Here is a 111,618-nt window from a genome sequence, read left to right as displayed (position 1 = left end):
CCCCGTGGAGCGCGGTGGCTCGTTGGGTGGGCACGAGCGAGACGACCGCCCAGCGGCGCTACAAGGCCCTGCGCGAGCGGGGAGTGCTGCGGGTCGTCGGCAGTCTGGAGCTGGACCGCACGCGGGAGGGCTCTTCCATGCTGGTCCGGGTGCAGGCCAGACCCGGCCGCGGGCTGGACCTCGCGGACCAGCTCGCCGTCAGCCCGGACGTGCGCTTCCTCGCCGTCGTCACCGGTGCCGCCGATCTCATCGTCGATTTCGTTGCCCGCGACAACGAGGAGATGATGCGGATGCTCTTCACCGACCTGCCCGGGGCCGACCTGATCACCAGCACCGAGGCGGTCGCCGTCATCCGGGCCTTCACCTCCGCGTCGATGTGGGACACCGGGCTGCTGCCCGTTGAGGCGGCGGCGGACCTGCGGCCCGCCTCCCTCGCGTCGTCGTGCGACCGCGCCGACTGGGACGGGGCGCCAAAAGCGCTGACCGGTCTGGAGCAGGAGGTCGCCGCGGCCCTCAAGGAGGACGGCCGCGCCCAGGTCAGCACCCTGGCCCGGAGCCTGGGACACACCGAGTCCGGTGTCGCACGGGCCATGGACCGGCTCATCTCCCGCGGCATCCTGCAGTTCCGGACTCTCGTCGAACCGACCCTGCTCGGGTACGACGCGGAGTTCATGGTGTGGCTGTCGATTGAGCCCGACCGGCTCGATGCCGCGGGGCGGCAGCTCGCGCGGCATCCAGGAACCAAGTTCCTGGGCGCGGCGACCGGGCGCTTCAACCTCGTCGGGCACATGGTTCTGCCCCGCCGCACCGATCTGTTGCGCTACACCAGCGACATCATCGGGGCACTGCCCGGGCTGATCGCCTCCGACGTGACGTTGCACTTGGCCACCCTGAAGTACTCCTGGCACCGGATGGTCCGCGCCGTCTGAGCCCCCGGCCGGTTGTCGGGCACACCGCCAGGTGGTGGCCCCGCCGTACCTTCAACCACCCTCTTCCGACCGCCCTCCTCCCGTCCCCCGATCCTTGTGGAGACCACCATGCCCACAGACGACTTCGGCCTGCCCACGGAGAGCTGGCGCTGGCCCGAGCACACCTGGCGCGGCCATATCGACGCGGTCCGTGCCGGACGGCGGCTGGTCCCCGACCGCTGGCCCGGCGGTGCCCGGGTCGCGGTCGCCCTCTCCTTCGACTCCGACCACGAGACGATCCCGCTGCGTGACGGCGAGACCAGCCCCGGCCGACTCGCCCAGGGCGAGTACGGCGCCCGCGCCGGCGCTCCACGGATCCTGGACCTCCTGGCCCGCTACGGCGTCCCGGCGACCTTCTTCATGCCGGCCGTCTCCGCACTCGTCCACCCCGAGGAGGCCCGCGCCTACACCCGTGACGGGCACGAACTGGCCGTCCACGGATGGATCCACGAGCGCAACATGCTGCTGGGCCGCGAGGACGAGAAGGAACTCACGGCGCGCGCCCTCGACACCCTCACCACGCTGACCGGCCGGCGCCCCGTCGGCATCCGCACCCCGTCCTGGGACTTCTCGGACTCCACCCTCGACATCATGCTCGAGCTGGGCTTTGCCTACGACTCCTCGCTCATGGCCGACGACGAGCCCTACGAGATCGTCACTGAGGACCGGCCCACCGGCCTGGTGGAGATCCCCGTCGACTGGATCCGGGACGACGCCCCGTACTTCACGATGGACCGCTACGGGTCAGTCCGCCCGCACAGCCGCCCGCGCGACGTACGGGAGATCTGGACCGACGAGTTCGACGCCGCGTACCGGGACGGCGGCGTCTTCCAGCTCACCCTGCACCCGCACGTCATCGGTCACCGCTCGCGCCTGGTAGCGCTGCGGGAACTCCTCGACCACATCGCCGCTCACCCCGGCGTCTGGTACGCGACCCACGCCCAGCTCGCCGACATGGCCCGCAGCGTGCTGGACGGCCGGGCCGCAGCCGGTTCCGCCGCCGACACCCCGGAGCACACACCATGAACACCGGATCCGCCACGCCCACCGGCCCCCTGCGCGAGGACGGCGCCGCCCCCGCCACACTCCGGCTGAGCCGCGCCCAGCGCAAGGCCGTCGTCGCGGGCACCATAGGCAACACCGTCGAATGGGTCGACTGGGCGCTGTACTCCATCTTCGCCAAGATCATCGCAGATGAGTTCTTCCCCAAGAGCGACGGCGCGGTGGCCCTGCTGTCCACGCTCGCCGTCTTCGCCGTCGGGTTCGTGATGCGTCCGGTCGGTGCCGCCGTGCTCGGCGCCTACGCCGACCGCCACGGACGCAAGAAGGGCATGACCCTCACGGTCGGCCTGATGGCGGGCGCGGGCCTCGTCATCGCGATCACTCCGTCCTACGACAGCATCGGCATCGTCTCGCCGCTGATCCTGCTGGTCTCCCGGCTCGTGCAGGGGTTCTCCGCCGGCGGCGAATTCGGCTCCTCCTCCGCGTTCCTCGTCGAGTCGGCGGCTCGCGGCAGGCGCGCGTTCGCCGGGTCCTGGCAGCAGGTGTCGGTCGCCGGCGGTGTGCTCGTCGCCTCCCTCCTGGGCACACTCGCCACCTCGACACTGAGCGACGACGCCCTGCACTCCTGGGGCTGGCGCGCCGCGTTCATCCTCGGCGGCCTGCTCGGACTGGTCGGCCTGTGGCTGCGGATCTCCGTGGCGGACACCGACTCCTTCGCCCACATCCAGGGCGCCGGCCGCACCCGCACCAATCCCGTCAAGGCCATGTTCGTGGAGCACCCCGCGGCCGCCCTGCGCGTCGCCGGCATCACCGTGGCGGGCACCCTCACCTACTACATCTGGGTCAACTACCTGCCCACGTACGCGAATCTGACCACCGGCATCCCGCTGAAGACCGCGCTGCTGTCACAGGCCCTCTGCCTGGTCGTCTTCGTCATCGCGTTGCCCCTCATGGGCGTGGTCTCGGACCGCGTGGGACGCAAGCCGACCATGGCGGCGTTCGCCGGCGGTTTCGTCGTCCTGGCCTGGCCCCTGCTGCACCTGCTCGGCAACAGCTTCCTCAGCCTGTTCCTGGTCCAGCTCATCGGCATGCTGCTGATCCTCGGCTACTCCGCCAACTGCGCCGTCATCATGGCCGAGCAGTTCCCGCCGGAGGTACGCGCCACCGGCATCGCCCTGCCGTACGCCCTGGCAGTCGCGATCTTCGGCGGCACGGCGCCCTACCTGACGACCTGGCTGCACGAGAGCGGCCACAGCGACCTGCTGTGGGTCTACGTATCGGCAGCCTCACTGATCTCCCTCGTGGTCTACCTCACGATGCCGGAGACCAAGGACAAGGAGTTCAGCTGATGACCCACATCCTCGTCACCGGCGCCGCGGGTGGCATCGGCGGGGCGATCGCCGAGGAGTTCGCCGCCCAGGGCGCGTCCCTCACGCTCGTCGACCGCGACCCCGCCGCGCTCCAGCGCACCGGGGCACGTCTGGGAACCCCTACCGCGACACGGGCCGCGGACCTGACCGACCCCGACGCGCCCACCGCCGTCGTCGAGGCGGCCTGGACGGAGCACGGTCCCGTGGACGTCCTGGTCAACGCGGCGGGCGTCTACCCCTCCCTCGACATGACCGACGTGGACGCGCCGGCCTGGGACCGGCTGTTCGCCGTCAACCTGCGCGCTCCGGTCCTGGCGACCGCCGCTTTCGCCCGGCTCGCCACGGGGCATGGACGGCCCGGTTCGGTCGTCAACATCTCCTCGGGCTCCGCGCAGCGCGCCCGCCCCGGCGGAGGCCCCTACGCCAGCTCGAAAGCCGCCCTGGAGATGGCCACCCGCGCCGCCGCCCTGGAACTCGGCGCGCACGGCATCCGCGTCAACGCGGTCAGCCCCGGCTTCGTCCTGGTGGCCAGCGACTGCAACCCCGTCTCCGCGGAGTACGCGGCGGCCATCGGCACCAACCCGCTGGGCCGCCCAGGAACGCCGCAGGACATCGCGCGGGCGGTGCGCTGGCTCGCCGGCCCCGACGCCTCCTGGATCACCGGCGAGGTCCTGCGAGTGGACGGCGGATCCAGCACGGGCGCCCTTCACCTGCCCCGGATCTGGCAGCCCGACGACACCCGCGCCACCTTGTCCGGCCCCCTGCCGGCGGCCGCGACCGCGACCGCGGAAGGACACACCCGATGAACGACACCCATCCGAAGAAACCCGGATACACCATCGTCGGCGCGGGAGCGATCGGCGGCACCCTCGCCTTCGCCCTGGCCCGCGCCGGTCACCCGGTCACCGTCGTCGACGCCGACCACACCCACGTGGAGGCCATCCGCCGCCACGGACTCGTCGTCGCCCGCGGCGGCACCCGCGAGAGCGTGCCGGTCACCGCCACGACCCCGGACGGGTTCGCAGGCTCCCTCGGACGCGTACTGCTCGCCGTGAAGGCACAGGCCACCGATACCGCGCTCGACTGGATCGCGCCCCGCCTGGCCCCGGACGGCTACGTCGTCTCCCTGCAGAACGGCTTCAACGAGTCTTTGATCGCCCAGCGTGTCGGTGCCGCCCGCACCGTCGCGGCCTTCGTGAACATCTTCGCCGACGTCACCGAACCGGGCGTCATCCAGGACGGCGGCGCCGGAGCCCTCGTCATCGGCGAGCCCGACGGCGCGCCGGTCAGCCCGAGGGTCCGGGACCTGGTGGCCGACCTGCGTAGCTGGGGCCCGGCTGTGGCCAGTGACAACGTCGAGGGATACCTGTGGGCCAAAGCCGGGTTCGGCGCCATGCTCGCCGCCACCGCCCTCGCGGACGCCCCCATGGCCGAGCTCATCGACCGGCACCGCCCCGCCATGGCCGCCCTGACGGGCGAGATCTTCGCCGTGTCCGACCGCCTCGGCGTCACCCTGGAAGCGTTCGACGCCTTCGAACCGCACGCCTTCCGGCCAGGAGCGGACCCCGCTGCCCGGAACGCCGCCTTCGACCGCCTCACCGCATGGCTGCGCACCCAGACGAAGGACCGCAGCGGTATCTGGCGCGACCTCGCCGTACGCCACCGGCCCGTCGAGGCCCCCACCCACTACACCGACGTCTTCCACCACGCGGCACGCGAAGGTCTGCCCACGACCCTGTTGCGCACGGTCGTGAACGGCCTTCGCCAACTGGAGGGCGCCGCGCACCACATGTCGGAGTCACGGCTGGACGAACTGGACCGCCTGGCAAAGGCCCCCGCGCCCTCGCTTCCCCTCAACTCCGCACAGGCCGAAGCGGTCCGGCAATGGCTCGACGCCCGCCGCGAGGACATGGTCGCCGACCTCGCCGCCTACACCTCCCAGGGCAGCGCCAGCGACGACCTGGACGCCCTGGACACCTGCCTCGGCTGGCTGCGCGGCTGGCTCGACCGACGCCTCGGCGAACCGGAAGCCGAGGAAACCCTCGCGCGCGAGGAGACCGGAGACATCCTCGTCCGCCGCTACTCCGCCCGGGACACCACCACCCAGGACGACCGCCCGGTACTTCTCCTCGGGCACTACGACACCGTATGGCCGACCGGCACCCTCGACACGTGGTCCTTCCAGCGAGACGGCGACCGCATCAGTGGACCCGGCGTCTTCGACATGAAGGCCGGCCTCGTCCAGGCGGTCTGGGCACTCCGCGCCCTCGACGCCCTCGACCTACCCCGCCCGGCCTGCACCGTGATGCTGAACGGCGACGAGGAGACCGGTAGCCTCGCCTCCCGCGACGCCATCGTGGAGGAGGCCCGCGACAGCAGGCTCGCCATGGTCTTCGAGGCCGCCGCCGACGGCGCGATCAAGACCGCCCGCAAAGGCGTCGGACTGTTCACCGTCACGGTCACCGGCAGCGAGGCCCACGCCGGACTGGACCCGACCGCCGGAGCCAGCGCCGTGGACGAACTCGCCCACCAGATCCTGCGCCTGGCAGATCTGCGCTCCCTGGACGCGGGTACGTCGCTGAACGTGGGCGTGGTGGCGGGAGGCACCCGCGGCAACGTCACGGCGGGACACGCCGTCGGCCACATCGACGTCCGCGTCGCCACCGCCGCCGAACAGCAGCGCGTCGGAGAGGCCCTCGCCGTTCTGCGTCCCGTCGACCCGCGGACCCGCGTGGAGGTCACCGGGGGCTGGAACCGCCCGGTGTTCGAACGGACGGAAGGCGTCGCCGCGCTCGCCGACCTGGCACGCCGGTGCGCCGCGCTGCTCGGACACGACCTGCCCGAGGCGTCGGTCGGCGGAGCCAGCGACGGCAACTTCGTCGTGGCCCAGGGCACGCCGGTCCTGGACGGTATCGGCGCGGTGGGCTCGGGCGCACACGCCCGCTCGGAGAACACCTCGGTGTCGGGCATGGTCACACGTGCCGCGCTGGCCGCCACGGTGCTGGTGGCGCTGGCACTCGAATGAACCGTGCCGCCACGTGTGCCCGCTGCGCTACCGCGGCGCACTTGGCCTTACCGCGGTTGACGGCACGAGATTTCTTCGGCGGCGGGTTCCCGGGGCCAGGTTCCCGGGGCCAGGTACCCGGGGCCAGGTACCCGGGGTCAGTGCTCGACCCGAGGATCGCGGCTGCCATCCAGCGGCAGAACGCGGGCTTCTCTCGTATTCCCTACCGGTCAGTATTTCGCTCCCCCCGATCCAGACGGCCAGCGCACGCACCCAGCGGGTCCGCCCCGTGAAGCCCACCAGACGCAAACGCAGCCGACGATGACGGCGACGAGGAGGAGGGACAGGACGAGTACAGCCATGGCCCTCACGGTGTCAGTGCTTGGGCGCCGGGACGTCCCCCGGCTCGGGCGGGTCGGGCGGGGGTTCTCGGCGAGGGCAGCGGGCTGTGGTCAGCGGGCGAGCCGGGGGAAGAGGATTTCGGCGTTCTTGCGGTTGATGTCTTCCGCCTGGCCGGGCGTGAAGTCGCGGTAGGTCTCCAGGAAGTGGTTGTAGTAGGTGCCGGCTTCCTGCGGGGCGAAGGGCCAGTCGCTGCCGTAGAGGACGTGGCCGGGTTCGGCGAAGGCGAGGAGGGCGGGCAGGGCGCTGGGGCTGGCGGACAGGGCGGTGTCGAAGTAGAAGCGCTTCAGGTCGCGCAGGATGTCCTCGGCGTCGCGGTCGGGGTCGACGACGGTGGAGGTCAGTCCGGAGAAGCGGTAGGCGGCGTAGGGGAGGAAGCCGCCGCCGTGGGAGAGGATCACCCGCACGTTCGGGTAGCGGCTCATCACGCCGTTCAGTACCAGGTTGAGGGCGCTTCGGGTGGTGTCGAAGACGTAGTCGGCCAGCGGGGCGGGGGTGCCGGGGAGCAGGGGCATCGGGGGCTGGGCGGGGTGGACGAAGACGTTCGCCGCGCGGCGGTCGAGTTCGGCCCACAGCGGCTCGAAGCCGGGGTCACCGAGGTAGCGCCCGCGGGCGTTGGACATCAGCACGACACCGTCGGCGTGCAGGGTGTCCAGCGCGTGCACGGCCTCGGCCACGGCGGCGTCGACGTCGGGCAGCGGGATGCTGGCGAAGTGGCCGAAGCGGCCGGGGTTGTCCTTGACCACCTCGGCGCCGTACTCGTTCACGGCGCGGGCCAGGCCCCTGGCCTGGGTGTCGTCGCCGAGGTGGACGCCGGGGGAGGTGACGGACAGGACGCCGGTGGCGATGCCCTGCTGGTCCATCATGGCGATGGCGCTCTCGGGGCTCCAGGCGGGGATGGCCCAGCCGCCGGAGTCCAGGCCCTGCGCGGCGAGGGTCTGGGCCCAGACCGGCGGAACGATGTGCTGGTGGACGTCGATGCGAGCGGGGAAGACCACGTTGATCAGCCTCCTGATACTTAGCTTGCTAACAATGTTTCTTTAGTAAGCTAACAGTCATGAGAGAGACGGGCGAATCCGAGATCCGCGGCGCCTCCGACGTGCCCGTGGAGCGCGATATCGAGCACCTGGCCCAGGCTGCCGATCGGCTCTTCTACACCATGCGGCGCTCACGGTCCGCCACGGCCGGCCAATCCGGAGCTGGTCTGTCCATGTCACAGCTGGCCCTGCTCGCGGCGCTGACCGAGGATACCGAGGGCGAGGGCCTGCCGGTCGGACGATTGGCCGCCAACGCCGAGATCAGCGTCCCCACCGCCACCCGCATGCTGCAGCAGCTGGAGGGCAAGAACGTGGTCACCCGACGCCGTGCGCCGCACGACGAGCGCCAGGTCCTCATCCGGCTCACCGAGGAAGGCGCGGAACGCCTCGCCGCCATGCAGGCCGAGCTGCGCGCACGCCAGTACGCTGCCCTGTCGCAATTCGCGCCGCAGGAGCGGCACGAGCTCGCCACCCAGTTGCACCGCCTTGCCGGCATCATCGGCGAGACCATCCCCGGAGCAGCCGGATCGGCGGCGGACGAGGGCTGAAACGTGCCCTAGGGCACTGTGATCAACCCCGAGAGCGAGCGGCGGTGCCGTGCCGCGCCACAGCGGTGGTCCCGGCCGTCTCCCGTGACGGCCGGGACCACCTGTCGCCGGCCTGAGCTGCCGTCATGTCACGGCGTCGGCAAGCATGAAGGCGGCCACGGCCAGCAGGACCGCCGCGAAAATACGCTGCAGGCGGGGCCCGGAGACCTTCGCGGCCATGCGCTTGCCGTCCCAGGCGCCCAGGATCGCGGTTCCGATGAACGGGCCGATCAGCGCCCAGTCGAGCGAGGCGGCGGCGCCGGAGCGAGTGGCCAGGGAAGCCAGTGAGTTGGCCGTGATGACCAGCAGGCTGGTGCCGACCGCGGCCTCCATCTCGAAGGCCAGGACGGTGACCAGAGCGGGGACGGCGAGAAAGCCGCCGCCCACACCGAGTAGTCCGGTCAGCGTGCCCAGGCCGGCACCGGCCCCGGCTGCCTGGCCGGGCCGTACGTCACCGCTCCCGGGCCGGGCGGTGGCAGCGGGCCGGAGCATTTTGATGGCGGAGAGGATGGCTGTAGCGGCGAAGGCGATGGTGAGGACGGCCTGGGGCAGGTGGGTGGCGGCGGCTCCAGCGGCAGCCGCCGGAAGAATCCCGGCGGCTGCGAACGCCGCTCCGGCCTTCCACCGCACCTGCCCGGCTTGGGCGTGCGCGTACAGGGCGGTCAGGGATGTCGCGGTGACGATGATCAGGCCGGCGGTGGTGGCCGCGGCCGGGGTGAAGCCGAGCAGGTAGATCAGCGCGGGCACCGCCAGGACGCTGCCGCCGCCCCCGAGGGCGCCGAGCGTCAGGCCGACGACGGCTCCTGCGATCAGGGCCAGGATCAGGGCGGTCACGCTCTTCGTCCACTGTGTCGGCTGTCGTCGGCCACCGGCAGCCCGGTCCCGGTGACGCGGGGGTGGGCCTGTTCGGGGCCGAGGCGGCCAGGACCCTGGCGGGAGAGGAACATCGCGTGCCTTCTGTGCGGGTGGAGCAAGGGATTCAGAGCCGGGGGACGCTCAGGCCCGTGTCGGCGGCGGCCTCGAAGCCGTCATCGATGGCGACGACCTTTCGTCCGGTCGCGTCCAGGAGGGAAGCGGCGATCGCCGCGCGCATCCCGCCGGCGCAGTGCACCCACACCGTGCCGTCAGGCACCTCGCCGACCCGGCCGTGCAGCTCGTGGAGCGGAATGTGCACGGAGCCCTCGATGAAGCCGTGCGCGCGTTCGGAATCCCGGCGCACATCCAGTACCACCACGTCCTCGCCACGCTCGTGTGCGTCCGCGAGGTCGGCGAAGCGGGCGCGGCGGAAGGAGGCGAGCTGTTCTCCGTCACGGACCCAGGCGGCTGGATCTCCGGTGGCGGCGGCGGCCGGACGGTCGATGCCGACCCGGGTCAGCTCCCGCTGCGCGTCGGCGATCTGCGCCGCGGTGTCGCCGAGCAGGGTGACCGGCTTGCCCCACGGGATCAGCCAGGCCAGATAGGTGGCGGGCTTGCCGCTGCCCTCGAAGTTGAACGATCCGGCCACATGGCCGTCGGCGAAGGCGACCCGGCTGCGCAGGTCCACCACCCACTCACCCGCCGCCAGCCGTTCGGCGATCTGCGCGGCGTCGGCGGGCTCGGGCGGGGTCAGGTCGACGGGCGCGGGGCCGGCGGCGTTGACCGGGCCCATGTGCGTGTAGTAGGCGGGCACGTCTTCCAGTCCGGCCAGGAGCCGCTTCACGAAGGTGTCCACATCCAGGGTGAAAGCGTCGTTGCTGGCGCGTTCGTCGCCGATCGTGGTCGCGTCGCCCTCGGTCTGGGAGGAGGAGCAGAAGCTGCCGAAGCCGTGTGTGGGCAGCACGGGTACCTCGTCGTCGAGCGTTGCCGCCAGCCGGTGGGCGGAGGCGTGCTGCGCGCGGGCCAGGTGCTCGGTCAGCCGCGGGTCCACCAGGTCCGGACGCCCCACGGTGCCGATCAGTAGTGAGCCGCCGGTGAAGACCGCCACCGCGCGGCCGTCCTCCTCCAGTGCGTAGGAGGTGTGGTGCGGGGTGTGGCCCGGGGTGGCTATCGCGCGCAGCACCAGGTGCTCGTCCACCTCGGACGTGTCGCCGTCGGTGACGGGAGTGCGGGGGAAGGAGACGCTGGCGTCGGCCGGGACCAGGTAGCGGGCGCCGGTGAGGCGGGCCAGTTCCAGCCCGCCGGTGACGTAGTCGTTGTGCACGTGCGTCTCCGCCACGTAGGCGATGCGCACCCCTCGCCGGGCGGCGGTGGCGATCACCTGGTCGATGTCCCGCGGCGGGTCGACCACGACCGCTGCTCTCGGACCGCCGGCCAGGTAACTGCGGTTGCCCAGCCCCTCGAACTCCAGGGTGTCGACAAAATACATGGTGTGGCTCTTTTCTGGGATGGCGTACCCGGGAAATTCCCGTCCCGGGAAACCGCCGCCATGTGACAAGCGATCACCGCCTGACATGGCGGCAGGGGATTTCTCGAAGGGCGCGAGGCGGATGGCGTGCCCGGCCGGCCTCATGTCGGCGGACGTATACGACGGTCATCCGCCGGTTTTGCTTTCGGGTTATCCGCCGGTTCTGCTTTCGTCAGTCCTCGCGTATCGCAGCTTTGGCACGGTCGCCGTTGTTCACCGCGTCCCGCGGTCGGGGAAGGTGACCGGCAGCCCTGCCGCTTCCCAAGCCTCAAGGCCGCCTGCCACGCTGTAGACGGAGGAGCGGCCCGCGCGGATCGCCCGCGCGCCGGCCTGCACGCTGCGTGCGCCCGTGCGGCATACGAAGGCCAGTGGGCCGTCAGGCAGATCTGACAGCGAGGCCGGCAGTGTGCTGAGCGCGGCGTGGACGGCGCCGGCCGGGTGACGCGCCGCCCATTCATCGTCTTCACGGACATCGACCAGCGTGAGGTTCCCGTCCACGACGCGGCGACGCGCCTCGGCAGGAGACAGGTCAGCGGGCGTGTGACCGTCGCCGGAGCCCAGGCTCTGCTTCGTGCCGGGCAGGACCGTCCGGATCGCCTCGTAGTTCGAGGCGTGGGCGACGGCAATCTGCTGTCCCATCATCGGGCAGACGTTCATCGCCTCTTCCCAGTGAGCGGTGGACTCCCATTCCGCCACGTTGACGAGAGAGAACTTACTCCCCGGAACGATCGTGCGGAACATATACGTCCGAATGAAACCGGGCTGAGCTGCCATGACCTCCGCGGCGTCCTGCCAGGCGTCGAGGTAAGAGCTTTCCTTCTCCTCGTCGATCTCAATCGGAATGATCACGACGTGGCGATTTTCCATCTGCCGTCTCCTCTGTTCTTGTAAGGTAATTGCGACTTCTGGCGTACCGCTCGAGCCGGAGAGGTCCCGGCGAATGAGGGAACACGACCGAGTCCGAGAGGTACCCGTACTGGGTCGCGAGCCAGTACTTTCTGAATGCAGCCTGCGCGCATATGTTCATGAGCGGCAAGTGGCTTTGCCGAACTGGCAATTCGGTCGGTGCGGCGGTCCGCACGCGGGCATGCATCACCGCGGTTCCACGGTCTGTGAGATCTCGCCCTCGGCCTTCTTTGGGTTTCCCCGCACCCTGCGGACGCCTGCCATAGTGAGCCCATGACCGACGCGTACGAGCGGATGATGCGGGCCAACCAGTCGAACTGGGACGCCAGAACCCCCGTGCACCTCGCCAGCCGGTTCTACGGGATCGACGGGGAGCCCGACCCGTCCCGCTGGTTCGCCCCCTGGGAGTGGGACGACCTCGGCGAGCTGGCCGGCCGCGATGTGCTGCACCTGCAGTGCCACCTGGGCACGGAGACGATTGCCTTCGCGCAGCGCGGGGCGCGGACCGTCGGCCTGGACTTCTCCGCGGCATCTGTGACGGCGGCGACCGGCATCGCGGCGCGTGCCGGCTTCGACGTGAGGTACGTACAGGCCAATGTGTACGACGCGGTGGAGGCCCTCGGCGGGCAGCGGTTCGACGTCGTCTACACCGGCAAGGGCGCCCTGTGCTACCTCCCCGACCTGGACCGCTGGGCTGGTGTCGTCGCCGAACTGCTGCGTCCCGGCGGCCGCTTGTACGTCGTGGAGTTCCACCCGCTCCTCAACTCGCTGGGCCCCAAGCCCGCCCCCGGAGAGGGACCCGAACTCCTGCTGCGGCATGACTACTTGGGTGGCGGCGGCCCCGTGCACCGCGACGCGAGGCACACCTACACCGACGGCCCGGCCGTCGAGGGCGCCACCGACAGCTACGAGTGGATGCACGGGCTGGGCGAGGTGGTCAATGCCCTGATCGGGGCCGGCCTGGAGATCCGACGGCTGCGCGAGAGTCCTGAACTGCCCTGGCCGCGCTGGCCCCATATGGTTCCTGGCTCATCGGGCTGGTGGCGGCTGCCGGAGCCGGGGATCCCTCTGCTGTACGGACTTTTGGCATCCCGCTGAGCGAACGGCCACGGTGGTGACCGGCTGCGGGCAGGTCGGCGGCCACACCAAAGGTCGCCGCCGCTGCAACAGCTGACCGCCGAATCCCCTGTTGCGTCGAGTGGCAGCGGCCGGGGAAGCCTGGTGCGAGGTGTTCGGGCCCGGGCGTCACACGCCCATGCGTGTGCGGGGCGCCGTGCGCGCACGGCCAGGGCGGCGGGAAGGAGGGTCTGCCGGATCTCCCCCGTGGACGGCTGGGGTCATTTCCGCCTCCCGTCCGATAGGTGCGCGGTCGCCATGCTTCGCACCGCACTGGAGGCTCCCGGTGGCCGTCGAAGTACACCGCTCGCACCCTTGGCCATCGCTACCTCGACCATGACATGGGCCGGCGAGGCCATCGATCTGATCATCGACCTGCCATCCGCGGCCGACCTGGTAGCCACCCTGGCCGCGCAGGCTGAAGACGCACTCGACCGCCCCGGATGACGCTGGCCGGAATCGACTACCGGGCGGCGCACCGGCAGCGTCCCTCCCAGGCCACTCGTCAGTCACCGCCAAGACGTGGAGACGGTCACCGAACGTCACCGACGCAACTGGCCATACTTGGGGCATCTCTGGTGGCCGCCGTCAGGGTGAGCCCGGGGCGGCCGTTTCCAGCCCCCACCCGCACCCGTGCCACAGCGCTGCTGTCAGGGTGCTCTCACCTAGTTCTTTAACCTCGCGCCGTGACGGACGGTCGCGCGAGGAGGCCAATTCTGATGCACGTGAGCGGCCTTCTGGGCAGACTCACGGGCATGACAGCGAAGATCACATGCATCAACCCCGAGCAGTTGCATGAAACACCCGGCTACCACCACATCACTGTGGTGGAGGCCGGCCGAACGGCCTACCTGGCAGGGCAGTGCCCGCTCGATCGGAACGGTTCACTTGTCGGCCCGGACTCCGTTGAGATGCAGATCGATCAGGTCGTCATGAACGCGATCACCGCTCTCGCGGCGGTGAATGCCCAGCCCCGTCACGTGGTGCGTTCGGTGATCTACGTGCGAAGCGACGACAGAGATGTCCTGGGCCTCGCGTGGCGTCGGCTCACCGCCTCCGCCCTCGGGCCGGCGTTCGCATCCGCCAGCACGCTCCTAGGGGTCGCACAGTTGGGCTTCCCAGGGCAGCTGGTCGAGGTGGACCTCACCGTCGCGCTGCCCGACTGAGCCGCTCCCTCGTCCCTCGAACCGCGTCTCGAACTGCTTCGCCCGCTTGGTCATGCGCCGGACGCCGAGATGACGGCACGCTGCTCAGAACGCCCGCACGCTGCCACCACCCGATCTCATCAGGATCGGACGGGTTGGCTCGCCAACGCCCCTATCCGATCCATGTGGGCGTATCCCCATTCGCACAGCGGGCGCAGCGCTTCAGCCAGACTCGAGCCGAACGGTGTCAGGGAGTATTCGACGTGAGGGGGAAGCTCCTGGAAGTCCTTGCGGACGACAATGCAGTCTGCCTCAAGGTCTTTGAGCGCGCCGATCAGCACTTTCTCGGTAACGCCGTCGACAAGGCGGCGCAGCTGGCCGAACCGCTGGGGACCGTGCACGGCGAGCTGCCACAGCACCAGAAACTTCCACCTGCCCCCGACGACGGACAGTGCGGCGTCCAATCCGCAGTAGAACCCACGCTCAGTCATCTGGACATACCCTTCCGTCCGCCACCACCTGGAGGCACTTACCCCAAAGTAGGTACTTGCCGGCGGGAGGGGACTTGTTGTTGGCCGATCATCAGAGTGAGCCACCGGACCGCAGTCGAGGACTCATCCGTACATAAATCCGCTTCGGTGCACGGACTCGTGCCTGAGCTGAATCGGTGCAGGGCGGATGCCGGGACCCGACGTCAGCGCAGGGTGGCGACCTGGTCGGCGGAGAACGGGATCAGCGCCTCCGTATCCCCCGTGAGGACCTTGCGAGCCCACTCCGGGTCGGCGATCAGGGCCCGGCCGATCGCGATGAGGTCGAACTCGTCCCGCTCCAGCCGGTCCAGCAGGTTCTCGATGCCCGCCACCCCGGTCCGGCTCCCGTTCTGGAACCCCGGTTCGAACTCCTTGTCCAGGCCGACGGAGCCGACGCTGATGGTGGCCTTGCCGGTGAGCTTCTTGGTCCAGCCCGCGAGATTCAGGTCCGAGCCCTCGAACTCCGGCACCCAGTACCGGCGGGTGGAGGAGTGGAAGGCGTCCACCCCGGCCTCCGCGATCGGGGTGAGGACCGCCTCCAGCTCCTGCGGGGTGGTGGCCAGCCGCGCGTCATAGTGCCTCACCTTCCACTGCGAGGTGCGGAAGACGATCGGGAAGTCGGCGGAGACGGCCTTCCGGCAGGCGGCCACGATCTCGGCGGCGAACCGGGTACGGGCGACCGGGTCACCGCCGTAGCCGTCGGTGCGGCGGTTGGTGCGCTCCCACAGGAACTGGTCGATCAGAAGGCCATGGGCACCGTGCACTTCGACGCCGTCGAAGCCGGTGCGCTCGGCCGCGGCGGCGGCCTCGGCGAAGGCGGCGATCACCGCGTCCAGGTCGTCCTGGGTCATGGCCTTACCGGCCGGGGCGCCGTCCAGCCCGAGACCCGACGGGCTGACCGTCGGGGCGTCGGGGACCGGGCCCGAGCCCTCGGGGCGCTGCACCCCGACGTGGCAGATCTGCGCCAAGATCCGGCCGCCCGCGCGGTGCACCTCCGCCACCACGTTCTTCCAGCCCGTCAGGGCGTCCTCGCCGTGAAACAGCGGCGCCCGGACGCTGTCCCCCGCCGAGTCGTGACGGATGTACGTTCCCTCGGTGACGATCAGCCCGACCCCGCCGGCCGCCCGGCGCGCGTAGTACCGCGCCACATCGGCACCGGGGACGCCGCCCGGCGAGAAGTCGCGCGTCATCGGCGCCATGACGATCCGGTTCGGGACGGTGAGCCCGCGCACGGTGAACGGGCGGGACAGGGTCTGAGCCGCGTGGTCGGCGGCAGCGCTGCTGGCAGGCACGTGAATGCTCCTCGAAGGTAGGACGACGTTCCGCGGAGGGCCGGCTCTCGGAGGCGGCGGCGATGTCGGTGGTGCTGGACGTGTCGGGCATGATCGATGTGTCTTTCGTGCATTCGGTTGGTTTGGTCTGCCTCCCCGACGCCGAGGCTCGTGCGCCCGAACCCGGGACGGGGCTTGACGGCTAGGCCGGTTGCCTACGCCAGAACCGAGGAAACATGCCGTTCCTTCCCATCGGCAAGTACCTACTTTTTTGTAAGTGCCTCCAGCGTGGGTGTTTTCGTAAAACAGGAGCCACGATGAGAACCGATCGCCAGTACTACTGTGGGCTCGACGCAGCACTATCGGTGGTTGACGGCCAGTAGAATTACCTGGTCGTGTGGCAGCTCGCCTCGGAAGGGCCTCGCAGGTTCGGGCAATTGCGACGCCTCGTCAACGGCGTGACCGAGAAGGTCCTCATCGGTGCGCTCAAGGAGCTCGAAGCCGATGGCATCATCGTGCGCAAGGACTTTCGGGAAGTGCCCCCGCACCTGGCAGCCATCGAACGGCGACAAGCTAACTGCCCTACCCGGAGTTCTCGAACTCACCGATCCCACGAATGAGCGGAGTAATCCCGCGCCAAAACCGTAGGACAAGCTCATGCCCAGTTCTGCTCCGGCCGAAGCGGGCTATACCTGAGCCATACCGCCGTCGATGCAGAGTTCTGCACCTGTCATGAAACTGCTCTCGTCCGAGGCGAGAAACAGCGCACCATTGGCGATCTCCTCGGGAAGCCCGAGGCGGCCCATCGGGACAAGGGTACTCATGTGGGCTCGGAGAGCTACTGGATCTTGACCGAAGTACTCGGACTGTCCATCGATGATGAGGGTGTCGATCGGCCCCGGACTCAGCACGTTGACCCGAAGACCCCGGTCGCCGAACTCTGCCGCCCACGTGCGCGCGTAGGAGCGCACGGCGGCCTTCGCCGCGCTGTAAGCCCCTGCCCCGGGATCCCCCTTGAATGCCGTGATCGAGCCCAGCAAAACGATCGAGCCGCCCGTTCGTAGAATCGGCAGCGCCTTCTGGACGGTGAACAGTGTGCCGCGGGCATTGAGGTCGAATGTGCGGTCGAAGTGTTCCTCGGTCACGTCCCCGAAGTTCATCCGCTCAATGCTTCCGGCGTTCGCGACGATCACATCGAGGTGTCCGCTCTCCTGACGGATAGCCTCGACCACATTGTCGAGATCACCCGACACTGTAGCGTCCGCGGTGACTGCCGTGACATGTCCCTCAATGGAAGCCTTCGCGGCTTCGAGCGCCTCCTTCCGCCGCCCCGTGATGTAGACGTGGGCGCCTTCACTTCCGAATCTCTGGGCAATCGCCAGACCAAGGCCCGCGCTCCCGCCAGTGACGAGGGCTACCTTATTCGCGAGACGCATGCTTTCTCCTTGAGTCGAGACTGTGAGCACCGAACACATTGCTTTGCCTCATCCTGCTTTTGACAGCTGGCGTCGCAGGACTTGCGTGCCTGCAGGGCGCGGCTGCCGTCCCGCAGCTTTCCGGCCCTGGTGGCTGCGCTGGGCGTGCACCACGGTAGGACCGGCCCGACATAGAGGCAAATAGTGGCAACGTATAGTCTGCATTGACATCTCCTATGTCATATCGAAGGTGGATGCGAATGAACCTGCGCCAATACGAATACGCCCTGGCCGTCGCCGACGAGGGCTCCATGACAGCGGCAGCAGAACGTCTGCGGGTCACTCAGCCCTCTCTGTCGCAGCAGATCGGCACCTTGGAGAAGCACCTCGGGGTGCAGCTGTTCACCCGCACCCCGAGCGGGGTGACGGTGACGGTGGCAGGGCGGGCTTTCCTCGCAGAGGCGAAGATCGCGACGACCGCATCCCGGCGTGCCATCACGGCCGCCCGCGCCGCCGACGGGGAACTGGCAGGCGAACTCATCATCGCTGTCCACATGGGCCTGGGAGCACGCCAGTTGCCCCAGGCATTGGGGCAGCTGCGTAATCGCCACCCGAAGCTGCAGGTGACTCTCCACGAGGAGCCCGATCCCGCGGACATGGAACGACTGGTCCGTCAGGGAACCCTCGACCTGGTCCTCGTGCACCGCATCCCCGCCGGGTGCACCTTCGACATTCACCCTCTGGGCGAGGAAGCCTACGTCGCCGTCTTGCCGAAGGGGCACCCGCTTCTCTCGGACGGCGCCGCCCCGCGTCTGGAAGACCTGGCGTCAGAGGGGTGGATCCGGTTCCGGCGCGCCAGCCTGCTCGACGATTACCTCGCCCACCTGCTCGCCAACGCGGGCCTCAGCCCGCACACGGTGGCCCGAGCGTCACAGATCTCCACTGCGGTGCGGCTCGTGGCGCAGGGCTTGGGCGTCACTGTGGTCCCGGCCTCGGCCATCCCCGAAGGCTTCGAAGAACTGGCCTGCCCGCTACTGCCCTCCCTGACCGAGCCCGTCCTCGTCGGCGTGCGGCGCAATCCGGGTTCGGCAGAGACGGCCATGCTCGACCATCTCAACCAGCAGAACTGGTGCGGTACGGGCATCCTCTGTCAGCCCGCAACTGTTTGAGCGTTCACTTTCCACGTTGCACCAACATGGAACGACCTCGAGCCCCGAGGCCATTCACGATGCCGCCCTGTCTTCACCGCTCAGCCTTTTGACCTGCCGATACGGGGTTCAGAAGGTACTTGGGATTGCGGGACACCACGGGGCCGCCGTCTTCACCTGACAGCCCAACTCCGGCGCCAATCAGCGCCTTCACTGTGCGGCGAAGTGGTCGCTGCTCAGTGCGTAAACGGTGCAGGGGCGGCCCAGGACGCTGTCTTCACGCAGAGGTGTGAATCCCAGGCGGCGGGCCACGGTAGCGGAGGCGGTATTGCCGTGGTGGATCATGGCCGTGATCTGCCCGAGCCCGAGCGCGCCGAAGCCCCATGCGAGGACGGCACGTGCTGCTTCCGTGGCGTAGCCGTTGCCCCAGTGCGCTCGGGCGAAGGTCCACCCGATCTCGGTCTCGCCGAGCGTCTCCCACCAGTTGAGGCCGGAGCGCCCGATCGCCTCGCCGGTGCTGGTCAGTTCGACGGCACACAGGCCGTGGCCGCGCTGAACCCACTGTTGACGGATGTCGCGGAGACGCGCTGCGGCCTGCTCGTGGGTGTAGGCGCCGACGAACTGGTTCACCTGGTCATCGATGTGGAGACGCACCCACCAGTCGGTGTCGGCTTCGGAGAGCGGGCGCAGACGGAGGCGTGGTGTGGTGAGCACCGGCTTCAGCCCGACGGGTGGCAGGTCACGTCCGCTGTGTGTGGTCGCTTCCATTCGGGGTCCTTCCTGTCTCTGGCCGCGATCAAGCATGGAGGCCGATGCGGAGGTCGGTACAGCACCGGGTAGGGGAGTGGTGTCGGCGCAAGGCACACAGGTCGTTGGCGCCCGGCCGCTCCCGGACGGAGTCAGTTCGCGGGTTGCAGGTCGGCCGGGAGGAGTTGCTCGGTGAGCAGGCGGCGGACCCTGGCCTGGCGGTCGGGAGCGCTGAGCCAGGAGTCCAGGAGCTGCCAGCCGTGAAAGTAGCTGAGGACGTACAGGGCCATACCCGTGGCCCGTAGTGAGGCAAGCGCTGCGCCGGTCTCGGCGTCGGAGAGCAGAGCCCAGCGGGACAGATAGGCGGCCAGTTCGGTGTCCGGACGGCCTTCGGCTGCCAGGAGCGCGGTGTTGGCCCAGACGCCGAACAGGATGTTCTGCACGTGGTGGATGGCGGCGAAGTCGCTGCCGTCGGGGGGCACGCCGTATGCGGCGAGTACGTTGTCGGTCAGCCACGCCTGGGCCTCGTCGCCGGGGAAGACGATGTCCTGGGCATGCAGGCCGAGCCCTTCACTGATCACGAAGCTGGGGCCGAGCATGAACCGGATCTGTTGATCGAGGCGGCCCTGTTCCTCGACGAGCAGACGTTCCTTGAGCAGGGACTCGGCGATGTGCCCGGGGTGACCCTCGTGCGCCACGATGTACAGAAGATCGGCGAGGTTGAATGGCACATCGCTGTTGATGTGCAGGGTTGACCGCAACCCGCCCTCGTACTCCCCGGCCGCACGGAAATGCACACCGGATACCAGTCGGCATCGCACCACCTCGTCCGGCGGCAAAGGCACGATGGCGCTGGTGCGCTGTCGTGTCTCGGCGACGGCTCCGGCGACGAGAGCGGGCAGCCGGTCCAGCCGCTCCAGTGGCAGCGTGTGGGCCGCCCGCCAGGCGTGCAGCCGGTCCGCCAGCGAGCCGGCGCCCCGTGGCAGCGCGGCGTGCAGCCGGGCATGAGCCTCCTCGAACAGCTTTTCCGGCAGCCATCGCGCTGAGATACCCAAGCATTCGTGGGCGTACTCCGGCAGCGGCAGCTTCTGGCCGGACAGCCGCCGGGCGACCGCCCGCAGAGCCCGGACATGGGCGGCCAGATACTCGGCGCGATGGGGCGGGAACGGCACCTGCTCCAGCAGCGCGTCAGCGTCGTCGGCCAGCCGCCCGGCCGAGGGCGGATCTTCGCTCTCCGCCTGTGCACGCCATTTCTGCGGCCCGCGGTAGATGAGCACCGTCCCCGTGGCGCTCCCAGCCATCTGCCGGTTGACGCGCAGCGCCAACAGCGCATAATCGCGCAGCCACTTCCGTGACGTTACCGACATTGTTTCCTCCCTGTCCCCGAAGCCGAGTTCCGCCACGAAGCTAGCTGTACGATCCTCCGTACGGCGTACGGAAGGAGCGCGAAGAGTGCCTCAGCCACGTCCCCCGGCGATCTGGTTCACCGACGAGCCCGACCGCAAGCCCCGCCTCTCCAGACAGCGGATCACCCGCGCCGCGGTGGCGTTGCTGGACGCCGAGGGATTGGAGGGCCTGTCCATGCGGCGTCTCGCGGCCCGCCTGGAGGCCGGCACCATGTCGCTGTACGAATACGTCGGCAACAAGGAGAACCTGCTCGACCTCGCCGTGGACGAGGCCATCGGCGAGATCGAAGTGGACGGCGTCGACGGTGTGCCCTGGCGAGAAGCCCTCACCCGCCAGCTGACCCGCAGCAGACACGTCATGCGGCGTCACCCCTGGCTGCCCGCTCTGATGGCCACCCGCCCGCTGTTCGGCCCTCATGCCCTCGCACGGTCTGAGCTGGTCTATTCCGTGCTCAACAGGGCCGGACTCGAAGGGGCCCGGCTCACTGCCGCCGTTGCGTCCCTGACCTATTACGTCCAGGGGTACACCGCCACGGAGAACCTATGGCGCAGCAGCCATCGCGACCCCGCCGCGGAGACGGAACTGCGCAGCCAGGCTCAGCAGTACCTCGCCCGCCGAGAAGAACTCCACCCCACGCTGGCCCGGCACGCCGACCTCGGCAACGATGACTTCGACGGCTCGTTCCAACTCGGCCTGGAGACCGTGCTCGACGGGATCGAGGCCCGCATCGGCACCTAGCTGTATGAGGCCAGGACGTTGGTTACGCCTGCGCGTAGTCGCCGGGCTGGCGGTTGGCCTCCAGCTGCACCGTGGGGCCGGTGGTAGTTGTAGTGGATGTTCCAGACGTCAAGGGCATCTCGGCGCTGCTCCTCCGAGGCCCAGCGACGGGCGTAGAGGAACTCTTCGGCGATGATTCGGTTGTAGCGCTCCTGCCGTGGGCTGCGAACCAGGCCCTGGCCCGGTGCAGAAACGTGATGGCGGTGACGGCCTTCTCGTCGGGCAGCGCTTCGGTGTAGGCAAGCCGACTGAATCCGTCGACGGCGGAATGCGAGTAGACGTAGCCGCCGCGTGCGCCCTTGTTCCTGCGCCGCTCGACAGTCTTGGCCTGGCGGCTTCCGCGCCCATGGACCCGCCAGCCACCGCCATCCGGGATCCGGGATCCGGCCGACCTTCTTCACGTCGATGTGAACCATGTGTCCAGGACGGCGAGCGGTGATCTTCCGCGGTTCCCGGTTGAGGTCGCCGCTGGGATCGATGAACCGGCGCCGGTTCAGGCCGAGGGCGAGCAGATGCCGCGACACGGTGCGGCGACTGAGCGAGCTCCCTTCGGCCTGGAGCTCGAATGCGATCCGGGAGGCGGACCACTTCTCGGCACGGCGGAGTGCCTCGATCCTGGCGACGACGTCAGAGCTCGTCGCCGTTGGCTGGCGCCGAGGTGTGGAGGAGCGGTCCAGCAGCCCGATTTCACCGTGCTGACGGTAGCGGTTGACCCATTTCGACGCGCAGGCGCGGGAGATCCCCATCTCGGCTGTCACGTGGGCGATAGGGCGGTGCTGACAACGCTGCACGAGCCGAAGACGCCCCTCGAGGGACAGCGGAGCATTGCGGTGAAGCACAGGCGTTCCTAGCGCCAGGGATCGAGCGCCAGCTTGCCCTGGGTCTGGCCCGCTTCGAGTTGCTGGAGCACTGCCGGTCCTTCGGCCAGGGGATGCACGTGGGGGGTGCCGGGCGGGTAGACGCCATGGGCGATGAGAGCCTCGATCTCGACGAGCAACGACTGGTAGAGGGATGGTGCCGCGACCGCCAGCGCGCCGATGTGCAGGCCCTTGATCTGAACCTGGCGGGTGAAGACCAGGTCGTGCGTGGTCAGAGTGGCGTCACCGGAAGCGGCTCCGAACACGACGATGCGTCCGGTAAAGGGCTTGCTAACCGACAGGCTGGCCTCGAACGTGGCCCGGCCCACCGATTCCAGGACCAGGTCGACCCCGCCGGTCAGGCGGGTGATCTCCTCAGCCAGATCGGGACGTCGACTGTCCAGCACCTCGTCGGCGCCGAGGGCTTTGACGGTGTCGCGCTTCTCGGGCGAGGCCGTCGCAATCACCCGCGCACCGTAGTGGCGGGCGAGGCGAACGGCAGCCTGCCCGACGCCGCCGGCCGCGGCATGAACGAGCACCGCCTCACCCATCTTGATCTCGCCCAACGGCTTCAGTGCCGCCAACGCGGTGGCCCAATTCAGCACCAGACCGAGAGCCTGGGCATCGTTCCAGCCGGAAGGCACGGGAAGTACCCCTGCGGCCGGCATCGTCATGTATTGCGCGAAGGCGCCCGGGCCGGCTCCGACGACATGGGTGCCGAGCGGCAGCGGCTTCTCGACGTCCGCGCCGACCCCCACGATCTCACCGGCCGCCTCAAAGCCCGCCACGTAGGGTGCCTGCGGGCCTCCTCCGTAGGTGCCATGGGTCTGCATGACATCGGCGAAGTTGACCCCGGCGGCGCCGACGCGGATCAGGTACTCGCCGGGCCCCGGGGCAGGGCGGCGGTGATCCGTCGCGAGAGTCAGGTCCTTCGGCCCACGGTGCGACCGCTGGACCAGTGCTCGAACGGTCTGCTCGGCGGCGTTCTGCTGCTCGTTGATCTCCATGAACTGAACGTAGGAACCTCACACTTACGTCAAGGTCAAGCGGCCGTCAGAGATCAGTACGGCGGGCCTCTCTCAGGTAGGTGTCGAGTGCCGCCTGCTGATCGCTGAGAACGGCAATGCGAGCAGCGAGCCGATCGCGATAGCCCTGCACCTCGTGCAGGAACTCCGCACACACCACCTCGGTGCCGGCATCGGATCCGTCAGTGAGGCTGGGCAGGGCTTCCCTGATCAACCTCACGGGCAACCCGGACTCCAGCAGCGACCGGATGAGGAGCACCCGATCGATCGTGGACTGGCAGTAGTCACGGAACCCATTGCTAAAACGCCCAGGGACGATCAAGCCCTCGTCCTCGTAGTGCCGCAACGACCGCGCACTCACACCGCTGACTCTGGAAGCCTCGCTGATCTTCATACCTGCGGCCAACGTCCAGCCGCACCGCAATCTTCCGGCACTCGCTGCGACGAGTTGAAGACCTGCTCAGGCGCCAACAACCTCATGTCCCGCAACACCTAGCCTTCAATGACCGGTGCTCGGCACAATGAGTGTGTGACAAACAATGACGAAGGCGGGACGCCACCTACTGCCACTGGGTTTGTTGTAGGCATGCTGGTGGGCGTCCCCGCCGGGATCGTGCTCGGGCTGTCCGCCTTCGACAACATGGGGATCGGTCTGGTGCTCGGCTGTGGCGTAGGCGGAGTTTGGGGTATTACTTTCCCGGCGGTTCGGCGTTCGCGGCGACAGTCTCTTTGAGCTCTCCGTAAGACGGTTCGCTCGGGAGCGCTGTGGTCAGGTCACCTGTGCCGAATCAGCCGGGTGGGCTCCCCAGGAGACTGGTGACAGCTGAATTACGCGGGTTCACCGATAGCCAGGAACGTTACCGGTGATCGCGGTGCCTTACCGGTAGTCGGCGGCCGTGCCCTCCTTGCCACCGAAGACGACGTCCCGGAAGTAGCCGAAGGCATCCGGCCGTGAGCCGTCCAGATCGGTGAAGCCGTAGACCTTGGCCAGCTCCCCGCTGAAGACGGACTTGCCGTTCCACCGCGCCCGGTCCGGGTCGGCGGCGAGCGCGGCGACCGCCCGCCCGACGAAGTGCGGCGACTCGGCGATGGCGAAGTGCGGCTCCTTCTCCACCGCCTCCCGCCAGTTCTCCTCCGTCACCCCGAAGTGGTCCAGCATCTGCTCGGAGCGCAGAAAGCCCGGCGAGACGCTGACCGCCGTGCCGTCGAACTCCTTCAGCTCCTCCGCGAGCCCGAAGGCGGTGCGGATCGGGGCGTTCTTGGCGAGGTCGTAGAAGATGTTCTCGCGGTAGGTCTTGTTGAACTCCGCGTTGCCGTCGGTGACCTCGACCACCAGTCCGCCCGGGTGCCGGATCAGCAGCGGCAGCGCGTGGTAGCTGGTGATGAGGTGGGTCTCGACGCCGAGCCGGAGCATCCGCAGCCCGCCCGCCAGATTCGTCTCCCAGCTCTTCTTGCCGAACTCGATCAGGGCCTCACCGCCCCATACGTCGTTGACCAGGACATCCAGCCGGCCCTGCTCCCGGTCGATCCGCTCCACCAGCGCCCGGACCTGCTCGGGCTCGAGGTGGTCGGTCGGGACCGCGATGCCCGTGCCGCCGGCGGCCGTGATCAGCTCGGCCGTCTCCTCGATGGTCTCGGTGGCCCGCCCGACCTCGCTGACGCGTTCCCGGGTGGTGCGCCCCGTCGCGTAGACGGTGGCCCCTGCCGCCCCCAGCTCGACGGCCATCGCCCGGCCCGCGCCGCGGGTCGCCCCCGCGACGAGCGCGACCCTGCCCGTCAGTGCGCCCTGTGTGCTCACGTTTCGATACGTCCTCTCGGTGTGGATGCCATGCCGTGTGGGTGGCCTGGTCGCCCCCGGGCCGCCCAGAGGTCGACCCTCGCAGGAAAACCCGACATCCACTGTCCAGTATCTGGAGGCGGCCGCATCCGGCCCGCTCCGCGTGCGGGGGTGCGCGGGAGGGCCGATCCTGGTCCCGTGATGATGGACGAGACGGAGTTCCGGGGGCCGGTCGACAGCGCTCGGGAGGCCGCGGACGGCGACCCCGAGGACCAGCCCGCCCCGCTCGTCGAGCCTCACGCTGAGGCCAAACGTCACACTGCTGGGCCTTCGGCTGGTGGGGGACGTGTGCCGGCGCGTGGGGGCCGGGTCAGCGGTTGCGTTCGTAGTGGCGGCGTGCTTTTTCGCGGTTGCCGCAGACAGCCATTGAGCACCAGCGGGCGCGGTTGGCGCGGCTGCGGTCGAGCAGGAACAATTGGCACTCGTCGTTGGCGCAGGGGCGTAGCCGGCCGGGTAGTCGCTTCTCGGTGGCGGCCCAGGCGAGGACCACCTCGACGGCCAGCCGGGCGTGTGGGGGAGTCTTGACTGTCCACTGAAGACCGTCCGAAGTGATCTCCGGGATCTGGTGGACCCCTTCGAGCAGCGGGCTCAACGCGGCGGGCGAGCTTTCTCCGCGCACTACGTCCTGCAGGGCGTCCCGTGCCTCGCGCAGCAGCGCCAGTTCCGCGAGGCTGCCTTCGCCGCCGTGCTCCCGTGCCCAGCGCCTGCCTCCGGCCGGGTCGCCGAGCGCGTCCTGTTCCTCGCCGTTGACCAGTGGCCTGCTGTTGAGCAGGTCCAGCAGCGCGTCCATCGGATGACACCTCATCTAACCAGATTGAATCCTTTGACAGGTTAGCTCACCTCGTGCTTGCATGGCGAGGAACTAACCAGATCAAGCCTTTAAAGGGGTTACAATGAGCTCGGTGCACCACCGGACCGCCACCGTCGACGGCCACGAGATCTTCTACCGCGAAGCCGGCCCCGCCGACGCCCCCGCGATCGTCCTGCTGCACGGCTACCCGACCAGCTCGTTCATGTTCCGCGAACTCATCCCGCTGCTGGCCGACGACTACCACGTCATCGCGCCGGACCACCTCGGCTTCGGCCACTCCGCCGCCCCCCTCGCAGCGGAGTTCACCTACACCTTCGACGCCCTCGCCGACATCACCTCCGGACTGCTCGACCAACTGGGCCTGGACCGCTACGCCCTCTACGTCCAGGACTACGGCGCCCCCATCGGATGGCGCCTCGCGCTCCAGCACCCCGAACGGATCTCCGCCCTCGTCACCCAGAACGGCAACGGCTACGAGGACGGTTTCGTCGAGTCGTTCTGGACCGACGTCTGGGCCTACGGGGCGGACCCCGGCCCCGCCACCGAACCCGCCGTCCGCGCCGCGCTGGGCATCGACGCCATCCGCTGGCAGTACCTGCACGGCGTGCCCGATCCGAGCCTGGTCAGCCCGGACACCTGGGAGCACGACTTCGCCCTCGTCTCCCGCGAGGGCAACGACGAGATCCAGCTGGCGCTGTTCCGCGACTACCAGAACAACCGCCCGCTCTACCCGCTGCTGCACGAATTCCTGCGCACCAGCGAGGTCCCGGTGCTCGCCGTGTGGGGCCGCAACGACGAAATCTTCGGCCCGGCCGGCGCGCGGGCCTTCACCCGCGACGCCAAGGACGCCGAGGTGCACCTGATCAACGGCGGTCACTTCCTGCTGGAGAGCCACCTGGACGTCGTCGCGGGTTACCTGCGCGGCTTCCTCGGGCGGGTGCTGGACTGAGCGGGTGTCCGTGACCGATCTCCTGGCTGGCCGGTTCGGTTGTTCTGGATCAGCCGGTGAGGGCGAGGCTGTGGAGATGCGCGATGCCGGAGGCCGCGTCGCGCAGGGTGTGGGCTGCGCGACGGTAGTCGTGCAGGACCTTCCCGTTCTTCATGCGGGTCAGGGTGTGTTCGACGCGGGCTCGGAGGCGGCGGTGGATGAGCGGATCCGCAGGCGCTTGGACTGGTGGAGCAGGGCGAAGGTTCGCTCCACCACCCATCGGGTGCGTCCGAGGCCAGAGCCGTGTGCGGCTCCACGGCGGGCGATCAGCGGTTTGATGCCACGTTTCCACGGCGGACGGCGGTACTTGTCGTAGTCGTATCCGCGGTCGGCAAAGAGCCGTTCCGGCCGACCACACTGGACGTCCTGGCAACCCTCGAATGTGGGGAATGGCGTCCAACAAGGGGATCAACTGCGTGCCGGCATGTCTGTTACCGCTGGTGAGCGACACGGCCACGGGCGTGCCGTGGCGGTCTACGATCAGATGGTGCTTGGAACAAGTCGGCCACCGAGTCGATCAGCTTCTGCTGAAGTAGTGGCCCTCGTTCAGGTCCTCGACAAGGGCCTGGTGTGTCGGCTGCCACCCGAGCTGCTCCTGTGTGCGGGTGCTGGACGCCTGCACGTCCAGACCGAAGAGGAGGGCGAGCCCTCCGAAGTGCTCCTCGGCCGTGTCGGGGGCGACGGACACGGCCGGCAGGCCGAGGCCCCGGCCGATCGCCTCGGAGATGGCCCGGGTCGGCACGCCCTCCTCCGCGACGCCGTGCAGCACCGACCCCGCTGGGGCGTCCTCCACCGCGAGCCGGAACAGACGCGCGGCGTCGAGCCGGTGTACGGCCGGCCAGTGGTTGGTGCCGTCGCCGATGTAGCCGGAGGCGCCGTGTTCGCGGGCCAGGCCGACCAGGCTCGCGACGAAGCCGTGGTCGCCCACACCGTGCACCGTCGGCGGGAGGCGCACGCAGGAGGAGCGCACCCCCCGTTCCGCGAGGGCGAGCGCCACCTGCGCCGAGAGGGTACGGCCGCCGCCGGGCAAGGCGGCGTCCGGCACGTCGTCCTCCGTCGCGAGCTGGCCGGGCGGGAGCCCGGCCAGTCCGGAGGCGATGACCAGCGGTCGGTCAGAGCCCGCCAGGACCTCCCCGAACACCTCGATCGCGCGACGGTCCGCGTCCACCGCGGTCGCGAAGTCGCCGGAGAACGCCTCCTCGTGTTTGAAGGCGAGATGGATGACGCCGTCGGACGCGGCAGCGGCGCTGCGCAGGGCGTCGAGGTCGTCGAGCGAGCCGCGGTGGACCTCGGTGCCGGTGGCCTCCAGGGCGCGGGCCGAGGCGTCGGAGCGGGCGAGCCCGACCACCTTGTGGCCCGCCTCGAGCAGCTCGGGGACGACGGCGGAGCCGATCCAGCCGGATGCACCGGTCACGAAGATGCGCATGGGGAGCCCCCTGTGGTTGATGGTGCGGCGGTGTCATTCACTGAGATGCGGGTCACCAGGGCACCTGTCCTGCGTCGTCGAAGAAGCCGCCGGTCGGTCCGTCGTCGGGCAGGGCCGCGAGTCGGATCGCGATCGCCGCGCCCTGTTCCGGGGTCCGCACGCCGCGAAAACCGTTGAGGTCGGTTGCGCAGAAGCCGGGGCAGCCGGCGTTGATCAGGATGTTCGTGTCGCGCAGCTCCTTGGCGTACTGGACCGTGACGGCGTTGAGGAACGTCTTCGACGGCGCGTAAGCGACGGCGATCGGGCCCGTTTCGGCGCCCGGGGTGGTCTGCAGGGTGAGTGAGCCGACGCTGCTGGACATGTTCACGATCCGCGGCGACGCCGAGCGGCGCAGCAACGGCAGCATCGCGTTGGTGACGCGGATGACGCCGATCACGTTGGTCTCCACGGCCGCCCGCACCGTCGCGATGTCGACCGCGGTAGGCATCTGCGGCGCGCTGCCGGTTATCCCGGCGTTGTTGACGAGCACGTCGAGGCGTCCGGCGCGGTCCTCAATCTGCTCGGCGGCGGCGGCCACGCTCGCGTCGTCGGTCACGTCGAGTGGTACGCCGAACGCGTCGACGCCTGCCGCCCGCAGCTTCGCCACGGCGATCTCGCGACGCTCCTCGTTCCGGGCGCCGACCCCGACCCTCCATCCGAGGGTGCCCAGACCGGCCGCGATTTCATACCCGATGCCCTTGTTCGCGCCGGTCACCAGCGCGATTGTCTGTTCGCTCATACGGCTGATCCTGTCTGGGCCCGGCAGGAGCCGGCCAACACCGATTGGGTGGGCAGCGATACCGCGCGGGTATCGATGCCGGTTGGGGCCGGTACCATGACAGCGTGGAGACGCGGGAATTGCGGTACTTCGTGGCCGTCGCCGAGGAGCTGCACTTCGGGCGGGCCGCACAGCGGCTCGGGATCGCGCAGCCCCCGCTGTCGCGGGCGATCCACCAGCTCGAACGGCGCCTCGGGGCGGCGCTGCTGGAACGCACGAGCCGCACGGTCACCCTGACGGAGGCCGGGGCGGTGCTCCTGCGGGAGGCCCGGGCGGCGCTGGATGCGGTCGAGGCCGCGGAGCGTCGTACCCGCCGCGCTGCGCTCGCCGCGACCGGCCACGCCGGCGTGGTCCTCGCCACGAAGGCCGGCGCGTCCAGCGAACTGCTGGCAAAACTGCTCGACGCCTACGCCGCCGAACCCGATGCGGTCACCGTCGATCTGCTCCTGTGCGGGATCGGCGAGCAGGAACGAATGCTGCGCGACGGCCGGGCCGACGTGGCTCTGCTGCACCTGCCGTTCGACTCGACGGCCGGCTTCGACACCGAGGAGCTCCGCACGGAGGGGCAGGTCGTGGTTCTGCCGGTCGGGCATCCCCTCACCGTCCGGACCCACGTGCGGTTGGCCGACGTCACCGAGCTGCCTGGCCTGCCGATGCCGCGCTGGCCCGGCCGCGACGGTACGTATCCGGACGGCCCCGGTCCGCAGGTTCGGGACCATGCGCAGCTCAACCAGCTGATCGCGCTCGGCCGCGCTTGCTGGATCGCGCCGGAGTCGTGCCGAGCCCAACTGCGCGACGATCTCGCCGCCGTGCCGGTGCTGGACGCACCGACGGTCACGACCGTGATCGCATGGCCGCCCCACAGCCGCTCCCGAGCCGTCGCCGGGCTCGTCCAGGCGGCGACGCGTCTCTGAAAGCTCGTGAAACGATTATGAGTGGGTCTTCTTGAGGGTCGCCAGGAGATGAGGCCATGGAGCCCTGAGATGCCTTGGCTTCACGGTGTTCCGCCGTGCGGTACGTGCTGGCGGCCGGGCCGCCAAGCGGCGGGAGTTCCGAATCCGCCCACTCCCGGGGCAGGAACAGCCGCCAGTTCAGCGGGCACGAGGCGTCGGAGACCGCGTGCACGCTGACCGCGACCGGGCACGGGTGACCGCCCGGCAGGTGGTGACCAGCTGGTCGAGCAGCGCCACCTTCCGGGCAGCTTGGCCGAACTCGGCTATCCGGCCGAGGAGAGCATCCAGGCGAGCGATCGGGCGGTGGACGCGCTCGTCGCCCACGGCGGGCCGGACGTGATCGCCATGAAGGTGCGCGCGCACCTGGCCGCCGGTGCCGACCACGTGACGCTGCTGCTTCCAGTCGGCACCGAGTTCGCGCCCGGCATCCACCAGCTCACCCTGGTCGCCCCGGCGCCGGCCGGCCTCACCTGAACAACGCGGCACGATTGCGTACCTCGTGTCGATCACACCTCCCGAGGAGGAGTGTCCACATGGAAATCATCGACGCGCATCCGCATCTCCCACGGCGGCTTCGACCCAGTGCCGAGGTATCCCGGCTACCACTCGTATGCCCAGGGGCTGCACTACCTGCTCGACCGCGACGAGCTCTCCGAAGCGGAACAAGACCGCACTGTTCGGCGGCGCCCTTCGCAAGATCATGGGCTGGGCGGCCGTACGCGGCGGCGACGTCGATCCCGGCGCTCGACCGGAATGCGACCTGGGAATGTGCGAGGACGAACCGTAGTGTGGAAGAAGCGGGCCGACGCTACGTCGCTCGGCACAGGCAGAGAGCAGGTGATTGTGGTGACGCGGTTGCGTCAGCCGCCCGCCCGGAGAGTCCGGGAGCCCGGGTGGCTGGTTCCGGAGGAACGAGATGTCCCGTACGGACAAGACGAAACCGTCGTGGGTGCGCCACCGCGAGCATGGTGGCCTGCCGCTGCATGACCACCGGCATGGCCTCTGCGACCTTCCGCCACTCCCGCCCCGGGAGGACACTGGTACCCGCTGCCGATGGGCCACGGTCACCGGGATGGCCTCCCCTTGGACATGCTGTGCGCGCACCCAGGAGCGCTCGGCGTATAAGGAATGGCAGGGGTGGGTGAGGGCTGCCAACCGCAAGGTGCGCTACGCCGGTCGCCGCGCTGCACGCCGTTGGCAGATGGACATGGATTGACCGGGACAGTCAGTGTCCTGTCGAACAACGCTAGCGCTTCCAGATGGACCGCTCGCACGTCGACCCCGTCATGGTCGCCGGGCACGACCATGACCGTGATTCACGTGCCGTCACCGACAGCTCCGACCTCCCGCACGACGCGGCCCGGACCGCGCGTCGCCTGGGCGCTGTCGGGACGACGCACCGCTGGTCCACTCACCAGGAGACCGGGAGGGAGGTCGGTCCGCGCACCACCGCCTCGGGCGGGCGGTAGCCGAGATCCGCGGGGTCGGCATCCAGAGAGAGATGAGGAGCGACCCTGATCAGTTCCTCCAGAGCGATGCGCATCTGGAGCCTGGCCAGCCGGGCGCCGAGACAGACATGGGGGCCGTGCCCGAACGTCAGGTGCCGTGCGGTGCGCCGGTCGACCCGCAGGACCTCGGGATCCGGATGTTCCCCGGGGTCGAAATTGGCGTGCAACAGAGAGACCAGGACACCCTCGCCGGCACGAATGCGCTCGCCGGCCAGCTCGGTGTCGTGGCGCGCCACGCGCGTGAAGCTGATGGGGACGACCGGTGCGTAGCGCAGAAGTTCCTCCACCGCACCGGGCACCTGCTCCGGCCGGTTCACCAGGAAACGCCACTGTTCGGGGTGTTCGAGGAGGGCCAGGACCGCCAGCGATGTCTGCCCGATCGTGGTCTCGTATCCGGCGTCGAGCAACAGTTCGACCAGGCTGGCCAGTTCGCGAATGGTCAGCGCCGCGTCCCGCTGCCGGGCCAGGCGCAAGGTTCCGAGCAGGCTCGTGTCCGCTTCGTGGTGGCCGTCGGCCACCAACCCGGCCACGTAGGCCCGGAGTTCCTCGCGCGACGCGGCGGACTCCTCGGGTGAGCACGGGGTGATGCCGTGGGCCCGGTCGGCCAGGGCCGAGAACCGGTCCTGCTCGGCCCACGGGATGCCCAGCACCCGGCAGATGGCGGTCGCGGCCAGCACCATGAGGTAGCCGGGGACGAGGTCCGCGGCCCGTTTGCCCGCGAGCAGCTCACGGGCGGTCTGCCGCAGTGTGCTCTCCAGGGCCGCTACGGCCGGTGGGGTGAAGGCATGGCTGACCAGGCCCCGCAGCCTTCCGTGGTCGGGCGGATCGAGGCTGGTCAGTGCCGTCGGTTCCGGCCGTAGCGGGTGGTTGGCGGGCGCCTGCGGCGCGACGGCCAGGGCGCGGCTGAACCGGTCCTCGGCGAGTACCTGGCGCCCGAGTCTCCGGCTGGTCACCAGCCAGAGGCGGTCGCCGGTGGGTGCGAGGATCCGCATCAGCTCAGGTGGGGGGTTCGGCAGAGTGAGGTAGGAGGGCAAGGGCCCTCGTTGTACGACGACTGCGTGTTCCATCGTGGGGACGCTTCCCTACTTGATGCCGACGACCATGTGCTCGGGGCCGTCCAGATGGTTGGATGTGATGTTCCGGAAACCTGCCTCGGCCATCCATTCCCGGCACTCGGCACCGGTGCGGCCGAGTCCATCGGCCGCGCCCGAGGAATCGTTGAGGCCGGCCGGCGGGCCCGTGGCGGTGACGTGGCGATCGTCGTCGAGGAGCGACCCGTGGATCAGCAGTGATCCGCCGGGCCCCAGCGCGTCGTACGCCTTGCGGATCAGCAGCTGTTCGATGTCTGGGCTCCCGTCGCGCAGGACATGGCCGAGGACGAGCACGTCGCCGGACGGCAGTGGGTCGGTGAGGCAGTCACCGGCGACGAACCGGGCCCGGTCGGCCATCCCTGAGTCGTCGAGGTAGCCGGTGAAACGGTCCCTCACCTCCGGCAGGTCGAAGCCGATGCCGTGCAGATGGGGGTGGGCGCCCAGCAGATGGGCCAGGAGGGCGCCTTCGGAGCAGCCGACATCGACCACGGCGCGGACCGGCGTCCAGTCGAACTTGGTGGCCAACGCCCGGTAGGCGGCCGGGCTGTAGCCGGTGATGGCGCGTACGAATCCGGTGATCTGGTCGGGGGTGGGGAACGCGGCACCGAAGGCGCCGGTCTCCGTATCGGCCGCTACCGGAGCACCGCCACCACCGTTCGCGCCGCCGCAGGAGGACAGGGCATCGGCGAAGTCCAGCCGGTCACCGCTGAGCACGTCGTCGGTGAGCCGGGACCACCCCGCGAAGCCGGCGTTGAGGAACGCGAGATAGCCGGAGATATCGCCCTCCGGCCTGAGCGGATTGAGGTATGCGTCGGCGTGCGGCGCGTTTCGGTACACGCCGCTGTCGCTACGGTCCAGCAGCTCGAGGGAGACCAGCGAGTCGAAGAGGTCCGCCGTCCCGAGCCCCTCGATGCCCAGTTCAGCGCGTAGTTCCTCCCCGGTGCGGGGCCGTTCGGCCAGCGCGCGGAAGACACCGAGTTCGAGGGCGCTGAGCAACACCTTCGAACTCCAGAACGCGGTGGCGAGGGCGATGATTTTATGTGGCGACAGGTCGTTCCGCGGGCGTGTGGTCATCGGAGCTCCGGGTGAGGCGGCGTGGCCCTGAGGGCCGGAGGTGAGTGGTCGGGAGCCGCTCGGCGGGGGTGACGGCCTAGCCGGAGAGGCCGAGATCCTCGTAGACGGCGTCACAGACGGCGAGCGTCCGCCGCTGGTGCTCGCTCTGGAGCGTCTTGCCATTGAGATGCAGGGCGAGCACCAGCCGCGCCTCCGGGTCGGCGAAGGCGACGGACGTCCACAGCCCGTAGTGACCGAAGGTCCGCAGCGACGCATACCGGCTGAAGGCCGTGTACTCCTCGCCCAGATGGCGGGACTCCACACGGAATCCCAGCCCCCAGTCCGCGTTGCCGAACGCATCGGTGAGACCCACTCGGTGGCGGGACGTCATGGCCACGACGGTCTGGGGCCGCAGGACCCGTCCGCCGGGCCCCTGCCCGCCGGCGAGCAGTGTGCCGAAGAAGCGCCCGAGGTCGCGCATGGGCCCGCGGATGTTCAGTCCGGGGATGGGCCGGGTGCACGACGCTTCGGTGGCGTACCAGTGGGTGGGCTGGGCCGGGAAGCCGCCTCCGGCGATGTGGATCAGCGGGAGCCGGTCGGCCACCTCTCGGTATTCCCTCGTATCGAGCACCACGCGGGTATCCGTCATGCCGCAGGGCGCGAGCACCTCCTCGGCCAGGTACCGCTCGTAGGAGCGGCCATCGACTGCCCGGACCATCTCGGCGAGCAGGAACCACGCCCACCACGGCGAGTAGTTGATCCGCTCGCCCGCCCGGGCGAGCGGCGGGATCGTCATGGTCCGCAACAGCTCGCGGCGTACCGCCGGCGGTGCGGCGAAGCTGCCGTGCAGCGGGTCCAGAGCCATGGGCACCGGTGTGGTGTGCGTCAGCAGTTCGTGGAGGGTGATCCGCTCGCGTCCGTCGCCGTCGAACCACGGCACATACGCGGCGACCGCTTGCCAGGGGTCCACCAGACCCCTCTCCCACAGACGGCCGACGGCCACCGCCCCGACCGCCTTGGAGCAGCAGTACCAGATGGGCCAGGAGCCGCGGGTGAAGGGCACGCCAGGCCGGCTCTCCCCGACGGCCACGGAGAGGGTGACACCGGATGGCGGGCAGGACACGTAGAGCTGGGCCCCCGGGGTGGTCCGGCCGAGTTCGGCACACAGCGCCTCCATGGTGCGCGGCAGCGCCTCCCGCGCGTCCCGTACCGCACTCGCCTCCCCCTCCGGCGGGTCGCAGGGGGCCGATGCCGGAAACGGCACGGACGCGTCCGGTGCGGCGGGCAGGTCCGCGGTCCTGGCCCGCAGGTCGGCCAGGGCCCCGGACACGTCCTGCGCCAACAGCCGGTCGAGGAAGAACACGAACAGGAACGCGCCCTCCAGCCGCAGCCCGCCGGGTTCGAACAGGCGGGTGCGCTGGTCCTGGCGGCCGAAGAGCAGCGTGGTGGCGTCCCGGTACGGGAGGGTGAAGGCGAGGGTCGGGCGTTCCGGTGGCGGGCCCACCCGGAACCGGAGCGCCCCGGTGGTCAGATCGGCGAGCAACACCAGGGTGTCGGCCGCACCCCGGGGCGCGTCGGTCACGTGCAGCGCGACGCTTACCGCCGTGTCCTCGTCGAATGGCAGCCGGTCGAACAGGGCGGCGGCGCAGGTGAACCACTCGGGGGAGAACAGCGCGTGGCGCGTCCCGACGGCCGCGGTGGCCGGAGCCGCCCTCATAGTCCCCTCCGGGCGAGGGTGAACCGTACCTTGGAGGTGCTGTACAGGCTTCCGTCCGGGGACTCCAGCGCGGCGAGCTCGGCGTTCACGGCGGCCTCGGCGGCAGCGCGCGACTCCTCGGGCACTGTCTCCCAGAACTGGCGGCCCGCGGTCGACCACACCCAGCGCCACCACTGCTCGCGGTTCGCGAAGCGGGTGACACAGTCCTCCTCGGCCGTCTCCACGTCGGTGAACCCGGCGGTGGAGAGCACGGCGTGGAAAGTCTCGATCGAGCGGAACGGGCTGTCGTCGGGCAACGCGTGCGAGGACGGTCCCCGGCCGTACGGGGCGCTGGCCGCGAACACCCGGTCCCAACGGGGGTCCGGCCGTCCCCACCAGGACACGGCGATCCGTCCCCCCGGTTTGAGCAGCCGGTGGTACCGGGCCACGGCGGCCCGCGGGCGGGGGAAGAAGAACAGGCTGATGCCCGCCAGAACCGCGTCGAACGAGCCGGGGCCGACCGGAGCGTCTTCCAGGGCGACGGTCTCCGCGTCGCCGACCAGCGCTCGGGCGTGGTGCAGTCCGTTCCGGGTGAGTTCCTCCCGGGCGCGGGCGACCATGCCCGCCGAGATGTCGACCCCGATGGCCTCCCCTCGCTCCCCGACCGCGCGAGCGGCGGGCACGAGCACGGCTCCCGTGCCGCATCCCACATCCAGAACGCGCTGCCCGCCGGTGAGTTCGGCGTAGGTGACCAGGCGCCGTCCCAGGTCCGCGAAGTGCTCCACGCCGACGCGTTCGTACGTCGGCGCGCTGCGGTCGAAGAGCTGGGCCAGTGCCCGCTTGCGGTCACCGATTTCTTCTGGCCGAGCCCGCTCTGTCGTGGCGGGGCGGACCGTGTCGCTCATCGTGTCTTCTCCTCGTCGCGGTCATGTGCGAACGTGTCGATCTCCAGCCGCCGCAGGCATCCCGTCCGGGCCGGGCCGGGGACGGTGCTCAGCGCCGCCCGCCGTCCCTTCGTGTCGTCCACAGCGAGGGCCGGCCATCACGCCCGGCTCACGGCAAGCCGTTCGGTCGCGGTGCGGCCCGGGTAGGTCGCGGCCGAGCAGGTGGGCGGCGGCCGCGGGATGGCGAGGGAAACCGGCACGAGGTACTGGTCGAGGTCGGTTCGGGGAGCTCCCAGGAGCGGCAGACCGGCTCCGCCACGATGCCGCGGGCCGCGCTCAGTGCCAGATGAAGACGGCTGCCGCCGCGTTCATCCCGCCCCCTACACTCGCCACCAGGATGCGCTCACCACGCCGGATGGGACGCCTTTCATGGGCCGCGCGCAGCGTCAGCGGAATGGAGGCGGCGCCCGTGTTGCCGAATTCTGGCGCGGTCATCGGAACCCGGATCGGATCGATTCCCAGTTCAGCCACCACTTTTTCCAGCAGCCGCGTGTTGGCCTGATGGAAAATGAAACGGTCGATCTCGCCAAGGGTCAGTGAACTTTCCTTCAGCGTGTCGTCGATGACCTCGGGCAGGGTGCTGAACATGTAGCGGGAGATGGCTTTGCCGTCCATCCGCAGTGTGTGCTCCCCGGCCCGGCGCGCGCGGGGCGTCAACGGTTTCCGCGTGCCACCCGCCCACACCCCGATCAGGGGCCACAGGCTGCCGTGGGACACCAGGCGCGACGCGCGGATCCCGTACCCGTCGGGCACTGGGCCGAGGAGAACCGCGCCGGCACCGTCGCCGAAGAGACTGACCGTCCGCCGATCGCTCCGGTCCATGAGCGAGGAGAACTTGTCGGCGCCTACGACCAGAGCGTACGGCCGTTGGGCGGGATTCGCCGCCAGCAGTCCCGCGCCGGTCGCCACCGCGTAGACGAAGCCGGAACAGACGGCGTTCAGATCGAAGGCCGCCGCTCCGTCGAGGCCGAGCCGGCCCTGCAGGACCGCGGCCGTCGCGGGCTGCGGCTGGTCCGGGGTGGCGGTGGCCACCACGAGCCACCCGATCTCCGCTTCGATGCCGGGCCTCTTGGACAGCAGCTCCGAAACCGCCTCATAGGCCAGGTCGGACGTCGCCGTGTCCGGTGACGCGTACCGCCTTTCCTTGATTCCGGTGCGTTCCGTCACCCATTCTTCCGGCACTTCGGCCCACTGGCTGATGTGACCATTGCCGATGACCCGGTCCGGAACATGAGCGCCGAATTCAAGGATGCCAACCGGCATAAAGACCTCCAGTTTTCGCGGTGCCAAGATGGCGAACGGACAGCGCGGCCAGACGGCCGAGGTACACCCGTATTCCCCCGGACGACTTCACGTTACGCAGGGCCTCTTGGGGATTTCAGGACCCCTATACCCCCTATCACCTCCTATTTTCGGCATGAGGGTGGCGGTTTCGTGTGGGCTGCTGAAGACGGGCCGAGCTCAGCGCGACGACAGCAGGAGATCGGAGAGATCCGAGCGGCGACGGACATTGAGTTTGCGGTACACACGGGTCAGGTGCTGCTCGACCGTGCTTACCGTGACGTACAGCTTCTTGGCGATCTGCCGGTTGGACTTGCCCTCGGCGGCCAGCGAGGCGACCCGCCATTCCGCTTCGGACAGATTCGACGAGGCCGGGCCGCCGCTCTGCTGGAAGACGATCTCGTCCAGCGTCACGGACCGTAAGGGGCGCAGACCGGTCGGCAGGGGCGACGTCACCGGCCAGAGGTCGAGTGACTCTTCCGGCACACCGCACTGGTGGGCCAGGTCCAGCGCCTCGTTCCGGCGCGCGCGGGCCTCGGCCGTGTTGCCCTCGGCAAGGTCGAGCCTGCTCAACCGGGTGAGTACACCGGCCAGTGACAGTCGGCTGCCGGTGGGCCTGAGGGCTCGCTCCGCCTCCTCCAGGTGGGCTCTGCGCCGTTCCTGGGCGTCGACCTGGGCCAAGACCGTCAGGGCGCGGCCCCGAGTGTCCGCAGGTTCGGTACCCAGCGCGGTGATCTCCGCTCGCGCCATGTCCCGAGCCTCCTCCAACTCGCCGAGCGCCAGGTACGCCTCCGCGGCACTGGCACGCCAGCCGAGCAGGTCGAACCCCCGGGTATGGGGCGGCTTGCACGCCGGAGGGCAGGAGAGGAAGGCTTCCAGCGCGGCGCTCGCCTGACCCGTGCTCAGGAGCCAGCGACCGTGGGCCATGTGGTACAGCGCGCCGAAGAACGACCCTTGCATCCCCGCGGGGAGCGGGCGGTCCAGGTAGTCGGCGGCACGGTCCACCTCGCCCAGCATGGTGTGGACGTTTATCAGGACCGACAGGGGGAGACCGATGGCGATGCCCCAACTGTGGTCGGGCAGGAGGTTCAGCGCGGATGTGGCGTTCGCCAGGGCGGTGCGCAGGTCACCGAGACTCCAGCGGACGTGGGCGTGCAGACCGGCCAGAAAGGCGTGGCCGGCCGGGAGACCGCTGAGGGGCACACGGTCCGGCAATTCGGCGCAGGCGCGGTCGGCGAGCTTCATCTCCCCTTCCCACACCAGTCTGAGGATGGCCACGAGGCCGCGTTCCAAGGACCGGGAGTAGTCGGTGGGTTCTCCGTGCTGCAGGGTGGGATCGGCGGGACTGGATGCCGGGGACTCCCGCTGATGGGGGCGGTGTCCGCCGGACTGTGCGCCGGAGGACGCGGCGAACAGGGCGGGGTCGCCGAGCAATTCCGGCCGCATAAAGCCGACCAGCACCTGGAAGTTCCGTTCCATGTCGCTGTGGTCGTGACCGGGCCCGCACAGCTCGGCTATCCGGGCCAGGAGCTCCTGCGCGGGATCGCGCCAATTGCAGTCGTACCAGAGGAACCAGGCCAGGAGCAGGCGCAGCGCGCAGCAGCGGACCTGGCCTTTGCGCGCCGCGGCCAGCAGGCGCCGTACTTCCGGCTCCGCCGCCACGGGGTTGACCCACTGCAGGGTGCCGATCAACGCGATGGCCACTTCGTTGCGGCACCAGCCGTCGATGTCCGCCCGGTCGGCCAGGCGCAGACAGGCGACGGCTTCCTCGACGTGCCCCGTGACCAGCAGCTGGCGCGAGGCGTGCCACAGCACACGCACCTGCGAGACGCTTGGTGTGTCGTCGGCGATGACGAGGTACCGGGCGACGACGGTCGCCGGCGCGCCGTCGTAAAGGAGGATCTCGCCGGCCCGCAGGTGCAGGCGTCGCAGCCGGGTGCCGTCCATCGAGCCCAGCACGAAACCCGGGACGGCCGGGTGCCGGAACGCGCCCCCGTCGAGCAGACCTGCCCCCTCCAGCTCTTCGAGGTGCGTCCGCGTCACCTCGGGGGACTGGTTCAGCAACCTGGCCGTCCGGCCCGGGTCGGCGTTGTCACCGAGTACGGCCAGCGCCTCGACGCATGCGGCGAGGTGTGGATGGCGGACCAGCCCGCCGAGGTAGGCGGTCCGGAAGCCCTCGCCGACCGGGACGGGGTCCCCGGGGTGCGGGGGACCACCGGCCTGGACCAGGTCGTGGGCGAGTGCCGTGACCAGGGAAGGGTTTCCGCCGGTGATCGCATGGACGCGGTGTGCCAGCCGGATGGCGCTGCCAACGTCGGTCCGCTCCTCCAGCAGTCGCCTCACCTCGGCCTCCGGCATCGTGGCGGTCTCGATCAGACGGGCGCCGAGGCCGACAAGCGTCAGCGGATCGAGGATGTCGCCGTGGAAGGCGCGGGGAAAGGCCAGCACCACGGTGATGTCATGGGATTCGACGCGCCGGATGATATGCAGGAGACAGGACTGCGAGGCCGGGTCCGCCTGATGGGCATCATCGACGACGAGGAAAAGGGGTTGCCGGGCGGCACACGCGGCCATTTCGGCCACGACTTCCCGCAGCAGCCGTACGGGTATGTGGTCCGAGGGCTCGGCGCACGCTGCCTGGTCCATGAGGCGTAACAGAGAGGATTGCAGACCCTCTGGAACTCCTGGTGCATGCGTGAACTGGGAAAGCGTGGCGAAGCGGATTAATCGTTCGTCGTGGAATCCGCTCGCGGTCAGACATAACGCCCCGGACTCCGAGGCCCGCTGTCTGATTCCTGCTAGGGTGTGGGTTTTGCCCGTTCGAGGGCCGCCTTGAATCACCTGGACAGCCATCGCACCGTCCCATCCGCATTGCTCCTTGAACCGATCAGCTTCGATGTGCAGGGCATACGGGGTCTCCCGTGCGTCGTGATCAAGTCCAGGTCGCAGTGCCTATGTGTCGGACGCCGGATGCCCGAGTTCGCATTCCTCTCCCTTTCGTCGGTTCGGAAGATCTGGTGGGGCCGCTCCCTCACTTCGTGCCGAGGACCATGTATTCGGGCCCGTCGAGATGGCTGACGGACACCTCGCGGAAGCCCGCCCCGGTCAGCCACGCCCGGCACTGGGCACCGGTGTACCCGAGCCCGCCGGCCGACACCAGGGAGACATTGAGGCTGGTCAGCATCCCCGTGGTGTTGCTACGCCGCTCGTCGTCGATCAGCATTTCGTAGACCAGAAGGGAACCGCCCGGCCGCAGCGCCTGGTACGCCTTGCGGATCAGCATGTGCTTGATGTCCAGGTTCCAGTCGTGCAGGACGTGACCCATCACCAGGACGTCCCCGGACGGCAACGGGTCCGTGAAGAAGTCGCCGGCCGCGAACCGGGCCCGGTCGGTGATGCCCACGCCCTCCAGATAGGTCCGGAAGCGGTCGGCGACCTGCGGAAGGTCGAATCCGGTACCGGTCAAGTGCGGGTGGGCGGCCAGCACATGGCCGAGGAACGCGCCCTCGGAGCAGCCGATGTCGACCACCTCACGCACCTGTGACCAGTCGAAGGCGGACGTCAGCGCCTGGTGGGCGCCCAGGCTGAATCCGGTCATCGAGCGGACGAAACTGGTCACCCGATCGGGGACGGCGAAGGCATCGCCGAAGGTGTCGGCCTCGGAGTCCGCCTCCGCGAGCACGGCACCCGAGGCCGTCTCGGCTCCGCCGTGCGCCGCCGCCCGAAGGGCCTCGGAGAAGTCGAGCCGGTCACCGCTGCGCAGTACCGCCGACATCTGGGACCAGGCCGGAAAGGCGGAGTTGAGGTACTCCAGATAGCCGGAGATGTCCTGGGCGGGCTTGCCCGGGTCCAGGTAGGTGTCCGCCACCTCCGCGTTGCGGTACACCCCGTCGTCCGAGCGCTCCAGCAGCCCGGTGGAGACAAGGACGTCCAGGAAGTCCGGCACGCCCCGCCCCTTCAGGCCCAGCCGCGCGCATAACTCCTCACAGGTGAGCGGTCCCTTCACCAACTCCGCGAAGACGCCCAGTTCCACCGCGCTCAGCAGCGCCTTCGAGGTCCAGAACGCGGTGGCGACGGAGATGATCTCGTGCGGGGACCGCCGTCCGCGCGTGTCCGTATCCGTGCTCATGTGGTGACCGCCTTTCGTGAGGATGGGATGAGGACGGTGAGTGAATGAGGTGCGTCGTTCGCCCGGTCCGGTGCCGACCCGCCACGACCGGTACGCGGTGCCCGGGTTCGAGCAGGGCCCCTTTTCCCGGCCGCGTCGATGCCGTCCGCGTCGGGGGGCGCGCTGCTCACGGGAGCTCCCCCGAAGAGGCGTGCGCCGGTGCCCGCGCCTCCACCTGCTGGGGCCGACCGGTCGCGGCGGACGCGTAGACCGCGCTCACCACGGCCACCGCCCGCCGTCCGGCCGCCCCGTCGACCAGCGGCGGCCGGCCCTCGCGCACCGCGTCGCAGAAATCCACGAGCTGGTCGCGGTGCGGCTGGTACAGCAGGCCGCAGGCGTCGCGGGCGGTGTCACGGCCCAGCGCCGCCCTGTGCCCGGCGGACTGGTCGGTGGCGCCGAACGCCCCGTACACGGGTGCTTGCTCGCCCTCCGCCGCAAGGTGCAGGTAGGCGAGTTCGTCGTCGTCGATGACGACCGAACCCCGATCGCCGTGCACCGCCACGCGGGCGGTACGGCCCGGGTAGGCGCCGGTGGTGGCGAGGAGCGTGCCCAGAGCGCCGCTCGCGAAGCGAAGGGATGCGGTGGCCACGTCCTCCACCTCGATACCGGGGTGGGCCAGGCACGCGGTGTGCGCGTGGACCTCCACCACCGGGCCGGCCAGCCACTGCACCAGGTCCACCGCGTGGATCGCCTGGTTCATCAGGGCGCCGCCGCCGTCCAGGTCGCGGGTGCCTCGCCAGGTCCCGGAAGCGTAGTAGGCGGGGGCCCGCCACCAGGCGAGCTCGGCCGACACGGAGGTGATGCGCCCGAGGCGGCCCGCCCGCACCGCCTCGTGGGCGAGTCGGGCGGCCGGGTCGAAGCGGTGCTGTGACACCACGCCGAGCACCCGATCCTCCGCACGGGCCGCGGTGATCAGCCGGTCGGCGGCCTCGGGCGTGACATCGACGGGCTTCTCCACCAGCACGTGCTTGCCCGCGCGCAGCGCGGCCTGGGCCAGTTCGGCATGGGTGCCGCTCGGGGTGCACACGAGGACGGCGTCCACGTCCGGCCGGGCCAGCAGACCCGGCACGTCCAGCGCGGCGCACCCCACCTCCGCCGCCGCGTCCCGGGCCCGGGACGCGTCCCGGCCGGCGATCGCGGCGAGGCGGGCCCGGCCCGCCAGCAAGGCGTCGTCGCGGACGAGGAGCCGTGCGAGGAAGCGGCCGATCGACCCGCATCCCACGATGCCGAAGGTCAGCACGGTCACCTCACCCGGCCACGGCCAAGGCGTTGGCCAAAAAGTTGGGCAGGGCGGTGAGGCGGCGCTCCTGGTCGTCGAGGTCTGCCGGATACCGCTCGCGGTAGCGGCGGGTCACCTCGCGGACCTCCTCCCAACTGGCGGGCGGCGTGCCGCCGTTGAGACCTGCGGCCAGCTGGTCGTAGAGCGGGGTGCCGGGGCGCAGGAACAGCTGGTTGATGCCGAACCAGGCAGGGATGTCGGCCGCCCAGTCGACCAGCCAGTCCGACATGCAGGCGTCGTCGTCGGGCAGGCCGAGGAGGACGAACGCGAAGGGAGCGATACCCGCGTCCTTCAGTTTGAGCACAGCGTCGCGGATCTGCCGCTCGGTGACCCGCTTGTGCACCCCGGTACCGGCCACCGAGGGGGACTCGGCTCCCAGCCACATGCCCTGGCAGCCCGCCTCGGCCCACTGCCGGACATCGGACTTGAGGACGATCTCCGCCCGGGTCTGGCCCATCCAGCCGATGCCCCGGCCCTTGAGCCGGTCGCAGATCTCGCCGTAGAAGCCCTTGGTGATGCCGAAGACGTAGTCGAGGAAGAACAGGAACTCCAGTCCGCCGCGCTGTTGCGCGTCCACCTCGGCCAGCACACGGTCGACCGACTGCGGCCGCATACGGGCACCGAAGGGCAGATGGCAGAAGGTGCACCCGTAAGTGCAGCCGCGGGCGGCCAGAACCATGCCGCAGGGGCCCGGCTGCGGAATGCCGTCGACGATGACCTCGGCCGTGTACCGCTCCAGGGGGACCAGGTCATAGGCGGGCATCGCCCATTCGTCCGGGTCGAGGTTGGGGTAGGGGCGGGGGCTGTTGCCCACGACGGTGAGGGCCGTACCGGCGGTCGGCAGGTCCGCGTACAGCACCGGGGCGGTGATCCCGGCCTCCAGCCCGCGGACGCCGTGCACGGTGGCGGAGTCGGCCTCGCCGACGGCCACGTGCTCCACTGCCAGCTCGATCAGGGTCGCCCCGGGCAGTTGGGTCCCGTGCGGGCCGACCGCCATGGTGCGGGCGGTGGGGAAGTGCTGCCGGGCCCGGTCGACGGCGGCGCGGACCGGGTCGAGGTCCAGCGGGTAGCACTGGGCGCGGTCGGCGATGGCGGTGGAGACCACCAGCAGGTCGGGCGCCTCGCCGTCCGGGGGCGCGTCCTGCAGACGCTGATCCCAGACGGTGACTGTGTGCCCGTCGGCACGCAGTCGACCGGCCGCGGTCAGGACGTCCAGCGGGACCTGGATGAAGTACCGGTCGAATCGATTGGTGGGAATGACCAGGCAAATACGCATGGGAGTGTGGACCTCACAGGAGGACGGAGGGCGTGTCGGCCGGAAGCCGGCGGGGGGCCGGCGGTGCGCAGGAAGAACGAGCCGCCTCGGCCAGGAGAGCTATCCGCGACACACCGCGCAGGTCGAGGTCGGGCGGGTCGGACGGGGACAGCAGGGCGGCGATCGACCAGCGCAGGGCGTTGTCCAGCGGGGAGTCATGGACGAACCACTCGTGCCGCAGATCGGGTCCGGTCGCGGTCAGCCGGTGGGTGTTGCGCGGCAACCGGGTACCTCGTGGCAGGGTCACCGGGTCCAGGGCCAGGCCGAACCGGACCGGTCCGGCCTCGACTTCGACGTAGCGCTGTCGGCTCTCGCCGGCCGCGTCGGGCAGGTCGAACCAGCCGGGCACCGGCACCTGGCCGCGGGCTTCGGAACCCACCACCGTGGAGTACAGCTCGATCTCGACCCCGCGGACCACCGTCACTTCGTGTGCGGCGGCGCTGACCAGCTCGGGGTCGGCGGCCACGCGCAGCCGGCCCGGCTCGGGGGCGGCGCTCAGATAGGCACGGTAATACTCCGGCGGCAGGACCCCGCGAAGCAGGGCCAGCATGTGCAGCCACTCGTAGCCGAAAACGCCGTAGTCCCGGTCGACGAACCGGCCCGCGGCGATGTCCGCCCGCCGGTCCTTGCCGAACCCGACGCGCACCGCCAGCAGCGGGTGCCCGGGGGCCAGCTCCCGTAGCAGCGACCGCAGCAGAACCGTCGACGTGGCGTGCCCGTACTGGTCCATGACCACCAGACGGGCCTCGGGGTGGGCCGCGCGCAGCGCGGTGAGCCGGGGGATCTCCCAGGGGCGGCACAGCGGTTTCTCCACCAGCAGTCGGGCCGCGGGGTCTGCTTCCAGGACCGCCGCCACGGTGTCCACATGAGTGGCGGTCGGCGAGCACACCGACCAGACGTCCACGTGGCGGTGTCGCGCGGCGGCGTCGATCCGGTCGAAGGCCCGGACCCCTGGGGGCGGGGTGACGGTGGCCGGGTCGACCACGCTCAGGGCGAAGCCGAGGTCGCCGAGCAGACGCAGGTGCAGGCGGCCGGCGGCGCCGTGACCGACGACGCAGACATGCGCTCCCGAAGCGTGCGGGGCGCCTGGACGGCCGGGGGTCTCGGGCGCCGTCATCGGGTCTCCGGGGCCGTGCCGTCCTGCGCCGGGGCGGCCGGGCGGCGGCTGCCCGGGGCCAGGTACTGCTCGTAGTACGCGGCGAACAGCCCGGCCTCGTCGATCGCGTGGTCGACGGGCTCCAGATGGAGCCCGGGACCGAGCCTGCCCGCCTCGCGGCACAGTAGCCTCGCGGCGATCAGGGTGCCCGCCCGGTAGGCGTCGTAGCCCCGGTTGGCGATGCCCTCGTATTCGAACAGGTTGAGCGAACGACCGTCGCCGAGGAGGGTGGCCGTGGTGCCGGTGGGCAGGGTGTAGCGCACTCCCACGTGCGGGATCTCCGTGGAGCGCAGTCCCTCGAACCCCTCGCTGAGCAGACTGAAGTCCTTGGTGGCGAATCCCGCCAAGTAGACCCCGTCCGGCAGGAGCGGCAACTCCTCCTCGGTGAGGGCGAGTTCACCGGTGTTCCCGATGACAAGGAAGGGTGAGTGGGCACGCAGCGCCTCCGCCGCGCTGGTGTAGGTCTCGTAGCCGTGCTCGGCGGCCGCGATCAGCGCGAGCATGTCGGTGTCCACCACCGCGACCCGGACGCCCTGGGAGCGCAGGTAGTGAGCCACGCGCGCGCCGAGCGTGCCGAAGCCGATCAGCAGCACGTGTCGGCCGAGGAACTTCTCGCCGGGCAGGATCGCCCGCAGTCTGCGGACGCAGGAGTCGGCGATCTCGTGATAGCCGAGCATGGTCTTCAGCCGGGAACGTGCCATGTTCAGAACGGGTACGGTCAGCTCGCCCGGTGCGTTGACGATGCGCTTCAGACCGCTGACCGTCAACTCCAGTGCGCCGTCGATGCGCTCGTCCAGCACGCCGTCGGCGCCATAGCCCTGGGCGAGCAGTCCGCCGTCGTCGATGACCAGAACCTTGCGCCCCGAGGCGTGTGCCTCCTGGATGAACTGGTCCACCTGTTCGTTGACGGCGAGGGCGTAGGCGCGCTCGGCCGTGTCCGCCGAGCCGTTGATGACCGAGTTGTCGAGGATGTCGCTGCGGTATCCGCGGTGCAGGAACCAGGCGTGCACCCGGTCCCGGTGCAGGGTCCGGTCGCCCTTGGAGAGCGCGAAGATCCACTTCGGGTCGATTCCGGCGCGCTCGATGCCGAGCAGAAAACCGACGCTGTTTTCCACGTAGTGGTCCCGGAAGATCAACGCCCAGTCCCGCAAGGCTGGTTCCGGGGTCGCGTACCGGTCGACCAGCGGCATGCCCCGGACGATTGTGTCGATCTCCGCGCTGGTGTAGCACTGCCCGCGCAGGCGCACGGCCCGCACCAGCCGGTCAAAAACGACCTCGGCCTTCTCGGAGAGCGCTCCGGCGGCGGCGAACAACACCTGGGTACGGGCGGTCGGCGGGTCGACGGCCTCGAGAGTGCCAGGGGCGGCGTCCGCGACCGTCCGGCTGCGAATCCGCACGGGAGTGCTGTCCAGAACGATCCGGTATTCACCATTGCCTGGTTTACCGGTCTCGTGGAGTTCATCGACTGGTATTCCCTCTCCACGCAGCACCGAGAGCACGGTGTCGAGCACGTCCGCCGTCGCCATTCGGCCATCGAGGATTTCATATCGGCCATCCTGGGAATGCGCAGCAGATCCGTCCTCGACCACGGTGCTCGCGGATTCGCTCGCAGAAAACTCCATCAACTCGACCTCTTCTTGTGAGTTGTTTCGGTTCGCCCCGAGAGTCACTTGGAAGCCTACGCAGACCAGGGACGGATCCCCCACCCCCTATAACCCCTACGAACCCCTATCCGGAAGCGACCCGTCCGGGCCTGGCATCCAGTCGCTTTGCTAATGAGAAATTCCCAGCGAATGGCGGCTTCCAGGGAGCCTCCGCGAGTTCGGCGCGGGCGCAGAGGATGGAGGGTAGTGGTAGGGATATTTCTAAATTCTAGAGTTCGGAGGCCGTCCTTGCGGGCGGTATTGCCGGGCCGTGGTCCGGATGGCCGGCACTCCGACACGGCACTGGGCGGCCCAACACGGGCAACGGTGGAAGCATTCGAGGCACACCACGATGCCGAGTCCTCCGGCCCGCGCGATCGGCACCTCTTCGCGGCGGGTGACCACGGTGGTGTGCGCCCCTTCTGCGGCCCACCCGGTGGCACTACCCACCGGGTGGGCCGAGCGGCGCTGCGAGCACGCGGAAGTGATCGGCAATCAGTGCCGGGTGCTGAGTTCGGTCGCGGGTTCTGACCGTGCGCCGGCCGCTGGGGACTTGGCCAACCGCTCGCCCTCTATGTCGACGTTGGGCAGAACGCGGTCGATCCAGGCGGGCAGGGACCACGCCCGGCGGCCGAGGAGGGTCAGGACCGCCGGCACGATCGTCATGCGGACGATGAAGGCGTCGAGGGCGACAGCGACCGCGAGACCGAGTCCGAGGGCCGCGATGACGGAGTCGGTGGAGCTCATGAAGCCCGCGAACACGCAGATCATGATGAGGGCCGCGGCTGTGACGACCTTGGCGCTGTGCTCGAAACCCGTGACGACGGCCTGACGCGGATCGGCGCCGTGGACGTATGTCTCGCGGATACGGGTGACCAGGAAGACCTGGTAGTCCATGGCCAGGCCGAAGACGATGCCGACGGTGAGGATGGGCATCAGGCTCATGATCGGTCCGGGCTGTTCGACCCCGAACAGGTCCTTCAGCCATCCCCACTGGAAGACGGCCACCACGGCGCCGAGCGAGGCCAGGACGGACAGCAGGAAGCCCAGTGCCGCCTTCAAGGGCACGAGCAGGGAGCGGAAGACGAGGATCAGGACCAGGAAGGCCAGTCCGACGACGACCAGGAGGTAGGGCATCAGGGCGGCGCTGAACTTGTCGGAGACGTCGATGTTCAGCGCGGTGGTGCCGGTGACCATGCTCTGGGCGCCGACGGAGCGCTCCGTCGTTGTCGCCAGGGAGCGGATGTTGGTGACGAGGTCCTTGGTCGCGTCGTCGGACGGCGCGCTGTCGGGGATGACGGTGATGATGGCCGTGTCACCGGAGGTGTTGAACACGGCGGGGGTCGCCACGGCCACGTCGTCCAGTTCGCGGATCTTCGAGTCCATGGTGGCGGCGGCTTTTTTGGCGGTGGCCGCGGCTTGGTCGGTGACGACCACGGTCAGGGGGCCGTTGAAGCCCTTTCCGAAGGACTGCGCGAGCATGTCGTATGCCTTGCGCTGGGTGGTGGACGGCGGCTTGGAACCGTCGTCGGGCAGTCCGAGTTCCAGTCCGGTGACCGGGAGCGCCACCACGATCAGTGCTGCCACAGCGGGGACGAGAACCCGCACCGGTCGGCGCACCACCGCCGTGACCCACCGTCGGCCGAACCGCGCCTTGGCCTCACGGCTGTCGCCGCCCCCCGCGCGGTCGCGGGAACGTCCGCGGACGCGTTCGGGGGCGAAGGCGAGCATGGCCGGGATCAGCGTGATGGCGACGAGGACGGCGACGGCGACGGCTCCGGCGGCGGTGATGCCCATGGCGGTCAGCACCGGGAGGTTGACCACGGCCAGGCCGACGAGGGCGATCATGACGGTGAGGCCGGCGAAGACGACGGCCGAACCCGCGGTGCCGTTCGCCCGGCCCGCTGCCTCGCGGGCGTCGTGGCCCGCGGCACGTTCGGAGCGGTAGCGGGAGACGATGAACAGCGCGTAGTCGATCCCGACCGCGATGCCCAGCATCGAGGCGAGTGCCGAGGTGCTGCTGTTCAGATCGAAGACCGGGCTCAGCGCTGTGATCGCGGAGAGGCTGACGGCCACTCCGACCACGGCCGTCAGCAGCGGAAGACCTGCGGCGATCAATGAGCCGAGGGTGATGAGGAGGATGACCGCCGCCAGGGCGAAGCCGATGGCCTCGGCGGAGGTGCCTGCCTCCTCCGTGGCGACCGCGTTGCCGGAGGCTTCGACCGTCAGCCCGGTCTTCCTGCCCTCGCTCAGAGCGTCGTCGAATCGCTCGTGGTCACGATCGGTGAGCTCCGCGGGCGTGATCCGGTAGGTGACCGTGGTGTAGGCGGTCGCGCCGTCCTTGCTGACCGTTCCGCTCTTGAAGGGGTCACTGACGGTAGCGATCCGGGAAGAGGAGGCCGCCAGGTTCTTCAGGGTCGTGGCCACCGAGGCATGGTTGCCCTTACTCGTGATCTTTTCCCCGTGCGGGGCCCGCAGCACCACGCGGGCGGTGGCGCCGCTCGCGTTGGCCGCGGGGAATTTGTCGCCCAGCAGGTCGTTGGCGCGCTGTGACTCGGTGCCGGGCAGGGTGATGGCGGACGTCGAACCGCTGGTGGTCTGCGCGGCGGCGGCGCCCACAGCGGCAACGACGATGCCCCAGAAGAGAAGCACCAGCCAGCGCCGCTTGAAAGCGGTCCGACCGATCCGGTGCAAGAAGGTGGCCATGAGGATGCGGAAACTTTCTATTTTTGCGATGTTGGGACGGGAGGTTGGGACAGGGAAGTGCTGTACACGCCGCCTCCTGGGACGGCGCGCTGGTCGGAGGCCGACCCTTGGTGAATGTCGTCGACCGCCCGCGATCACCATCGTCGGCCCGGGGCACGGGGCGTCACGTCAGCCGTACGTACCGGGTGGGCGCGCGGCTGTCGGTCGTTCGGCCGACAGCCGCGCGCCCACCCGCCCTCCTACGCTGAGCATCGTGGATCGACATCTTCCGCGTACTCCGCACGTCAGACGACTGATCACCGTCAGCGGCCTGTTCGCGTTTGCTCTTACCTGGCTGGCGGACATGGTCGTGGTCAGGAGCGTTTCCATGACGTTCGGAACCGCCTGGCTGCCCGTTGTGGCCACCGGCCCCCTGATCGCCCTGGCTGTCGCCGAGACCCGCTGGTCGCCGTCGCTGGGCAAGTGCGTCACCGCCGCTGTGTCACTGTCCTTGGCGCTGACCGCTTGGAGCCTGATCGCGCAGAGCACCATGGCGTGGTGGGGAGCACTGGAGACATTGGGCCTGCTGTGCATGGCCCTGCGCACCTCAGCCCAACCCGGCCGGCCGGCTGCCGCGGTGGCGGAAACCGTCCTGATCAGCGTGACCGTACTTCTGCTGCCCCTGCGGGCCGGGTCGTGGCAGGCGTTCACCGGCGGCGGCTATGTGCTGACCGTCGCTCTCGCCATCTTCATCACGCTCGGCTACACCATCCGAGCCCTGGAAGCGCGGAGAGAGCGCACAGCCCGCGAGGTCCGCTACGGGGAGCGCCTCGCCCTGGCCCGCGATCTGCACGATCTCATCGCCCATCACATGACCGGCATCATCGTGCAGGCCAACGCCGCCTTGTCCATCCAGGCCGCCGCACCGGACAAGATCGAGCCCATCCTGCGCAACATCGCCCAGGCCGGTGCCGAGACCCTGGAATCCATGCGCCGTCTGGTCCGCGTCCTGCGCGAGGAAAGCAACACGCCATTGCGGCCCGGCGACTTGCTCACCGATCTCGGTGAACTCGTGTCCGCCCACTGCGCCGCCGCGTCGCCCGGCTCCGGGCCCACCGAAGCCGATACGGCACGCCTCGAAGCCACGGCGGCAGCGCGGGTGGCCCGACTGCGCCCCGAAGTGGAGACCTCCGCCCAGCGCCTGGTCCAGGAAGCCCTGACCAACGTACGCCGCCACGCACCGGACGCGCACACCATCGTCCGGCTGGACGCCGACACCGAGCGACTGCGCGTGACCGTCACCAACACTCCACCGCACCGCAGGGCGCTCACGCCGGCCGGGGGCCGGGGCGGCTTCGGCCTGCTCGGGCTCCAAGAGCGCATCGAGGCCCTCGACGGCACTCTGCGCGCCGGGCCGCTGCCCGGCGGCGGCTGGGAAGTCTCCGCAGCCCTCCCGCTCGCACAGTCATGGCCCCGGGCCGTGCCTTACCCGAACCGGGCCCCGAGGAAGCGGCCTGGGCCATCTCGACGCAGCCCAGCCCCGTGATGACAGGAACGGTCAGTGCCCGAACCTCAGATTGACGTCGTCATCGCCGACGACCAGGAACTTGTGCGGATGGGATTCAGCCTGATCCTTGGTGTGCAGCCAGGGATCACGGTGGTCGGTGAGGCGGCAGACGGTGTGGAGTGCATCGAACTCGCGCGTCGTCTGCGTCCCCGGGTCGTGCTGGCCGACATTCGTATGCCACGGCTGGACGGGCTGGAGGTTGTGCGACAGCTGGCCGGTCCCGGCGTGGCCGATCCGATGAACGTCGTCGTGATCACCACATTCGACCAGGACGACTATGTGCGAACCGCACTGCGCAACGGCGCATGCGGTTTCCTGCTCAAGGACGCCTCTCCCGCCCTTCTGGTGGAGGCGGTCCAGGCAGCGGCACGGGGAGACGCCCTCGTCTCCCCAGCGGTCACCGTGCGGCTCCTGCGGAGGCTGGAGGCGACGGAACGCGGGATGGCACAGGCGCCCGCGGCGTCCGATGACGCCGGACTCAGCGAACGGGAGCGGGACATCGTCCGGCTGGTGGCCGTAGGGCGCACGAACCAGGAGATCGGCGATGAGTTGTACCTGTCGCTGTCGACGGTGAAAACGTACCTGGGACGCATCCAGGCCAAGCTCAACGCCCGCAACCGGGTCGAGGTAGCGGCCTGGGCCTGGGAACATGGAGCAGTCCGCAGGAGCCGATGAGACAGCCGGTGGCCAGGGCTCGATGGGCTCGATGGGCAAGGGCCTGCTTCCTCATGTTGTGTGTCAAGGGTCAGGGGCCGGCTACCGCCGGCGCGCCGAGTCAAAGGAGCTCGTGGTCACCGACGAGGCGTGCGGGGTCAGCGTAGCGACAGGCTTTCGAGGGTGAAGACCGGGCTGGTCTGCGGATCGCCGTAAAGGTAGGTGTCCATCTGGGAGTTGGTCACCAGCAGCCGGTCCCGGCTCACGGCGACGCCGGTGGTGGTGTCGGCCCCGGGGTAGGCGCGGGTGGAGACGACGGTGGCCCGGGTGGCGTCGCCGGACAGCCGCACGGTGTCGACCTCGTTGTTCACGGAACGGGCGATGTACAGGGTGTTCCCTTGCCGCGTGATCCCGTCGGCGCTGGGCAGGGCCGGTGCGGCGATCTTGCGGATCTCGCCGGTGGCGAGGGTGAGCCGGTACAGCGCGCCGCTGTACCAGTAGCTGATGATCAGCGACTTGCCGTCGGGGGTGGTGACGATGCCGTTGCCGTTGGACTGGCCGGTCACGTAGTCCGGCAGGTGGTAGGCCACCTGGAGGGTCCTGTGGGTTCCGGTGGCGGGGGAGTTCACCTCGGCGGCCGGAATCCGGTAGACGACGGCGCGGAGGGAGTCGGTGACGTAGACGTCCCCGCCGGGGGTGACGGTCGCGTCGTTGACGAGTGTCGGCTCGCCGGTGTCGGGGACGGCGTAGGAGGACACGAGCCTCCCGGCGTTCGTGTAGACGAAGAAGCGTCCCGTGGAGGCGCCGGCGACCAGCAGGCGGTTGCCGGTGGTTTTGACCCCGGTGGCCTGGGTGCGGCCGTCCCGGCCGCCCGGCAGGAAGGGTTCGAGGGTCCTCGACCCGGGGTGCCCGCGATAGACGGTGCCGTCGGCGATGCTGGCGGTGTAGACGTGGTGGCGGTCGGCCGTGACGCTCTCGGGGAAGGCGCGGCTGCCGTCGACCATGATCGCGTAGGCGCCGCCCTTGCGGCCGTGGGCCGGTGCGGCGGTGGCCGGAAGCGCGAGGGACGCCAGCGTGGCGGACGTCGCGGTGAGGGTGACGAGGACGCGCCGCCAAGTGGCATGCGCGGTGGTGCGGGTGGACATCGTGACGGACCTTTCCCCGGGCGACGTGACCGGGAGGGATGGGGGTTGGACGGGTCGGGAAGGCGGGGCCTCGGTCGGTCAGCCGAGTGCGGCGGCGATCGCTTCGGCAGGGGTCGCGGTCGGCCGTCCGATCAGGCGCCGCAGGTCGCCGGAGTCGGTGAACAGCTCGCCGCGGCCCATGCCGAGGTCTGCGTCGACGAGGACGTGCGCCAGTTCGGCGGGCACGTCGGCGTCGGCCAGCACCCGGGCGAACCCGTCGGCCGGGAGGTCGGTGTACTCGATCTGCTTCCCGGTGGCGGCCGAGATCGCCGCGGCCAGCTCGGTCAGGGTGAACGCCTCGTCTCCACCCAGTTCGTACACCTTGCCGGCGTGACCGCCGGTGGTCAGCACGACCGCGGCGGCGTCGGCGTAGTCGGCGCGGGTCGCGGCGCTGATCCTTCCCTGGCCGGCCGCCCCGACGATGGCTCCGCCTCGCAGCACCTGCGGGAGCTGGGCGGTGTAGTTCTCCAGGTACCAGCCGTTGCGCAGCATCACGCTGGGGACGCGCTCCCGCAGGTACTCCTCCGTGGCGCGGTGGGTGAGGGAGAGCGCCGTGGCGGACGTGTCCGCGTGCAGCATGCTCGTGTACGCGACCAGCGACGCGCCCGCCACCACCGCTGCGTCGATGGCGCGGCGGTGGTTGGCGACGCGCTCGTCCACGGTCGTAGTGGATATCAGCAGGAGCTTGTCCGCGCCCTCGAAGGCTGCGGGGAGGCTGTCCGGCTCCGCGAAGTCGGCCCGGCGCACCACGACACCGCGGTCGGCGAAGTCCTCGATCCTGGTGACGTCACGGCTGGTCGCGACGATGTCGGAGGCCGGCACTCCGCGGGCCAGCAGCGCTTCGACGGTGAGCCTGCCCAGGTGTCCGGAGGCTGCGGTGACAACGATCGACATGGGGTCGCCCCTTCCTGCCGCGGACCTCCCGCGGCGCGAACCCCACAATGACCTGGTCACTCTCTTTTGGTAAGGGGCCACTTCCAGGTAAGGTGGCCACCCCGACGAAAGTATCGAGGTGACGTTTGTGGCGACCGCCGAGGAAGTGACCGAGCCCACACCCTCATGGGACCCGTACTCGCGTGGCTGCCCTTCGCGTGACGTGCTCGACCAGATCGGCAGCAAGTGGGCGGTGCTCGTGCTGGGCGAGCTCGGCAGGAACGGGGCGTGCCGGTTCACCCAGCTGCGGCAGCGGCTCGCGGGGGTAAGCGAGAAGATGCTCACCCAGACGCTGCGCACGCTCGAACGCGACGGGTTGCTCCTGCGGACGGTGTACCCGGAGGTGCCGATCCGCGTGGAGTACGAGTTGACGCCGCTCGGCCAGACGCTGCGAGGCCCCCTGAAGGCGCTCACGGAGTGGTCGGTGCGGCACATCGAGGAAGTCCTCGCCGCCCGCGAGGAGTACGACGACCGCGCTGGAAAACGTTAGTGCCGCAACGGTCTGTGCCGATGGTCGGCACCAGTCGGCCCTTCAGCCCCCGCCCGCGACTGCCGTTGCGATGCCGGACGTGCAGCTTGCCGAAGTCGCCCGTCCGGCCGCCCGTCCCGGATGTTCAGCTTGAGCGTCTCGGTCATGCGCGTCTCGGGTGCTCCGGTGTGGTGGTCATCTGGAGGCCGGGGCGGAGGTGTCGCTGACCCCCTTGGGCGTCCTGGGGCTGGCCCCCGTACGGCCGGGGTGTTGACGCCATGGCGCCGCATGACCCCCGGTCCGTACGTTTAAGCAGGTCAGAGCGTTGCTGACCGCTTTCAGGACCGGAGTCTTTTATGTCTCAGACCACCGCGCTGTCTGTGTCCACCGCGCCCATCGGCGCCACCGCGCAGCGGGGGAGTGAGTTCCTCCCTTGCTGCGGAAGGTCAGGGGACGGGGGCTGCTGGAGCGTCGCAGGGGCTGGTACGCGCGGATGATCACCGTGAACCTCCTCGCCCTGGCTGCCGTGGTGACCGGGTTCGTCCTGGCCGGGGACACCTGGTGGACGCTGCTGCTCGCCGTGCCGCTCGCCATCCTGTCGGCCCGCACCGCCTACGTCGGCCACGACGCCGGGCACGCCCAGATCGCCGTCGGCCGCCGGGCGAACCGCGCCATCGGACTCCTCCACGGCAATCTGCTCCTGGGCATGAGTTACGCGTGGTGGAACGACAAGCACAACCGGCACCACGCCAACCCCAACCACATCGAGAAGGACCCGGACGTCGGCGCCGGCGCACTGGTGTGGACCGCGGAGCAGGCCGCTGTCCGCCGCGGGTTCGCCCGCTGGGTCACCCGCCACCAGGCATGGCTGTTCTTCCCGATGCTGCTGCTCGAAGGCATCGCCCTGAAGGTGAGCAGTGTCCAGGACCTGCGGCGGCAGCCAGCGCGCGAGCGGGCCATCGAGGGCGCGCTGCTGGCGCTGCACGCGGCCGGGTACGGTGCCCTGCTGCTCACGTGCCTGCCGGTGGGCAAGGCCGTCGCGTTCGCAACTCTCCATCAGGCGCTCTTCGGGCTCCACCTGGGAATGGCCTTCGCACCCAACCACAAGGGCATGGACATGCCGGACCCGGCGGGCGAGCGCTGGGGCCATCTGCGCCGGCAGGTCCTGACCTCGCGGAACGTCCGGGGCGGGCCGGTCACGGACTGGCTCCTCGGCGGGCTGAACTACCAGATCGAGCACCACCTCTTCCCGAACATGCCCAGGCCCCACCTCAGGCTCGTACAGCCTCTGGTCCAAGAACACTGCCGCAGCCTCGGGCTGTTGTACGCCGAGACCGGGCTGCTCGACTCGTACCGGCAAGGGCTGCGGCACATGCACACGGTCGGCGCTGCGGCACGGCCCGAATGAGAGTGCCATCGGCTGCGGCCCACGGGGCCGGTCCGGGTTAACGCCTGCCAGCCTCGCCGTGCGGTGGCTGATCCACCCGGTACGCGACTTCCGGTACAGGGCTGGGCCAGGAGCCTGGCCGTGCTGGAGTGTCTCCGTGAGTGAGCGCCAGCCCTACAAGAGCGACTTATCCGACGAGCGCTGGGCCCTGATCGAGCCCGTGATCATCGCCTGGAAGGCCCGGCATCGCTCCGTCAGCGGCCACCAGGGCACCTACGACATCCAGGGGGCGGACGGCCGACGCCAGCCTGGTGGTGCTCGACACGCAGAGCCGGCACGCCGCCGCCGGGGTGCCCGCGGTCACCAGCGGGCGGGATGCGGCAAATGTCGCGCTGTTGGACAGGACGGTGGCCGCCATGCCGGGGCGGCCCGAGAGCGCATCGCGGAGCTGACCGCGCTGCTGGACGAGTTCAGCAGATCATGGCGGTGTTCGCTACGGCCGACACCCCGCCGTGGGCGCGGGTGAACCGGAGCAGCGATGGGGGATGGGGAGCGGAACGAAAACGGCCACCTTCGCGGATCTTGAAGGGTGGAGAACTCCATGATCTACAGGGGCCGTGTTCGCCTGCTCCCAGGGCCCACCACCGACGTCAACCAACAAGCTGGGACGAGCCGGGCAAACACCGGGGCCCTGGGGTTGGAGCGCCTTGCGCGACGAGTTCGGCGACGCTTCTCACCCGCAGAGCGGACCAGGCGGAGTCGCAGTACTGCGATGCCGGACAGCTGAGTCGGTTAGGGGTGCGGGTGCCGGTCCTCACACTTGCTTCCGCTCAGTCTCAATCGTCTTCGGTGATGAAGTCGGTCAGCGCGGCAGCGACGGCATCGGGCTGCTCATCGGGGATGAAGTGTCCGGCGTCCGGCACGACGATCCCGGTGGCGTGGTCGGCCCACGGCCTGATGGAAGCTGCCATGTCGGGGATGGAGCCGTGGCTGCTGGAGATCCCGAGAACCGGGACCCTCAGGCGCTGTTGTTCCAGCGCTTCGTGGTTCTTCTGCGCCGACTCGGCGGCGTCCCGGTAGTAGGCCAGGGATGCGCGGAGGCCGCCGTCGGCGGCCACGGACGCGGCGTATTGCTCAATTTCGGCGTCGTCGAAGGTGCCGGAGGAGAGGGTCTTGACCTTCAGGAACCAGCCGACGTACTCCCGTTCGCGGCCGGCGAGCAGTGTCTCGGGCAGGTCGGGCACGAGGTGGAAGGCGAAGTGCCAGGTCTTCCACGCCTGCTCGGGGTTGGTCGGAATGGCGTCAGGGAGTGTGATGCCCGGGATGCCGGCGTCGAGCAGTGCCAACCCACGCAACTGGCTCTGGTACTTCAAGGCGAGGGAAAAGGCGACCCACGCGCCAATGTCGTGGGCGACCAGCCAGTATGTCGAGACTCCGAGCGCCTTGACCGCGGCGTGGACGTGCGCAGCGACCGTGTGCGTGTCGTAGCTGATGTCCGGGCGTTCGGAGTGGCCCTGGCCCGGCAGGTCAATCGCGATGACGTGGAATCGGTCGGCCAGGTTCGGCATCACCTTGCGCCATGCCCACCAGGTCTGCGGGAACCCGGCGAGCAGCACGACGGCTGGACCGTCCGGCTGACCGCCTTCAACCGCGTGAAGCCGGACGCCGCCCGCGTCGACCCAACGGTGGGTGAAACCGGCCAGGTCGGGCAGCGGCAGGTCGCGGACCGGGTTGCCGGAGTCGCGGGGGGTGCTTGCGGGGTCATTCATGGTTCTCCTCCACTGGTGTGAGGTGTGTTGACGGTTTGCTGAAGGTGTCAGGTGTTGGTTGATTCGGTGCGTCGGCCGAGGGCGAGGCCCACGAGCGCGGTGGACACGACGAGAGCGGCGAGCATGGTGCTGGAGGCCCGTGTCCCGACGGCCTGATCGGCGATACCGAGCAGTAGGACCGGGACGACGAGCCCGGAGTAGAGGAACAAGAAGTAGGTTGCATTGAGTTCGGCTCGATTGCCGGGATCGCACAGTGCGTCGGTAACGCTCAGACCGTGTCGGAACAGCGTTCCGACTGCCGCGCCGGCGAAGACAGTGCCGACGATGAAAAGCGGCGCGGAGTGGGTCCACAGTGCGGCCTCAATGACGATCATTCCCACCGCCAGGAGGGCCGTCCCGATGTCGCGTCGCAAAAGGGCCGCAGGCGTGACGATCTGCGCCAGCAGCGCGCTGATGAACAGCGTGCCGACGCCCACGCCGATGACGGCGAAGTTCGACACGCCCAGGTCGTCGCGCAGGAACGCAGGAGCCAGCGAGGAGAAGAACCCGTTGACGCCCGAGGCGGCCGCGACGAGCACGCCGCTGGCGACGAACGACCGCACCCGGCTCGCTCCGTCGGGAAAGACCGGGCGGCGGATACGAGGCTGCCGGCACGCCGTTCGGTCTGCGGTCTCCTCTGCGGTCTCGGGGATGACCAGCCAGAAGACGCCGGCGACGGCGCACGTCGCCAGGTAGCACCAGAACACGGTGTGAGTCGGTGCCGTGACGCATTGTGCCAGGACGCCCGCGGCGACGACGCCGAGACTCAGGCCGCCGACGTTGGCCGCGGTGCTCAGCACGGCCGCCGTTCTGCGCCCACGCACGAGTTCCGCGATCGCCGACGTTGCCGTCGCGGTGATGAGCCCGGTCGCCACGCCGCTCAGCACACGCGAGATCAGCAGGACCGTGAGGCCGTCTGCCAGCGCAAATCCCAGAGTGCTCAGCGCCGTGAGGGCGAGCGACAGCGCGAGAACGGGACGGCGGCCAATGGCGTCGGACAGGGAACCGGCCACGAGTAGGGTGCCGACGACTCCGACGACGTAGGCGATGAACACGACAACGGTGGTGAGCGGTCCGAAGCCGAATTGCGAGGCCCACAGCACGTACAGCGGGATCGTCAGCGTTCCGCCCGCCATGACAACGGTGTAGACGAACACGATGGCGCCGACCGCGAGCACGCGGTGCGCGTGTCGCTGCGCTGTGAGGTCTGCGGGGTATCCGGCCATGATCATGCCTTCACCCTAACCCATCTTGAACTGATTAGTTCATGATGAGATGATGGTCACCACTAAGAAGGCAGAGCAGGAGGGAGGTGCGGCATGGCAGGCAAGAAGCAGTTCGACATCGCCACGGCGCTCGACGCCGCGATGATCCAGTTCTGGCGGGCCGGCTACGCGAACACGTCGGTGGACGACCTGTCCCGGGCGACCGGACTCAACCGCAGCTCCATCTACTCCTCCCTCGGTGACAAGGACACGCTCTTCATGCGCTGTCTGGAGCGCTACACCACGCGTTACGGAGACAAGTACGACGCCGCGTTGTCCTGCGCCGCCGACCGGCCCCTGGCAGCCGCGCGGGCGTTCTTCGACATCACCCTGGAACGCATCGCGGACCCCGGTCTGCCCGACGGATGCCTGGTGGCCCAAACTGTCATGGCGACCCCAGTGCTGAGCGCGAGCGTCGCGGAGCGTGCACGGGAGGCGATCGGCTTCCAGCACACCCGGCTACGCGCCGCGCTGAAGGCCGGCCGACTGCACGACGAGGCGGCCGAGTCCTTCGCGACCCATCTTGCGGCCGTGAACCAGTCCCTCGCCGTCATGAGCAGAGCCGGAACGAGCACGGAGCAGCTGCGCGCCATCGTCGACGTGACCCTCGACGCACTTGCGCAGACTCTCGGCGCGAGCGACTGAGATGTGTCCGGCAAAGCGGACTTCGCCGTCTGCCTGAGCGGAACCCGCCGGTGGTGCTCGATACCAAGAGCGTGCACGCCGCGGCCGGGGTGCCCGCGCAGACGACGAGGCGCGATGCGGCAAAAAGGTACCGGGCCGCAAGCGCGGCCTGGCCGTTGACGTCCTGGGCTGGTGATCTCGATGGTCGTCGCGGCCGCGACGGTGCACGAGAACGCCGTCGGCATCACGCTGCTGGAGAAGGTGGGCATCGAGGTCGAGGTCGAGGAGCGCAATCCGGCGCAGACCGGGTTCGTTCCCCGTCACACGGAGCGGTCCCACCACCTTGCGGACGAGCAGCGAACGACGGCAGCAATGGGGCGGTCAGCTCCCAGAGTTCATCAGGAACCAGACGCTTCGATAGATCAGCACCCACGACCGGCATCATGCCGCACGAACATCACGTCACGTGAGACAACCTCTAAGCCTTGATTGGTGCGGCCGACCTGGCGGCCTGCTCGATCTTCGCGCAGTAGGCTGCACGGGCTTCCTCGTCGATCGGCTTCTCGTTTTCGGCGCGCACCCCGGTCCGGCCGTCGAGGCCCTCGCGCAGGATATCGGCGTGCCCGGCATGCCGGATGGACTCGCCGAGGACATGGACCATGATGGCGAACAGGTTCGTGTTGGGACAAGGCTCCGGCCACCACGGCACGTGGCCGGGGGCGTCGAGGGGAAGCTCGTTGATCGTCGCGTCCGAGTGTTCCCACGTGCGCCGGTAGAACCCGATGATCTGATCGCGGGTCTCGTCCTCGGTCGCCCACAGATCGCTGCCGTTGTAGTCCTGCCACCGGGGCAGCGGTTCCGGGGAAGGGCGGTCGAAGACCTCGCCGAAGTACCTGGCCTCGACGGTGGCCACGTGTTTGACCAGGCCGAGCAGGTTGGTCCCGGTCGCTGTCAAAGGTCGGCGGGCGTCGTATTCGGACAAGCCGTCGAGTTTCCAGAGCAGCGCCTTGCGGTCCCGCCGCAGTCTCCCGTGCAGGTTGTCTTTCGCGAATTCATCGATCATGCGGCATGAGCCTGCCATGGGCTGCTCGTGGTCTCAAGATCCCGTACGTGGTCCGCAACGACTGGCAGAGCCGAGGCCAGGCCATGGCCGCCACCCTGACCTGCTACAAGAAGCTCGCGATTCACGAGCTTTGGCAGCACCGGGGTGCTTGCCAGGGCAACATCAGGGTGCTCCCGGTTAAAGGCCCTGGCCATGCCGCAGATGTCGAAGGTTGAGCTGTACGCCGCGATCCGGCGTGACCACCGGGGCGGCATGAAGCTGCGGGAGATCGAACGGCCGGGATCACCGCCGAGCTCCGTGAGGCGGGCAACGGCACCATCATCGAAACCGGAACCGACTCCTACCGCCTCGCCAGCACACGAGCCCGAGCCGAGGAACCGGCCAAGGTCGGCTGACCTCTCCAGGCTCTTGCTCGACGGCCTGCCGCTCTCCGGGCGGCAGGCCGTCACCGTGCAGTGAGCCCTTTCCAACCGCAAGCTCTCGTCAGATGATCGGTCTTATGGTGCTCTTTTCTTCCTCTGTCCGGCTTTGGCTGCTCCCCAATGCTTTCCTGCTCGTCGTGCTGTCGACTTGGGGCGCGCTCCGCTACCCACACCTACCGGGGCGGATACCGAAGCACATAGGGGTCGATGGAGTGGACGCCTGGACGGACAGGTCGATCGGCAGCGCGTTCGTGCTGGTCTTCGTGTATGCGGGAGTGACGGTGTTGATGGCCGGCTGTGCGGAGCTGACGCTGCGGCTGACACCGCGCGATGAGTTATCGAACGCCAACGCCGCACCGTTCGCTGCCGCACGGGCGACATCATCCCTGCTCAACAGGCCCGGCAGCCGGGTCTCGGCACGCCGGATCGCACGCGCCTTGTTGCTGCTCAACACCTGCATCGGTATTTCCTTCCTCGCGGGCTGCGGAATGCTCTGGAGTTCCACGCCGGACCCGAACGTGCCCGCATGGCTCCTCGCGGCGATGCCCCTGCCGCTCCTCGCCGGCACTGCGGTGACGATCGCTGCGGCCGTGAGCGACCGGAAGCGGTGAGCCCGTTCATTCAGCCATCCCCATGGGGTTGGGTGGCGGGTAGTTAGGACGGAAGGTGGTGTCCGGGCGGAAAGAAACTCTGGATGGACCGGTTCACGACCAGGATCGCTTAAGGCTGAGTGACGGGCGGGATGTCGGTCTCCGTGTTCTCCGCCGGCTGACCTCCACCCGCGCGGAGAGGTCCGGGTCCAGGGCGCGCTCCTTGATGCGGCCCTTGCGCCCACCTCCACCCGCGCGGAGAGGACCCGGATGCGCCAGCCTGCCCGGGACCGGCGCCGCCTCATGATCCATCGCGACCACCAGGCCGGATCCTCTGCCTACTATTCCCGGAGCGACTGGGTAGCATCCGGCCATGGCTCAGAAGATTGTGACCGTCTACTCGGACGACCTCACCGGTGCTGAATCGGACGAGGTCAGCACGCACAGGTTTTCTCTGAACGGCGTGCACTACGAAATCGACCTTACCCCGGAGAGCTACGACAAACTGGATGCGGCGCTCCGGCCGTTCATCGAGAAAGGCCGGAAGATGGGCCGGATGAAGGAGGCGGGTCGGGTGCGTAGGGGCGCTGCGGACGGTCCGAGTGCGGAAGAGGTTCGTGCGTGGGCTCGGGAGAACGGCTATGAGGTGAACGACCGCGGTCGCGTCCCCAAGGAAATCCGAGACGCGTTCGACGCCTCCCGCTGACCCACGAACGATCGCCCCCGGCGCATCCATCTTCGGTGAGAACGCTCAGCCTTCGTCGCGAGAGGTCAGTGGTCGGGTAGCCGGACCACACCAGCGCCACACCTCACGGCGGGTGCCGGCGCGTCGGGCCGTCCTCCATCGGGCTGCACTGCGCCTGTGGGCCGCCTCGACGCATCGTCGAGGCGGCCCACAGGCGCAAGTGTCAGCAGGCGTCGACGTGGAAGACCCGGCTCCAGTCGCCGACGCGGTCTTCGGAATAGGCGCCGGGCGTCTTGTAGATGACGTTGTTGGCGCTGCCGTACATGCGGGCTACGGTCCCCGAGGACTGGTTGTTGCTCCAGGAACCGTTGCCGAACCAGTTGATGTAAATGATGTCCGCGTCGTTACACCGCTTCTGCCTCAGGACATCGCCGGTGAAGTTCGTGCCCTTATAGGCGCAGAAGGTGTAGGAACCGCATGACGAAGGCGCCGCCAGGGCGCCGACGTTCTGCGTGGCGGGTGCGTCCAGGTCGCGGGCATAGGTCTCGCCGGGCAGCACGAGCAGCAACTCGGTGCCGTTTGGGCGTGTGATCTCGTTGGCGGCAGTCTGCACGCCCCCTTCGCTGGCCAGCTCGTCGTCGACGCGGGCTTGTAAGGCGCGGATCTCCTGGGCGGTCAACTTGGCGGCGCGGGCCTGCGCACTGAAGTCCTTGGCTGACGAGCTGGCCGCGGCCTGAGTGACGGTTGCCGTTGTGCCAGCCAGGACGAGGGCGATGGCAGCCATGGTGGTGGTGAAGCGTGCGATCCTCATTGGTCTCCTCCGGTCTGGGGTGCAGACACCCCGCACGGTGCTGTCCGCGCTGAGCGTCGCAACTGGTGATCGGTGCCAGATCCTTTCCCGACGTGATGGGGTCTTCCGGCACAGTGCCGGTGGCGGTACGGCACCCAAGTGATCCCCGAACGTACGGTCTGCCGCATGTGGTGCGCGTCCCATGCACGGTTGAACTCCCGTGCAGACCGGCGCGGTAGTAGCCTCCCGGTTCCTGCAACTTCCGTAGTACCGCGGAGGTTTGATGCCCATCCGTCGGCACCGGCTCTACGCTGCTGCGATGCGGATCCGCCCCCTCGCAGTCGACGCGCTGCTCGCTGCGGCGTTGACTGGTGTGGCCGTGCTGCTGGGACCGGAAGCAGCGCGCCAGGGGCAGAACCCGCTCGATACGACCGCCTATGCGCTGGTGGTCCTGGTCCACCTGCCGCTCGTGCTCCGCAGCTGGGCCCCCGCCGTGGTCTGCTGCCTCGTGCACACGACCTGGCTGGTGTACATCACCGCCGGCTACTGGGCCGTGGTGTGCAGCTTCGGTCCCATGCTCGCCGTCTACACGGTCGCTTCCCTGCGCTCTGTGCGGACCTCCGTGCCGTGCGCGACTCTGATGGGTGGGGTCTGGGTTTATGCGGGTGCGGTGAGCCACACCGACGGCTGGCCGTCTGTCATCGGGCAGGCCGTGGTCTATCCCGCGGTGTTGTGGCGATTCGGCGTTCTCGCCCGCCGCTCGGCGGAACTGACCCGAAAGCTGCGCCGGGAACAGGCCGAGCGCGCCCGGCGCGAGGTGGCCGAGGAACGCGGCCGGATCGCCCGCGAACTGCACGACGTGGTCGCCCATCACATGTCCGTGATCTCCGTGCAGACCGGTCTCGCTCGGTTTGTCTTCGACACCGACCGCCAGACCGCGCGTACCGCGCTCGACACCATCGATGCCACCGGAAAGGAGGCCCTCGAGGAGCTGCGGCGCATGCTCATGGTGCTGCGCGCCGCCGACGAGGATGCGTTGGCCCGGCCGATGCCGGGGCTGGCCCGCCTGGGGGAGATGGCCGAACGCGTCCGCGCCGGCGGGATCCCGGTCACCCTGACCGTCGAGGGCACACCGCGCCCGCTCGCCCCCGGGGTCGAATTGTGTGCCTACCGGATCGTGCAGGAGGCGCTCACCAACGTTCTCAAACATGCGCCCGGCGCAAGCGCGGAGATTCGGCTGAGGTACCAACCGCACCAGATGACGGTTTCGGTTACGGACGACGGAGAGGGGGTGATTCCGGACAGAATACGGACGGACGGCGGGCATGGCTTGCTCGGCATGCGCGAGCGGGCCAAGCTCTACGGCGGGCAGATCAGCATCGGCCCACAGGACCAAGGCGGCTTCGCCGTGCGGCTGACCCTGCCGACCTCCGCGCGAACCGCCGTCCAGGAGGACGACGCCACCCCATGACCACAGTGCTCGTCGTCGACGACCAGTTCCTCATCCGGGCGGGGCTGGTGGGACTGCTGCGCGCCGCACCCGGCATGGAGGTGGCCGGCGAGGCGAGCGATGGAGCGGAGGCCGTGGTGATGGCCGCCGAGACCGTTCCCGACGTGATCCTGATGGACATCCGGATGCCCGGCATGAACGGCATAGAGGCTACCGAACGCATCCTCGCCCAGGCTGCCGATCCCCCGCCTCGGATCCTGGTGCTGACCACCTTCGACCTCGATGAGTACGTGTACGGGGCGCTGCGCGCCGGAGCCTCCGGGTTTCTGCTCAAGGACTCCGGCCCGGAACGGCTGCTCGCCGCGGTGGCCGCGGTCGGCGGTGGTGACGCGCTCTTCGCGCCCAGCGTCACCCGCCGCCTCGTGGAGGCGTACGCCCGGCACCACCCCAGCGAACAGTCCGCGGACCTGGACGCGTTGACCTCCCGTGAGCTCGAGGTCCTCGAACTGATCGCACGCGGCCTGTCCAACCTGGAGATCGCGGACCGCCTCTACATCAGCGAGGCAACCGTCAAGACACACCTCAACCGCACGATGACCAAGCTGGATCTGGACAGCCGGGCACAAGCGGTAGTGGTTGCGTACGAATCGGGACTCGTGACCCCCGGCGGATAGCTGGGGATACGGGCGTGTCTGCGCGCCACCGGTGGCGGACGGGGGCCTGTGGGGCCTGCGGGGCGTGCGGGTGTGCGTACAAGGCGCGGGCAACGTGGGTGCCGCGCTCGCTCGTCTTCTGGCGGCGGAGTCCGACGGAGCTGCTGGTGTCCGACACCGACGCTCGACGAGCCGATGCCGCCCAAACCGTTGGAGCGCGCGTCATCGACCCCGCGACCGCGGCGGTCGCCGAGTGCGATGTTCTCGCCCCCTGTGCCCTCGGAGGCGCCGTCAACGTCCGCACGCTGCGGTAGCTGCGCTGCCGGATCACCGCGGGCGGCGCGAACAATGAGCTCGCCGCCCCCGAGTACGCCGCGCTTGAGGCCCGCGAAAGCCTCTATGCACCGAGCATGCGCGTGTGGTGACGGCCTTGCCCGTGGCCAGGTTGTACATCGTCTGATGTCAGCGGATCCGACCACCGGCGGAAGGGGACCTGTCCCGTCCTCCGAGTCAGGGCGCCGTCGGGAGTGGGCCGGGCGGTATGGAGGTGTGCGGGACCCGTCCCGTCACAGGGCTGACACAGTACCTCCGGTTTTTGACCACAATCCTCCGGCCCCGACCAGCCGTCTCGGTGGCCCGGGGCTGTCAATCGAAGCGAGGCCCTATGAGACGCATGATTCATGCGCTGTTAGTGGGTGCGGTCGCCGTCGGAGTCTCGGGTGTTTTCCACCCGGTCGCGTCGGCCGCCGACACCTCTCCGCTGGAGGTCAAGAGCGTCACGGCGAGTGCCGATGACGGCAACGTTCCCGCCAACACCCTGGACAACAACCTGAGCACCCGCTGGTCGGCGAAAGGCGACGGGGCGTGGATCCGCTACGACCTGGGCTCGGCGCAGACCGTCGGGTCGGTGTCGGTCGCCTGGCACCAGGGGGACAGCAGGAAGAGCACCTTCGACGTCCAGCTGTCCGCCGACGGATCGTCGTGGACCACGGTCCTGAACCGGAAAGCAGGCAGCGGTACGACACTTGAGCAGCAGAACCACGACTTCGCCGACGCCTCGGCCCGCTATGTGCGGATCGTCGGCCATGGCAACACGTCCAACGACTGGACCAGCATCACCGAGACCGACATCAACGGGGCCGACGGCGGGGGAGACGACGGCGGTGGCGGCTCCTGCGCGTACCCGGCCGACGTGCTGGACCTGACGGACTGGTACATCGGACTGCCGGCGGGCGAGGAGGAGTCTCCCACCAACGTCTACCAGCCAGAACTCGCCAGGTACGCGAACGACCCGTGGTTCACCACCGCCGACGACTGCGCGGCCGTCCGGTTCCGGGCCCCGGTCAACGGGGTCACCACCAGCGGCTCCAAGTACCCCCGCTCGGAGCTGCGGGAGATGGCCGACTCGGGGGAGACCAAGGCGAGTTGGTCGTCCACGTCCGGCACCCATACGATGGTGATCGACCAGGCGATCACGGACCTCCCCGAGGAGACCCCTAACGTCGTCGCCGGGCAGATCCACGACGCCTCCGACGACGTGAGCGTCTTCCGTCTGGAAGGCAGCAAGCTCTACATCACCGACGGCGACGAGAAGCACAAGCTGGTGACGGACGACTACGTGCTGGGCACGAGGTTCCAGGCGAAGTTCGTGGTCGGCGACGGCAAGATCAAGGCTTACTACAACGGCGCGTTGCAGACCACGCTGTCGAAGGAATTCTCCGGTGCCTACTTCAAGGCGGGCGTGTACACGCAGGCCAACTGTGACAACTCGGAGCCGTGCAGCGACGACAACTACGGCCAGGTGAAGATCTACGGGCTGAACGTCACGCACGGCGACGACGGGGGCGACGAAGGCGGCAACGACGGGGGCAGCGGGGGCGACGGGGACTCGACCGAGGCCGCCAAGCGGTACGGCTGGGGCACACCGCTGCCGATTTCCGACGAGTTCGACTACACCGGCGCGGTCGACCCTGACAAATGGGCGGTACCGACGGGCGAGGTTGGCGGCACGCGGGGATGCTGGGAAGGGCATGACGAGAACGGCCGCCGGTGCGCCAAGAACAGCACCGTCGCCGACGGCATGCTCACCATGCGCGGCGAGGCGAACGGCGACACGGGATGGCTCAGGCAGCAGCGTGACGCCCAGTACGGCCGGTGGGAAATCCGCTCGCGCTCACGGAACACCGGCTCGGACGGCGGGCTCTACCATGTGTTGCACCTGATCTGGCCCACCGCAGGCAACCGGCTCGAAAACGGGGAGTACGACTGGGTCGAGAATTCCGACCCCGAATCGCAGTGCCTCACCGCTTTCCTGCACTACCCGAAGAGCCCTTCGGACAAGAAGGAGCGCCGCGAAGTCTGCTCCGTGGACATGACGCAGTGGCACAACTTCGCCTTCGAGTGGACGCCGGACGCGCTGGTGGGCTACGTCGACGGCGTCGAGTGGTTCCGGAAGTCGGGCGGCGCGGACGCCGACCGGGGGGACATCCAGACGATGCCGTCGGGGCATCTGAACCTCCAGCTCGACAACTTCACCGGTGACAGCGGTCTGCGCCCGGCCGTGCTTGAGGTCGACTGGGTCCGGACCTACGACATCGAGCCTGCGGGCGAGGATCCCACCGATCCCACCGACCCCACCGATCCCGGCGGGGATTCCCCGGTCCAGGTCGCGAACGTCTCGGCGAGCGCGGATGACGGCAACGTTCCCGCCAACACCCTGGACAACAACCTGAGCACCCGCTGGTCGGCGAAAGGCGACGGGGCGTGGATCCGCTACGACCTGGGCTCGGCGCAGGCCGTCGGGTCGGTGTCGGTCGCCTGGCACCAGGGGGACAGCAGGAAGAACACCTTCGACGTCCAGCTGTCCGACGACGGATCGTCGTGGAAGACCGTCCTGGAACGAAAGACCAGTAGCGGCGGCACACGTGAGCAGCAGAAGTACGACTTCGCCGATGCCTCGGCCCGCTACGTGCGGATCGTCGGTCATGGCAACACGTCCAACGACTGGACCAGTATCACCGAGACCGACATCTACGGAGCCGACGGCAGCGGCGGCGGAGATGACGGCGGAGACGGCGACGACGGGGAGCAGAGCCCCGTCCGCACGGTCCGTGTCGCGGACTCGGACGAGTTGAAGAGCGCGTTCGGGGACGCGCGGGCCGGGGACCGCATCGTGCTCGCGGACGGCACGTACGCGATCGGCAAGATGACCGGCAAGAAGGGAACGGCCGCCGAGCCCATCACCGTCGTCGCGGAGAACCGCGGCAAGGCGTTGATCGACGAGGGGCAGCTGGCGGTGGCGGACTCCTCCTACGTCACCTTCGAAGGGCTGAAGTTCACGAACAGCGACACACTGAAGATCACCAGCTCGAACAACGTGCGGCTGGCCCGCAACCACTTCCGGCTGACCGAGGAGTCCTCGCTGAAGTGGGTGATCATCCAAGGTGCGAACAGCCACCACAACCGGATCGATCACAACCTGTTCGATGAGAAGCACCAACTCGGGAACTTCATCACCGTCGACGGATCCGAGACCGAGCAGTCACGTCACGATCGCATCGACCACAACTACTTCCGTGACATCGGCCCGCGCGCGGACAACGAGATGGAGGCCATCCGGGTCGGCTGGAGCGGAATCTCCCAGTCGAGCGGATTCACCGTCGTCGAGTCGAACCTCTTCGAGAACTGCGATGGTGACCCGGAGATCGTCTCCGTGAAGAGCAACGACAACATCGTCCGCTACAACACGTTCCGCGGCTCGCAGGGCGTCCTGTCCCAGCGGCACGGGAACCGCGGCGAGTTCTACGGCAACTTCTTCCTCGGCCAGGGCAAGGCGGGAACCGGCGGGATCCGCATCTACGGCCAGGACCACAAGGTCTACAACAACTACTTCGAGGGCCTGACGGGCACCGGTTACGACGCCGCGCTGCAGATCGACGGCGGCGACGTGGACACCTCGGGCGCGCTCAGCGCACACTGGCGTGTCTACCGGGCGACCGTGGTGAACAACACCTTCGTGAACAACGTGTCGAACATCGAGATCGGCGCCAACTACAAGCTCGCCCCGGTCGACTCGGTCATCGCCGACAACGTCGTCACGGGCAGCCGGGGCAAGCTGATCAACGAGGTCAAGAAGCCCGAGGGCATGACCTACGCCGGGAACATCGCGTGGCCGACCGGATCGGCGACCGTCGGCGTGTCCGTGCCCTCCGACTCCGTCAGGGCGGTCGACCCGCTGCTCGTCTCCGACGGATCGCTGTACCGGATCGGTGCGGGCAGCCCGGCGATCGACACCGGCACCGGCGACCACGCCTTAGTGACCGACGACATGGACGGCCAGGCTCGCGTCGGCGGCGTCGACGCAGGCGCCGACGAGCGGTCGTCGTCCACGGCCACGCGGGCCCCGCTCAGCGCGACGGACGTCGGCCCCGGCGCCGTGTAGGACGCGCCGCGCGAAAGGACCGGTGGCGGGCCAGCCTCGCCACCGGTCGTACGCGCTCACCGGCCAGGCGAGAAGCGCCTGCCAGGCGGGCGCGGAGTCGGTCGCCGTCGAACGCCAACGGCGCCGCAGCCTGCGGATCGCCGCTGAGGTCGAGGGCCTTCCGGGTGGGTGAGCCGGTGGCAGCGGGACTGCCGCCTCCCCCCTTCGGGCACGCCTGGCAGTTCGACGGGTCCTCGCCGTGTCGCGGAGGCTCGGGCAGAACCGGAGCGCGCGGCGGCGCGACGCGCAGCCCGTCCGGTTCGAACGGGCTGATATCCCACCCTGTCATGCGCGCGAGCGGGAGCCGACGCTCACCATCCGCAGCGTTCGACTTGATCAAGTCGGAGGTCATGGAAGACCTTCCGCAGCTCGCGCGATTCGTGCTGCTGCGGAGCCTGTGGCACAGTGCGATTGACGGCTGGACCGAGCCGGGCTCGCTCGATCAACTGCCAGCCGCGCAACGCCTTCTTGCCGCCGGTGCGGACCGGGAGGACCTTGTTCGCCTGGTCCGAGCCGTTGCCTATGAGGCGGTGTTCGCGACACTCGACGAGCTGGACGCCGGCGGCGATGTAAACGTGTCGGGTGCGGAGGCCGGCTGGGTGGTCATGGAGCCGGGCGAAGATGGCTCTCCGACTGGGCGGGCCCTGTCGGGCCTGCATCGGCCTGCTGGATCCACTCCAGCAGCAGGTATCCGCGCTGGTGGCGGACCAGAGCGGCGACCGGTGGCCGGCGACTGATCGCCCAGGGCAGCCCCCGCCACCAGCCCAGAACATGAGAACAGCCCACCGACCCCGTCGGCGGACCACCATACAAGATCGAGGCTAGCGGATGGCTGCCTTCAGTGCTGCCTCGATCGCGTTGGTCAGCGTCTCCAGATACCCGTCGTCGCTGCGGCCCTGTATGACCAGTACGCGGAATGCGAGCGGTGCGATCAGTAGGTCGGTGCCGAGATCCAGATCCAGCCCGGCGGGGAGTTCGCCGCGGTCAATCGCGCCCTGCAGTATCGTGCGCGCCGCCGCTCGCCGCGGTGCGGTCACTCCGGTGTAGAGCCCCTCCGCCAGAGCGTCGTCGTGACTGGCCTCGGCGAGCAGCCCGGCCGCGATCCGGGCAAGCAGCGGAGTAGCCAGTTGGTCGCGGAAGGTGGCGAGCAGCTCGCGCAGGTCGGTGTGCAGGGCACCGGTGGCCGGCGTGGGCGGGAGCGCGTCGGTGACCTTGCCGCGGATCAACTCGGTGACCATCGCCTGCTTCGAGGGCCAGCGCCGGTAGAGCGCGGCCTTGCCCACACCGGCGCGCCGGGCCACCGCCTCCATCGACATCCGCGCATACCCGGCCTCGGCGAGTTCGACGAAGGCCGCCTCGGTGACCGCCTCGGTCACCCGCTGCCGCAGGGCCGCCCCGCCGGTCGCCGGCCGGCCCTTCTTCTGCTCCGCTGTCATGCTCCTCAGCATAGCGAACGGAACGGTGGCGTTCCATATGTGCTAGCTTTAAGTGGAACGGAACGCATCCGTTCCGTTCCAATCTCGAAAAGGAGCCGACGATGAAGTTCCTCTACGACGACGAGTCCTTCTCCTTCGAGGCGCTGCGTGCCGCGGGTTACGCCGCCTATGCCGGCGCCGACCTCGGCGAGGTTCTGGTCACCTGCCGGCAGATCCCGGAGGGGGACGAGGAGGCATGGTCGGCCCAGTGGGCCGCGACGGCGGCGCGCATCGAGCGCATCGGCCGGGACGCACTGGCCGCCGGTCACCGGGTCAGCGCCCGGGAGGCACTGCTGCGCGCGTCCAACTACTACCGGACCGCCGACTTCTACCGCCGCGAGAATCCCGCCGCCGACGCGGAGTCGGCGCGGCTCGCCAAAGCCTCCCAGCAGACCTTCGCCGACGCCGCCGCCCTGCTCGACACCCCGGCCCGCGCCCTGCGCATCCCTTACGAGGACACCACGCTGCCCGCGTACCTGTTCCTCGTCGACGAGTCAGGCACCCCGCGCCCGACCGTGCTCTACCACGGGGGATACGACTCCACGCTGGAAGAGAACTACCTGGCGCTGGCCGCAGGCGCGCTGCGCCGCGGCTACAACGTCATCGCTTTCGACGGCCCCGGCCAGGGCAGCACCGTTCGCGAACAGGGCCTGCACTTCAGGCCGGACTGGGAGGCCGTGGTCACCCCCGTCGTCGACTTCGCCCTCACCCTGCCCGAGGTGGACCCCGAGCGGCTCGCGCTGGTCGGCACGAGCCTGGGCGGCTACCTCGCCGCGAGGGCGGCAGCCTTCGAGCACCGTATCGCCGCGTGCGTGCTGCACGACGGCACCTGGGACTTCCACGAAGTCATCGCCGCACTCGCCGGCCGTGCCGCTTCGATGCCCGGCGGTATCGAGGCGTTGATGGCGCACAACACCCAGGTGCGGTGGATCGTGCGCAACGGTCGCTGGACCCTCGGCGTGTCCGGTCTCGACGAGATGGTCGAGGCGACCGAGGCGTACACCATGGCGGGTATCGCCGACCGCATCACCTGCCCGACGCTCGTGCTCGACGCCGAGAACGACCAGTTCTTCAAGGGGCAGCCGCAGCGTCTGTTCGCGGAGCTCACCTGTGAGAAGGAGCTGATCACCTTCCGCGAGGACGAAGGCGCGGGCGAGCACTGCCACGAGGGTGCGATGTTCCTGTTCCACCAGCGCACCTTCGACTGGCTCGACACCCTGCTCGCCGGCTGACCTCAGAGGTCGGCTGCCGGCTGGTCCGACGCAAGCTGATTCCCGCACTGACGGGCGCGCAGCGCCAGGTCGCCTCGCCGACTGCGAGGCCCTGTGTGACCTGCGTGACGTCAGGCCGGAAGATGTGCAACGAGCCACGGGCCTGCTCGGTGCACCGGTCGACGTTCCACAGCGCATCGGCCGCTTCCGGAGGTGTCGGGTGAGAACGCAAAGAAGAACGAGTCGAGGCGCACTTCGGCCCTCTGCGGCGATTCACCCTGTCCTTCCGCAGAGCCTGTCTGCCGCTCACCCACCCGCTCAACCCTCAGCGCAGCCGTCGTGATCGCGCCCGTCATCTGCTGGAACTGCTGGAGGCAGGGGCCTACCACGCACGGAGTCTGGCCGCCGTGGCCGGGCGCCTCCCGCAGAGCGACGACGAGTGCGCCACCCGTGTCGAGGCCGCGGCCGACCGCGCGCAGGAAAGGGTGACGCACCTGATCCGCCTCGCGAGTCGTCGGCCTGGCGCCGCCTCCCCCTCGGCACGCCCCGAGGTCACCAGAGCACTGTCCCTGCTCTCCGACGAACCGCGTATGCGTCGCGGCCGACCATCGTCCCAGCGGCGCCTGCTGCTCCACATCGACCGTCTCGACATGGCCCTGATCTCGCTCGTACGAGCCTCGGACTCGTCGGCCAGGACCTGCCCGGCCGATCACGCGGTAGGCGTCGCGGACACCGCGAACGGCCCGGGACGATCAGTCGCCTGCTGAGCGCGCCGGCGCCGGCCGGTGGTGATGAACCAGAGGCCGTTTCCACGCAAGGACCAAGAGCCGGCCTCCGTCACGGTGGGGCCCGCCCCTCCAGTGTTCGCGTTGCCTCCGGACCAGCGGCGAGGACCGTTGGCGTCCAGGTGCAGTCACCTGACTCATACCGCCGCACGCCCCGCGCGACGCACCATGGATGAGCAGGGCCGTCCACGGAATGGACGGATACCGGGCGGCTCTGTTTCCACCGTCGAGGACCCCACGGTCCGCTGCCCGTGCCGGACCTCGGCGACGGGACCGCCCGACGCCGAAGACGCAGCGGACACGGCCACAGCGCCGCCGGTGCCGCGCCCTGCGGGGCGCGGCACCCCCGTATCCGTCATGAGCATCCGCTCATCCGCGTCTCGCCGCGCCCGCCGCCCGAGAACACAGAACTGATCGAACGGAGAGAACCGTGGACACCATCACCCTGGGTGATGTCACGCTGACACGTGTCCGGGAGTACTTCGGACCTGTTGACATGACGCCCGAGGCGTTCTTCCCGGAAAGCCCGGCGGAGGCGTGGGAGAACAACCGTTCCTGGCTGGTTCCGGACTTCTTGGACGCCGAGACCCGGATCGTCAACTCGGCCATCCAGACCTGGGTACTGCGCAGCGAGGGCAAGACCATTCTGGTCGACACGGGCGTCGGCAACCACAAGGACCGCCCGTACGCGCCCGTGTGGAACCGGCTGAACACCGATTTCCTGGGCAACCTCGCCCGCGCCGGGGTCCGCCCCGAGGACGTCGACGTCGTGATCAACACGCACCTGCACATCGACCACGTCGGCTGGAACACGTTCCTCGACGGCCGGAGCTGGGTGCCGACGTTCCCCAACGCCACTTACCTCATGCCCAAGGCGGACTTCGACTTCTGGAACCCTGCCAACGAGCACAAACCGCTGCTCGGCCGCGGCAACCAGAACGTCTTCGAGGACAGCGTCACCCCCGTGCACGAGGCCGGCCAGACCCAGCTCTGGGAGGACAGCCACCGCATCGACGGCAACTTGCGCCTCGACCTCGCCCCCGGCCACACGCCGGGCTCGTCGGTACTGACGCTGGAGTCCGGATCGGACCGGGCCCTCTTCGTCGGCGACCTGCTGCACAGCCCGGTGCAGATCCACGAGCCCGACGCCAACAGCTGCTTCTGCGAGGACCCCGCCGAAGCCCGCGCCACCCGCCGCAAGCTCCTGGGCTGGGCCGTCGACAACAACGCCCTGGTGATCCCGGCGCACCTCGGCGGCCACGGCGCCGCCGAAGTCGTCCGTGAGGGAGACAAGTTCGCCATCAAAAGCTGGGCGCCCTTCGCCCCGTACACCGAGCGGGCTTGAGGCCCTGCAGTAAGGAACGCGCCATGAGCCACCACCCCGAACCCGTCGTCACCACCGCTCAGGGAACCGTCCGCGGTCTGCGCCAAGGCGACACCCTGACCTTCCTGAACATCCCCTACGCCGCCCCGCCCCGCGGCGCCGGCCGGTTCGCGCCGCCGCAGCCGCACGAGCCGTGGGACGGCGTACGGGACGGCACCGTGCCCGGACCCAACGCCCCGCAGTCCGAGCGCAAGCTGGGCAGCATCGACATGGCCCCTTACTTCGGGGCTGGTTGGAGCCGCGGCGAGGACTACCTCACCGTCAACGTCTTCACGCCCGCCGTCGGCGGCGACGCACTGCCGGTCATGGTGTTCGTCCACGGTGGCGGGTTCGTCGCCGGATCGACGCGGTCCACGATGTACGACGGCTCCGCGTTTGCCCGCGACGGCGTCGTCCTGGTCACCCTCAACTATCGGCTCGGCATCGCCGGGTTCCTCGACATCCCCGGGGCGTCCGCCAACCGCGGCCTGCTCGACGTGGTCGCCGCGCTGCGCTGGGTGCGGGAGAACATCGCCGCGTTCGGCGGAGACCCGGACAACGTCACCCTTTTCGGCCAGTCGGCCGGGGCGACTGTCGTCGGCGGCGTCCTCGCCACCCCTGAGGCCGTGGGCCTGGTCCGCCGGGCGATCGTACAGAGCGGCAGTGGCCTGGGCGCGTTCACCACCGAGCAGGCCGCCCGCGTCACCAAGGCGGCGGCCGGGGCCCTGGGCATCGAGCCTCACGTCGACGCCTTCGCGGACATCTCCGACGAGCGCCTGGTCGAGGCCGCCTCCCAGCTCGCGGGCATCGACCTGCAGACCGCAACCCACGGTGATCCGCTGATCGGACTCAGCCCCTTCAGCCTGGTACTCGACACCCAGCCCGCCGAAGCCGTCGCCGCCGGCCTGAGCGCCGACGTCGACCTGCTGGTCGGCACCAACACCGAGGAGGGAAACCTTTATCTGGTCCCGGTGGGCAAGTACGCCACTTCGACCGCTGCCGACGTGGACGAGGCAGCGGCGCGCTCGCACTCAGACCCGGCGCGGCTCGTCGAGACCTACCGCACGTCCCGCCCCGAGGCGTCCTTTGCGGAACTGCGCTCCGCCATCATGGCCGACGCGTTGTTCGGTGCGGGCAGCCGGGCCCTCGCCGACGCGCACGCCGCCCACCCGGGGTCGGCCACCTACGCCTACGAGTTCGCCTGGCGCTCCCAGGCCCTGGACGGCGAGCTCGGCGCCACCCACGCGGTCGAGCTGCCCTTCGTCTTCGACCTCGTGGACCGGCCCGAACTCAACGGCCCCAACGCCCTGCTCGGCCCGGACAAGCCGCCCGCGGACCTCGCCACCCGCGTGCACGAGACGTGGATCCTGTTCGCCAGGACCGGCGACCCCGGCTGGGACCCCTACGACACCGGCCGCAGGGCCACCATGCGCATCGACACCGAGTGGACCCAGACCGACGACCCCCGCAGCCAGGAACGCCAGGCATGGAGCTGACCCCGCACCTGTGCTTCACCTGCGCACCCCCTTCCAGGAACACCATGACCAGAACCGTCATCACCACCGAGAACGCCCCCTCCCTGCCGGCACCGCTGTCTCAGGGCATCCGCGAGGGCCCCGTCCTGCAGGCAGTGGGGTCGGTGCCGCCGGGCGTGCTCGTACGGATCTCCCGCTCGGCCAGGCGCGGCGCGGAAGTCGGCGTTCTGTCCGTAGCCGGCATCCGCCACCACGACCGGCGGCGCAAGGTGCCATGTGGCCAGTTCGTCCAGGGCGTCCAGTGCCGGCCGCCACTTCTCCCGGTGCCCGACGTCCTTGGGCACGCCGGTCCGCCGGCGCCGGACGGCGTCATCCGGCCACTCCCGGGGCAGGAACAGCCGCCAGTCCAGCGGGCACGAGGCCGTGCCGGAGACCGCGTGCACGCTGACGGCGACCTGGCAGTTCGCCTGCTTCCCCAGCGCACCGCAGTACTGGGGAGCAACACCGGCCGACGTCTTTCCGTCCTTGGGGAACGACACGTCATCCACCGCCCAGGTGTCCGGGCCGATCCGCGGCACCATCCGCTCGGCGATCCGCCGGCGCACCGGCACCGGATCCCACGTGGACTGGTTCACGAACTGCTGCAGGTTCTGCTCATTGCCGTCCGGCAACCGCGAAGCCATGGCCTGGATCGACTTACGGCGACCGTCCAGCATCAGTCCCCGCAGACAGCGGTCACCCTTGGCCCGCTGGTCGCGGAGTCCTACCAGAACGGAAGCCGTACCGGCCGGAGCGGGCCGCTTCGATGACGGCCGTGGAGCGCGGGCTCGTCATCGCGGATGACCTGGCCGCGGTCCGTACACGACCACCAGTCCGTTGTCGGCGTCGACCTCGACCCGGTCGCCGGTCGCGATCTTGGCGACCGGGTCGTCGTCGAACTCGGTCACCGTGGGGACGCGGGTCACGATCGCGCCGAGGGCGGCCTTCGTGGTCAGGTTGGTGAAGACCATCGCCAGCGGAGCGGTGCCCATCAGGCGGGTCGACTGGAAGAAGCCGGACCAGCCCGAGGAACCCTTCGCTCCCGGGAAGACCAGCACCTTGCCGGTGAAGCAGACACCGTAGAGCTCGTGTCTGCGCTCGATGATGGTGCCGGTGGCCGGCTCGATCCCGCCCCAGCCGGAGATGGTCTCGTGGGAGACCAGGGCCCGGCCCGCCACGCGTCCCGGGACGATGCCGCGACCGCGGAACACGAGCCGGGCCCCCGCGGCGCTGGTCATCGGACCACCGCCGCGGGGGCCAGCGAGCCGCGCCAGCGACCGGTCACGGCGGCATCGACGCACTCCCCGGTGGTGCCGAACCAGGCTTCGATGCCGAGGATCGCCGGAAGGTAGTGCGCCTGCTTGGCCGAGTCCGTGGCGAACACCTTGGTGCCCGTGGGCGCGGTCCGCGACATGGCCGGGCAGGAGTCGGTCAGGACCCGGCCCCCGGCGCGCTCGATGGTGGCCGTCCACCCGTTGCGGTCCGAGACGGCACGCAGCGCGCGCGGCGTCATGACCCACAGTTCGGTCCCGGCCGACAGCGTGCGGCCTTCGAGCGCCCGCGCGACCCGGCCGATCTGCTCGAGCGAGGCGTGCGGGCAGCCAATCAGCACGAAGTCGACATCTTCGCTGTTCCCGATGGAGTTGAGCGAGTCGTAGATCGCGCGGCGCTCCGCCTCGCCGTAATGCAGCGGCTCGGGCGGGGCGGCGCCGCCGAAGGCCGCCTCCAGCGTCGGCGCATCGGGGGTGCGTCCCGGGATGTGGTACATCTCGACGCCGCCCGAGGAGGCGGCGGCCGCCCCGAAGTGCTTCAGGTCCGCCAGGTCGGGTTGGCCGAGGTCGCCGACCATGACCGGGCGCGCTTCCTGAACCGCGTCGCCGACGAAGTAGCCGAACATGCCCCAGTCCTGAAAGCCGGTCATCCGCAGCCCGGACTCGATCAGATGGGTTCCGTAGCGGTTTTCCACCAGGTGGTTGCCCCAGCAGGGGATCCGGCCCGTGATGCTCGCCGACCCGGTCGAGGCGCCCCCTTCGCAGTTGGTGCGAGCGCCGAGGACCGAGTTGGCGTAGACCACCGCCGAGGACTCCATCCAGGCGATGTGCTCGCCGTAGGTCGGCAGATTGCCCACCTGGTACGGGGTGCATGTGGCCAGGACGTTGACGCCCTTGGAACTGTAGAACGACTCGGCGTCGGCCTGGAGCTCGATGTTGCGCTCGGAGTACGGCATGATCCCCAGCGCGTCGTCGCCGAAGCCGTGCTGGAGCTGGCAGGTCGGCACCTTCATCCGCGGCACCTCGATGTCGTCGTCGCAGTCGAGGCTGATCACCGCGAACGCCTTCGACCAGCCGCCCTCCTCGAACAGCTTCGTCTTGGCGGGTGAGGGCTGGGTGTTGGTCCCCGCCACGTTGCGGGTCTCGCACAGGTGCGCGGCACCGAGTGCGTCGGCGTATCTGATGAGCAGGTCCATCGCCGCCGCGACGGCATCGCCGTCACGACCGTCGCGCATGGCCTTCTCCTCGTCCGTCAGAGTGACCATCGACTCCTCCTCAGCCCTCGACGTTCTCGCGGACGCGGTCGCGCAGCGCCGTCAGATCGACCTGGTGGACGTCCTCGCCCAGGGTCAGATCGAGGGTGTGCGCGGCGGCGAGGCCCATCGCCGAGCAGGGACCCATCACCCGGACGCTCGAGAGCGCGGCGGCGTCCCCGTCGACACAGCGTCCGGCGGCCACGAGGTTGCGCGCCCGCGGCGAGAGCATGCTGCGCAGCGGGACGTAGTGGACGTGGTCGGGGCCGAAGGTCTCCCAGACGTAGCCCTCGGCCCGGTCGTGCAGCTCGACCGGCCAGGCCGTCCGGGCGACGGCGTCCTCGAACCTCGTCTCTCGCCGCACCTCGTCGAGGGTCAGCTGGTGGGCGGCGGCGAGCCAGCGGGTCTGCCGGCGCCCCGGGAATCCATAGGCCCGGACCCGGGCGTTCCGGAACGCCGCCGGGAACTCCCGCCGGAGGAACTCCACGACCCGGTCCGCCTGGGCGCGGCCCCGCAACTGCGCCTCGGCGGCCTCGACCGCGCCCAAGGGGGCCTCGACGTGGGTCATGTTCATCACCGCCGTGTCGCGGCCCGGGAAGAAGAACGCGAGCCCGTCACGACGGACCAGGCCGTACTCGGCGGCCTTTTCATCGACCCGGGCCACCAGCTCGGCGGGCTCCGGCTTGCCGGACGTGTCGAGTCCCTCCAGCCGGATCTGCTGGGAGCCCCAGACGGTACGGTCCGGGACCTGGCAGGGCAGGCCCGCCTCCCAGGCGAGGGCCGCGTCGCCGGTCGCGTCGACGACACCGCGGGCGGTGACGCTCACCGGGCCGAAGCGCGTGGCGAAGTCGACCCGCTCGATGACGCCGCCCTCGGTCCCGACGCTGCTGACGGAGGCGCCGAGGACCACCCGGATGCCGAGCTCCTCGACGATGTTCTCGAACCAGCGGCCAAGGGCGACCTCGTCGTAGGTCACCGTCTGGGTGTGGGCGCGGTTGTAGTGGAGGTCGTCGGTCTTCTCCAGCGCCTCGAAGAGCTCGCCGAAGATCCCGTAGGTGAGCTGGCGGTAGTCGGGCGCGTTGCCGTAGATCCCGCAGAAGAGCCCGATCATCGAATTGACGCACTGGCCACCGAGGACCGGGAGCGCGTCGACGAGGACGACATCGCGGCCGAGACGGCGCGCCTGGATGGCCGCCGAGAGCCCGGCGATGCCGGCGCCGACGACGAGGATGTCGGCGTCGAGCCGTTCGGCTGGAGCGTCGCCCGGCTTGGTGACCGTGTGGACGACGAGATCGGACAGGGGGTGGGGCATGGTGTGGTCCTCTCCCAGAGGATGGTCGGTCAGTTGGCGGCGGCCCGGCGCAGCGTGGCGCCCCGGTCGAGCGGCTCCACGGCCCCGGCGTACACACCGAGCCAGGAGCCGGGCCGCGCCGGCCAGGTCCGCGGCGCGCGTGTTTCGGCGTACGCCTCGATCCGGCGGTTCAGCTCTTCGTCGTCGACCAGGAGGTCGACGGTCCGGTTCGGGACGTCGATCGCGATCTCGTCACCGGTGCGGACGGTCCCCAGCGGGCCCGGCACGCCTCCCTCCGGGGAGATCTCGCCGACGACGATGCCCTTGTTGACGAGGCCAGAGAGCTGTCCGTCGGTCACGAACGCCACCCGCTCGCTCAGGCCGGCGCCGGCCAGCGCGAAGACCACGTTGGAGGCCATGCCCATCCCCGGTGTGCCGGTGACGCCAAGACCCCGCAGCACAAGGACCTCGCCCGGCAGCACCTCGCCGCGCTCGATCGCCTCGGTGGCCTCCGGCGCGGACTCGAAGACGCGCGCCGTACCGCGGAAGGCGCGGGCCCGGTGCTCTGTGACCGACAGCTTCACGATTCCGGTGTCGGGGCAGAGATTGCCGCGCATCACGGCGATGGTGGACTCGGGGCGCATCGGCTCGGCGCGGATCACCTCCGCGTCGACGGGGGCGCCGGCGACGGCCTCGGCCATCGAGGTGCCCGAGACCGTCATGGCCGAGCCGTCGATCCTGTCGCCGAGTTGCCGGAGCACGCCCCGGGCCCCGCCCGCGGCGTCGAACTCGTCGATGGTCGTGGGCCCGTTGGGCTGGACCGCGGCTATCGGCCCGACCTCCCGCCCGATCTCCTCGAAGAGCCGGTGGACGTCGATGTCGTACGGCGACTCCGCGGCGATCGCCTCCAGATGCTTGACCGCGTTGATCGAGCCGCTGACCGCGATGACCGCCGTCACCGCGTTGCGGAACGCCGCGGGCGTCATCACCGTACTGGGGCGCCGGTCCGCCTCAACGGCCGCCATGACGAGCGGGCCCGCGGCGCGCGCGGCCGCCCACATCGTCTCGCTGTTGGCCTGAGTGGGGGCCGAGCCGGGCAGCGCCATGCCGAGCGCCTCGGCGACGATGTGCATGGTGTTGGCGGTGCCCATCCCCTGGCAGACACCGGGGCCGGTGATGGCGCGGTCGGACATCCGGCAGAGGCCGTCGAAGCTGATGGCGCCCGCGGCGAGCTTGCCGGCACCGGCGAAGACCTCCTCGATGTCGACGCGGCGGCCGTTGTCGAGGACACCGCAGCTCTGATAGCCGCAGGCGACGATCACGGTGGGGACGTCGGTCCGCGCGGCCGCCATCAGCTGGCCGGGCGTCGTCTTGTCGCACGACGCGAGGCAGATCATCCCGTCGAGCCGCGCGCCCTCGACAACCGCCTCGATGTCGTAGGACACCAGGTCGCGGCCCGAGAGCACATAGCCGCCACCCCGGCCGGCGGCCATGACGAAGTCGGTCGGCGCGACGGTGCGGATCTCGAAGCCCAGCCCGCCGGCGTCGTACACCGACCGGCGGACGGCCTCCGCGACCTTGTCGAGATGGGCGAAGCACGGCGCGAGTCCGGAAGAGGAGTTGACGATGGCGATCTTGGGCCGACGGATCTCCTCGTCGTCGTAGCCCAGCGCCTTCCACTGCGTACGCGTCGTCGCCCAGCGAGACGACCCGACCGGATGGTTGCTGCGCGGTTCGGTGGACATCCCTACACTCCTTCCTCGTTCTTCGTGGTCGCTTCTCGGGTGGAGGCGTTTGTCAGGAGGGGGGCCGCTGTCCTCACCGACGCCACACCGGTCGTGGGTGCCTCCACGGACAGCGCCCCCTCCGCTTCGGCCGGCAGCCGGCGCTGGACCCGGCCGAGCACGAACAGCACCAGCACCATCACGGCCGGGCAGGCCGCGAACACGGTGAACGCGCCGTGTGCCCCGAGACCGGCGTCGAGGATGACACCGCCGAGCCAGGGGCCGACCATGGCGCCGACCTTGGCCACCGAGGAGGCCCAGGCAGCGCCGTTGGCGCGGATGCCCGTCGGGTAGAAGGTGCCGGCGATGCTGGTGATACCGCCATGACCGCCGTTGACGAACATCTTGGCGCCGATGACGAAGGCGACGTAGACGGCCGGGCCGAGGATTCCGGTGCCCAGCGTCAGCATGCAGATGACGGCCGCGAGCGGCATCCACAGGATGATGCCCGCCCCCTTGCGGTCCACGAACCGGCTGATGAACAGCTGCGCCACGGCGCCCGCGACGCTCGCCAGGGCGGCGATGGTGGCGGCCGCGCTCACGCTGAACCCCATTTGCTCGTTGATCATCGGGGTCCAGAAGACCAGGAAGTAGATCAGTGCCGAGGAGAGGAGGTAGACCAGCCACAGCAGGGGTGTGATGGCGGCGAGGTGGCCGCGGAAGAGCTGGGTGGGGGTGAACCGCTTCCCCGAGTGCGCCTGCTCCTGGGCCTCGGTGGTGAAGCGGGTCCCGGGCTCGATGGACAGGCCCGGCTGGAGGCGGCGCAGGATGCGGGAAACGCGCTCATCGCTGCCGGGGCGGGCCTTCAGCACCAGGAACTTCACCGACTCGGGCACCAGCGGCAGCACGGCGAGGACGGTGAGCAGGGAGCAGACGCCGCCGACGACGAACACCGATCGCCAGCCGTACTCGGGAATCAGCCAGTTGGAGACGGGACCACCGGCGGCGCCACCGAGCGTGTAGCCGACCATGATGATGGAGACGGCCGTCACCCGGACCCGCTTCGGCGCGTACTCGGCCGCCAGGGCCCAGGTCAGCGGGAGCACCCCGCCGAGGAAGAGCCCGGACACGAACCGCAGGGCGAACAGGTGGGCGTAGGTGTCCGCATAGGCGAAACCGAGCATGAAGAGGCCGAAACCGGCGACCGAGGCGACGATGGTGGGACGGCGTCCGATCCGGTCCGCCAGATAACCCATGATCAGCGCGCCGATCATGGTGCCGAAGAGACCGACCGTGGCCAGGGTGCCGAGCTGGGTCCCGGTGAACCCGAAATCCTTTCGGATGTAGGTGGCGGCGAACGACAGGATCTGGAAGTCGAAGCCGTCGAGGAAGGTGATCAGACAGCAGACGGCGTACATCAGCAGCCAGTAGCGGCTCGCACGCTGGCGCTCGACGATCGGCGCCACTTCCACGACAGGTCGGGTGGCGCTCATGGCCGTCTCCTCGCCGTTGAAGTCGGCCACGATGGGGACGCGGGTGACGACCGCAGCTCTGTCAGGGCATGGGACATGAGGGCTCCTGGGGAAGGGGGCTGTGCCGCGAACGCGGCTCTCATCGCGTGCCCCGCACCGTAGGCAGCCCGCTGCACCGGAGGGAATGCCCAGGTCAATAGAGCGTTCGACTGGGCGGCATCAACGGCGTTTATGCTTCGAGGCAGGCCGCGGCCCGGACCATCAGGTCGCGCAGCCAGCTGTGTGCCGGGTCCTCGTCGTGGCTCGCGTCCCACCAGAGATGCTCTTCCAGCGGATCGAGCGGTACCGGGCAGGTGAGCATGCGCAGCCCGTACGCGGACGCGATGGGCGCGGCGAGCCGCTCCGGAACGAGCGCCACCCGCCGCGTTCCGGTGATGAAGTCGGGTACGGCCCGGTAGCTCTCCACGCGTACGGCGATGCGTGGCCGGATGCCCAGGGCGGTCAGCTGCCGGGTCGCCGGAGCGGCCGACGGGTAGCCCTCGTCCCGGTGGTAGGGCACCACCCACGGCAGCCGTGCCAGATCCTCGATGCCGAACGACTCGGCCTCGCACAGCGCATTGCCGGCGGACACCACGCAGACCCACCGGTCGTGGAAGAGCGGAGCCGACTCGACCCCCGGGGTGCGGAAGTGGCCGAGCGGTGGGGAGACCATGGCATCGACGAGCCGGATCGCGTCGCCCGCGCCACTGCCCAGGGTCTCCCTGATGAGCTGGAGGTGGAGCGCCGCATGGGGCGCCTCGTGGTCGAACAGCCGGGACAGCGGGGGGCCCAGGACCGTCGCCGGGTAGTCGGCCATCAGCAGGGTGAACTCCCGCTCGGTGGTCGCGGGGTCGAACGCCCTGCCGGTCGCGAAGAGCCTTTCGGCGGCCGCGCACACCGTCTCGACCTGTCCGGCCAGCTGCGCGGCGAGCGGTGTCAGGACGTAGGAGCCGTGTACCCGGGCGAGCAGCTCGTCCCCGAATTGCCGGCGCAGCCGGGACAGCGCGGCGCTGACGGCGGGCTGGGTGACGCCGAGGTTCCGGGCGGCCCGGGTGACGTTCCGCTCGCGCAGCAGCGCTCGGAGCGTCACCAGGAGGTTGAGGTCGAGGTTCGCGAGGTGTGTGGGCCGGGACTGCCGTGGGCTCATGGGCTCCGGATTCTGCCGCACGCACGCCGGCTCTTTCCATCCTCCTTTCCGGGGGCGTCCGGTCGGCCGGGGCCGTCCCGGCGGCCGCCGGCTGCGGTGCCGTTGCTGGACCCGGTGCCGTCGCTGTCGACGTTCCTGCGCGCGGTGCGGCGTGATCTCACGGTGGGGGAGTGGGCCGGTCTTGCCGCGGGGCCGGAAGCGGCCCGCGCGCATGATGTCTTCGGCAAGCGTGCGGACCCCCACACGCTGCTGATGTGCAAGCGCGACAAGGCCCTGTGCCACCGCTGCCTCAAGCACACCCCCAGCCTCGACCAGTGCGTCCCCGCCTGCGCGAACACCGCCCGCACCGATCAGCACGCCGCCGGCCTGGCCCGCTGGGCGAGCGCCTGCGCGACAACGCCACCCGGCTGCGCGACCTCGCCGACGCCCACCACCGCACCCGCACCACCCTCCAGGACGGCACCGCGTGAGCCCCGCCCTCGACGAATGAGACCGTATCCACGCGGCCATGGACCGCGTCCTGCAGGGAACCGCGCAGCACTCCAACGGCGCACTGACGATCGTCGCCCTGGCTCAGGAAGCCGGCGTGCCGCTCAACGCACTCACCCAGCGCCACCTCGACACCTTCCGGTCCGGGCGCTGCCGAGCCGGCCGCACCGGGCCCATGCCACTGAGTGGCTACCTGATATCCGGTGTGGAGCCTTCACTGCGAGGTCGGCTAACCAACGGGACGAAAAGCGTGTCTTCACCGCACACGTCGAGCTTGTAAAGATCTGTCTTTCAGTTCCTGCGAACATGGCCCGGCCGACTGCTGTCATGAGCCCGACCACGGAGCCTGAGGGTACCCCCGGTGGAAGGGCCGTGGACGGCGGAGGTCATCCCTGGCTCCGCCGGTGGCATCGGCGGCTGCCCCTACGCACGCAGCGCGACCGGCAACCTCGCCACCGAGGACCTGCTGTGGATGCTCAACGGACTCGGTATCGACACCGGCGTCGACCTACAGGCCCTCGCAGCCACCAGCCGCTGGATGGCCGAGCGACTCAGCAGGCCCAGCCCCTCACGCGTCGTAACCGCTCTGACCTGACGTTGACCTCGCGCTTTCGCGAGGTGGCCTGTCCGAGGGTTGGATGGTGACCGGGTTTTCGGCGACGTACATGACCACGTACGTGGTGCCGTTCGGGGAGGCGTCGGCGAATGTCGGCGGACTTCGAAAAGTGGACCAGTAGCGGTCGAACGGGCGTCGCAGGAGACGGGGCAACCCCTGGCAGGATGCGCACCACCCAGTAGCCTGGCGTCTCAGCCCCGGCACGCTGCTGACAGGCAACGACGCCTCAAGAATCACTACGGAACCTGGTACCGGAGCAAAGGCGTCCAGGTCCTCGTCGAACTCCCAGGCGCTCAGAGCCACCAAGTCGGCGGCATCGGACGGCAGGCTCGGGCCGCCCAGCTCCTGTTCGGTCCAGATTCGTGGAATCGGGACCTCCGGACCGATGACTTGACCTTGGATGAGGCGTCCATGACCGCCTACGGCATCGAGTCGCAGCCGGGCATCGCACCCCTGATGGCCTCCGGCGGTTGCTGAACGGAGCGACCTGGGACGCCGACGAGTCCGCGACGACCTGCAGTCATACGTCGTCAAGCACCTCGGCGATGACGGCGGGGTGCTCGTCATTGATGACACCGGCTTCATCAAGAAGGGCACCACCTCGGCCGGAGTGCAGCGCCAATACTCCGGCACCGCCGGCCGCACCGAGAACTGCCGGATAGGTGTCTTCGCCGCCCACGCCACCAGCACCGGCCGCGCGTTGGTGGACCGGGAGCTGTACTTGCCCAGGTCGGGGACGGACGACCGCGAGCGCTGCCGGGCGGCGAAGGTCCCCGACGAACGCGGCTTCGCCACCAAGCCGGTCGGCCGTCGGATAAGTAGTCCGTCCGGCGCCGTTCCACCAGCGTCGGATCGATTCGACGGCGAACGCGGCGGTGTCGTGGTCGGTGCCCACATTGACCCAGCCGGTGTTCGCGGTGACGTCGTAGATGTCTTGGCGTTGCTCTGTAGGCTGAAGCCCTCCTCGCGCAGGAGGTCGCCCACCGTGTCCGCGGAAATCTTGTGGCCCTGGCGGGTCAGCTCCGCTGCGCGCTTGCGGGTTGATCTGGTGGTCCAACGCAGCGGCGACATGGGATCCCGCGGACGTCCGGCTCGACCAGGGCGAGCAGCGCGGGCCGAAGCCGGGGATGCAGATCGACGATCCGCTTGGATCGCCCCGAACTTCGCCGCCAGCAAAGTCGTCGCCGGTTGCTGCCCTCCGTGGCCAACGCCGCCTCACCGAGGCACTCAACATGTGAATCACGAAGCCACACCGGGCCCCTCGCCCAGCACGGCGGTCGCGAGCGTGTGCTTGAGCCATGCCTCATAGTCGTCGTAGGACCAGCCGGCGTCCGCGACAAGGCTGTCATGGATGCCGGCGCTCAGCAGGGCGACCGCGATGTCGGCGGCACGCGGGTCGATGACGCGGCCCGAGGTGCGGATGCGGTCGATGATCATTTCGACGCCGAGCCGGTGGCGTCGCCCGGCTTCGTACTGCGTGGCCGCGATGTCGGGGTCGACCGCGGCGCCTGAACCGAGGATGGTGATGATGTCACCGCAGCGTTCCCTGACGTGACGGCTGGCCTTGGCCAGCATGCCGAGCAGTTCGCCCGGGTCCGTCATTCCCTCCGAGGCTGTCATCAGATCGGGGATGCCGGCTTCGTCGTCCAGCAAGTCGACGAGTCCGGTGAGCACACCGGCCTTTGAACCGAAGTGGGCGTAGATGGTCTGCGGCGCGACGCCGGCCTCTTGGGCGATGAGACGGATCGGCGTACGGGCGTAACCGCGCTCGGCGAACAGACCGCGTGCCGCGTCAAGGATCGTGCGGAGTGTCAGCGCCTCACGCCTGTCGCGCAACCGGACGATGCCGGGCAGGTCGGGTGGCATGTATGCTCCAGCTAGAACGTTGTTCTAAATAGTAGATCGAAGATCTAAGTTAGCAGGAGCGAAGACGTCATGACTATTTCCATGTCTGTCGACGAGATGCTCGCCGGGATGACGCACGCCTGGAACACGGGTGACGGGGCCGCCTGGGCCGCGCACTTCGCGGAGGATGCGGACTTCGTCGACGTGGTGGGTCGCGTCCAGCGCGGCCGGGACGTGATCGCCACGGAGCATCAGAAAATCTTCGACACCGTCTACCGGGGCAGCCGGCTCGCGATCCGGTGCCTTGACAGCCGCCAGCTCGCGGACGGCGTCCTGCTCGTACACACCGTCTCGACCCTGCGGGTTCCCGAAGGACCGCGAGCGGGAGAGTGGCATGCGATCCAGACAAAGGTCGTGCGGGACGGAAAGATCATGGCGTTCCACAACACCGGGCGGATGGACCTGGCGGACTTCGTGGGAGACGACGAGGACTTGGCTCGCCAGTCTCCGCAGGAGTGGCGGCGACAGGACTCCTAGGGCCCTACTTCGCGGGGCACCGACCCCCGAGGGCACACTGGAGTACTAGGCGTCGTTCAGGGACTGAGAGGTCGTTCTCTCCCAGTGTTTCATCCCGGAATTGGTTGCTTGGTGAGTGAGCTCCGCATGCCGCAGATGCGTCATCTGCCCTCGTCGAGGAGGCGATGGGGCGGCAGACGCTCGCGCTGCTGCGGCAGTTGGATGCCGCGTGTCTGAGTGCCGACGATCTCGCCGAAGCATCGATGCAGGTGTTTGCGCCATCTGATCACCGACGCCACCGGCATCCCGCTCGCCGCCACCCTGACCGGCGGCGACCGCAACGACGTCACCCAGCTGATCCCACTCCTTCAAGCCGTGCCGACGGTGCGGGGCAAGCGCGGTCGGCCCCCGACGCCGCCCGGACGTGGTGCTGGGCGACCGCGGCTACGACCACGACCAGTACCGCCGCCTGGTCTGGGACCTCGGCGTGAAGCCGCTGATCGCCCGCCGCGGCACCGAGCACGGCTCCGGGCTCGGCACCCAACGCCTGGTCGTCGAGCGCGCGTTCGCCCACCTCCACTGGTTCCGCCGCCTGCGCATCCGCTGCGCGCGATGGCGATCACGTCGTCGAGCCGGTCACGCACAGCGAGCAGATCGGTGATCCGCTGGTCGATGCGGACACGCTCGGCCGCCATCTGATCCAGGAGTGCTCGGGGCGCTTTTTCTTCACCCGAGTCCACGCACGGCAGCACCTCGCGGACCACTCTGCTCGGGAGGCCCGCGGCATACAGCTGTTGGATCAGCCGGAACCGGCCGACGGCGGTGTCAGGGTAATGCCGCTGGCCGCCGGGGCTGCGGCCCGTCTGGAGCAGACCCTGTTCCTCGTAATAGCGCAGCGCCCGGACGCTCACTCCCGCCCGCTCGGCGGCCTCCCCGATGCGCACCGGTGCTCCTCTGCCCGGACGGCCCGCCCGACTTGCACCTGACGTCAACGTCAGGTTCTAGCGTAGTGGGCGTCGGCACTCGCCGAACATGCACCCCACTGATCTCACGAACGGCCACCCCAGGCCGCGTGGAAAGGCAGAACGCCATGCGCGCAGTCCGCTATCACGAGTACGGCGGTGTGGAGACCCTCGTGGTCGAGCAGGCACCGGACCCGCATCCCGGGCCCGGCGAGATCCGCATCCGCGTCGCGGCGGCCGGCGTCAATCCCGTCGACTGGAAGGTGCGTTCCGGTGCGGTGCACGAGGTGCTCCCCGTGGACCTGCCCGCGATTCCTGGGCGTGATGCCGTCGGCGTGGTCGACGAGACCGGTGAGGGCGTGCAGGGGGTGAGCATCGGCGACCGTGTCTTCGGGCTGGGCGGCGTAACCGGCGCGACAGCGGAGCTGGCCGTGCTCTCGGCCTGGGCCCACGCGCCTACCACGTGGACCGACGAGGAGGCCGCCGGTGCCGGTCTGGCATCCGTGACCGCGATGGGCGGGCTGAAGGCGCTCGGTCCCCTGCGGGGGCGCACCCTGCTCGTCGAGGGCGCCGCCGGAGGCGTGGGCAGTGCCGCGGTCGAGATCGCGGTGGCTCAGGGCGCCACCGTGATCGGGACGGCCAGCGAGCGCAACCACGAGTTCCTCACCTCTCTCGGAGCCGTTCCCACCACCTACGGCACCGGCCTCGCGGAACGCCTCGCCACTCTGGCTCCGGACGGTGTCGACATCGCGCTCGACACTGCGGCGTCCGGGTCCCTGGCTCATCTCATCGCGATCGTGGGCGACCCTGCCCGCGTGTCGACGATCGCCGACCACGCCAACGCGCAGCGCCTGGGTGTGCATCTGGCCAACGCGGAGAACGACTCCACGCTCCTCGCCGAAGCGGGCGAACTCGGCCGGCAAGGCCGCTACACACCGCGCATCGAGCGGACGTACCCGCTCGAACGGATCGCGGAAGCGCACGCATATGCCGAGCGCGGACACACGCGGGGGAAGATTGTGGTCTACATCTGAGCTTGTCCCACCGTTCGGGGCTTCCCGCGGCTTCGGCCGCGGGAAGTCCGCACCTGGTTCGGGCTCTTACGCCTGCCACCGCGCCGAGTCACAGAAACGGTCGTCACCGGTGCCTGAGCCGTCGTGATCGAGACAGACACGGAAGGTGTAATCTGCACCGTCGTTGAGGTTGTACCGGCCGCCGTCGTCGGCGCTTCGAGAGATGCAGTTGCCGTTCCCGCGGGCCCTGAGCGAGTAGCGAGTGCTTCCGTCCGGGCTGATGACATAGGCGACCGCGCTCCAGCCGTCCGCCTGCTCGTCACAGACCTTTGTCTTGTCCCCGTCGCTGTTGAACGTGAGCTTGCCGCCCCGGTCGCCGCCGTCGTCGGTCTTCATTTCGTGGCTGGCGGCATGTGCCCCCGTCGCCATGGTTAAGGAGACGGCAACTGCCGCCGCCATGACGCCACTGGCCTTGAGCATGCCCTTGATATGCATGAATCTCCTGCCCTTACCTGTCGATGACCCAGCGTTGGCGAGGCGACGTAGTCCATGGATCGCATCTGCCCTCGCCTTTGCAGTCACTGACCGAACAGGTCGGCAAAACGTGACATGCCGCAGCCCCACCGTCTGACGGGCCTCCCGTAGCTAGCCTCAGCAGCCCCGTGAGCAGGGTTCACACAGGGGTTCTGACCTTGGGGCCGCTGCGCAGCTCAGGTGGCCGGGAGTCGGTGACACCCACCATGCTTCGCACGCTGTTGGTGACAGGTAGCGCGCCGACCTGGTGACACCCACCGTGCTTCGCCCGATCGAAGCCGCAGGTCAGCGGATGCCGATGGTGACAACTACCGTGTTTCGGCTCACGGCCGTCGACGCTGTCCGCGAGCCCTGCCAGCGTCAGGAGGCCCGCCTTCCTGATCGCGTACGAGCCTGCGTCACGGCACCGGAGACCGCTCCCACCGACGCCCATGCCGCCGTGTGGCTGGAGGAAGACGGCGGGGTGTGGGCCGACTATCCCACCGTGCCGTCGGACGACCACGTGCTGCCCCTGGTGTGGGCTGAGGACTGTCCCGTCTCCCGAGGCGAGTTGGGAGCACGCGGGTATGTCCTGTCCCGGATCGCTGTCTGCCGCACCGAACTGGTCTCCACCTTCGGAATGCCGCAGGTGGACAGGTCCGCGCAGTACGGCTGCGTGTGGCTGGACGACGAGGGAGACGTCTGGGCCGACTACCCGACGGCCGACCCCGAAGAGGACCTGGTCCTCTCACTGGTGTGGGCGCGAGAGCAGACCGACTCCCGAAGCGAGCTGGCAGAGCGTGCTATGTCTTCACGCGCATCGGATGGAGCCTTTGAGCCCCGCAGCCCCCGCCATGCTGGACATCGTCTGGCTCGGATAGCCACCTGGTGACAACGCCGCGACCCCGGCATTGCAACTGCCGGGGTCGGGGCGTCTCGCATCGTAGTCACGGCCATATCCACCAGCAGGGCCAGCCGGGCGGCAACGCGTAGCGAACCGGGTGGCTACGGCCCCGGGACTGGTGGGCTCGCATGTTGCGGTGTCGCGTATTCCCTGTCGCCGAGAGCTCGGTCTCACGTTGAGTAGCGTGAGACCGAGCTGCGGTCGCCCACTCGTTCCCCGGCGCACGACTGCCCGGGGCCGGGACATGCTCGCACCGAGGCGGCAGGCGGAGGTGGCGCGCCCTGCCCGGCTTCCTCGCCGCGGCGAGGGAGGAGTCAAGCGGCAACGCACGAGCCGAGACCGCGCCGCCGATGGTGAGAAGGCCATCGTTGACGCGGCCGTAGGCTCCTTCAAGCGGTCAGATGGGCAGGGTGTAGATGGTGCAGCTGCTGCATCCCTCGTGCTGGGACTGGGAAACACCCGTCAGCCGGATCTCCACGCTCCGTGAGTGTTGCTGCCATGCGCTCCAGCCGCCGACCCACCTGACCCTGACCCAGGCATCACCCTTGCACGAGCCACCGCCAACCTTCGTGGTTTGCGCGTAGTTGCTGGCTTGAGTCGCCTTGTACTTGGTGCCACAGCTGCCATCACGCCAGATGACATCGCCGCCCGCACGGAGCGGATCCAGGCGGACGGCGTGCCCTCGGCGCCTTGCAGTGCTGGCGTGGGGCGCTACGGATGCCGGCCGGTGATGGCCACGATCCGGTTGAGGAGCGAAGCGTCCGTGGGGACCGTGACGGCCGGGCCCCACAGGCTTTCGATGGGAGCGTTCGGGACGAACCCGGCCACGTGGTCGAAGCAGGCTTGCAGCGTGTCGTCGGGGAGGTCGAAGGGCTGGCCGGTGGCCCTGGCGATGTCCCAGCCGTGCACCACCATCTCGGTGAGTGCGATCTTCCCCCACGTTTCGTTCGGCAGGTCGACGCCCGCGGCGTCGGTCCTGTCCTGCCAGGCCGCCGGATCGTCCCAGGCGTCGCCGAGCGCCCGCACGTGCTTGGCGACGCTTCCCCGCCACTCGTCGCCGAGGTTCGAGGCAGTCGGCTCAGCGGCGGCTGTGTCAGTGCCTTCGCCGACGTCCTTGCGGGCCATGCTGGTGAATCCCTGAGAGGTGCTGTCAACGTGGGCGATGAGGTCACCGACGGTGTATTCGGCACAGGGAGTAGGACTGGTGAGGTGCTCATCGCCCACGCCTGCCAGCACATCGATCATCTGGCGGCAGGCCGGCTTCAGGTCGATCACGGGTTCTTCTCCTCGGTCGCGCCATGCGGTCACATAGGCAGACGGCCGGTGGAACAAAAACTCATCGGTCTGCTTCTCCACTGGGGATCTCGGCAACGCGGGACGTTCGCACGGCGTGGCCTGCGTTTCAGCAAGTCAGCGGATTCCGTCGGCTCCGCCAAGCGTCGCCCACGGCCCGAGCGGCGTATACAGCCGCTGGTTGTTCTGGTTTTCCTGAACAACCCGGTTCGGCCCGCGGCGCACCTGGGCGCCACGTCGCCGGCCGGGCACTCGTCCTGACCGGCGGCGCGTCCATGCTTGCGGCGGGCTTGGCTGTTTGCCTGCCGTGGCCGACACCCGGCGGGATGTCCCGCCACCGCGATCGGACTACCTGGCGGTCTCCAGATCGGCGGACTGCGTGTCTCCCATCTCCACGCGGAAGGGGTATGTCCCGGCTGCGGTGAACGCGTCGTGGATCGGCATGATGAGCGAGGCGAGGCGACGGACGTTCGCGTCGCCGATCGGCGTCCACAGCGCGGCGCAGTGCTCGTCGGTCTCGACCTCGATCTGCTCGCGCGCCGCGATGCCGGCATCGGTCGCGGTGCCGTCGGCGTTGAGCCAGCCGCGTGCGACGAGGCGTGTCGTTGCCGCAGCCACCTCCTCGTCGTTCCACAGCCGGGTGGCACGCGCGATCGCTTCCGGGAAGTGACCTGTCGCGGTTTGCAGAACGTTGCAGTCACATGGCCCGAGGTCGTTGGCGGCGAGCACGGTGAAATGCGCGTCGCCGCGCCACTCGCGCAACACCGTGATCTGCTGCCATAGCGCGACGAGCGGATCGGCTGGGAGGGGGACCGAGGCGTTGGCGGCAGCCATCGTCTTCCCGGCGTAGTCGGCACTCGCGACGACCGGGTCGATCAGCGATCGTGCCTCCGCGATCTGGTCGGCGGTGAGGTTTACGTCGACGCGTTGCAACGCACGATCGACGGCCGCGAAGCGAGCGGCCTGCCACTGCTCTGGCGTCGCGGTATCCCACACACCTGCCATGGCCTGCACCGACCGCGGGCTGAAGTTGTAGAAGGCCGCGAGCGTGACCTGCCACGGGACTGCGCCCATCGGGGCCGACCGGAACGCGAAGTACGCCGGCCCGTACTCGGTCACGCCGAGCTTGGCGGCCTCTTCTGGTGCCTCGGGGATGAAGTAGATGAACAGGTGGGTCGCGTTGATGGTGAGGCTGACCTCACGAACGGCATTCATGTCCATGTTGGCACGACCAAAGGTGCTGGCGAGATGCATTGCAGGTTGTCTCCTGGCAAGTCGAAGGATCAACGTCGAGTGAGGGAGCGGCGCAAGGGTGACCGCACTCAATCTCAAGCGGCGAAGTGCAAGATTGTCTTTGACCTATCCGGTATGCCAGGACGGCTCTGGAGCGGTGATCCGTGCGGAGATTGCGCCGAGTTCCCGCACTTCGATCCGGACCGTGTCTCCCGGTGCCAGATAGGGGCGGTGGCCGGACAACTCCTGGATGCAGCCGGTGCCCACGGGGCCGCTGGCGATGATGTCGCCGGCTCGCAGCGTGGTGCCGCGCGACGCGTGCGCCAGCATCTCGCCGAACGACCAGTGGATCTCGTCCCAGCTGCCGCCGCCGTAATGCTCGTCGTTGACGTACCCGTCCATCCGCAACGCATAGCCCTTGGCTGAGCGGTAGGGCTCCAGCTCGTCGGGGGTGACGAGGAACGGGCCGAGGCTGGTCGAGGCGTCCTTGCTCTTGGACGGGCCGTACACGAACCCCATCTCGCTCGCGGAGATATCGCGTGCGCTCCAGTCGCAGTAGACCAGATAGCCGGCGATGTGCTTCTCCGCCGTGGCGGCGTCGAGGTTCGAACAGTCCCCGGCGACCACCGCGGCGACCTCGACCTCGTAGTCCCACAACTGCGCGCCCGGGGCGATGGGGACCTCGTCGTGCGGTCCCTTGATCGCCGCCGGGTTGGAGAAGTAGAAGAGCGGATACTCGTACCAGACCGGGCTGACTGTGCCGTCGCCAACGGCTGCCTTACCCGCGTTGCTGATGTGACGTTCGAACGCGGCGAAGTCCCGGACCGCCGGGGGCACCGGTATCGGCGCCAGCAGGTCGGCCGTAGCCAGATCGACGATCTCGGTCGGTTCCCTGGTTGCGGCGGCCGCCAGCCCGCCTTCGGCGCGCAGCAACTCCAGCAGGCCCGTACCCAGGGCGTGGATCTTGTTGTCGTGCACCACGCCGCAGCGTGCGGAGCCGTCGGCGGAGCGGTAGCTGACCCACCTCATCGGGCAAGCACCTCCCGGGTGTAGTCGTAGAGTCGTCGTGCGTCGGCGGGGGAGGATGCCTGAGGGTCCAGGGGGATGGCGACCCCCTCGCTCACGGCGACGGGGTGGTCCGGGGTGCCGGAATCCAGGAACGGCAGGATCTCCTTGACGGCGGTCTCCACGGATTTACCGGTCGCGCGAAGACGGCCGATCTCCGCGGCCTCGGCCTCGTCGTAGTCGCCGGCGAAGCTCGTGGCGACGGTGCCGGGGAAGTTGTTCACGTACCGGATGGAAGGGTGACGGCCGACGAAGTCGACCGCGAGCGCGGCGTTGAGGATCCCGGCCTGGATCATCGCGGTGAGGCCGTGGTACCGCGTCCGCTGCTGAAGGTCGTCCCAACGTGGGGGCCCGAAACGCCCGGCGCCGCCGAAGTTGAGCACGACCGGATCGGCGGCGCGGCCGAGCAGGCCGGCCAGGCCGTGGCTGAGCAGGAAACGGCTGAGGTAGGTCAGCGCGAAGTTGGACTCCAGGCCGTCGGCGGTCTCCGTACGCCTGGAGCGCTGGAACCGGGCACCCAGGACGAGGACGTCGATCGTGTCGAGCTCGGCGGAGAGCCGGTCGATCAGCCGCCTGTTCTCGTCGATGAGCTCCAGGTCGGCCCGGATGAACCAGGCGCCGGGCTCGGCCTTGGCCTTGTCGGTCCCGACGACCACGACCCGGTCCCCACGCTCGAGGTGGATACGGGCGAGGCCGCGCCCGATGCCGTCCGTGCCCCCGGTGATCATGACCGTCTTCACGCGGCCACCGTCCGCGCGAACTTGACGATCTCCTCGACGAACAGCTCAGGCTGCTCCAGGGCGGCGAAGTGGCCGCCCGCGGGGATGTCGTCGTTGAAGTAGCGCAGGTCGTGGTAGGCGCGCTCGGCCCAGATGCGCGGGGTACGCGTGAGTTCGTCCGGGAAGACGCTGACACCGACGGGAAGGTCCAGCTCGGTCAGAGCGAACGGCTGCTGGGCGTACTCCCAGTACAGGCGGGCGGAGGAAGCAGCGGTGCCGGTGAACCAGTAGAGGGAGACGTGGTCGAGGATCTCGTCGGGGGTGAGGGCGTCGGGCCGGGCCCAGTCGAGGAACTTCTCGTAGATCCACGCGGCCTGCCCGGCCGGGGAGTCGGTCAGGGCGTAGCCGATGGTCTGCGGCCGGGTGCGCTGCATGACGTGGTATCCGGAATGGACGGCCAAGAAGCGTCTGCCCTGTTCGAGTGCGGCCTTCTCCTCGGGGGTCGGGTCGTCGCCGACCGGTGGTGCGGCGAGGAACTCGGGGAAGTTGACGTGGATCGCGCGCAGTCCTGCCGGGCGCTGCGCCCCCATGCGGGTCGCGACGACACCGCCCCAGTCGCCGCCCTGGGCCAGGTAGGAGTCATAGCCGAGGCGCTGCATGAGTACGCCGTACGCGCGGGCGATCCGGTCCGGGTCCCAGCCGGTGGAGGTGGGCTGGTCGGAGAAGCCGTAGCCGGGCATCGAGGGGATGATGACGTGGAAGCCGTGGTCAGTGAGCGGGCCGACGGTCTTGAGGAACTCCAGGAAGGAGCCCGGCCACCCGTGCAGCAGCAACAGGGGAGAGGCGTCGGGGCGTGGCGAGCGCACGTGCATGAAATGGATGCCAAGACCGTCGATGGTGGTACGGAACTGGCCCAGCTCGTTGAGCTGCCGCTCGAGCTTGCGCCAGTCGTAGCCGGTGGCCCAGTGGTCCAGCAGCTCCTCGAGTCGCTCCCGTTGCACTCCCTGGCTGCTGTCCGGCGCTGTCTCCCGGCCGGCGAGGCGTACCCGGTGGAGTCGGTCCTTCAGATCCTTCAGGGCACTGTCCGGAATGTCGACGCGAAATGGTGTCACGCTGTTCGATGTCACGATCACCACGGTGCGGCCACCATGGGTTCGCGGTCCAATGAATGTTCCGTCACACGTAATACGAAGCTTGCATAACACCAGCTAGGATCGTTTGGTGTCCGATCCCTTCCCCACACCCGTGGACCTCGACCTGCGGCTGGTGCAGTGCTTCATGGTGGTCGCCGAGCACCAGCATTTCGGCCGTGCTGCCGAGGCGCTGCACACCACCCAGCCGTCGCTGAGCCGGCAGATCCGCCGCCTCGAACAGCAAGTGGGCGTCCGCCTGCTTGACCGCACCACGCACGGCACCCGGCTCAGCGAGGCCGGCGAGATTTTCCTGCCCCAGGCCAAAGGGCTGCTGCGGGCCGCGGTCGAGGCGATGGCCCGCGCCCGGGCCGCGGCCCGGCCCAGCAGCGTCACCATCGGCTACACCAAGGGGCTGATCATCACTCCGGCCGTGCGCGCCCTGCGCGACCGCAATCCCGATGCCGAGGTCCACACCCGCCTGCTCGCCTGGAACGACTCGCGCGGCGCGTTGCTTGAGCACCGCGTGGACGCGGTGGTGACGCGCCTGCCGTTCCCCACCGACCGGCTGCGCGTCACCGTCCTCTACGACGAGCCGCGCGTGCTGGTCGTGCCGCGGGACCATCGTCTGGTCGGCAAGGAGTCGGTCACCCTCGACGACATCGCCGACGAGCCGATCCCTCACGTACGCCAGTCCGACCCGCTGCTGAACGCCTACTGGCGGCTCGATCCCCGGCCCGACGGGCGGCCCGCGCCCGACGGCCCCCTGGTCGAAGCCCTCGAGGACAAACACGAACTCATCGCCGCCGGGCAGGCCGTGGCCATCGGGCCGCCCCTCGACTACGCGACCGGCCTGCATCCCAGCCTCACCACCATCCCGTTGCGCGGGGTCGAACCCAGCCAGGTCGTGCTCGCCACCCGCACCGGCGACCGCAGCCGCCTGGTCACCGCTTTCCGCAAACACGCCGAAGCTCTGCTCACCGGAACCCACCAGGCTGGACCGACACGCACAACGTGATCCGCGGCGGCTCCGCCCGCATAGACGAGCGATCATGGCCCGCGCTTGGTCTGCCGCCACAGCGCCCCGATGAACGGGGACGCCGGTGCCCAGTGCTCGCCGACCGCCAGTGCGGACTCGGCCGGGACGGGGTCGTCAGACAAGCTCGACCCCGTCGCCGTCGGCCGCGCGCTCGGCGGCCACCCACAACCCTCCGGGCAGTTCCCGGGCGACCGGTTCACCGGCCCTTCACGGCCGATCCGGCCAGGCGGCGCCGGCGGCAACGTCGCGCCCGCCCGGCGGGCACCGCCTAGGCCATGTTTTAGGTAGCGGGTGAGTCTTGGGCGGACAGTTCTTCCGCCAGTTCCATACAGCGCAGGCGGGCTGGGGAGAAGTCGTACGGCATCTTGCCGGTGGCTTCGAACACGCTCATGGAGTCAGCCTCCCGCCTGCCAGAGCCGAGGTCGGCCTCGCCCTCGCCGTCATCGGGGGTGGCAGGGTGCAAAGTGTCCCAGGCGTCGAAGAGGGCATCGTCGTCCTCACCCAGGCCGGACTCCTCGATGGCGGCCTGCAGGGCGCTTTCGAAGGCGTGCCGCTCGACGGCCACTTGAGCCACCCGTGGATCATCGACGGCGACACTGTCATCGAGTGCCGCCTCGGCGGCATCGATGCGGTCGGAATCCTCCCGCAGAGTGGGATGCGTGGCCAGGACGACGAAGCGGGTGGCCTGGACGGCCGCGCCGAGCGGGCCGAAGATCCGCTCAGTGACCAGCAGGCTGTCCAGGTCCGCCTGACGCAGGGAGCCCTCGGGCAGGCTCTTGAGGCGTTCGGTGACGAGGTCGGAGAGCAGGCCCATCCGGCTGCCTTCGGTGCGCATCCGCTGTACTGCGGTCCGTTGCCGCCGCAATTCCGCCTCCTGCTCGGCGAGGGTTTCCTCCAACCGCTCCAGGATGCCCGCGATAGCTTCTCCGCTGTCCGCACCGGCGGAAGCCGTGCCGGTGTTAAAGGCGTCACGGATGTCGTCCAGGGCGATCCCGGCGTCGGCCATCTTGCGAATCCACAGCAAGCGGATCATGTCCTCGTACCCGTAGCGGCGGCGGTCATCGCCGCCCCGCTCAGGCTCGGGGAGCAGGCCGATCTCGTGGTAATGGCGAATCGCCCGTGGCGTGCTGCCGACGAAGGCCGCCGCGTCACCGATCTTGACCTGACGGGGTGGCATGAAAGACGAATGCATGAGCAGGGACCTTTCCTCAAGGCATCGGGACGTAAGTCCACCGGACCACATGCCGCTACGGAAGGTGCAACCCCATACGCGCCGCGCCGCGCCAATGCCAGGAAATGCGCCCTTCCTCCCTAGTGACCGCAGGGCCGTCCTTTGCTGCTGTGGCATCCGCACGACGGCAGGCTGAGGGTGGCGATCGGGATGGTTGGATGGTTGGCGAAGTGCTGCTGGACTTCGTCGAAGGACGAGGTGGCGCCCAGGTCGGTGATCCGGCGCATCTGTCGGGCAGCGACTACGTCTACATCTGGGCCGACGGCATCCACCTGCGCATATGCCTGCGGAGGCGAAGTCGTGCGTCCTGGTGCTGATGGAGGTGCGCACAGACGGCACCAAAGAGCTGATCGCCATGGCCGACGACTACCGCGAATCCGCCGACTCCTGGGCCGGCTTGTTGCGGGACTGCGCACGTCGGGGCATGCGTGCTCCCGTCCTCGCGGTCGGCGACGGCGCCTTGGGTTTCCGGAAGGCCGTGGCCGAGGTGTTCCCCGAGGCCGTCAACACCCGGGGCGCCGGCAGTGCGGCCGTCGCCCTTGCCGTGGTTTTCAAGCTCGTCGAGTCCGCCCAGGCCCGCTGGTGGGCAGTGAACGCACCCCACCTCGTCGCCCTCGTCAGAGCCGGAGCCCGCTTCGAACGTCGTCAGCTCATCGAGCGACCCGAGCTCAGCGCCGCCTGAGCCACCAGGTCCGGCGGTCATGGCTGTAGCTCTGGCGCATGCGGCGGTGGGCGGCGATGAGGGCGGCGCCCCGTGGCCGTTGTGGCCGGCTCGGCCGCGACCCGGCCAGTACCTGGCGCGCGACTTCATGGGGCGCGCAGAATCGTCGTCATGACTGGTTGTCCCCGGCGGGTCAGGCGTCCAGGGGGCGCCAGGCGGGACCGTTGCCGTCCCGCCGGACCTGCCCGAACACGACGTCGGCGAAGTGGATGCCGAAGCCGATTGTGTCGGGCTCTTCCAGCTCGGCGACGAGACCGCGGCGGTGGTCGGCGGACCGAACGGGGTCGTGGTCGACGGCCGCAGACCATTCGGGGTGGTCGACCTGGATCGGTGAGTGCAGCGCGTCACCGAAGGCGATCAACCGCCGCCTGCCCGACGTGATGACGTACTCGGCATGCCCGGCCGTGTGACCGGCGGTGATCCTCACTCGCACGCCGGGGAAGATCTCCTGACCGCCCGTCACCGTTCGCACATACGGTGCCAGGCTGGTGACCTCCTCGGCCATGCCGTGCGCCACCAGGAGGTCTCGCTGGGCCCATTCCGGCTCGGACACCAGGTAGTCGGCGTGGGCGAACACGGGGCGGTCACCGCCGGGGACGGAGTGCCAGGCCCAACCGAGGTGATCGGGGTGCAGGTGAGTGAACGCCACTGCCTCGACCTCTTCCGGGCTGCGGCCGAGTTCGGCCAGATTGCCCAAGAGCGCACCTCCGTGGATGACGCCACGGGGGGTGCCCGGGTCGGGCGGCAGCGTCTGCGGCCCGAACCCCGCGTCGATCAGCAGCGCGCGATCGCCGTTCTCCACCAGCAGGGCGCCGATGCTCGCCACGAGGTGGCCGGAGGCATCCAAGTAGTCCGGGTGTTCGGCCCACACCTCGTCGGTGGTGTCCGGGAGCCAACCGTGTGGCGGGAGCCGCACGTCCCCGTCCGGCACGAAGGAAACCCGCGTGTCACCCAGCCATACCGAGCGGATTCCCGCCGGCCGCCGCAGCCGCTCGCTCTGGTCAACCGCGGAGTTCATCAGCATGGTCCCTCTCCCTATTCGGTGTCAGCTCGTCGCCGCGTCTCCGGGCGGCGATCACGCCACCATAAGCATCAAGCTATAAACATTCAAGCTTTAATTATTTTGGCTTGATGGACTTGCTAGGGTGGGATGCATGACGACGCCCCCGGAACCGCAGGCCATCGCCGAGCGAGAGCTGTGCGGTCTGGTGAACGGACTGGCCCAGCAGATCGCCGATCACGTACGCGAACGCGCCCTCACCCTCGGCCTGACGGCGGCCCAGGCGACCGCGCTGCGGGAGATGACCGGGCCGATGACCATGCGAGAGCTCGCCGAGCGCATGAGCTGTGAGCCGTCCAACGCCACCTTCGTCGTCGATAAGCTCGAGAAACAGGGCCTGGTCGAGCGCCGGGCGCATCCCACCGACCGCCGCGCCAAGCACCTCGTCCTCAACGCTGAGGGCACTGCCCTCCGCGAACGGCTCCTCGAACTCCTCGCCCAGGACTCACCGCTGGCCGGCCTCACCCCCCAGCAACAGCGGGTCCTCCAGGACCTTCTCGAGCAGGCCATCATCCGTCCATGAGCTGACGCCGACAAAAGGAGATGGCCAGCGGCGCCACCTCAACCGATCCACAACTCTTGACAATGTGAGGTTTTCGGCTTGGCGTCGGGTAGTGATGGCTGGTGATCCCTGCGGTACGCCGGTTGTATGCGGTACGCGCGGGGAGGGGGCCTGATCGCTGAAGGCCGGGTCTTTCGTGAGGGGATACGGCTGGAGGCCGGCGAGCGGTCTGTGCGGGGTGAGAAGACCGCGTTGATCGCGGAGGATTTACGGGTGAGTGTGCGGTCGGTGGAGCGGTGGCGTCGTGCCTGGCGTGAGGGTGGGTTGCGGGCGCTTGCCTCCGGGGCCCGGCACACCGGCCGAAGCTGACCGGTGAACAGGTCGCCGTACTGGAGGAGTTACTGGCCCAGGGCCCTGCCGTGCATGGCTGGGCTGACCGGAGACGGATCCTGGTGGCCCGGGTCAGAACGCTGATCGGCAGACGCTGCCATCTGACCGTGTCGGTGGCAGGGGTGTGGCGCCTGCTGCACCGAGACGGCTGGTCCTGGCAGTGCCCGGGTCCGGGTCAAAGGCAGGTCCTACCGGCGCATCCCGGTTGCAGCCATGGCCTGCTACCGGCCCGGCGAACGGTCCCGGCTGTTCTACGGCCCCGTGTCCAGCAAAAGCGCGAACACGAACGGACGAGCTTCGCCTGGACCGATTACCGGGACCTGATCCCCTGCGCTCACCAGCAGCTGGGCGGTCCGATGGCCCTCATCTGGGGCAATTTGAGCACTCATCGGCAAGGGCGCGCCAGAGCATCTGAGGCGTCCGTGGCCTACCGGGGCGTCAGGGGGGCGCATGCGGTTGTGGCATGCGGTTGTTGTGCGCTGTGGCCCGCGGTTTTCGAGGGGAGCGCGCGGTGTGAGCACAACCGGGTGAAGGGCGGGGGAGGAAATAGTGTGCTCTCGCAGCGCACATCCCAAGGCACGATCGCACTTCGTATGTCCGGCGTAGCTCCAGATCGAGGTGTGCGCGCCGTTGCGGGAGGCGTCGTATCTGGTCAACATGACTGGTCAGGGAGCCTCCTGCCCCGCCCCGGCTGCATCGAGGCGCAAGTGGAGCGAAGTGATATGTGAGTGAACCACCACCGTGTGCGGCACGGTCTTGCCCACCCCGAAGTCCACGGTCGGTTCCGCCTCGTCGTTGCCTTTCGTGAGCAAGGGAGTGTGCCATGGCTGTGCTGTGCCGCCCGGCGGTGTGGGTACCGGAGAACACCATCTCGATCGAGGAGACGCTGGCGCTGGCGCGCCGGCTGCACGCCGGACACGAGAGGCTTCCGCTGGTCCTGCGGATGATCAGGAACACCGGGGTGGCGAAGCGGCATCTGGTCCAGCCGCTGGCCGTCACCCTGACGCATCCGGGATTCGAGGCCCGTAACCGCTTCTACGTGCGCGAGGCCCGTGCCCGTGTCCCGGACGTGGTCAAGGAGGCGCTGTCCTCGGCGGAGGTGACGGCGCGGGACATCGACACGATCGTGTTCGTCTCGTGCACCGGCTTCACGATGCCGCCCCTGACCTCCTGGATGATCAACGAACTGGGTTTCCGCTCCAACACCCGGCAGATCCCCATCGCGCAGCTGGGCTGCGCGGCCGGCGGGGCGGCCGTCAACCGGGCGCATGACTTCTGCCGCGCGTACCCGGGATCCAACGTACTGATCGTGGCGTGCGAGTTCTGCTCGCTGTGCTACCAGCCGGACGACCTCGACGTCGGCTCGCTGCTGTCCGATGGGCTGTTTGGGGACGCGATCGCCGCGGCGGTCATGCGCGGCAGCGGCGGGGAGGGGATGGAGCTGGTGGGCAACGCCTCGCATCTGGTGCCGGGTACCGAGGACTGGATCGCGTACGAGGTGAAGGCCACCGGATTCCACTTCCGGCTGGACAAACGGGTCCCGGGCACCATGAACGTAATCGCGCCCGCACTGGACACGCTCGCCGGAGCACATGGATGGGACGCCACGGACCTGGACTTCTACATCATCCACGCCGGCGGGCCGCGCATCCTGGACGATCTGTGCAGCTATCTGAAGGTGCCGCCGCACGCCTTCAGGCACAGCCGCGCCACGCTCACCGAGTACGGCAACATCGCCTCGGCCGTCGTCTTCGAGGCACTGCGCCGCCAGTTCGCCGAGGGGCTGCCCCCGGGGGCCCGCGGCCTCCTCGCCGGGTTCGGGCCCGGGATCACCGCCGAATCGTCCCTCGGCACCTGGGTGCACTCCGACCGGGTACGGTCCGGCCGCCGAACGGGCAACGTCGACGCCTTGCCGGTGCAGCTTCCCGTCCCTCCCGAGCCCGACCTGCACAGTGAAACCCCATCCCCGCACAAGCCCAAGAATCGAGGATCCGCGTGACCGCGTCCGTTCCGCATGCGCCCAGGACCGGGGCCACCCTGTCCCTGGGCGGTGACCTGACGGTCAACCGGCTCGGCTACGGTGCCATGCACCTGACCGGGCCCGGCGTCTGGGGCCCGCCCCAGGACCCGGGCCAGGCCGTACGCCTACTCCGCCGCGCCGTGGACGACCTCGGCGTCGACTTCATCGACACCGCCGACTCCTACGGCCCCGGCTACAACGAGGAACTCATCCGGAAGGCCCTGCACCCCTACCCGGACCATCTGGTGATCGCCACCAAGGGCGGCATGCTGCGCACCGGCCCCGACGACTGGGTGCGGGCCGAGGGCCGCAACCCCTACATCGTCGCACTGGGCAGACCCGAGTATCTGCGCCAGCAGGTCGAGGTCAGCCTGCACCGCCTCGGCCTGGAGCGCATCGATCTCTATCAGCTGCACCGCATCGACCCCCTGGTACCGCTGGAGGACCAGCTCGGCATGCTCGCCGAGCTGCGCGAGCAGGGCAAGATCCGCCATATCGGCCTGTCCGGCCAGCCCGAGGTCACCGTCGACCAGCTCGAGCAGGCCGCCGAGATCGTGGACATCGTGGCAGTGGAGAACCTCTACAACATCGCCGACCGGTCCGGCGAGCCGATCCTCCGCTACGCCGAACAGCGCGGCATGGTCTTCATCCCGTGGTTCCCGCTCGGCCACGGCGACCTGGTCGGCCCCGGTGGCGTCCTCACCAAGGCCGCCGAACGGTACGGGGTCACGGGAGCCCAGTTGGGGCTGGCCTGGCTGCTGCGCCACGCGTCCAACACCCTGCTTATCCCCGGTACCACATCGGTGACCCACCTGGAGGAGAACCTCCGGGCCGACGAGGTCCGGCTCACCGACAGCCAGTGGGAGGAGATCGAAGCACTCTGCGCCACGGTCACCCCGTGGCGGCCCAAGCCGGTGCGGGAGCACCGGGGAGGGGCGCGATGACCCGCGCCCCCCAAGGGGCCGAGCATCCGCACGCCGAGATCCTGCGCACCATCTACCGGGATCTGACCAGACTCGCCGACTTCGCCGCGGATGACATTGTGCTGCACCGGGCGGACCGGACTGCTGAAGACCCCAGGGTACGCCGTGGCATCAAGGCCGTCCACGCCCATGAGCAGGCCCTCCTCCGCATGACCGAATACACCCTGGTCATGGACGTGGAGCAGATCACGGCCAACGACCACTTCGGCACCGTCCTCGGGGTGCTGCGAGCCGAGCGCCCCCGCGAGATCTCCGTGCCGTTCTGCGGTCTGTGGCGGTTCGTCGACGGCCGGATCGCCGAGCACTGGGAGAACACCTCCTGCGGACCGGCCGAACTGCGGCGCCTGTTCACCCCACCCCCTTCGTACTGGCCTCTGGCCGACGCCGGCTGACCCGGACGATCCGGCTCAATGGGGGCCCAGACCAACGGAGCCCTCATGAACACCTCCGACCGCACCACCACACCCACGCGGGAAGCCCGGGTCATGGCCTTCCTTGGCGGCCATGACCTGGTCGGCCTACCGGCCGGCGAACCGAACCTGACGGTACGGGAACTGCTCATCGCGGTGCACCGGGTCAGCGTCGCGCACCCTGCCGTGCCGTGCGCGTCGCCACTGGAGCGGGCGACCCCGGGGTGTGGCCCCGGACCGGGGGAGCCATCGTGGAGGGACCGGTCCGCTGTGTTGCCCGGCCCGGCCGCGTACGACCGGTACGGGCGGGGCGGGCCCCGCGTACGCTCCCGGCCACACCGACCGCCGAGAAGAGAATCCGAAGACGGATCTGCGGGAAGTGGACCGCATCGCCGCGGCCGACCACCATCTGGCGGTCGTGGCGACGACCCGCGTCGACGGCTCGGCCAGGGCCAGGGTGGTCAACGCCGGGGTCATCGCGCATCCGGTCAGCGGCGACCCGGTGGTCGCCTTCGTCACCTACGGCCCGGCCTACTGAGGTTTCTGCTCGGTGTCGGTTGGTGCTGGCTGAGCCTGAGGCTGGTTTCGGCGAGGCAGCCGTCGAGGAGATCGGGCCGGTACTGGATCTGTCGGAGGCCGCGGCGGAGGGTGCGGGTGAGGTGGGCGGCGTGTCGGTGAAGGCGGTGCTGGCCAGCGGGCCGTGCCGCAGCAGAGAACAGATTCCCTCTACGGGGTTGAGGCCGGGTGCGTAGGTGGGCCTAAATCGCAGGTCAGCGACGGAGATGCAACATCCTTCGCCGGGGTGTCCGCTCCGTGGCGATCAGGCGGGGACGTATCGACAGTGGTGGGCTGTCTTGCGATGATCGATGGCGCGGCCGGTTCACGCCTGGAACTCGGTGAGATCGATGGTGTGAACGCGCAGCGGATAGGCATACACCGGGTGCGCCGTCTCTTGCTCGGGCACCATGCCGAGCTTTCGGATGATGTTCTCGGAGGCGTTGTCACCCACCCGGTTGATGCTGATGATGCGGTCGAGGCCGCGGTCCTGGAGCGCGAACTCCAGAGTGGCGTGGGCGGCTTCGGACGCGTATCCCTGGCCCCAAAACTGTGAGCCGAGCCGCCAGCTGATTGTCACGGCGGGCAGTACCTCCGGCAGGAACTCGGGCACGGACAGACCTGTGAATCCTGCGAGTTCACCCGAGGCCAGCAGCTCGATGGCGAAGAGTCCGAAGCCCTCCTCGTCCCACTCCTCCTCCCACTGCTCGATGGCCTCTGCCGTGTGGTCCAGGTCGCGCACCGAGCCGTCGTCAATCCAGCGCATGACTCGCGGGTCCGCGTTGATGTCCGCCATCGGCGCGAGGTCGTCGTCATGCCAGCGACGGAGGAGCAGGCGGGGTGTGCGGATCTCGGTCATGGCGCCCATCCTGCCGAAGGCAGCGGCCCCATCGGTAATCCGGCGCTCGCCCGTGCTGCCGCTCCGGAACGCAAGGCATCAAGCCGCCTGCACCGCACACCGCGACGGGTGAAACATCGGACCGATGGCCAGGCAGATGGCGTGCCACTTCGGCAGCGAAAGCGGGGCAGGGCCTCGTACGTGGATGGGCGGTGGTTGCCGGCGGAGTCGTCCGCTGTCGGTTGTTGGTGTGTGGCGTGGGTGGCTGGCTGTGGCGCAGCATGTGCAGGGCGCCCTGTAGCGGCGCCGAGAGCGAAGACCCGATCCCGCTGGGCGGGCGCGGTGTCGCGGCCGGAGCCCGCTGGGCGGGATGGGCTGCGACGTCACGCCCGCCCCACGGGATCGGGTCTTTCGGGCAGGTCAGGGCCGGTGTCCCCTGTGGGGGCGATCAGTGTTGCGAAGGTGCAGTCGGGGAACGCGTGGCGGTATTACCTGCAGGGTGTGGCAGTCGGGGATGGTCGCCGTCCGGCCCGTAAGCCGCTCAGAAGGAAGTCGGTCTTCCGCCCGGGGTGTGGATGGGCCGCGGTCTGTCCGCCCTCGGGCTGATGGCGGGCGCGGTGGTGACCGAGCGGCAGGAGGAGCTGCTGTTTGGCGAGGGCCGGCACCGGGATGCCGACCGCATCGAGGGTGAGCGCCTGGACGACGGCGCCGACCCGGAGACGGCACGCCTGGCCACCGTCCTGGGGAAGCCGATCGAAGAGATCGAGAAGCAGAAGCAGATCCCGCTGCTCGCCCTGGACCTCGTGTTCCGGCCGCAGGCGTCCCTGATCGTGCTGTGGGTCCTGGGCGACGACCACACCCGGCGGGTCATCGAGCGCGCGCACGAGCGAGCCATTGCGACCGTGCTGCGCTGGCTGGAGGACGAGGTCGCTGAGGTCCGCTGGTCGTCCGGCCACAAGCGTGTGAAGGCTTCGGCTCTGTGAACACTCTTCTGAGGCGCTGGACAGGCGGGCTATGGATGCTCGTTGCGCAGCTCAGGGCCTGGTTGGCGATCTGTCTCGTTGTCGTCCTTGCGGGGGCTTCAGCGCTGGTGGCGGAATGGCAGCGGAGAACCACCTTGATAGCCCTGGTGCGCAACGCGCCTGCCGGAACGGTGGTGGTACAGGGCGGATCGCGCCCGGGCCTCTTGACCGGCTCGGGGGCCGGTCGATGGGCAAGCTGCCAGCCGGCGCGCAGCGCCGTGGCGAAGTGGGCCAGGACGAGGACGGCCTGGCGGATGGTCCCGCCCCGTACCCATGGCCCGCTGAAAGGCACCTGGTCCTGTGCCCAGTCACCGAGCCGTCGCCATGGACGCAGCCGACCTGCCCCATAGCCGGTCAGGTATGCCACGACAGCCACGACAGCCACGACGGTCGTGATCCCGGTCATGCCCCTCCCAGATGCCTGGGGTGGACGGGGCGACGACCACGGTGCCGTCGTCGTTCACCTGGACGTGGTCGGCGAGTTGGGCGAGGACCTGCTCCGGAGTGATGCCGACGCGCGCTGCGATGGCGCGCAGGCAGCGGCTGGTGTCCGCGGGCAGCCGGACCTGCGCATGCAGTTCGTCTTTCGCGTCCCGGCGCTCCCGCACCCATGCGGCGTACCGATCCAGAGCGTCCTGCCGCCTTGCTGCACGCTCCTGCGCCCAGGCCACGCCCTGGGTGTCCTGCTCGGGGTCGTACAGCGTTTCGCTATCTGGCCTGGTCGGAGGCGTCGTGGTGAGTGTAGTGCGGTGCCGGCGGGTCAGGGGCGGTCTTGCCCGGCCGCCCCTTTCAAGGAGTCGTATGGCGGGCCGGTTCACCCTCGATGGCATGCAGCACCACCTCCTGAACCCCGCCACATGGGATGCCGACGCGGTCCGCGACGACGTGCGTGGGCGGGCTACGGTGCTGAAGTCGGTGATCCATCCGCAACCGGGCGTCCGGCGCTGGGTACTGTCGAGACGTGCTTGATCACATAGACGTTGAAGATGATGAGCAGGGGACTGTGCGGAAACGTGGCGGCAAACGCCGGCGGGTGATCGCGGGCGGTGCGGCTGTCGTCGCGGTCGTCGTCGTGGTCGGAGTGGTTCTGGCTCAGTCCGGGCCCCAGGGCGTCGCCGCACCCCGCTCCTGCCACACCGCGGCTCACGGCACCGCGCCCTCCGGCGCCCCGGCGAAAGGCACCCAGGCACCGGCCGGTACCGCGCCCGCCGCTGACTTCGACAGTGACGGCCACCCCGACCTGGCCATGGGAGCACTGGGCGACGTGGAGAACGGCAGCGCCGGCGGCAGCATCGCGGTGGCGTACGGATCGGGCGAGGGGACCGGTCTCGCCCGCTGCCAGTACCTCACGCAGAACGACGCCGGGATACCGGGGGAAGCCCGCGACGAGGCGTTCTTCGGGACCGATGTGGTGGCCCGCGACTTCGACGGGGACGGGTACACCGACCTCGCCACCGCCGTCTTCGACTGGAAACCGAGCGTGATCATCATGTGGGGTTCCCCGGATGGGCTCAAGGGTGCCGCACGGGTGCCGCGGACGGACGGCAGCCACGTCTCCTGGGCGCTGGACCCGATCCTGGAGGAGCAGCTTGTCGCCGGTGACTTCGACGGGGACGGGCATGCTGATCTGGTCTTCGGGCTCGGCTCCAGCAAGGGCCTGCTCAAGGGTCCTTTCAAACGCGACGGCACCCCGGCGGGCACGGGCCCGGTGTCCGCACCGCGCCAGCCCGCAAAAGACATCGACACCGCGAACTACCGCGGCCTCGTCGCCGGGGACCTGGACGGTGACGGTGCCGACGAGCTGATGGCCTTCCACCACGACAAGCCCCTCGGCACAGCCCGGTTCGAGGAACGCTGGCCGGTCAGTTACTTCCACGCCCGACGCGGCGGACTTGCCCAGCCAGATGGCATCGACCTTCCCGACGCGGCGGCAGGGGCGGCCGGCGACGTGGACGGCGACGGCGTCGCGGACCTCGTGCTCAGTCCCCGGCGCGGCAAGGTGAGCCATAGCTCGGTGACCGTCGTGTACGGCTCCAAGGCCGGGCCGGGGAAGGGAAAACGGCCGACGACCATCGACCGCGACACCCCGGGCGTACCCGGCGAGGAACCCCAGGACGAGGACGCCGCCTTCACCTCCCTGGACACCGGTGACGTCAACGGTGACGGCTACGCGGACGCGGTGGCCGGCTCACCCCGGAGCAAGGAGTACGCGAAGACGGGTCCGGAACAGGTGCTGCTCCTGCTGGGCGGTCCAAACGGCCTGACCGGCGAGGGAGCCCGAGCCATCGATGCGGGCGACATCGGCGGCAAGAAGAACGCGCGGGCCACGTTCGGTATGTCGGTGCGCCTCGTCGACATGGACGGCGACCACCGGGCCGACCTGACGGTGGCCGCGCCGGGGGATAACAAGATTCGCAGCTCCGCATGGCTGCTGCCCGGCACGGACCAGGGGCTGTCGACCGGCGGCGTCACCCGGCTGTACAGCGACAGTTTCGAGCGCACCGGGAAGCTGGACCTCTATATGGGAGGCGGAGGGATCGCCCGCTAGACGTCTTTCAGCAGGGCGGCGATCCGGCACCATTCGGTGTGTTTGGCCGCCCACAGCCGCGCCAGGTGTTCGGGGTTGGTCGCGAACGGCCCGATCTGAGTCTCGGCGGGAGCGTCCAGTTGCTGATGGGTCTCCCGCTCACGCCGGGCCGCTTCTGCCACCTTCTCCGCCACTTGCGTGGTGCTCAGGCCACGGCCCTGTCGCCGGGCGGCACCCCGGGCCACGTCTTCAGAACTACCTGGGCATTCGCCGCACGCGCGGGTGGCCTCGGCCTCCCGAGCTGGCCGTACTCGGTCGTGGCCGCGCTGGAGACCGGCCGCACCTCCTGGACCGCGGTACTGGATGCGATCCGCCTTCAGCCCGGCGCCGACCTCGCCGCCGTCACCACCGCCCAGCTGCGCGAGGTCGTCGAGCGGCTCATCTCCGCCGGGCAGTGGCACGACGCAGACCCGGACATCCTGGTGGTGCTCGACTCCGGGTACGACGCCCCGCGCATCGCGCACCGGCTGGCCGGGCTGCCCGTGGAGATTCTCGGTCGGCTGCGCTCGGACCGGGTGATGCGCCGGCCGACGCCACCGCGCGTCTACGACCCCAAGGGTGGCCGACCGCCCACGCACGGCAGCGAGTTCGTCTTCGGCGACCCGGCCACCTGGGGTGATGAGCAGGCCGAGACGGTCACCGACACCCGTGTCTACGGCAAGGCCACTGCGCAGGCGCAGGATCGGCTGCACCCACGGCTGACCCGACGGGCAGCCTGGATCGACTATGAGGGGTCACAAGTGACGTTTAACGTCCGGCCACTTTGGTGCGGGATTCCGGCGTTGCTCGCAGGGCGCGCAACCAACGCTGACAGACGGCAAGGGTGACGGGTTCGAACAGCTCGGGGGTCGAGACTTCGACGAGGAACTGGGTCAGCAGGTCCTGGTGTCCTTCGTCGATGTCCACTCGGTCCTCGAAGTGCACTGCTTGGGCCCAGCCGATGAGCTCGCTGGGACTGGCGAGTCCAGTGGTGACCTTCTCCACGACAGCGGCGATGTGATCGCGACAGAGGGTGACGGTCGCTGCCGGGTCACCGTGCCGGGCGGCTTCGATGAGTTCGGAGAGCTCACCGTTCCAGTGCACGAGGTCTTCAAGGGGTTGGTGTCCGTTCGCATCCACGGTGCCATCCTGCTTGACGGCTCTGCCATCGGACAGGGACGGCCTCCTCCCTTCAGCTCGCGGTCCGGGGTGACACGTCGAGGTTTGGTGCCGACCTTGTGGTGAGCAGGGCGGCCGTATGTCTCGCCGGTCGCAAGGATCCGGCCCACGTCATGACGGAGGGCCGGGCGGCGGTTCTTCGAGCCCGGCGGTCGGCCGGGCCCGGCCTGGGACGATTTCGGTGCACGGGCTGGAGAGCCGGTCTTCGTGTGGAGGTTTCTGAACCCCCGCCGGACTCGGGCAGGCGTCAGCCTGTTCGGTGGGGCCGGCTTCTCCCAGGGCCGCCGCAGATCGGCGGTCAGTGGGCGGGCCGGCCGGAGCTGGGCATGGGCCGCGACGACCAGCCACGTCCACCGATCGGTTGCCTCCGAGCTGCGGAGCCGGGCTGATCTTCGCCGGCGGACGCGGGCCTACGTACCAGCTCCACCACGTCCGCGTCACCACCTTCAGTTGCACCGCCCGCGACCCACAACGGCCCCTGACAACCCTC

At 69.4% G+C, this 111,618-nt stretch carries 102 protein-coding genes and 17 pseudogenes (1 of these 119 only partly in view); 55 read left to right on the top strand and 64 right to left on the bottom strand.

Going from position 1 to position 111,618, the window contains the following annotated elements; translation table 11 throughout:
• The 5 genes from ACZ6TD_RS02170 to ACZ6TD_RS02150 form a co-directional block, all read left to right on the top strand.
• On the top strand, window positions 1–929 hold the 3' portion of the coding sequence (locus ACZ6TD_RS02170; protein WP_471349570.1) for an Lrp/AsnC family transcriptional regulator. It extends 79 nt beyond the left edge of the window; 929 of the gene's 1,008 nt are visible here — the last part of the coding sequence; its start codon lies off the left edge, out of view; it ends in the stop codon at window positions 927–929.
• Between the two features lie 108 nt (window positions 930–1,037).
• Window positions 1,038–1,994 carry a polysaccharide deacetylase family protein gene (locus tag ACZ6TD_RS02165; RefSeq protein ID WP_471349567.1) on the top strand — a complete coding sequence of 319 codons (957 nt, stop codon included), beginning with the start codon at window positions 1,038–1,040 and terminating at the stop codon, window positions 1,992–1,994.
• On the top strand, window positions 1,991–3,319 hold the full coding sequence (locus ACZ6TD_RS02160; protein WP_471349565.1) for an MFS transporter: 1,329 nt from the start codon (window positions 1,991–1,993) through the stop codon (window positions 3,317–3,319). The genes ACZ6TD_RS02165 and ACZ6TD_RS02160 overlap by 4 nt, the downstream gene beginning before the upstream one ends.
• A complete protein-coding gene (locus ACZ6TD_RS02155; protein ID WP_471349563.1) occupies window positions 3,319–4,146 on the top strand; it encodes an SDR family NAD(P)-dependent oxidoreductase in 828 nt (275 codons plus the stop codon). Before ACZ6TD_RS02160 ends, ACZ6TD_RS02155 begins: the two co-directional genes overlap by 1 nt.
• Window positions 4,143–6,365 carry a 2-dehydropantoate 2-reductase gene (locus ACZ6TD_RS02150; RefSeq protein WP_471349561.1) on the top strand — a complete coding sequence of 741 codons (2,223 nt, stop codon included), beginning with the start codon at window positions 4,143–4,145 and terminating at the stop codon, window positions 6,363–6,365. Before ACZ6TD_RS02155 ends, ACZ6TD_RS02150 begins: the two co-directional genes overlap by 4 nt.
• A 431-nt stretch (window positions 6,366–6,796) precedes the next feature.
• Here ACZ6TD_RS02150 and ACZ6TD_RS02145 read toward each other — a convergent pair whose 3' ends face one another.
• Window positions 6,797–7,741 carry an amidohydrolase family protein gene (locus tag ACZ6TD_RS02145; RefSeq protein ID WP_471349559.1) on the bottom strand — a complete coding sequence of 315 codons (945 nt, stop codon included), beginning with the start codon at window positions 7,739–7,741 and terminating at the stop codon, window positions 6,797–6,799.
• Window positions 7,742–7,800: 59 nt separating this feature from the next.
• On the opposite strand from ACZ6TD_RS02145, the gene ACZ6TD_RS02140 reads away from it, so the two are divergent.
• Window positions 7,801–8,328: a MarR family winged helix-turn-helix transcriptional regulator gene (locus ACZ6TD_RS02140; protein WP_471349557.1), complete on the top strand. Its 528-nt coding sequence runs from the start codon at window positions 7,801–7,803 to the stop codon at window positions 8,326–8,328.
• A 123-nt stretch (window positions 8,329–8,451) separates the two neighbouring features.
• Here the strand turns inward: ACZ6TD_RS02140 and ACZ6TD_RS02135 are convergent, their stop codons facing one another.
• The 3 genes from ACZ6TD_RS02135 to ACZ6TD_RS02125 all read right to left on the bottom strand — a co-directional run bounded on the left by ACZ6TD_RS02135 (window position 8,452) and on the right by ACZ6TD_RS02125 (window position 11,617).
• Window positions 8,452–9,201, bottom strand: a complete 750-nt coding sequence (locus tag ACZ6TD_RS02135; protein ID WP_471349555.1) for a sulfite exporter TauE/SafE family protein — start codon at window positions 9,199–9,201, stop codon at window positions 8,452–8,454.
• Window positions 9,202–9,346: 145 nt separating this feature from the next.
• Complete coding sequence (locus tag ACZ6TD_RS02130) at window positions 9,347–10,711, bottom strand: MBL fold metallo-hydrolase (RefSeq protein ID WP_471349553.1); 1,365 nt, start codon at window positions 10,709–10,711, stop codon at window positions 9,347–9,349.
• A gap of 252 nt (window positions 10,712–10,963) precedes the next feature.
• A complete protein-coding gene (locus ACZ6TD_RS02125) occupies window positions 10,964–11,617 on the bottom strand; it encodes a rhodanese-like domain-containing protein (RefSeq protein ID WP_471349552.1) in 654 nt (217 codons plus the stop codon).
• 312 nt (window positions 11,618–11,929) lie between these two features.
• Between ACZ6TD_RS02125 and ACZ6TD_RS02120 the strand changes: the two genes are divergently transcribed.
• The 3 genes from ACZ6TD_RS02120 to ACZ6TD_RS02110 all read left to right on the top strand — a co-directional run bounded on the left by ACZ6TD_RS02120 (window position 11,930) and on the right by ACZ6TD_RS02110 (window position 13,938).
• Complete coding sequence (locus tag ACZ6TD_RS02120; RefSeq protein ID WP_471349549.1) at window positions 11,930–12,754, top strand: class I SAM-dependent methyltransferase; 825 nt, start codon at window positions 11,930–11,932, stop codon at window positions 12,752–12,754.
• A gap of 333 nt (window positions 12,755–13,087) precedes the next feature.
• A complete protein-coding gene (locus tag ACZ6TD_RS02115; RefSeq protein ID WP_471349547.1) occupies window positions 13,088–13,219 on the top strand; it encodes a hypothetical protein in 132 nt (43 codons plus the stop codon).
• A gap of 308 nt (window positions 13,220–13,527) precedes the next feature.
• Complete coding sequence (locus ACZ6TD_RS02110) at window positions 13,528–13,938, top strand: RidA family protein (RefSeq protein WP_471349544.1); 411 nt, start codon at window positions 13,528–13,530, stop codon at window positions 13,936–13,938.
• 119 nt (window positions 13,939–14,057) lie between these two features.
• On the opposite strand, the gene ACZ6TD_RS02105 is transcribed toward ACZ6TD_RS02110, so the two are convergent.
• Together ACZ6TD_RS02105 and ACZ6TD_RS02100 are read right to left on the bottom strand one after the other, a co-directional pair.
• Complete coding sequence (locus ACZ6TD_RS02105; protein WP_385220332.1) at window positions 14,058–14,408, bottom strand: winged helix-turn-helix transcriptional regulator; 351 nt, start codon at window positions 14,406–14,408, stop codon at window positions 14,058–14,060.
• Window positions 14,409–14,611: 203 nt separating this feature from the next.
• On the bottom strand, window positions 14,612–15,739 hold the full coding sequence (locus ACZ6TD_RS02100) for an NADH:flavin oxidoreductase (protein ID WP_471349541.1): 1,128 nt from the start codon (window positions 15,737–15,739) through the stop codon (window positions 14,612–14,614).
• Between the two features lie 374 nt (window positions 15,740–16,113).
• Between ACZ6TD_RS02100 and ACZ6TD_RS02095 the strand changes: the two genes are divergently transcribed.
• The gene (locus ACZ6TD_RS02095; protein WP_471349539.1) at window positions 16,114–16,338 is read left to right on the top strand and encodes a winged helix-turn-helix transcriptional regulator; all 225 of its coding nucleotides are present in this window, start codon (window positions 16,114–16,116) and stop codon (window positions 16,336–16,338) included.
• 66 nt (window positions 16,339–16,404) lie between these two features.
• Here the strand turns inward: ACZ6TD_RS02095 and ACZ6TD_RS02090 are convergent, their stop codons facing one another.
• Entirely contained in the window at window positions 16,405–17,154 is a 750-nt protein-coding gene (locus ACZ6TD_RS02090; protein ID WP_471349536.1) for an SDR family NAD(P)-dependent oxidoreductase, read from the bottom strand.
• 239 nt (window positions 17,155–17,393) lie between these two features.
• On the opposite strand from ACZ6TD_RS02090, the gene ACZ6TD_RS02085 reads away from it, so the two are divergent.
• Window positions 17,394–18,302 (top strand): LysR family transcriptional regulator, encoded by a 909-nt coding sequence (locus tag ACZ6TD_RS02085; protein WP_471349533.1) that lies wholly within the window; start codon window positions 17,394–17,396, stop codon window positions 18,300–18,302.
• A 189-nt stretch (window positions 18,303–18,491) separates the two neighbouring features.
• On the opposite strand, the gene ACZ6TD_RS02080 is transcribed toward ACZ6TD_RS02085, so the two are convergent.
• Window positions 18,492–19,049, bottom strand: a complete 558-nt coding sequence (locus tag ACZ6TD_RS02080) for a GNAT family N-acetyltransferase (RefSeq protein ID WP_471349531.1) — start codon at window positions 19,047–19,049, stop codon at window positions 18,492–18,494.
• Window positions 19,050–19,180: 131 nt separating this feature from the next.
• Window positions 19,181–20,395, bottom strand: coding sequence for a hypothetical protein (locus tag ACZ6TD_RS02075; protein ID WP_471349527.1), 1,215 nt, complete (start codon window positions 20,393–20,395; stop codon window positions 19,181–19,183).
• A gap of 85 nt (window positions 20,396–20,480) precedes the next feature.
• Here ACZ6TD_RS02075 and ACZ6TD_RS02070 point away from each other — a divergent pair, with 85 nt between their 5' ends.
• Window positions 20,481–21,173: a TetR/AcrR family transcriptional regulator gene (locus tag ACZ6TD_RS02070; protein WP_471349524.1), complete on the top strand. Its 693-nt coding sequence runs from the start codon at window positions 20,481–20,483 to the stop codon at window positions 21,171–21,173.
• On the opposite strand, the pseudogene ACZ6TD_RS02065 reads toward ACZ6TD_RS02070, so the two are convergent.
• The 5 genes and pseudogenes from ACZ6TD_RS02065 to ACZ6TD_RS02045 all read right to left on the bottom strand — a co-directional run bounded on the left by ACZ6TD_RS02065 (window position 21,170) and on the right by ACZ6TD_RS02045 (window position 25,721).
• Window positions 21,170–22,051, bottom strand: a pseudogene (locus ACZ6TD_RS02065) (helix-turn-helix domain-containing protein). The gene ACZ6TD_RS02070 and the pseudogene ACZ6TD_RS02065 overlap by 4 nt on opposite strands.
• A gap of 8 nt (window positions 22,052–22,059) precedes the next feature.
• Window positions 22,060–23,076, bottom strand: coding sequence for an NADPH:quinone oxidoreductase family protein (locus ACZ6TD_RS02060; RefSeq protein WP_471349521.1), 1,017 nt, complete (start codon window positions 23,074–23,076; stop codon window positions 22,060–22,062).
• Window positions 23,077–23,122: 46 nt separating this feature from the next.
• Window positions 23,123–23,488, bottom strand: coding sequence for a MerR family transcriptional regulator (locus ACZ6TD_RS02055; protein ID WP_471349518.1), 366 nt, complete (start codon window positions 23,486–23,488; stop codon window positions 23,123–23,125).
• Window positions 23,489–23,971: 483 nt separating this feature from the next.
• Window positions 23,972–24,892, bottom strand: coding sequence for an SDR family oxidoreductase (locus ACZ6TD_RS02050; RefSeq protein WP_471349515.1), 921 nt, complete (start codon window positions 24,890–24,892; stop codon window positions 23,972–23,974).
• A gap of 349 nt (window positions 24,893–25,241) precedes the next feature.
• Entirely contained in the window at window positions 25,242–25,721 is a 480-nt protein-coding gene (locus ACZ6TD_RS02045) for a CGNR zinc finger domain-containing protein (RefSeq protein WP_471358758.1), read from the bottom strand.
• A gap of 103 nt (window positions 25,722–25,824) precedes the next feature.
• Here ACZ6TD_RS02045 and ACZ6TD_RS02040 point away from each other — a divergent pair, with 103 nt between their 5' ends.
• Window positions 25,825–26,691 (top strand): alpha/beta fold hydrolase, encoded by an 867-nt coding sequence (locus tag ACZ6TD_RS02040; RefSeq protein ID WP_471349513.1) that lies wholly within the window; start codon window positions 25,825–25,827, stop codon window positions 26,689–26,691.
• Between the two features lie 49 nt (window positions 26,692–26,740).
• On the opposite strand, the pseudogene ACZ6TD_RS02035 reads toward ACZ6TD_RS02040, so the two are convergent.
• From ACZ6TD_RS02035 to ACZ6TD_RS02020, 4 genes and pseudogenes are all read right to left on the bottom strand, one after another.
• Window positions 26,741–26,887 (bottom strand): annotated as a pseudogene (locus ACZ6TD_RS02035) (IS5/IS1182 family transposase); the annotation flags it as partial.
• 5 nt (window positions 26,888–26,892) lie between these two features.
• Window positions 26,893–27,226, bottom strand: a pseudogene (locus ACZ6TD_RS02030) (transposase); the annotation flags it as partial.
• A gap of 21 nt (window positions 27,227–27,247) precedes the next feature.
• Window positions 27,248–28,156: an SDR family oxidoreductase gene (locus ACZ6TD_RS02025; protein WP_471349511.1), complete on the bottom strand. Its 909-nt coding sequence runs from the start codon at window positions 28,154–28,156 to the stop codon at window positions 27,248–27,250.
• Between the two features lie 52 nt (window positions 28,157–28,208).
• Window positions 28,209–28,934, bottom strand: coding sequence for an SDR family oxidoreductase (locus tag ACZ6TD_RS02020; RefSeq protein WP_471349508.1), 726 nt, complete (start codon window positions 28,932–28,934; stop codon window positions 28,209–28,211).
• A gap of 104 nt (window positions 28,935–29,038) precedes the next feature.
• On the opposite strand from ACZ6TD_RS02020, the gene ACZ6TD_RS02015 reads away from it, so the two are divergent.
• The gene (locus tag ACZ6TD_RS02015; protein WP_471349505.1) at window positions 29,039–29,887 is read left to right on the top strand and encodes a LysR family transcriptional regulator; all 849 of its coding nucleotides are present in this window, start codon (window positions 29,039–29,041) and stop codon (window positions 29,885–29,887) included.
• A gap of 145 nt (window positions 29,888–30,032) precedes the next feature.
• Here the strand turns inward: ACZ6TD_RS02015 and ACZ6TD_RS02010 are convergent.
• A pseudogene (locus ACZ6TD_RS02010) lies at window positions 30,033–30,116 on the bottom strand (hypothetical protein); the annotation flags it as partial.
• 59 nt (window positions 30,117–30,175) lie between these two features.
• Between ACZ6TD_RS02010 and ACZ6TD_RS02005 the strand changes: the two are divergent.
• Window positions 30,176–30,400 carry a hypothetical protein gene (locus ACZ6TD_RS02005; protein ID WP_471349502.1) on the top strand — a complete coding sequence of 75 codons (225 nt, stop codon included), beginning with the start codon at window positions 30,176–30,178 and terminating at the stop codon, window positions 30,398–30,400.
• A 937-nt stretch (window positions 30,401–31,337) separates the two neighbouring features.
• Here the strand turns inward: ACZ6TD_RS02005 and ACZ6TD_RS02000 are convergent.
• The 13 genes from ACZ6TD_RS02000 to ACZ6TD_RS01940 all read right to left on the bottom strand — a co-directional run bounded on the left by ACZ6TD_RS02000 (window position 31,338) and on the right by ACZ6TD_RS01940 (window position 49,766).
• Window positions 31,338–32,426 carry a cytochrome P450 gene (locus ACZ6TD_RS02000; RefSeq protein WP_471349499.1) on the bottom strand — a complete coding sequence of 363 codons (1,089 nt, stop codon included), beginning with the start codon at window positions 32,424–32,426 and terminating at the stop codon, window positions 31,338–31,340.
• Window positions 32,427–32,516: 90 nt separating this feature from the next.
• Window positions 32,517–33,524, bottom strand: a complete 1,008-nt coding sequence (locus tag ACZ6TD_RS01995; RefSeq protein WP_471349496.1) for a methyltransferase — start codon at window positions 33,522–33,524, stop codon at window positions 32,517–32,519.
• 151 nt (window positions 33,525–33,675) lie between these two features.
• On the bottom strand, window positions 33,676–35,295 hold the full coding sequence (locus ACZ6TD_RS01990) for a serine hydrolase domain-containing protein (RefSeq protein ID WP_471349493.1): 1,620 nt from the start codon (window positions 35,293–35,295) through the stop codon (window positions 33,676–33,678).
• Window positions 35,292–36,179 carry a class I SAM-dependent methyltransferase gene (locus ACZ6TD_RS01985; RefSeq protein ID WP_471349490.1) on the bottom strand — a complete coding sequence of 296 codons (888 nt, stop codon included), beginning with the start codon at window positions 36,177–36,179 and terminating at the stop codon, window positions 35,292–35,294. Before ACZ6TD_RS01985 ends, ACZ6TD_RS01990 begins: the two co-directional genes overlap by 4 nt.
• Window positions 36,176–36,301, bottom strand: a complete 126-nt coding sequence (locus tag ACZ6TD_RS01980; protein WP_471349487.1) for a hypothetical protein — start codon at window positions 36,299–36,301, stop codon at window positions 36,176–36,178. The genes ACZ6TD_RS01985 and ACZ6TD_RS01980 overlap by 4 nt, the downstream gene beginning before the upstream one ends.
• Before the next feature lie 193 nt (window positions 36,302–36,494).
• Window positions 36,495–37,481 (bottom strand): 3-oxoacyl-ACP synthase III family protein, encoded by a 987-nt coding sequence (locus ACZ6TD_RS01975; protein WP_471349484.1) that lies wholly within the window; start codon window positions 37,479–37,481, stop codon window positions 36,495–36,497.
• 198 nt (window positions 37,482–37,679) lie between these two features.
• Window positions 37,680–40,145, bottom strand: coding sequence for a helix-turn-helix transcriptional regulator (locus ACZ6TD_RS01970; RefSeq protein ID WP_471349481.1), 2,466 nt, complete (start codon window positions 40,143–40,145; stop codon window positions 37,680–37,682).
• A gap of 385 nt (window positions 40,146–40,530) precedes the next feature.
• Entirely contained in the window at window positions 40,531–41,628 is a 1,098-nt protein-coding gene (locus ACZ6TD_RS01965) for a methyltransferase (RefSeq protein ID WP_471349478.1), read from the bottom strand.
• Between the two features lie 166 nt (window positions 41,629–41,794).
• Window positions 41,795–42,913: a Gfo/Idh/MocA family protein gene (locus ACZ6TD_RS01960; protein ID WP_471349476.1), complete on the bottom strand. Its 1,119-nt coding sequence runs from the start codon at window positions 42,911–42,913 to the stop codon at window positions 41,795–41,797.
• Window position 42,914: 1 nt separating this feature from the next.
• A complete protein-coding gene (locus ACZ6TD_RS01955; RefSeq protein ID WP_471349473.1) occupies window positions 42,915–44,222 on the bottom strand; it encodes a B12-binding domain-containing radical SAM protein in 1,308 nt (435 codons plus the stop codon).
• A gap of 13 nt (window positions 44,223–44,235) precedes the next feature.
• The gene (locus ACZ6TD_RS01950) at window positions 44,236–45,378 is read right to left on the bottom strand and encodes a Gfo/Idh/MocA family oxidoreductase (protein WP_471349470.1); all 1,143 of its coding nucleotides are present in this window, start codon (window positions 45,376–45,378) and stop codon (window positions 44,236–44,238) included.
• Entirely contained in the window at window positions 45,375–46,943 is a 1,569-nt protein-coding gene (locus tag ACZ6TD_RS01945; protein WP_471349467.1) for a Rossmann-fold NAD(P)-binding domain-containing protein, read from the bottom strand. The genes ACZ6TD_RS01950 and ACZ6TD_RS01945 overlap by 4 nt, the downstream gene beginning before the upstream one ends.
• A 612-nt stretch (window positions 46,944–47,555) precedes the next feature.
• Window positions 47,556–49,766, bottom strand: a complete 2,211-nt coding sequence (locus ACZ6TD_RS01940; protein WP_471349464.1) for an MMPL family transporter — start codon at window positions 49,764–49,766, stop codon at window positions 47,556–47,558.
• A 367-nt stretch (window positions 49,767–50,133) separates the two neighbouring features.
• Between ACZ6TD_RS01940 and ACZ6TD_RS01935 the strand changes: the two genes are divergently transcribed.
• Window positions 50,134–51,291 carry a sensor histidine kinase gene (locus ACZ6TD_RS01935; RefSeq protein WP_471349461.1) on the top strand — a complete coding sequence of 386 codons (1,158 nt, stop codon included), beginning with the start codon at window positions 50,134–50,136 and terminating at the stop codon, window positions 51,289–51,291.
• Between the two features lie 69 nt (window positions 51,292–51,360).
• Entirely contained in the window at window positions 51,361–51,987 is a 627-nt protein-coding gene (locus tag ACZ6TD_RS01930) for a response regulator (protein WP_471358755.1), read from the top strand.
• A gap of 137 nt (window positions 51,988–52,124) precedes the next feature.
• Here ACZ6TD_RS01930 and ACZ6TD_RS01925 read toward each other — a convergent pair whose 3' ends face one another.
• Both ACZ6TD_RS01925 and ACZ6TD_RS01920 read right to left on the bottom strand, forming a co-directional pair.
• Window positions 52,125–53,111, bottom strand: a complete 987-nt coding sequence (locus tag ACZ6TD_RS01925) for an SMP-30/gluconolactonase/LRE family protein (protein ID WP_471349458.1) — start codon at window positions 53,109–53,111, stop codon at window positions 52,125–52,127.
• A gap of 78 nt (window positions 53,112–53,189) precedes the next feature.
• A complete protein-coding gene (locus tag ACZ6TD_RS01920) occupies window positions 53,190–54,044 on the bottom strand; it encodes an SDR family oxidoreductase (protein ID WP_471349456.1) in 855 nt (284 codons plus the stop codon).
• A gap of 118 nt (window positions 54,045–54,162) precedes the next feature.
• On the opposite strand from ACZ6TD_RS01920, the gene ACZ6TD_RS01915 reads away from it, so the two are divergent.
• Together ACZ6TD_RS01915 and ACZ6TD_RS01910 are read left to right on the top strand one after the other, a co-directional pair.
• A complete protein-coding gene (locus ACZ6TD_RS01915) occupies window positions 54,163–54,573 on the top strand; it encodes a winged helix-turn-helix transcriptional regulator (protein ID WP_471349454.1) in 411 nt (136 codons plus the stop codon).
• Between the two features lie 335 nt (window positions 54,574–54,908).
• Window positions 54,909–55,960: pseudogene (locus ACZ6TD_RS01910) on the top strand (fatty acid desaturase family protein).
• 815 nt (window positions 55,961–56,775) lie between these two features.
• Here ACZ6TD_RS01910 and ACZ6TD_RS01905 read toward each other — a convergent pair.
• Both ACZ6TD_RS01905 and ACZ6TD_RS01900 read right to left on the bottom strand, forming a co-directional pair.
• Window positions 56,776–57,708 carry an alpha/beta fold hydrolase gene (locus tag ACZ6TD_RS01905; protein ID WP_471349451.1) on the bottom strand — a complete coding sequence of 311 codons (933 nt, stop codon included), beginning with the start codon at window positions 57,706–57,708 and terminating at the stop codon, window positions 56,776–56,778.
• Between the two features lie 47 nt (window positions 57,709–57,755).
• Entirely contained in the window at window positions 57,756–58,979 is a 1,224-nt protein-coding gene (locus ACZ6TD_RS01900) for an MFS transporter (protein ID WP_471349448.1), read from the bottom strand.
• A gap of 87 nt (window positions 58,980–59,066) precedes the next feature.
• Between ACZ6TD_RS01900 and ACZ6TD_RS01895 the strand changes: the two genes are divergently transcribed.
• Complete coding sequence (locus tag ACZ6TD_RS01895) at window positions 59,067–59,657, top strand: TetR/AcrR family transcriptional regulator (protein WP_471349445.1); 591 nt, start codon at window positions 59,067–59,069, stop codon at window positions 59,655–59,657.
• A gap of 171 nt (window positions 59,658–59,828) precedes the next feature.
• On the top strand, window positions 59,829–60,125 hold the full coding sequence (locus ACZ6TD_RS01890; RefSeq protein ID WP_471349442.1) for a hypothetical protein: 297 nt from the start codon (window positions 59,829–59,831) through the stop codon (window positions 60,123–60,125).
• On the opposite strand, the gene ACZ6TD_RS01885 is transcribed toward ACZ6TD_RS01890, so the two are convergent.
• Entirely contained in the window at window positions 60,115–60,699 is a 585-nt protein-coding gene (locus ACZ6TD_RS01885; RefSeq protein ID WP_471349439.1) for a DinB family protein, read from the bottom strand. The two genes, ACZ6TD_RS01890 and ACZ6TD_RS01885, sit on opposite strands and share 11 nt — an antisense overlap.
• 47 nt (window positions 60,700–60,746) lie before the next feature.
• Here ACZ6TD_RS01885 and ACZ6TD_RS01880 point away from each other — a divergent pair, with 47 nt between their 5' ends.
• The 4 genes and pseudogenes from ACZ6TD_RS01880 to ACZ6TD_RS01865 all read left to right on the top strand — a co-directional run bounded on the left by ACZ6TD_RS01880 (window position 60,747) and on the right by ACZ6TD_RS01865 (window position 62,417).
• Entirely contained in the window at window positions 60,747–60,914 is a 168-nt protein-coding gene (locus ACZ6TD_RS01880) for a hypothetical protein (protein WP_471349436.1), read from the top strand.
• Between the two features lie 93 nt (window positions 60,915–61,007).
• A pseudogene (locus ACZ6TD_RS01875) lies at window positions 61,008–61,094 on the top strand (ATPase); the annotation flags it as partial.
• Between the two features lie 104 nt (window positions 61,095–61,198).
• On the top strand, window positions 61,199–61,732 hold the full coding sequence (locus tag ACZ6TD_RS01870; protein ID WP_471349433.1) for a DUF1648 domain-containing protein: 534 nt from the start codon (window positions 61,199–61,201) through the stop codon (window positions 61,730–61,732).
• Window positions 61,733–62,084: 352 nt separating this feature from the next.
• Window positions 62,085–62,417, top strand: coding sequence for a histone-like nucleoid-structuring protein Lsr2 (locus ACZ6TD_RS01865; protein ID WP_471349430.1), 333 nt, complete (start codon window positions 62,085–62,087; stop codon window positions 62,415–62,417).
• A gap of 202 nt (window positions 62,418–62,619) precedes the next feature.
• Here ACZ6TD_RS01865 and ACZ6TD_RS01860 read toward each other — a convergent pair whose 3' ends face one another.
• Entirely contained in the window at window positions 62,620–63,207 is a 588-nt protein-coding gene (locus ACZ6TD_RS01860; RefSeq protein ID WP_471349426.1) for a peptidase inhibitor family I36 protein, read from the bottom strand.
• Window positions 63,208–63,505: 298 nt separating this feature from the next.
• Here ACZ6TD_RS01860 and ACZ6TD_RS01855 point away from each other — a divergent pair, with 298 nt between their 5' ends.
• The 5 genes from ACZ6TD_RS01855 to ACZ6TD_RS01835 all read left to right on the top strand — a co-directional run bounded on the left by ACZ6TD_RS01855 (window position 63,506) and on the right by ACZ6TD_RS01835 (window position 70,506).
• Window positions 63,506–64,657, top strand: coding sequence for a sensor histidine kinase (locus ACZ6TD_RS01855; RefSeq protein WP_471349423.1), 1,152 nt, complete (start codon window positions 63,506–63,508; stop codon window positions 64,655–64,657).
• The gene (locus tag ACZ6TD_RS01850; protein WP_471349420.1) at window positions 64,654–65,310 is read left to right on the top strand and encodes a response regulator; all 657 of its coding nucleotides are present in this window, start codon (window positions 64,654–64,656) and stop codon (window positions 65,308–65,310) included. The genes ACZ6TD_RS01855 and ACZ6TD_RS01850 overlap by 4 nt, the downstream gene beginning before the upstream one ends.
• 643 nt (window positions 65,311–65,953) lie before the next feature.
• Window positions 65,954–69,730, top strand: a complete 3,777-nt coding sequence (locus tag ACZ6TD_RS01845) for a chondroitinase-B domain-containing protein (protein WP_471349416.1) — start codon at window positions 65,954–65,956, stop codon at window positions 69,728–69,730.
• A 22-nt stretch (window positions 69,731–69,752) separates the two neighbouring features.
• The gene (locus tag ACZ6TD_RS01840; RefSeq protein ID WP_471349413.1) at window positions 69,753–69,902 is read left to right on the top strand and encodes a hypothetical protein; all 150 of its coding nucleotides are present in this window, start codon (window positions 69,753–69,755) and stop codon (window positions 69,900–69,902) included.
• A 199-nt stretch (window positions 69,903–70,101) separates the two neighbouring features.
• A complete protein-coding gene (locus ACZ6TD_RS01835) occupies window positions 70,102–70,506 on the top strand; it encodes a hypothetical protein (RefSeq protein ID WP_471349410.1) in 405 nt (134 codons plus the stop codon).
• Window positions 70,507–70,590: 84 nt separating this feature from the next.
• Here ACZ6TD_RS01835 and ACZ6TD_RS01830 read toward each other — a convergent pair whose 3' ends face one another.
• Window positions 70,591–71,205 carry a TetR/AcrR family transcriptional regulator gene (locus ACZ6TD_RS01830; protein WP_471349408.1) on the bottom strand — a complete coding sequence of 205 codons (615 nt, stop codon included), beginning with the start codon at window positions 71,203–71,205 and terminating at the stop codon, window positions 70,591–70,593.
• Window positions 71,206–71,306: 101 nt separating this feature from the next.
• Here ACZ6TD_RS01830 and ACZ6TD_RS01825 point away from each other — a divergent pair, with 101 nt between their 5' ends.
• From ACZ6TD_RS01825 to ACZ6TD_RS01810, 4 genes are all read left to right on the top strand, one after another.
• Window positions 71,307–72,476, top strand: coding sequence for an alpha/beta hydrolase family protein (locus ACZ6TD_RS01825; protein WP_471349406.1), 1,170 nt, complete (start codon window positions 71,307–71,309; stop codon window positions 72,474–72,476).
• A 386-nt stretch (window positions 72,477–72,862) separates the two neighbouring features.
• A complete protein-coding gene (locus tag ACZ6TD_RS01820) occupies window positions 72,863–73,222 on the top strand; it encodes a hypothetical protein (RefSeq protein ID WP_471349404.1) in 360 nt (119 codons plus the stop codon).
• A 448-nt stretch (window positions 73,223–73,670) separates the two neighbouring features.
• On the top strand, window positions 73,671–74,585 hold the full coding sequence (locus ACZ6TD_RS01815) for an MBL fold metallo-hydrolase (RefSeq protein WP_471349401.1): 915 nt from the start codon (window positions 73,671–73,673) through the stop codon (window positions 74,583–74,585).
• Between the two features lie 23 nt (window positions 74,586–74,608).
• Window positions 74,609–76,099, top strand: a complete 1,491-nt coding sequence (locus tag ACZ6TD_RS01810) for a carboxylesterase/lipase family protein (protein WP_471349398.1) — start codon at window positions 74,609–74,611, stop codon at window positions 76,097–76,099.
• 146 nt (window positions 76,100–76,245) lie between these two features.
• Here ACZ6TD_RS01810 and ACZ6TD_RS01805 read toward each other — a convergent pair.
• The 7 genes and pseudogenes from ACZ6TD_RS01805 to ACZ6TD_RS01775 all read right to left on the bottom strand — a co-directional run.
• Window positions 76,246–76,836: pseudogene (locus tag ACZ6TD_RS01805) on the bottom strand (IS701 family transposase); the annotation flags it as partial.
• 72 nt (window positions 76,837–76,908) lie between these two features.
• Window positions 76,909–77,355 carry an aconitase X swivel domain-containing protein gene (locus ACZ6TD_RS01800; protein ID WP_471349397.1) on the bottom strand — a complete coding sequence of 149 codons (447 nt, stop codon included), beginning with the start codon at window positions 77,353–77,355 and terminating at the stop codon, window positions 76,909–76,911.
• Window positions 77,352–78,653 (bottom strand): aconitase X, encoded by a 1,302-nt coding sequence (locus tag ACZ6TD_RS01795; protein WP_471349394.1) that lies wholly within the window; start codon window positions 78,651–78,653, stop codon window positions 77,352–77,354. The genes ACZ6TD_RS01800 and ACZ6TD_RS01795 overlap by 4 nt, the downstream gene beginning before the upstream one ends.
• Window positions 78,654–78,663: 10 nt before the next feature.
• Entirely contained in the window at window positions 78,664–79,953 is a 1,290-nt protein-coding gene (locus ACZ6TD_RS01790; RefSeq protein ID WP_471349392.1) for an FAD-dependent oxidoreductase, read from the bottom strand.
• 29 nt (window positions 79,954–79,982) lie between these two features.
• Window positions 79,983–81,677 carry a dihydroxy-acid dehydratase domain-containing protein gene (locus ACZ6TD_RS01785; protein ID WP_471349389.1) on the bottom strand — a complete coding sequence of 565 codons (1,695 nt, stop codon included), beginning with the start codon at window positions 81,675–81,677 and terminating at the stop codon, window positions 79,983–79,985.
• Between the two features lie 2 nt (window positions 81,678–81,679).
• The gene (locus ACZ6TD_RS01780; protein ID WP_471349386.1) at window positions 81,680–83,149 is read right to left on the bottom strand and encodes an MFS transporter; all 1,470 of its coding nucleotides are present in this window, start codon (window positions 83,147–83,149) and stop codon (window positions 81,680–81,682) included.
• A gap of 208 nt (window positions 83,150–83,357) precedes the next feature.
• Window positions 83,358–84,314: a LysR family transcriptional regulator gene (locus ACZ6TD_RS01775; RefSeq protein ID WP_471349384.1), complete on the bottom strand. Its 957-nt coding sequence runs from the start codon at window positions 84,312–84,314 to the stop codon at window positions 83,358–83,360.
• 314 nt (window positions 84,315–84,628) lie between these two features.
• Between ACZ6TD_RS01775 and ACZ6TD_RS01770 the strand changes: the two genes are divergently transcribed.
• The 4 genes and pseudogenes from ACZ6TD_RS01770 to ACZ6TD_RS01755 all read left to right on the top strand — a co-directional run.
• Window positions 84,629–84,784, top strand: coding sequence for a hypothetical protein (locus tag ACZ6TD_RS01770; protein WP_471349382.1), 156 nt, complete (start codon window positions 84,629–84,631; stop codon window positions 84,782–84,784).
• A 38-nt stretch (window positions 84,785–84,822) separates the two neighbouring features.
• Window positions 84,823–85,083, top strand: coding sequence for a hypothetical protein (locus tag ACZ6TD_RS01765; protein ID WP_471349380.1), 261 nt, complete (start codon window positions 84,823–84,825; stop codon window positions 85,081–85,083).
• Between the two features lie 108 nt (window positions 85,084–85,191).
• Window positions 85,192–85,398 (top strand): annotated as a pseudogene (locus ACZ6TD_RS01760) (hydroxymethylglutaryl-CoA lyase); the annotation flags it as partial.
• A gap of 458 nt (window positions 85,399–85,856) precedes the next feature.
• Window positions 85,857–86,221, top strand: a pseudogene (locus ACZ6TD_RS01755) (IS701 family transposase); the annotation flags it as partial.
• Here the strand turns inward: ACZ6TD_RS01755 and ACZ6TD_RS01750 are convergent.
• Both ACZ6TD_RS01750 and ACZ6TD_RS01745 read right to left on the bottom strand, forming a co-directional pair.
• A pseudogene (locus ACZ6TD_RS01750) lies at window positions 86,216–86,588 on the bottom strand (ISAzo13-like element transposase-related protein); the annotation flags it as partial. The pseudogenes ACZ6TD_RS01755 and ACZ6TD_RS01750 sit on opposite strands and share 6 nt — an antisense overlap.
• A gap of 70 nt (window positions 86,589–86,658) precedes the next feature.
• On the bottom strand, window positions 86,659–87,285 hold the full coding sequence (locus ACZ6TD_RS01745) for a TetR/AcrR family transcriptional regulator (protein ID WP_471349377.1): 627 nt from the start codon (window positions 87,283–87,285) through the stop codon (window positions 86,659–86,661).
• Between the two features lie 69 nt (window positions 87,286–87,354).
• Here ACZ6TD_RS01745 and ACZ6TD_RS01740 point away from each other — a divergent pair, with 69 nt between their 5' ends.
• Window positions 87,355–87,801: an SgcJ/EcaC family oxidoreductase gene (locus ACZ6TD_RS01740; RefSeq protein WP_471349376.1), complete on the top strand. Its 447-nt coding sequence runs from the start codon at window positions 87,355–87,357 to the stop codon at window positions 87,799–87,801.
• A 140-nt stretch (window positions 87,802–87,941) separates the two neighbouring features.
• Here the strand turns inward: ACZ6TD_RS01740 and ACZ6TD_RS01735 are convergent, their stop codons facing one another.
• Entirely contained in the window at window positions 87,942–88,130 is a 189-nt protein-coding gene (locus tag ACZ6TD_RS01735) for a hypothetical protein (protein ID WP_471358898.1), read from the bottom strand.
• Here ACZ6TD_RS01735 and ACZ6TD_RS01730 point away from each other — a divergent pair.
• Window positions 88,060–88,393: pseudogene (locus ACZ6TD_RS01730) on the top strand (transposase); the annotation flags it as partial. The gene ACZ6TD_RS01735 and the pseudogene ACZ6TD_RS01730 overlap by 71 nt on opposite strands.
• On the opposite strand, the pseudogene ACZ6TD_RS01725 reads toward ACZ6TD_RS01730, so the two are convergent.
• Window positions 88,386–88,724, bottom strand: a pseudogene (locus tag ACZ6TD_RS01725) (MerR family transcriptional regulator); the annotation flags it as partial. The pseudogenes ACZ6TD_RS01730 and ACZ6TD_RS01725 overlap by 8 nt on opposite strands.
• Before the next feature lie 146 nt (window positions 88,725–88,870).
• Here ACZ6TD_RS01725 and ACZ6TD_RS01720 point away from each other — a divergent pair.
• Window positions 88,871–89,776, top strand: coding sequence for an NADP-dependent oxidoreductase (locus ACZ6TD_RS01720; protein WP_471349375.1), 906 nt, complete (start codon window positions 88,871–88,873; stop codon window positions 89,774–89,776).
• Window positions 89,777–89,842: 66 nt separating this feature from the next.
• On the opposite strand, the gene ACZ6TD_RS01715 is transcribed toward ACZ6TD_RS01720, so the two are convergent.
• Entirely contained in the window at window positions 89,843–90,250 is a 408-nt protein-coding gene (locus ACZ6TD_RS01715; protein ID WP_471349374.1) for a hypothetical protein, read from the bottom strand.
• A 286-nt stretch (window positions 90,251–90,536) separates the two neighbouring features.
• Here ACZ6TD_RS01715 and ACZ6TD_RS01710 point away from each other — a divergent pair, with 286 nt between their 5' ends.
• On the top strand, window positions 90,537–91,160 hold the full coding sequence (locus tag ACZ6TD_RS01710) for a hypothetical protein (protein WP_471349373.1): 624 nt from the start codon (window positions 90,537–90,539) through the stop codon (window positions 91,158–91,160).
• Window positions 91,161–91,883: 723 nt separating this feature from the next.
• Here ACZ6TD_RS01710 and ACZ6TD_RS01705 read toward each other — a convergent pair.
• The 5 genes from ACZ6TD_RS01705 to ACZ6TD_RS01685 all read right to left on the bottom strand — a co-directional run bounded on the left by ACZ6TD_RS01705 (window position 91,884) and on the right by ACZ6TD_RS01685 (window position 96,618).
• A complete protein-coding gene (locus tag ACZ6TD_RS01705; protein WP_471349371.1) occupies window positions 91,884–92,528 on the bottom strand; it encodes a TIGR03086 family metal-binding protein in 645 nt (214 codons plus the stop codon).
• A gap of 285 nt (window positions 92,529–92,813) precedes the next feature.
• Window positions 92,814–93,680 (bottom strand): SCO6745 family protein, encoded by an 867-nt coding sequence (locus ACZ6TD_RS01700; protein ID WP_471358752.1) that lies wholly within the window; start codon window positions 93,678–93,680, stop codon window positions 92,814–92,816.
• 144 nt (window positions 93,681–93,824) lie between these two features.
• A complete protein-coding gene (locus ACZ6TD_RS01695) occupies window positions 93,825–94,727 on the bottom strand; it encodes a fumarylacetoacetate hydrolase family protein (RefSeq protein ID WP_471349369.1) in 903 nt (300 codons plus the stop codon).
• Entirely contained in the window at window positions 94,724–95,503 is a 780-nt protein-coding gene (locus tag ACZ6TD_RS01690; RefSeq protein WP_471349367.1) for an SDR family NAD(P)-dependent oxidoreductase, read from the bottom strand. Before ACZ6TD_RS01690 ends, ACZ6TD_RS01695 begins: the two co-directional genes overlap by 4 nt.
• The gene (locus tag ACZ6TD_RS01685; RefSeq protein WP_471349365.1) at window positions 95,500–96,618 is read right to left on the bottom strand and encodes an epoxide hydrolase family protein; all 1,119 of its coding nucleotides are present in this window, start codon (window positions 96,616–96,618) and stop codon (window positions 95,500–95,502) included. Before ACZ6TD_RS01685 ends, ACZ6TD_RS01690 begins: the two co-directional genes overlap by 4 nt.
• Window positions 96,619–96,703: 85 nt before the next feature.
• Between ACZ6TD_RS01685 and ACZ6TD_RS01680 the strand changes: the two genes are divergently transcribed.
• Window positions 96,704–97,630 carry a LysR family transcriptional regulator gene (locus ACZ6TD_RS01680; protein WP_471349362.1) on the top strand — a complete coding sequence of 309 codons (927 nt, stop codon included), beginning with the start codon at window positions 96,704–96,706 and terminating at the stop codon, window positions 97,628–97,630.
• Window positions 97,631–97,931: 301 nt separating this feature from the next.
• Here ACZ6TD_RS01680 and ACZ6TD_RS01675 read toward each other — a convergent pair whose 3' ends face one another.
• Window positions 97,932–98,843 (bottom strand): MerR family transcriptional regulator, encoded by a 912-nt coding sequence (locus tag ACZ6TD_RS01675; RefSeq protein WP_471349360.1) that lies wholly within the window; start codon window positions 98,841–98,843, stop codon window positions 97,932–97,934.
• A gap of 266 nt (window positions 98,844–99,109) precedes the next feature.
• On the opposite strand from ACZ6TD_RS01675, the pseudogene ACZ6TD_RS01670 reads away from it, so the two are divergent.
• Window positions 99,110–99,564, top strand: a pseudogene (locus ACZ6TD_RS01670) (transposase); the annotation flags it as partial.
• Window positions 99,565–99,736: 172 nt separating this feature from the next.
• On the opposite strand, the gene ACZ6TD_RS01665 reads toward ACZ6TD_RS01670, so the two are convergent.
• A complete protein-coding gene (locus ACZ6TD_RS01665) occupies window positions 99,737–100,627 on the bottom strand; it encodes an MBL fold metallo-hydrolase (RefSeq protein ID WP_471349357.1) in 891 nt (296 codons plus the stop codon).
• 130 nt (window positions 100,628–100,757) lie between these two features.
• On the opposite strand from ACZ6TD_RS01665, the gene ACZ6TD_RS01660 reads away from it, so the two are divergent.
• From ACZ6TD_RS01660 to ACZ6TD_RS01630, 7 genes are all read left to right on the top strand, one after another.
• Window positions 100,758–101,186, top strand: coding sequence for a MarR family winged helix-turn-helix transcriptional regulator (locus ACZ6TD_RS01660; protein ID WP_471349355.1), 429 nt, complete (start codon window positions 100,758–100,760; stop codon window positions 101,184–101,186).
• Between the two features lie 126 nt (window positions 101,187–101,312).
• Entirely contained in the window at window positions 101,313–101,534 is a 222-nt protein-coding gene (locus tag ACZ6TD_RS01655) for a helix-turn-helix domain-containing protein (protein ID WP_471349352.1), read from the top strand.
• Between the two features lie 50 nt (window positions 101,535–101,584).
• Window positions 101,585–102,283, top strand: a complete 699-nt coding sequence (locus tag ACZ6TD_RS01650; RefSeq protein ID WP_471349350.1) for a helix-turn-helix domain-containing protein — start codon at window positions 101,585–101,587, stop codon at window positions 102,281–102,283.
• Window positions 102,284–102,378: 95 nt separating this feature from the next.
• Window positions 102,379–103,554, top strand: coding sequence for a type III polyketide synthase (locus ACZ6TD_RS01645; RefSeq protein ID WP_471349345.1), 1,176 nt, complete (start codon window positions 102,379–102,381; stop codon window positions 103,552–103,554).
• The gene (locus tag ACZ6TD_RS01640) at window positions 103,551–104,519 is read left to right on the top strand and encodes an aldo/keto reductase (RefSeq protein ID WP_471349343.1); all 969 of its coding nucleotides are present in this window, start codon (window positions 103,551–103,553) and stop codon (window positions 104,517–104,519) included. The genes ACZ6TD_RS01645 and ACZ6TD_RS01640 overlap by 4 nt, the downstream gene beginning before the upstream one ends.
• Window positions 104,516–104,950: a nuclear transport factor 2 family protein gene (locus ACZ6TD_RS01635; protein ID WP_471349340.1), complete on the top strand. Its 435-nt coding sequence runs from the start codon at window positions 104,516–104,518 to the stop codon at window positions 104,948–104,950. The genes ACZ6TD_RS01640 and ACZ6TD_RS01635 overlap by 4 nt, the downstream gene beginning before the upstream one ends.
• A gap of 397 nt (window positions 104,951–105,347) precedes the next feature.
• Window positions 105,348–105,506 carry a hypothetical protein gene (locus ACZ6TD_RS01630; RefSeq protein ID WP_471349338.1) on the top strand — a complete coding sequence of 53 codons (159 nt, stop codon included), beginning with the start codon at window positions 105,348–105,350 and terminating at the stop codon, window positions 105,504–105,506.
• On the opposite strand, the pseudogene ACZ6TD_RS01625 reads toward ACZ6TD_RS01630, so the two are convergent.
• Together ACZ6TD_RS01625 and ACZ6TD_RS01620 are read right to left on the bottom strand one after the other, a co-directional pair.
• Window positions 105,484–105,725, bottom strand: a pseudogene (locus ACZ6TD_RS01625) (cyclin family protein); the annotation flags it as partial. The gene ACZ6TD_RS01630 and the pseudogene ACZ6TD_RS01625 sit on opposite strands and share 23 nt — an antisense overlap.
• Window positions 105,726–105,848: 123 nt before the next feature.
• A complete protein-coding gene (locus ACZ6TD_RS01620) occupies window positions 105,849–106,382 on the bottom strand; it encodes a GNAT family N-acetyltransferase (RefSeq protein ID WP_471349336.1) in 534 nt (177 codons plus the stop codon).
• 554 nt (window positions 106,383–106,936) lie between these two features.
• Between ACZ6TD_RS01620 and ACZ6TD_RS01615 the strand changes: the two genes are divergently transcribed.
• The gene (locus tag ACZ6TD_RS01615) at window positions 106,937–107,344 is read left to right on the top strand and encodes a relaxase domain-containing protein (RefSeq protein ID WP_471349335.1); all 408 of its coding nucleotides are present in this window, start codon (window positions 106,937–106,939) and stop codon (window positions 107,342–107,344) included.
• A 347-nt stretch (window positions 107,345–107,691) separates the two neighbouring features.
• Here the strand turns inward: ACZ6TD_RS01615 and ACZ6TD_RS01610 are convergent, their stop codons facing one another.
• Window positions 107,692–107,991: a hypothetical protein gene (locus ACZ6TD_RS01610; protein ID WP_471349332.1), complete on the bottom strand. Its 300-nt coding sequence runs from the start codon at window positions 107,989–107,991 to the stop codon at window positions 107,692–107,694.
• Window positions 107,992–108,127: 136 nt separating this feature from the next.
• Between ACZ6TD_RS01610 and ACZ6TD_RS01605 the strand changes: the two are divergent.
• A pseudogene (locus ACZ6TD_RS01605) lies at window positions 108,128–108,277 on the top strand (IS701 family transposase); the annotation flags it as partial.
• 109 nt (window positions 108,278–108,386) lie between these two features.
• Entirely contained in the window at window positions 108,387–109,931 is a 1,545-nt protein-coding gene (locus ACZ6TD_RS01600) for an FG-GAP repeat domain-containing protein (protein WP_471349330.1), read from the top strand.
• On the opposite strand, the gene ACZ6TD_RS01595 is transcribed toward ACZ6TD_RS01600, so the two are convergent.
• Complete coding sequence (locus ACZ6TD_RS01595; RefSeq protein ID WP_471349327.1) at window positions 109,928–110,104, bottom strand: hypothetical protein; 177 nt, start codon at window positions 110,102–110,104, stop codon at window positions 109,928–109,930. The two genes, ACZ6TD_RS01600 and ACZ6TD_RS01595, sit on opposite strands and share 4 nt — an antisense overlap.
• Before the next feature lie 99 nt (window positions 110,105–110,203).
• On the opposite strand from ACZ6TD_RS01595, the pseudogene ACZ6TD_RS01590 reads away from it, so the two are divergent.
• Window positions 110,204–110,704, top strand: a pseudogene (locus ACZ6TD_RS01590) (transposase); the annotation flags it as partial.
• 13 nt (window positions 110,705–110,717) lie between these two features.
• Here the strand turns inward: ACZ6TD_RS01590 and ACZ6TD_RS01585 are convergent.
• Window positions 110,718–111,089 carry a hypothetical protein gene (locus tag ACZ6TD_RS01585; RefSeq protein ID WP_471349324.1) on the bottom strand — a complete coding sequence of 124 codons (372 nt, stop codon included), beginning with the start codon at window positions 111,087–111,089 and terminating at the stop codon, window positions 110,718–110,720.
• Window positions 111,090–111,196: 107 nt separating this feature from the next.
• A pseudogene (locus tag ACZ6TD_RS01580) lies at window positions 111,197–111,511 on the bottom strand (NF041680 family putative transposase); the annotation flags it as partial.
• Window positions 111,512–111,618 lie beyond the last annotated feature (107 nt).

The sequence above is a fragment of the Streptomyces yongxingensis genome, assembly GCF_055597465.1.
Note: the sequence above shows the minus strand (reverse complement) of the source record. Positions and strands in the feature narration are given on the sequence as shown.

Bases quoted from the DNA above. Each gene is read 5' to 3' on its own strand.
- ACZ6TD_RS02165 (WP_471349567.1), top strand. From the start codon at position 1,038: ATGCCCACAGACGACTTCGGCCTGCCCACGGAGAGCTGGCGCTGGCCC.
- ACZ6TD_RS02160 (WP_471349565.1), top strand. From the start codon at position 1,991: ATGAACACCGGATCCGCCACGCCCACCGGCCCCCTGCGCGAGGACGGC.
- ACZ6TD_RS02155 (WP_471349563.1), top strand. From the start codon at position 3,319: ATGACCCACATCCTCGTCACCGGCGCCGCGGGTGGCATCGGCGGGGCG.
- ACZ6TD_RS02150 (WP_471349561.1), top strand. From the start codon at position 4,143: ATGAACGACACCCATCCGAAGAAACCCGGATACACCATCGTCGGCGCG.
- ACZ6TD_RS02140 (WP_471349557.1), top strand. From the start codon at position 7,801: ATGAGAGAGACGGGCGAATCCGAGATCCGCGGCGCCTCCGACGTGCCC.
- ACZ6TD_RS02130 (WP_471349553.1), bottom strand. From the start codon at position 10,711: ATGTATTTTGTCGACACCCTGGAGTTCGAGGGGCTGGGCAACCGCAGT.
- ACZ6TD_RS02125 (WP_471349552.1), bottom strand. From the start codon at position 11,617: ATGGAAAATCGCCACGTCGTGATCATTCCGATTGAGATCGACGAGGAG.
- ACZ6TD_RS02120 (WP_471349549.1), top strand. From the start codon at position 11,930: ATGACCGACGCGTACGAGCGGATGATGCGGGCCAACCAGTCGAACTGG.
- ACZ6TD_RS02110 (WP_471349544.1), top strand. From the start codon at position 13,528: ATGACAGCGAAGATCACATGCATCAACCCCGAGCAGTTGCATGAAACA.
- ACZ6TD_RS02105 (WP_385220332.1), bottom strand. From the start codon at position 14,408: ATGACTGAGCGTGGGTTCTACTGCGGATTGGACGCCGCACTGTCCGTC.
- ACZ6TD_RS02090 (WP_471349536.1), bottom strand. From the start codon at position 17,154: ATGCGTCTCGCGAATAAGGTAGCCCTCGTCACTGGCGGGAGCGCGGGC.
- ACZ6TD_RS02085 (WP_471349533.1), top strand. From the start codon at position 17,394: ATGAACCTGCGCCAATACGAATACGCCCTGGCCGTCGCCGACGAGGGC.
- ACZ6TD_RS02080 (WP_471349531.1), bottom strand. From the start codon at position 19,049: ATGGAAGCGACCACACACAGCGGACGTGACCTGCCACCCGTCGGGCTG.
- ACZ6TD_RS02075 (WP_471349527.1), bottom strand. From the start codon at position 20,395: ATGTCGGTAACGTCACGGAAGTGGCTGCGCGATTATGCGCTGTTGGCG.
- ACZ6TD_RS02060 (WP_471349521.1), bottom strand. From the start codon at position 23,076: ATGGAGATCAACGAGCAGCAGAACGCCGCCGAGCAGACCGTTCGAGCA.
- ACZ6TD_RS02055 (WP_471349518.1), bottom strand. From the start codon at position 23,488: ATGAAGATCAGCGAGGCTTCCAGAGTCAGCGGTGTGAGTGCGCGGTCG.
- ACZ6TD_RS02045 (WP_471358758.1), bottom strand. From the start codon at position 25,721: ATGGACGCGCTGCTGGACCTGCTCAACAGCAGGCCACTGGTCAACGGC.
- ACZ6TD_RS02040 (WP_471349513.1), top strand. From the start codon at position 25,825: ATGAGCTCGGTGCACCACCGGACCGCCACCGTCGACGGCCACGAGATC.
- ACZ6TD_RS02025 (WP_471349511.1), bottom strand. From the start codon at position 28,156: ATGCGCATCTTCGTGACCGGTGCATCCGGCTGGATCGGCTCCGCCGTC.
- ACZ6TD_RS02020 (WP_471349508.1), bottom strand. From the start codon at position 28,934: ATGAGCGAACAGACAATCGCGCTGGTGACCGGCGCGAACAAGGGCATC.
- ACZ6TD_RS02000 (WP_471349499.1), bottom strand. From the start codon at position 32,426: ATGCGGATCCTCGCACCCACCGGCGACCGCCTCTGGCTGGTGACCAGC.
- ACZ6TD_RS01990 (WP_471349493.1), bottom strand. From the start codon at position 35,295: ATGAGGGCGGCTCCGGCCACCGCGGCCGTCGGGACGCGCCACGCGCTG.
- ACZ6TD_RS01985 (WP_471349490.1), bottom strand. From the start codon at position 36,179: ATGAGCGACACGGTCCGCCCCGCCACGACAGAGCGGGCTCGGCCAGAA.
- ACZ6TD_RS01975 (WP_471349484.1), bottom strand. From the start codon at position 37,481: ATGCCGGTTGGCATCCTTGAATTCGGCGCTCATGTTCCGGACCGGGTC.
- ACZ6TD_RS01970 (WP_471349481.1), bottom strand. From the start codon at position 40,145: ATGGACCAGGCAGCGTGCGCCGAGCCCTCGGACCACATACCCGTACGG.
- ACZ6TD_RS01965 (WP_471349478.1), bottom strand. From the start codon at position 41,628: ATGAGCACGGATACGGACACGCGCGGACGGCGGTCCCCGCACGAGATC.
- ACZ6TD_RS01955 (WP_471349473.1), bottom strand. From the start codon at position 44,222: ATGCGTATTTGCCTGGTCATTCCCACCAATCGATTCGACCGGTACTTC.
- ACZ6TD_RS01950 (WP_471349470.1), bottom strand. From the start codon at position 45,378: ATGACGGCGCCCGAGACCCCCGGCCGTCCAGGCGCCCCGCACGCTTCG.
- ACZ6TD_RS01945 (WP_471349467.1), bottom strand. From the start codon at position 46,943: ATGGCGACGGCGGACGTGCTCGACACCGTGCTCTCGGTGCTGCGTGGA.
- ACZ6TD_RS01940 (WP_471349464.1), bottom strand. From the start codon at position 49,766: ATGGCCACCTTCTTGCACCGGATCGGTCGGACCGCTTTCAAGCGGCGC.
- ACZ6TD_RS01935 (WP_471349461.1), top strand. From the start codon at position 50,134: ATGACGTTCGGAACCGCCTGGCTGCCCGTTGTGGCCACCGGCCCCCTG.
- ACZ6TD_RS01930 (WP_471358755.1), top strand. From the start codon at position 51,361: ATGGGATTCAGCCTGATCCTTGGTGTGCAGCCAGGGATCACGGTGGTC.
- ACZ6TD_RS01925 (WP_471349458.1), bottom strand. From the start codon at position 53,111: ATGTCCACCCGCACCACCGCGCATGCCACTTGGCGGCGCGTCCTCGTC.
- ACZ6TD_RS01920 (WP_471349456.1), bottom strand. From the start codon at position 54,044: ATGTCGATCGTTGTCACCGCAGCCTCCGGACACCTGGGCAGGCTCACC.
- ACZ6TD_RS01905 (WP_471349451.1), bottom strand. From the start codon at position 57,708: ATGAATGACCCCGCAAGCACCCCCCGCGACTCCGGCAACCCGGTCCGC.
- ACZ6TD_RS01900 (WP_471349448.1), bottom strand. From the start codon at position 58,979: ATGATCATGGCCGGATACCCCGCAGACCTCACAGCGCAGCGACACGCG.
- ACZ6TD_RS01895 (WP_471349445.1), top strand. From the start codon at position 59,067: ATGGCAGGCAAGAAGCAGTTCGACATCGCCACGGCGCTCGACGCCGCG.
- ACZ6TD_RS01885 (WP_471349439.1), bottom strand. From the start codon at position 60,699: ATGATCGATGAATTCGCGAAAGACAACCTGCACGGGAGACTGCGGCGG.
- ACZ6TD_RS01870 (WP_471349433.1), top strand. From the start codon at position 61,199: ATGGTGCTCTTTTCTTCCTCTGTCCGGCTTTGGCTGCTCCCCAATGCT.
- ACZ6TD_RS01865 (WP_471349430.1), top strand. From the start codon at position 62,085: ATGGCTCAGAAGATTGTGACCGTCTACTCGGACGACCTCACCGGTGCT.
- ACZ6TD_RS01860 (WP_471349426.1), bottom strand. From the start codon at position 63,207: ATGAGGATCGCACGCTTCACCACCACCATGGCTGCCATCGCCCTCGTC.
- ACZ6TD_RS01855 (WP_471349423.1), top strand. From the start codon at position 63,506: ATGCGGATCCGCCCCCTCGCAGTCGACGCGCTGCTCGCTGCGGCGTTG.
- ACZ6TD_RS01850 (WP_471349420.1), top strand. From the start codon at position 64,654: ATGACCACAGTGCTCGTCGTCGACGACCAGTTCCTCATCCGGGCGGGG.
- ACZ6TD_RS01845 (WP_471349416.1), top strand. From the start codon at position 65,954: ATGAGACGCATGATTCATGCGCTGTTAGTGGGTGCGGTCGCCGTCGGA.
- ACZ6TD_RS01830 (WP_471349408.1), bottom strand. From the start codon at position 71,205: ATGACAGCGGAGCAGAAGAAGGGCCGGCCGGCGACCGGCGGGGCGGCC.
- ACZ6TD_RS01825 (WP_471349406.1), top strand. From the start codon at position 71,307: ATGAAGTTCCTCTACGACGACGAGTCCTTCTCCTTCGAGGCGCTGCGT.
- ACZ6TD_RS01810 (WP_471349398.1), top strand. From the start codon at position 74,609: ATGAGCCACCACCCCGAACCCGTCGTCACCACCGCTCAGGGAACCGTC.
- ACZ6TD_RS01800 (WP_471349397.1), bottom strand. From the start codon at position 77,355: ATGACCAGCGCCGCGGGGGCCCGGCTCGTGTTCCGCGGTCGCGGCATC.
- ACZ6TD_RS01795 (WP_471349394.1), bottom strand. From the start codon at position 78,653: ATGGTCACTCTGACGGACGAGGAGAAGGCCATGCGCGACGGTCGTGAC.
- ACZ6TD_RS01790 (WP_471349392.1), bottom strand. From the start codon at position 79,953: ATGCCCCACCCCCTGTCCGATCTCGTCGTCCACACGGTCACCAAGCCG.
- ACZ6TD_RS01785 (WP_471349389.1), bottom strand. From the start codon at position 81,677: ATGTCCACCGAACCGCGCAGCAACCATCCGGTCGGGTCGTCTCGCTGG.
- ACZ6TD_RS01780 (WP_471349386.1), bottom strand. From the start codon at position 83,149: ATGAGCGCCACCCGACCTGTCGTGGAAGTGGCGCCGATCGTCGAGCGC.
- ACZ6TD_RS01775 (WP_471349384.1), bottom strand. From the start codon at position 84,314: ATGAGCCCACGGCAGTCCCGGCCCACACACCTCGCGAACCTCGACCTC.
- ACZ6TD_RS01765 (WP_471349380.1), top strand. From the start codon at position 84,823: ATGGACCGCGTCCTGCAGGGAACCGCGCAGCACTCCAACGGCGCACTG.
- ACZ6TD_RS01745 (WP_471349377.1), bottom strand. From the start codon at position 87,285: ATGCCACCCGACCTGCCCGGCATCGTCCGGTTGCGCGACAGGCGTGAG.
- ACZ6TD_RS01740 (WP_471349376.1), top strand. From the start codon at position 87,355: ATGACTATTTCCATGTCTGTCGACGAGATGCTCGCCGGGATGACGCAC.
- ACZ6TD_RS01720 (WP_471349375.1), top strand. From the start codon at position 88,871: ATGCGCGCAGTCCGCTATCACGAGTACGGCGGTGTGGAGACCCTCGTG.
- ACZ6TD_RS01715 (WP_471349374.1), bottom strand. From the start codon at position 90,250: ATGCATATCAAGGGCATGCTCAAGGCCAGTGGCGTCATGGCGGCGGCA.
- ACZ6TD_RS01700 (WP_471358752.1), bottom strand. From the start codon at position 93,680: ATGAATGCCGTTCGTGAGGTCAGCCTCACCATCAACGCGACCCACCTG.
- ACZ6TD_RS01695 (WP_471349369.1), bottom strand. From the start codon at position 94,727: ATGAGGTGGGTCAGCTACCGCTCCGCCGACGGCTCCGCACGCTGCGGC.
- ACZ6TD_RS01675 (WP_471349360.1), bottom strand. From the start codon at position 98,843: ATGCATTCGTCTTTCATGCCACCCCGTCAGGTCAAGATCGGTGACGCG.
- ACZ6TD_RS01665 (WP_471349357.1), bottom strand. From the start codon at position 100,627: ATGCTGATGAACTCCGCGGTTGACCAGAGCGAGCGGCTGCGGCGGCCG.
- ACZ6TD_RS01660 (WP_471349355.1), top strand. From the start codon at position 100,758: ATGACGACGCCCCCGGAACCGCAGGCCATCGCCGAGCGAGAGCTGTGC.
- ACZ6TD_RS01655 (WP_471349352.1), top strand. From the start codon at position 101,313: ATGCGGTACGCGCGGGGAGGGGGCCTGATCGCTGAAGGCCGGGTCTTT.
- ACZ6TD_RS01645 (WP_471349345.1), top strand. From the start codon at position 102,379: ATGGCTGTGCTGTGCCGCCCGGCGGTGTGGGTACCGGAGAACACCATC.
- ACZ6TD_RS01635 (WP_471349340.1), top strand. From the start codon at position 104,516: ATGACCCGCGCCCCCCAAGGGGCCGAGCATCCGCACGCCGAGATCCTG.
- ACZ6TD_RS01620 (WP_471349336.1), bottom strand. From the start codon at position 106,382: ATGACCGAGATCCGCACACCCCGCCTGCTCCTCCGTCGCTGGCATGAC.
- ACZ6TD_RS01615 (WP_471349335.1), top strand. From the start codon at position 106,937: ATGGGCCGCGGTCTGTCCGCCCTCGGGCTGATGGCGGGCGCGGTGGTG.